The following is a 113,273-nucleotide window of genomic DNA, read 5'->3' as shown; positions in this document are numbered from 1 at the left end:
CGGCCGCGCCGCACCGGCTGCACCAGCCCCTCGTCCTCGTAGAAGCGCAGCGTCCGCGTCGAAACATCGAATTCGCGGGTCAGTTCGGTTATCGAATAATATTCCCGCATCATCACCCCAAATGCCCGGCCACGCTGCGAGTTCCACCATGCGGCCGCGTTATCGTCCGCACGCGTGTCAGAATCGGCCAGGCCGTTCCAAAATCTCGCATGGCATTTACGTAAAAGTCAATTGAGCGGGCGTTGGTCACGCGCCGAACCACCAGGTGGCGAGGCCGAGAAAGGCAAAGAAGCCGACGACGTCGGTGACCGTCGTGACGAAAACTGCCGAAGCCACGGCCGGGTCGATCTTGAACCGGTCGAGCAGCAGCGGGATCAGGATGCCGGCCAGTGCGGCCACGAACATGTTGATGATCATCGCCGCGGCGATGATGCCGCCCAGGTTGGGATCGCGGAACCAGGCGGCCGCGACGATGCCGATCAGGATGGCGAAGATGATGCCGTTGATGAAGCCCACCCCCATCTCGCGGCGGATGATGCGGCCGGCATTGTAGATGTCGAGGTCCCTCGTCGCCAGCGCCCGCACCGTGACCGTCATGGTCTGCGAGCCGGCATTGCCGCCCATGCCCGCGACGATCGGCATCAGCACAGCCAGCGCCACGATGTGCTCGATCGTGCGTTCGAACAGGCCGATCACCGAGGCCGCCAGGAACGCCGTCAAAAGATTGACCAGCAGCCACGGAACGCGCGAGCGCGAGGTCGAAAGGATGCTGTCCGACAATTCTTCGTCGCCGACACCGCCCATCCGCAGCAGATCCTCCTCGGCTTCCTGCTGGATGACGTCGACCACGTCGTCGATGGTCAGCACCCCGACCAGCCGCTCGTTCTCGTCGACGACGGCAGCGGAGAGAAGGTCGTATTGTTCGAATTCGCGCGCCGCCTCTTCCTGGTCCATCGTCGCCGGAATGGCGTGCCTGGTCTCATGCATGACCTCTTCGACCTTGATCGAGCGCTTGGTGCGCAGGATCTGGTCGAGGTCGATGGCGCCGAGCAGCTTGAAGCTCGGATCGATGACGAAAATCTGGCTGAAGCGGTCAGGAAGGTTGTTGTCCTCGCGCATGTAGTCGATGGTCTGGCCGATCGTCCAGAATGGCGGCACCGCGACGAACTCGGTCTGCATGCGGCGGCCGGCGGTCTCTTCGGGATAGTCGAGCGAGCGGCGCAGCCTGATCCGCTCGGTGAACGGCAGTTGCGACAGGATCTCGTCCTGGTCTTCCTTTTCGAGATCCTCGAGAATGTAGACCGCGTCGTCGGAATCTAGGTCCTGCACCCCCTGGGCAATCTGGGCGTTGGGCAGGCTGTCGACGATGTCGCGGCGGATCGCCTCGTCGACCTCGGTCAGCGCGGAAAAGTCGAAGTCGGCGCCCAACAATTCGACCAGCGCGCGGCGCTGTTCGGGATGAAGCGCCTCGATCAGGTCCCCGAGTTCCGATTGGTGCAGGTCGTCGACTTCACGCTTCAGCGTCAGCGTGTCGCGATCGGCGATCGCGGCGCCGATCGCGGCAAGGAACGACGACAGAATGGCGCCGTCCTCGCCATAAATGTCGGCGTGGCTGCCCTCAGCGGCCCTGGCGCCGGTCGTCTGTTCGTCCTGGCCTTCCACCAGCGCCTCCCGCCATCAGTATTCCGGAAAAGGTGCCTGTCACGTCTAGAGCATCGAGCCCAAAAGTGGAAACCGGTTTTGGGAAAATCCGATGCTAAAACACAAAGATAGGGCGGCGACACGATTCCGACTTGGGAGTCCGCCACTCTGATGGCGCAACGCGCGGAAATATCAGACGAAAATGCGCCCTGTCCTGTGGGGAGGCGAAGGCCGATGCAACTTGGATTAGCGGACGGGAGATCGTTTACTCCTGATCGTCCGAAGCGCGAACGGATCGATCATCTGACATCATCGCTCTCTCGTAGACGCCAAGATGAAACCACGATTGCGCAGCAAAACGTAACATCACTTAACGCATGCGGCCACTTTCATCTGAAATGGTGAAAGCATCGGGGGCTTATCGCCTCGCTATACTGGAGCACGCATGTCCGCCAAAATGGACTCTGGAATACTTGCCGGCCGGGCATCTCTGCAGCGATGGCCATCCTGTTTTCAACGCATCCGGGAATAGCACTTGCCGCCGACGCCATTGCCGTGAATTCGGACGATTTCACCCTGCCGCCGCCCGAACCTTCTCGTTTCGCCCGTTTCGAGCAAAAACTGTCCGACTGGCATGTCGTATTGGGCGGCGGCGCGATCATCGTTCCAAAGTACGAGGGCAGTGACGAGTTCAAGATCATGCCGGTGCCCTTTGTCACGGCGACATTCCGCGACGTGGTAACGATCGATCCGACAGGCGCCGACATTGCCATCTATAAACAAGACCCGTTCGAATTCAGCGCGCGGCTTGGTTATGAAATGGGCCGCGATGAAGACGATGGCGACCGTCTGCGCGGGCTGGGAGACATCGGCATGGGCGCCACCGTCGGCGCGAAGGCCGCCGTGAATTTCGGCCCGGCTGAAATCTTCGCGCAAGTGGACAGGACCATCGGCGGCAGCGATGGCCTGGTGGGTGAGGTCGGGATCGAGGTCAGCCAGCCGCTGTCCCAATCATTGATGATCAGCGCCAGCGCTTCCACCGTTTTCGCCGACGAAAATCATATGCAGGCCTATTTCGGCGTCACGCCGGAACAATCGGCTCGCTCTGGACTGGCGCGCTACGATGCCGGCGCCGGGTTGAAGCGCGCCGATTTTTCGGTCTCCGCCACATATCTGCTCAACCAGAACTGGATGCTGCGTGGCGAAGCTGGAATCGGCGTTCTCGTGGGTGACGCCGCCGACAGTCCGATCGTCGTCGAAAAGATCCAGCCTTCAGGCATACTTCTCGTCGGCTATCGGTTCTGACCGCACACAGGTACCAGTCCAGGCAATGGCAAACGTCGCACGACACCAAGGCGATTTGAACGCCGAGTCCAAATCGACAAGGCAAGTTTGGCGTATCCTCATTGTCGAAGACGATGTCGAGATCGCGTGCATGCTGGGCGAAACGCTCACTGAAAACAGCATGATCGTGGAAATAGCCGAGAGCGGCGTCCGCATGGACGCCGCGCTTCGCAAGCAGAAATTCGATCTCATCGTGCTCGATGTCATGCTCCCTGGTGAAAACGGCCTCAGCATCTGCCGCCGTCTTCGCGCGCGAATGAACGTACCGATCCTGATGCTGACCGCGCTTGGCGAGGAAATCGACCGTATCTTTGGATTGGAGATCGGCGCGGACGACTACGTGACGAAACCGTTCAGCGCGCGCGAACTGACGGCCAGGATACGCGCGCTGCTGCGCCGCACGGCCTACGCTCCCGACGAGCGGGATTGGTCGAGGGTGCTTTGCTTCAACGGCTGGCGCCTCGACCCCATACGCCGGCAATTGCATGATCCGAGCAATGCGCGTGTTTCGACCACGATGCATGAATTCGACCTGCTGCTCGCATTCTGCCGCAATGCAGGCCGGGTTCTCTCACGTGAGGAGCTGCTCGGCGTGACTCATGCCGGGCTTGCCGGCCCGATCGAGCGAAGCGTCGATGTCCATGTCAGCCGGATCCGCCAGAAGATCGAAAAGGATGCGCGATCCGGTGCTTCTCAAGACTGTTCGGCTGGGTGGCTACATCTTCACCGCGACGGTGGAGGAAGCATGAGGGATTTCATCCGCCGCAGCCTGCCGCAGTCAGTGCGTGGGCAACTCACGGCGATCATTCTCATCGCGGTGTTTGTGATCATGTCCACCGGATCGGTCATCGAAAGTTTTACGAGGAATATCGACCTGCCGGCCATCAACGACAGTGTCGTACGAGCCAGCGTGATTGCCGGCTTGTTGCGCGAAGCACCAGCGGAAGCTCGCAACGAGATCCTCGCAGCGACGGCTCGTGCGGGCCTGGATTTCAAGATACTTTCGAAGGAGCAGATCGACGGTACTCCATATTCTTATGTGCAGTGGCGAAATATCGGTTCCTCGGATTCGGAAAAAGGTCGATTGAGGGGCGATGGCTGATTGTCGATGGTCAATCCGCGTTTGCCATCGGCCTGGATCGGCACACCATCCTGGCTCATTTCGGAGTACCCGATACCTTACTCACGACAGACCTTGTCCGCTCCTTATTCTACAAGTTTATGGCTTTCATCGCCTCGCCCACCTTGATCTGGCTCTTTGCGGTATGGACCGTAACGGAGCCATTGAAACGCATCTCGGCGGCCGTCGGCTCGGCCGAGATCGAGAATGGCGACGAGCTTTTCGTCGAACGCGGCTCTATCGAGATGGTCGGCCTGGCGCACGCTCTGAATAGGATGAGAACACGCCTCCGGACCATGATCGAAAACCGCACCCGCATGTTGCGCAGCGTCAGCCACGATCTGCGCACGCCTTTGACGAGGCTGCGGCTTCGCGCCGAGCGCATGGATGATGGGCTCATCCGAACCGCGATGCTATCCGATATCCAGCATATTGAAGATCTGATCGACGAGACCTTGACCTATCTGCGCAACGACGTCTCGACGGAAAAGCTGCAACGCGCCGACATTGCCAGCGTGCTGCAAACCGTCTGCGCCGAATTTTCGGATGTCGGGTTTCCGGTCTCATATTCTGGGCCGGATCGGCTTTTGGGCTGGTGCAAACCCAATGCGTTGGCGCGTGCGATCACCAATCTCTGCGACAACGGGGTCAGGTTCGCCGGCAACGTCACCGTCGCATTGACGCAGACTGATACAGCGGCGCGCATCGCGGTCGTCGATGATGGGCCGGGCATTCCGACACCCGCGCGCGCTCGTGTCTTCGAACCGTTCTTCAAAGAGGACACGTCGCGCGGTGGTACGTCGAAGCATGGCTTCGGTCTGGCCTCTCGATCGTTGCGGACATCATCCAGGGCCACGGCGGCAAGATCGAATTGCAAGACAACCAGCCAACCGGGCTCGTCGTTACCGTCGATCTGCCGAATGGACCAAGTGTCCAGCCGTCATAAAACGGCCCGCACGAGAGGATATGGTGTGTTTGGAGCAGGCAGCAAAATCGGCCTCTCAATATTTGCCGATGGAGCCTGGAATCCTTATATAGTTGAACCTGCGCTTGCTTCGACTGCGGGCGTGCGGAGATCAATCGTAGAGAAGGATACAGATGCCGGACGTCAACTCGGATGCGGCGATACCTCGAATTGCACTCATTTCAACCCATGGCTACGTAGCAGCCAACCCGCCACTCGGCGCGGCCGATACCGGCGGACAGGTGGTCTACGTCCTGGAACTTGCCAAAAAGCTGGCCCAGTTGGGTTATGCCGTCGATATCTGGACGCGACGATTTGAAGACCAGCCTCCTGTCGATGACGTGGCCGACGGGGTTCGCGTCCTGCGTGTCGCCTGTGGCGGACCCGATTTTATTCCGAAGGAATATCTCCACCGCCACCTTCTCGAGTGGTGTGAAAGCGCGCTGCGTCTGATTCGCCGCGAAAATCTCTCCTACGACTTCATCAACAGTCACTACTGGGATGCGGGCGTGGCGGGGCAGCGACTGTCGGAAGCGCTCAATATCCCGCACATCCATACGCCGCATTCGCTTGGCATATGGAAGCAGCGCCAGATGAAGACGGACTACCCTGACAAGGCCGATACATTCGAGGCCGAGTTCAATTTCACCGAGCGCATAAAGCACGAGACGATCATCTATCGAAGCTGCGCCATGGTGATCGCAACAACGCCACCGCAGGTGGATATGCTGGTCGAGGACTACAGCCTCGAGCGCGACCGCGTGCACATGATCCCGCCCGGTTACGACGACAACCGGTTCTTCCCCGTCAGCGAGGCGTCTCGCCGGTTGATCCGCCATCGGCTCGGCTTCGAAGGGCGAACGGTCCTGGCTCTCGGCCGGCTCGCCACCAACAAAGGCTACGACCTGCTGATCGATGCGTTTTCCGTGGTGGCGCCGCGTGTGCCGGATGCGGTCCTGAGGCTTGCTGTCGGCGGCGAGAACATGGACGAGCAGGAACAGAAGATCCTGAACCAGCTCAAGCAACAGGTCGAACAGTTAGGCCTGCAGGATCGTGTCGTCTTCTCCGGCTATGTTGCGGACGAGGATCTGGCCGACACCTATCGGGCGGCGGACATGTTCGTCCTGTCGAGCCGCTACGAGCCGTTCGGCATGACCGCGATCGAGGCAATGGCCTGCGGAACGCCGACCGTGGTTACGATCCATGGCGGCCTCTATCGCGGGATCAGCTATGGCCGGCACGCACTTTTTGGCGATCCGTTCGACAAGGAAGATCTCGGCATCACCATCGTCAAGCCGATGAAGCACCAGCGCCTCTACGGCCGCCTGGGCCGCATGGGTGCGCACAAGGCGCGCAGCCTGTTCACCTGGACAGGCATCGCGCAGCAACTGGTCAGCCTTGTCGAAGGCCGTCCGGTGCTGAAGGCGGTCGACGATCATGACTGGGACGAGCCGTGGAACGACGGCGATTGAAACCGATCGCGCTTTTGTCGAGTGATCTCGACGGGACCCTGGCGGGCGATGCGCCGGCGACGTCACGCTTTCGGTTGAAATGGGAAGCGCTCGATCCCGAGCACCGGCCGGTTCTCGTCTACAACAGCGGTCGCCTGGCCGACGATATCTTGAACTTCGTCGACGAAGTCGGCCTGCCAGCGCCGGACTACGTGATCGGCGGTGTCGGCACGATGCTCGCCGGTCCGCGGCACACCTCTCGTCCCGCACATTTTACCGATTTGGGCCATTTTACCCAGAGATTTTCGGAAGGCTGGTCGCTTGAAAAGATCGACGCGGTGCTCGGGCCGCTCGAAGACACCGTCCGCCAGCCCGACGGCTATCAGCACGCCTTCAAATCGAGCTGGTACCTGCTCGACGCAAGTCCGGAAGCCCTTGCCAGCATCGAGCGTGCTCTGGCCGAGGCCGGCCTGTCGGTGACGATGGTCTATTCGAGCGGACGCGATCTCGACATCCTGCCGCGCTCAGCAGACAAGGGCCAGGCGCTGGCCTGGCTCTGCAATGAGCTCGGCATCGGACTGGATGAGGTGGTCGTCGCCGGCGATACCAACAACGATCGCAGCATGTTCGAGCTGCCGGATGCGCGTGGAATTGTCGTCGCCAATGCCCTTCCCGAACTGCTTGACATGGCTCGGGGCAACCCGCTGATTTACAGCGCGAAGGAACAGTTTGCCCTTGGCGTCGTCGCAGGCCTCGTTCATTGGTCGGTGTTTGCGGACGCCAAATCCTGAACTGGAATTGCAATCCTGAACTGGAATCCAATCCTGAACTCTCCTTGTCACGGTTTGAGCGCCCATACCGTCGCGTGTAGAACGGCGCCCGTTTCGGCGATGAGACGTGCCGACTGCACCGGCTCAAAACCGCTGATCCGTTTCGTGCCAGCCCAACGACCGCGATCCGCAAAAACCTCGATCGATCCGTAGTCGAGGAATATCCGCAGCCGTTTCGGACGGGCTCCCTTGGCAATATAGTGAGGGGATGCCGCTGCGTCGTCTCCATGACAAATCGCAAGTCCCTCGTCGTCGACGACAACCTCGAGCCGGACAGTTGGATGTTGCAGCCTCAAGTGGAAAAGGGTACCCGGCTTTTCGAGCTCGAACAGGATTTCGACAGCGCCGTTGATAAAGCTTACCTGCTCTCCGGCTGCGAGGCGTGTCCGGTCCAGAATATGGCTCCGCAGGCTCTCGGCAGCGCCGATGGGCGGGGTGTGCAACTCGCCTGCAGACAGATGGATATTGCGGGGCAACGTCATGGCCGTGGGGAAATCGATCGCCGGTCCGGTGTCGGCCCAGTTGGCAAGCCACCCTATGCCGACAATGGCATCACCGTCGACGAAGGCCTGGAAGGCGTAATTATCCGTCCCGAAGTCCAGTTCCTGTTCGAATTCCTTGGCAAAGGTCCGACCATCGAACCAGCCGACAATGGCCATTGTCAGGTTCTTGCGCCGGGTGGACTGGTCCTCACTGTTCATCAGTCCGAGAATCAGAACCCAGCGCGTCGCAGGATCGGTCGCAGGCCCGTCGAGCGGCAGCAGACAGGGACATTCGATCGCCGTCGTCCGATAGTGTTTCTCGACCAGAAGCTTGCCGATATACGTCCAACCGGTGGCGGCCGTATGGTCACGGGTTTCGTAGAGCAGGACAACGCCGCCTTCATCGCTCTGGCTGCCCAGCAGCATTTTCCAAAGGCCATCCGGTCCCCTAAAGACGTATGGGTCACGAAAATCCGCTGTCAATCCCTGGTCAAGCGGGCGGTATGGCAGGATGACGTGCGCATCTCCCGCCATGATGAGGTCGCTGGAAGTGGCCGTGAGTTGGATCTGCTGTTCCGGGATACGGTCCTGTACCTGCTCGGTGAAAAAGACGCGAATGCCCGGGCCATCGGCAAGCGGGATGGCCGAACCGGAATAGGCGCCGCCCCGTTTGTCGGGCCTTGCGGTGAGATCTTCCGACGGAAACAGAAAGATTGGCATGTGACGCCACCGCAAATAATCGGAAGATACGGCGTGCCCCCAATGCATCGTGTTCCACCGTAGCCCATGGGAATAATGCTGATAGAACAGATGTGGGCGGCCTCCAAACCGGCCAAATCCGTTCGGATCGTTCATCCAGCCGAACGGCGGACGAAAATGATAGCTGTCAGGGATGTTCGGCGGGGCATTTTCCGGATTGGTGTGGAGAACTGTAATGCCTGTCTCCAGCACGTCGGCCAATGCGAACCAGTAGGCAACCGATACCGAGGTTCGATCCGTGTCGTAATCGAGTTCGACACTGCCGCCGCCGAAGACGTGAAAAATTCTGAATTCATGCTCTTCGGCGTTCGTGACGCTCACCTCGCCGAACTTGCCACGGACATTGGAAAACGACAGCGAGCCCGGAACGTCCGGCTTGGTCGCCTTGAGCCAGATATGGAAGGTGGCGTTGACTGGCAGCTCAGCATGCAGGCTTCGAATGGTGTTCACGCCCGCAATCCTTACCTGGCTGTCACTCATAAATATGGCTCCGTTGCGTGCGGCTTTCCCAGACAGATCGAGTATCGACCGGGTTCTCGACCTGGTGTTGCAGAAGGTTAAGGCTGGATTTTGACTTTGGCAAAGTCATTCCCCGGATCGACAGCCCTTGACGTCAATCGCTGCGCTGATCGCGCCTGATCTCGCGGCCGAAGATGGATGACAGCCCGGAGAGCATGATGTCCGACAGCGCAAGACTTCTCTTTTCCGTGAATTTCGACCTCGCGGATCGTCCCTTATGCAGAGGGCGACGCCCAGTTAACCAGCGCTGTTGCCCTTGGCTGACATTGCCAGGCACCTAACCTTCTATGGGTTGACGTATCGCAAATTGTGTCTCGATCTGCGCTGGCTGGCGTCCGGTCACCCACCAGATCACCGACACCACGATGATGGAGACGTAGCCGTCAACTGCGTAGTGCCATCCGGTATATACCGAACCGTACATTATCAAGGCTGCGAACATCCAACCGAGAATACCGAGCCAGAGATTGAGGGAAGAAAGCAGATAGGCATTCAGTGTGGCAAAGGCGACGTGCATGCTTGGCATGGCCGAGATGCCACCGCCAAGGTCTGGTCGGCCGCTCTGGTAAGCCGTCAGAAGGTATGCAGCGGGCTCCCGCACCATGTGGCTATAGTGGAGACCGTCCATGGCGGCCCTGAGTCCGCTGAAGCGGTCCTCGCCAACAAACTGGTAGTAGTAGATCGGCCCGACCGATGCCAGCGCCAAGGCCAGGATAGTGCCGAGGATGGATAACGTCAGCGCGGCTGCCCAGAGGTAGCGGATGGTGGCAATCTTGTCTGACCAGAGAGACATGAAAAGCATGGTGCCGAACCACTGGAAAAACCAAATGACCTCATAGCTGTTGAAGACGACGATCGACCAAGTGTTGCTGTCGAGCTTGTGCGTGAGTTCCCACGGCGCTGCCCCGTGCAACCATTCATCCAGATCGGCTAACCAGTTGTCCGCATAGAATGGAATGACGGACGGGATGGCCATCTTGTAGGTAGAGAACGCGGTCAAGCTGGCGAAGAAGAACAACAGCGCCAGCAAACAGCCACGCCAGCGCGCTCGGACCAAATCTACGGCGTAGCGAGTTGGTTTTCCTCGACCATAAATAAGCGCAGCGGAACAGGCACCTGCAACAAACAAGATCGGAATACCGGCGGCGAATTTCTGGGCATAGACCAGGGTTAGGTGGAAGAAAGACTGTGGACTTATTGCAGACGCGCACACCACGTAGATTGCTAAAAAGAACGCAAGGCGCAATGACCATTTTGTCGTTGGACTGTAGTCCCCCGCCTCCGCAATTAAGATCATACTTATTTACCAAGGTTCAAATGCTACATCGGTGGCATTGTGAATGTGATAGCGAAGCAAGCTTACCATGCGGTTACTTCAACGCCTGGCGGTCACTCAAAAGATGGCTCCGTTCCGCACTGGCACGACAACGAGCAGATCCTTATCATGGTACCGGGCATGTGTAAGCTCGCCATTGGCGGCAATATCTTCGACGCACATCCGGGCGATCTTCTTTTTCCCGCCGGCCCGCGCCATGGCGCGATCGGCACGGGACCGGAAGGCTGCGTCTATTACAAAATCTTCGCGCCCGCCCGTCCGGACCAACTGCCGGGTTGGATCGTACCGTTGGTCCTGCGCTATGACTGAAAGCTGAATTTAGGAGGATCTCATGGCCATCGGTCCTGACACCAAAGCTGTCTACACCATTGCCCCGACGCCGTTCGAGGCGGATGGTAAGATCGACTGGGACTCACTTGATTCGATGGTCGATTTCTACGAGCGCTGCGGCGTCGATGGAATGACAATCCTCGGCATCATGGGTGAGGCCCCGAAGCTCGACGCCGGCGAATCACTCGAGATCGTCAAGCGTATTCTGGCGCGCACCAGGCTGCCGGTCATCGTCGGCGTCTCCGCCCCTGGCTTCGCCGCCATGCGCAGCCTTGCGCGCGCCTCGATGGAGATTGGCGCGCAGGGCGTGATGATCGCACCGCCGCCGGCGCTGCGCACCGACGACCAGATCGTCACCTATTTTCGCAACGCATCCGAAGCGATCAGCGAGGATGTTCCTTTCGTCCTGCAGGACTATCCACTGACCCTCTCGGTCGTCATGACGCCGGCCGTCATCCGCCGCATCGTCACCGACAACCCGGCCTGCTTCATGCTCAAGCACGAGGACTGGCCAGGCCTGGAGAAGATCAGCGCGCTGCGCGGCTTCCAGAAAGAAGGCTCGCTGCGGCCGCTGTCCATCCTCACCGGCAATGGCGGCCTCTTTCTCGACTTCGAGATGGAGCGCGGTGCCGACGGCGCGATGACCGGCTATGCCTTCCCCGATATGCTGGTCGAAATGGTGAAACTGTCTGCCGCCGGCGAGCGCGACAAGGCGCACGATCTTTTCGACGCCCACCTGCCCTATCTGCGCTATGAGCAGCAACCAGGAGTGGGACTTGCGGTCCGCAAATATGCGATGATGAAGCGCGGCGCCATCGCGTCCGACGCCCAGCGCAAGCCGGGCAGTGCGTTGTCGGCGGCGGACAGACAAGAGGTCGACTATTTGCTTGCGCGGCTGGAAAGTCGCGTCCGCAAACAAGCCTCGATATAACGAACCAGCGGGCTATTTGCCGGGCGTTAACATCAATACATAGCCGCAGAGCGCATGCGTGAACAAGCGCATATTTTGCCGAGGGTTCCCGATGGTCCGCTTCGCGGCACAATTCGGTCTTTGAAGCGGCTGGCATGTGATGACGGGTCAAACCACGCGGTCGGTGCGCGGCATTCCGCGCCCAACCATCTGTAGGTTCGCGCAGTGTTTCGGTTTGCACACGCTTCCATCCATTGAAAACGGCGCCTTTGAACGTCAGGTCCATGGCGCAATCGTTGAGATATGGACAGAGAAAAGGGCGGCCGAAGCGACCATTGCTTTCAGATGTAGCCGATACGGCCTAGCAGGCTGACTCAGCGGGACGCGCTAGAATGTCGCGTACTTTTCACCGAGTCCGACAGGCTCCTGGCGAACCGCCTAACGGACGGCCGGGCTATTGGATGCCCGTAGACGGTCCGGGGCAATTTCGGTTGCGGCATCCCGTAAGCGATCATCGCGACCATGAACAACCCGCCGCCGGTGACAAGGCCGGTGAGGAGAGGGATATTCGCCTCCTGCATGAGAAACGGGATCGACACCGTTGCTGCGAAAGTAAGCCGCCCAGGCGTGACAATTTTGTTTGCCAGACTGAGCAGGACGCCGAAAACCACCCCGATGATGACGACGCCAATCATGCCGTACGCCGCCACTCCGTCGCTCGCCCCAAAAGCTTGAGTTGGCATTGAAGCCGCTACCTCCAGCGAGCCGCATGCCAACGACAAACCCCAGCGGCACCTTGTGGGGGTAGTCGACGAATAGGTTGACGATATTCGAATGCGACCAGTAGGTGAGAGGGCTATCTGAAAATACGTCAGCGTAAACACCTACCATCGCCCCCTGTAAGGCGAGAGTGCGCATGAAGATAGTGGAAACCACGTCAAAAGCCACTCCTGTCGGTTGATAGCCGGTGGCAATGAGTATCGCGGAAACAGTTATGCCCAGCGCCGCCGCTCCGAAGACGAGACGCGGAACCACTATGCGACCATCCTTGACGGCGAAGATGAAAAATCCGACCACCACGAACAACATTACCAACATCACCTTGCCAGCGAAGGCCATGAAGACGAGGACTTGACCCGCTACGGCTATAGGCAGCAACCATCTCCGGGACCGGTCGAACATGCCGACCGCCAGCAGGTAGGGGTTCATCGCGTTCGATAGCCATCCCGTGAGATACAAGGCAACTGCGCTTGGCGCAGCCGCAGCGAATAGCGCGCGCTGGGTATAAATACTACCGAGACTGGAGAAATTTAACATCCCTCCGAGCTCATAGACGTAAAGCGCCACAGCAACGAAATAGACGCCAAGAAAAAAGAACAGAAACCACTCTGCTTGAAACCGATGTATAACGTCACGTTGCTGGAGCACCAGGACTCTCGGTATGTAAATCATAAAAAAGAACGATACTGCCAACGAAATAATCAGGGCAGGAGCGCTAAAGGTTGCGTATCCTTGAACGGACACGCACGCACAGGATAGCCGGAATGAAGATAATCAGAAAAATTATCCAGCAAGCAAAGTCAGAGTATCGAGTGATCGATACTGGTAAGATACAGCCAAACAAGGATATTATACTATAGGCCAACAGTGCATTGTCGAAATCGTAGTTGTACCACAAGCCGAGATAGTAAAACGTCACCGATCCCCAAATGATATAGGCGTGGATGAAACAAACGACATAGACGGTCAGCCAGAAGAGAACCATTAATCTCTGATAGCTGATACTTCCCGGCTTTACGCGCTCCATTGCCCCCGCCCTCGAACGAGTGTCGGAACGAGTAGACGGTGTGAAACTTTGTCGGCAGCAGGGCGTTGCTGCGCTGGTATTTGTTCAGGGTCACCGACAGATCGTCCTCGCGGTTGCGGTAGTGCGGGTAGCCGGCCTTGTGATGCGCCCACAGCGCATCGTCGGCCGACTCGCAGATCGCGTTTCTTGCGCGCCAGGCCGCGATCATCGATCTTCAGCGAGGTGCGGACATGCGGCGTGCCCTCGTCGAGATGCACGATGGTGACCGGCACCCGGCGCTTGTAGTGGAAGTTGCCTTGCCGCTGTGTGAGGTATCTATCGGGATCGGTTCGGGTTCGATTTCGACCCATGCACGCACCTGCCAAAAAGCCTGCCGGGGCTTGGTATGTGGCGCGACCAGTGGCACAAAACGGTGGAATTTTGCAAGGCCGGATTTACCGAACCTTATTTTGTCGAGTGATTGCAATTCGATAATCATGATTTCGGAAGAAGTAATGGTGCGGTCGAGAAGACTCGAACTTCCACGGGTTGCCCCACAGCGACCTCAACGCTGCGCGTCTACCAATTCCGCCACGACCGCACGTGGTAGGAGCCGGAACGAACCGGCTCGCGGCGTGTAGCAAATCGTTTCCGGCGAAACAAGGGCGCGTCGCGCATTAATTGCCCGGGCTTCGGCATAACCCTCCAAAGGGCTGAAACGCGCTCGCAGCTGGACGTTTCAGCCGATTGCCGCCATATGTGAGGCGAATGCATGTCGCCCAAAAACATGCCCTCGGGTTTGAACCGAGGGTGCGCAGATTTTGGGACAATGACATGCATAAAACAAAAATCTAAAGCGCGCCCACGGGTTCCCTTCAAACGCGGCGCGCTTTAGCGAGACCCACCATGACAGAACGCAGCCAGATCGCCACGTCGTTCCTGCCCCAGCCCGGTTCGGCGCCGGTCGAATGGCGGATCGAACCCGGCCTCACCGCCTATCCGGATGCGCTTGCCGTGATGGAGGCGCGTGCCGAAGCGATCCGAAGCGGCGCCGCCGGCGAGATGGTCTGGCTGGTCGAGCACCCGCCGCTCTACACCGCCGGCACCAGCGCCCGCATCGAGGACCTGATCGAGCCCGACCGTTTCCCGGTTTTCGCAGCCGGGCGCGGCGGCGAATATACCTATCATGGGCCAGGCCAGCGGGTCGCTTATGTGATGCTCGACCTGAAGCGGCGGCGTGAGGATGTCCGCGCCTTCGTCGCGGCACTTGAACAATGGATCATCTGCACGCTCGCCGCCTTCGACGTGCGCGGCGAACGGCGCGAGAACCGCGTCGGCGTCTGGGTGGTGCGGCCGGATCGCCCCACCCTGCCCGACGGATCACTCGCCGAGGACAAGATCGCCGCGATCGGCATCAGGTTGAGGCGCTGGGTGAGCTTTCACGGCATCGCCATCAATGTCGAGCCCGATCTCAGCCACTTCAGCGGCATCGTGCCGTGCGGCGTGCAGGACCACGGCGTCACCAGCCTCGTCGACCTCGGCCTTCCCTTGCGAATGGCCGACCTCGATCTCGCGCTGAAATCTGCCTTCGAGGATGTCTTCGGACCCGCCGCAGCTCTGCTTGTCGAAACGGCCCGCAAGGCCGGCTGACAAAGCGGCGCTGAACCACCGATTTCCGACGCCGCCTCTCAACCCTGGAAGAAACGGGGCGCGCTGCCTCACATCGCTCCGATCCAGATCGCCATGGAAATGAGAAACGTGCTCATGCACACCAGTGACACGACATCCTGAACAAGACCGGTCATAACGCTCTCCTGTTTTCAGTATGTTAGCATTTTGTTCTAGTTTTGTTCGAATGTCAACGACCGCAGTCCACGCGTTCCGTGAAATTCGCGGCGCTCAGTTCGGCAGGGTTAAGCAAAGGTTGACAGGCGGATTTCCACCGCTTCCACGCTGGCTGCGAGTGGGAAATGACAAGACGGCACGCTGAGGATCAGCCCGTTAGGTGTGTCGAGATTCAGGTCAGGCCGCGCCGAGAACGGTGGGTTCCGAGAACCGGAACGGAGCGTACTTTTGGGTACGTGAGTACCGGAAGCGCAGGAAACCGCCGTTCGCAGGCCGGCATCACCTGAATCTCGATGCAGCTAAAGCGGAACAACCTTGCCGTCGGCCAGCGTGACGCGACGGTCCATGCGCGAGGCAAGCTCGTGATTGTGGGTGGCGATCAGTGCCGCCAAGCCCGACTGCCGGACCAGCGCGCCCAGTGCCTCGAACACATAGGAGGCGGTGACCGGGTCGAGGTTGCCGGTCGGCTCGTCGGCCAGCAGCACCAGCGGCGCATTGGCGACGGCGCGCGCGATGGCGACGCGCTGCTGCTCGCCGCCGGACAGTTCGGACGGCCGGTGCTGCGCTCGCTTGCCGATCTGCATGTAGTCGAGCAGTTGCGCCGACCGCTCGGCAGCCTCCTTGCGCGTCAGCCCTTTTATCAGTTGCGGCATCATGATGTTTTCCAGCGCCGTGAACTCCGGCAGCAGGTGATGGAACTGATAGACGAAGCCGACATCGTTGCGGCGGATCGCCGTGCGCTCGTCGTCGGAAAGCCGCCCGCAGGCTCGGCCGGCCAGAATGACATCGCCGGCGTCCGGCCGCTCCAGCAGTCCGGCGGTGTGCAACAGCGTCGATTTGCCGGTGCCCGAAGGCGCCACCAGCGCCACGATCTCACCGCGCTTCAACGAAAAATCGGCGCCGTTGAGGATGGTCAGCTTGCGCGGCCCCTGGACATAATGCCGCTCGACGCTCTTCAGCTCGATAATGGCCTCGGCCATCATTCGTACCTCAGCGCTTCGACCGGATCGAGCCTGGCCGCGCGCCATGCCGGAAACAGCGTCGCCAGGAACGACAGCACCAGCGCCATCAGCACCACCGAGATCGTCTCGCTGGCGTCCATGCGGGCAGGCAACTGGCTCAGGAAGTAGAGCTCGGGATTGAACAGCCTTTCGCCGGCCAGCCAGGAGAAGAACTGGCGGATGCGCTCGACGTTCAGGCAGATAATGACACCGAGGAGGACGCCGGCGATGGTGCCCACCACGCCGATCGCCGCGCCCGTCATCAGGAAGATGCGGAGGATCGCGCCGCGCGTGGCGCCCATGGTGCGAAGGATGGCGATATCGTGGCCCTTGTCCTTCACCAGCATGATCAGCCCCGAAATGATGTTGAGCGCCGCCACCAGCACGATCAGCGTCAGGATCATGAACATGACGTTGCGCTCCACTTGCAGCGCATCGAAGAATGTCCGGTTGCGTTCTCGCCAGTCGACCATGCTGATCGGCCGCTGTGACGCCTCCTCGACCTTCGGTTTCAGCGCGTCGACATTGTCGGGATTGTCGACATAGATCTCGATCGCCTGAGCCCGGCCATCCATGTTGAAATAGAGCTGCGCTTCCGAAAACGGCATGTAGACGATGGAGCTGTCATATTCCGACATGCCGACCTCGAAGATCGCCGTGACCGGATAGCCCTTCATGCGCGGGGTCGTGCCGAGCGGCGTCACATCGCCGTCGGGCGCGATCAGCGTGATCGTGTCGCCGAGCACAAGGCCGAGATTGTCGGCCATGCGGCTGCCAATGGCGACGCCCTCGCCTGTGTCGAAGCCGGCGATCGAGCCCTGCTTGATATTGTTGGCGACAATTGAAATCTTGCCCAGATCCTCGCCGCGTATGCCGCGCACCAGCGCCCCCGACCCGCCGCCGATATTGCCTTGCGCCAGGACCTGCCCGTCGATCAGCGGAATGGCGTATTGGACGCCAGGCACGCCATTGATGCGGCCGGCGACCTGCGCATAGTCCTCCAGCGGCATGTCGAGCGGCTGCACGATCAGATGGCCGTTGACGCCGAGGATGCGCGTCAGGAGCTCGGCGCGAAAGCCGTTCATGACAGCCATCACCACGATCAGCGTGGCGACGCCCAGCATGATGCCGAGGAAGGAAATCGATGCGATGACGGAGATCACCGTCTCCTTGCGGCGCGAGCGCAGATAGCGCCACGCGACCATACGTTCGAACACGGAAAAAGCTCCGGCGGCCGGGGATTTTGCTACTGCCGCTTCGCTCATGCGGCAGAACCGAAGCGTTTCTTCACGTCCGCAATCGGCAGCGTCTCACGCTCGCCGGTCCTGCGATTCTTGATCTCGACCTCGCCGGCGGCCACGCCGCGCGGCCCGACGATCACCTGCCACGGCAATCCGATCAGGTCGGCGGTGGCGAACTTGCCGCCCGGCCGCTGATCGGTATCGTCGTAGAGCACGTCCTTGCCGACGGCGACAAACGCCGCATAGAGTTCATCGCACACGCGGTCGCAGTCGGCGTCGCCAGCCTTCATATTGATCAGGCCGATGTCGAAAGGCGCCACCGCCTCCGGCCAGATGATGCCGTTATCGTCATGGCTGGCCTCGATGATCGCCGCGACCAGCCGCGTCGGGCCGATGCCGTAGGAACCTCCGGAGGCAAAATGATCCTTGCCGTCGGGTCCGGTCACCTTGGCGCCCATCGCCTTCGAATATTTGTCGCCGAAATGGAAGATGTGGCCGACCTCAATGCCGCGCGCCGAGACTCGGTCGCTTGCCGCAACCTTCTCCCACGCCGCCTCGTCGTGCATCTCGTCGGTTGCGGCATAGGGCGTCGTCCATTTCTTGACGATGTCGCCAATCTCGGCATCGTCGGAGAAGTCGGTGTCCGCCCCCGGCACTTCGAGCGCGAGATAGTCGCGGTGGCAATAGACCTGGCTCTCGCCGGTATCGGCCAGGATGATGAATTCGTGACTGAGGTCGCCGCCGATCGGCCCGGTGTCGGCGCGCATCGGGATTGCCTGCAGCCCCATGCGTGTGAACGTCCTGAGGTAGGACACGAACATCCTGTTATAGGCCGCCTTGGCGCCTGCAAAATCGAGATCGAAGGAATAGGCGTCCTTCATCAGGAACTCTCTGCTGCGCATGACGCCGAAGCGCGGCCGCACCTCGTCGCGGAATTTCCACTGGATGTGATAGAGATTGAGCGGCAGATCCTTATAGGATTTCACATAGGCGCGGAAAATCTCGGTGACCACCTCCTCGTTGGTCGGCCCATAGAGCATGTCCCGATCCTGCCGGTCCTTGATGCGCAGCATCTCCTTGCCATAGTCGTCATAGCGGCCGCTTTCGCGCCACAGCTCGGCGGACTGGATGGTCGGCATCAGGATCTCGAGCGCGCCGGCCCGGTCCTGCTCCTCGCGAACGATCCGGCAGACCTTGTCCAGCACCCTCTTGCCGAGCGGCAGCCAGGAAAAACTGCCTTGCCCCTGCTGGCGGATCATGCCGGCGCGCAGCATCAGCCGGTGCGAGACGATTTCGGCCTCGCGCGGATTTTCTTTAAGGATAGGCAGGAAATAGCGCGACAAACGCATGGACTGGTCCGTGAGAGAGAGGATTGCCGCACCGGAATCGGCGCAGCGCTGGCTTGCTTGCCCCGGCTTCATAGCCATTTCATGACGGAATGGAAACCCGCTCCCTCCTGGGCGCCAGATGGGCGCCCACTGGGCGTCGCAAAGGCGCCGCAGTGCCGCGTTCGCCTTGCTGGTCGTTTCGCAAGCAACGCCTGCCATACTATTGTGCAGTGCAGCACGAGATTGCTTATTTCCGGGCAAAATTCTGCGTGACATTTTCACCCGGCTTGGTCTAATGTGCGCCGATAACCGAGAGGGCGGAAAGAAATCTGCTCTCCTACGCGGTCAAAGTCTTGGGAGGATGCGATCTAGGCGCGGTTACTCGCTGCCGCCGGATACCGGAAACAGATCGGACGCGTTTAAATTGCAAGGCCTCGTGCCTTGCATTTTTTTTGTGCAATCATTTGGTTAGCACGACAAATTGCCAAATCACTTACGCAACGTCAGCACAGCGGGTTCGAAAATAACCGCATCGGTTCTTCCGGCCTGGAATTGCTCTAGTTTTCGGGACTCTGGGTGAAATCCGGCACGATGTGCGGGATGTCGTCGATGCCGAGGCCGAGCCCCCTCGTAATGCCATAAAAGATGCCAAGCAGAACCAGCGTGACGATCGTCGTCCGCAGCACCGCGCGCAGCATATGCGGTCCGCGCGGCGCGCTGGATACCGTGCCCAGCGTCACGTCCTCATCCTCGTCCTGCGTCCTCAGGCTGAACGGCAGGATGGCGAACAGCACCACCCACCATGTGATGAAGAACAGGGCGAGAAATGAAACCCAGCTCATGCTTGCTCCAGTTCGACCAGCGTGCCGAAGAAATCCTTGGGATGCAGGAACAGCACCGGCTTGCCGTGCGCGCCGGTCTTCGGGTTGCCGTCGCCCAGGACGCGGGCGCCGCTGGCCTTGAGGTGATCACGCGCGGCAAGAATGTCGTCGACCTCATAGCACAGATGATGCATGCCACCCGAGGGGTTCTTCTCGAGGAATGCCGCGATCGGCGAGCCCTCACCAAGCGGCTCCAGCAATTCGATCTTGGTATTGCCGACATCGACGAACACCACCGTCACGCCATGCTCCGGCAGCGCCTGCGGCGCGCTCAACCGAGCGCCGAGCGTGTCGCGATAAGCCGCTGTCGCCGCGGCCAAATCCGGCACGGCAAGCGCGACATGGTTAAGGCGTCCAAGCATAGGTTTTCCTCAGGGCAGTAAGGCAATAGGGCAGTATGGGAGTAGGGAAAAACTACTTTCTCCCCCTACTGCCGTACTGCCCTACTCCCTATTCCCTTACCTTGTGACGAACACCGTCACCAGCGGCTTCTTGCCCCAGGCTTCATTGGCGGCGCCGCGGACGGCGCGGCGCACTGCCTCCTGCATGAGGTCGAGGTCTTTTCGGCGCTGACGGGGGATGGAGTCCACGGCGCCGATTGCCGCATCGATCATCAGGTCTTCCAGGCTCTCGCCGCGGGCATCGGCCTCGGCGACGCCGATAGCGACCAGATCGGGATCGCCGGCGAGCTCATATCTGTCGTCGAGCACGACATTGACCGCGACATGGCCGGCGAAAGACAGCTTGCGCCGGTCGCGAATGCCCATCGCCTGGTCGGTGCCGATCAGCCTGCCGTCCTTGTAGATGCGGCCGAACGGCACCTGGTCGATGATCGTCGCCGCACCGGGATAGAGCCTCAGCATGTCGCCGTCGCGGACCTGCGCCACTTGGCCGATTCCGGACACCGACATAAGCGATCCCTGCGCCACCAGATGCGCCGCCTCGCCATGCACGGGAACGCCGATCTGCGGGCGCACCCATTCATACATCTGGCGCAGCTCGCTGCGGCGCGGATGGCCGGAGACATGCACCAGCGCATCACCGTCCTCGATGATCTTGATGCCGAGATCGATCAGACGGTTCTTGATCTCGAGGATACCCTTCTCGTTGCCGGGAATGGTGCGCGAGGAAAACACCACCGTGTCGCCTGCCGTCAGCGACACCGATTTCATCTCCTCGCGCGACAGTTTCGCCAGTGCCGCAAGCGGCTCGCCCTGGCTGCCGGTGCAGATGATGACGAGGTTTTCGCGCGGGATGAAGCCAAAGTCCTCCTCGGCGATGAATTCGGGCAGCCCATCCATGTAACCGAGCTCGCCGGCAACATCGATGACGCGCTTCAGCGAGCGGCCGAGCACCAGGCACTGCCGGCCGGCATCGCGTGCCGCCTTGGCAATGGAGACGATGCGTCCGACATTGGAGGAAAAGGTGGTGACCGCAACGCGGCCCTTGGCGCTTTGGATGACGCCCTTGAGGCCCTCGCCAACCGCGACTTCCGACGGCGACACCCCTTCCCGCAGCGCATTGGTGGAATCGCAGATCAGCGCCAGCACGCCCTTGTCGCCATAGGCGCGGAACCGCGCTTCGTCGGTCAGCGGCCCGATCGTCGGCGCCGGATCGATCTTCCAGTCGCCGGTGTGGATGACGGTGCCGGCCGGCGAGGTGATCGCAAGCGACATCGGTTCAGGGATCGAGTGCGCGACCGGGATGGCCTCGATCTCGAACGGGCCGACGCTGAATTTTTCGCCGGCGCGGTAGATCGTCACCGGGATCTTTGGTGCGCCCTGCTCGCCCTGCCGCTTGGCTTCCAGCAATCCAGCGCCGAACGGCGTCATCCAGACCGGCGCCTTGAGCTTCGGCCATGTGTCGAGCAGCGCGCCGTAATGGTCCTCATGCGCGTGCGTGATGACGATGCCGCGCAAATTGGCGACGTTCTCCTCCATGAAGCGCGTGTCGGGCAGCACCAGGTCGACGCCGGGCAGGCTGGCATCGGGAAAGGTCACACCGACATCGACGACGATCCATTCGCGCGCATTGGCCGGCCCGTAGCCATAGAGGGCGAAGTTCATGCCGATCTCGCCAACGCCGCCAAGCGGCACGAAGACGAGTTCGGCGTTTTCCGCTGTCGCCATGATAATTCCTTTCCTGGCCGGTCAACCCCAGCCCATCAATATTTGGGGCCCGTCAAAACCTCGAGCCAATCAAGCCTGAGCCCGTCAAAAACCTTGGCCTGTCAAAAACCTTGGCCTGTTAAAACCTTGGCCTGTCAAACTTGGGCCGACGCGACCGCACCGAAATGCACGTCGCCGGCGGCGATCGTCAGAACCGAACCTTCATCGTCGCGGATCACGAAACGGCAGTCCTCGTCAATGGTCTCGAACGTGCCGCGCACCACATTACCGTCAATTCTGACAGCAACCTGCCCGCCAAGCCCTGCCGCGCGCGCTAGCCAGCGCCGCCTGACGGCGGACAGCCCGCGGCCATCGTTCCACAGCCGCGCATTCTCGCTCCAGGCATCCGACAGCGCCAGAAACAATGTCTCGGCATCGCAAGCAGTGCCCAGCGCGCTAAGCGATGTCGCGGGATAAGGCAAATCTTTGGGGTATGCCACAACATTGACACCGATGCCCACCGCCACCGCAAAGCGATCGCCTTCGAGTATCGCCGATTCCAGCAGGATGCCGGCAAGCTTGGCGCCGGAGGCGAGCACATCGTTCGGCCATTTCAGCTCGAAACGGTTTTTTCCATCGATGCCGCCGTCGAGGCCGATCGCGATCCTCACCTTCGGCACGACGGCGTCGAGCGCATCGGCCAGCGCCAGCCCGGCGACGAAGCCGAGCGTCGCGGCCAGGCGAAGCTCGGCATTGGTGACCACCAGCAGCGTCGCCGCCAGATTGCCCTCGGGCGTCGCCCAGACCCTGCCGCGCCGGCCGCGCCCGCTTTCCTGCTTTTTCGAAACGACCCAGAGCTTGCCCGGATCCCCCGCCCGCGCATGGTCGAGCGCCAGCGCATTGGTGGAACCGACCGTGTCATGTGCCTCGAGCCGGAACCCTTCCGAGGCCGCTGTTGGAGCCAGCCGAAATGCCATCCCGTCAGAAGAATGTCTTGGCGGCGGCTTCGGCATAGGTGCCGATCGGCCCGCCGATCAGCACATAGAACAGCACGAAGGCGCCGCAGACGCCAAGCACGACGCGAAGCTCGGTCGCCATCGGCACGAAGCCGCCGACCGGTTCGTCGAACCACATGATCTTGATGATCCGCAGATAATAATAGGCGCCCACCACAGAGGCCAGCACGCCGATGATCGCCAGCGCGTAGAGGTTGGCGTTGATGGCGGCAAGGAACACGTACCACTTCCCCCAGAAGCCGGCGAGCGGCGGAATGCCGGCCAGCGAGAACATCAGGATGGTCAGGATCGTCGCCATGATGGGATTGGTCGACGACAGGCCGGCGACATCGCCGATCTGCTCGACATTGCCCTCCTTGCGCCGCATGGCGAGGATGAAGGCGAAGGTGCCGAGCGTCATCACCAGATAGATCAGCATGTAGATGGCAACGCCGCGCACGCCGGCCTGGCTGTTGGCGGCGAGGCCGACCAGGGCGTAGCCCATATGGCCGATCGAGGAATAGGCCATCAGCCGCTTGATGTTGGTCTGGCCGATCGCCGCGAAGGCGCCAAGCAGCATCGAGGCAATCGAGATGAAGACGATGATCTGCTGCCAGTCGGCCGCGATCGGCTTGAAGGCGTCCATGGTGACGCGCACGATCAGCGCCATCGCCGCCATCTTCGGCGCCGCCGCGAGGAAGGCCGTCACCGGCGTCGGCGCGCCTTCATAGACGTCGGGCGTCCACATGTGGAACGGCACCGCCGATATCTTGAAGGCGAGGCCTGCCAGCACGAAGACCAGGCCGAAGACCAGGCCAAGCTGCCGCTCGCCGCCGCCAAGTGCTGCGGCGATCTCCTGGAAACCGGTGTTGCCGGTGTAGCCGTATACGAGGCTGATGCCGTAAAGCAGCATGCCCGACGACAGCGCGCCGAGGACGAAATACTTCAACCCAGCCTCGGTCGAGCGCAGATTGTCCCGGTTGATCGCCGCCAGCACGTAGATTGCCAACGACTGCAGTTCGAGGCCGAGATAAAGCCCGATCATGCCGTTGGCCGAGATCATCAGCATCATGCCGAGCGTGCACAGCAGGATCAGCACCGGATACTCGAACTTGTCGAAATGCTCCGCCTTGGCGAAGCGCATCGACATGACCAGCGTCACCGCCGACCCGATCAGCGCCAGCACCTTCATGAAGCGGGCGAAGGGATCCTGGACGAAGGCTTCGCCGTAAGCGTTGCCCTGCCCGGTGGAAAGGATCGTCCAGACGCCGGCAACCACCAGGACGGCGACGGCAAGGCCGCTGACCGTGGTGGTGGTGTTGGCGCGCGAATAGGCGCCGAGCATCAGCAGCGCCAGGGCGCCGACGGCGAGGATCAGCTCTGGCGTCGACAGCGACAGGCTGGAGAGAAGGTCCGGCGTCATGGTTCGCAAACCCCTCGGGTCAGTTCGCCGCCGCGGTCTGCGCGGTGTCGATGGATGCGGTGACATTGGTGACGAGCGCCTTGACCGAAGCGGCGGTCGCGTCGAAGACCGGCGCCGGGTAGACGCCGAAGAAGATGACCAGCACGGCCAGCGGATAGATGATCGCCTTCTCGCGCGTCGACAGGTCGAGCAGGCCTTTCAGGCTGTCCTTGGTCAGCGCGCCGAAGATCACCCGGCGATACAGCCAGAGCGCATAGGCCGCCGACAGGATAACGCCGGTGGCGGCGAAGAACGCCACCCAGGTGTTGACCCGGAACACGCCGAGCATAGTCAGGAACTCGCCGACGAAGCCGCTGGTGCCGGGCAGGCCGACATTGGCCATGGTGAAGATCATGAACACGGTGGCGTATTTCGGCATGTTGTTGACCAGCCCGCCATAGGCGTCGATGTCGCGCGTGTGCATGCGGTCGTAGATGACGCCGACGCAGAGGAACAGCGCGCCGGAGACCAGGCCGTGCGACAGCATCTGGAAGATCGCCCCCTGGACGCCTTCCTGGTTCATCGCGAAGATGCCCATGGTGACGAAGCCCATGTGGGCGACCGACGAGTAGGCGATCAGCTTCTTCATGTCCTCCTGCATCAGCGCCACCAGCGAGGTGTAGATGATGGCGACGACGGACAGCGCGAAGACCAGCGGCGCAAACATCTCCGAGGCAATCGGAAACATCGGCAAGGAGAAGCGCAGGAAGCCATATCCGCCCATCTTCAGCAGGATGGCGGCCAGGATGACCGAACCGGCCGTCGGCGCCTCGACATGGGCATCCGGCAGCCAGGTGTGCACCGGCCACATCGGCATCTTCACGGCGAAGGAGGCGAAGAAGGCGAGCCATAGCCAGGTCTGCATCGTGGCCGGGAAGTTGTGCGTCAGGAGCGTCGGGATGTCGGTGGTGCCGGACTGGAAGAACATCGCCATGATGGCGAGCAGCATCAGCACCGAGCCGGCCAGCGTATAGAGGAAGAACTTGAACGAGGCGTAGACGCGCCGCTTGCCGCCCCACACGCCGATGATGATGAACATCGGGATCAGGCCGGCTTCGAAGAAGACGTAGAACAAGACGATGTCGAGCGCGCAGAACACGCCGATCATCAGCGTCTCCAGCAGCAGGAAGGCGATCATGTAGGCCTTGACGCGCTTCTCGATCGATTCCCACGAAGCCAGGATGCAGAGCGGCATCAGGAAGGTGGTCAGGATGACGAACAGCATGGAGATGCCGTCGACGCCCATATGGTAGGAGATGCCGGAATCCAGCCAGGCAAACTTCTCGACGAACTGGAAGCCAGCCTCCGCATTGTCGAAGCCGGTCCAGATGAACAGCGAGATGATGAAGGTGATACCAGTCGTCCACAACGCAATGGCGCGGATGTTGCGGCGGGCATTCTCGCTGTCGTCATTGATCAGCAGAATGAACAGCACACCAACCAGCGGCAGGAAGGTGACCAGCGAGAGGATCGGCCAGGCGGTCATCAGAGCATCATCCAGGTGACGAATGCGGCAACGCCGATCAGCATGGCGAAGGCATAGTGATAGAGATAGCCGGTCTGCAGTTTGACGACCCGGTTGGTGACGTCGACGACGCGCGCCGAGACCCCGTCAGGACCAAGTCCGTCGATCACGGTGCCGTCGCCGGTCTTCCACAGAAAGTGGCCGAGGCGTTTTGCCGGCCGCACGAACAGCAAGTCGAAGAGCTCGTCGAAATACCACTTGTTGAGCAGGAAGGCGTACAGCCCGCGATGCTGCGCCGCGAGATTCACAGGCATTTCCGGCGCGCGGATGTAGAATTGCCAGGCAATCGCAAAGCCGATCAGCATGGCGACGAACGGCGACAGCTTCACCCAAAACGGCACTTCGTGGATGTCATGCAGGATGTGGTTCTCCGGCAGCGTGAACAGCGACGCCTTCCAGAACTCGGCATAGCCCTCGCCGATGAAGGCGCCATGGAAGATCACGCCGGCCAACAGCGCGCCCGCCGCCAGGATGTACAGCGGCACCAGCATGACCGGCGGCGATTCATGGACGTGGTGCATGACCTCGTGGCTCGCCCGCGGCTGGCCGTGGAAGGTCATGAAGATCAGCCGCCACGAATAGAAGCTGGTGAAGCAGGCGGCGACGACCAGCAGCACGAAGGCAAGGCCGGCGACCGGATTGTGCGCGGCAAAGGCGCTTTCGATGATCGCGTCCTTGGAGAAGAAGCCGGCGGTGCCGATGACCGTCACCGGAATACCGACGCCGGTCAGCGCCAGCGTGCCGATCACCATCATCCAGTAGGTCTTCGGAATGAGCGTTCTGAGGCCCCCCATCCTGCGCATGTCCTGTTCATCCGAGACGGCGTGGATCACCGAGCCGGAGCCGAGGAACAGCAGCGCCTTGAAGAAGGCATGCGTGAACAGATGGAAGATCGCCGCGCCATAGGCGCCGACGCCGAGCGCCACGAACATGTAGCCGAGCTGCGAGCAGGTCGAATAGGCGATGACGCGCTTGATGTCGTTCTGGACAAGGCCGACGGTCGCCGCGAAGAAGGCGGTGAAGGCGCCGATGAAGGTGACCACGATCAGCGCCGAATGCGAAAGTTCGAACAGCGGCGACAGCCGCGCCAGCATGAACACGCCGGCCGTCACCATGGTGGCGGCATGGATGAGCGCCGAGACCGGCGTCGGGCCTTCCATGGCGTCCGGCAGCCAGGTGTGCAGCGGCACCTGGGCCGACTTGCCCATGGCGCCCATGAACAGCAAGAGGCAGACGACGGTCATCGCAGCCTGCTTGTCGAGCGCATAGCCGAGGAAGGTCAGCACGGCAGCGCCCTCGGAGCCGCCTTCGGCCGGAATGAACGTCGCCGCATTGGCGAAGATGGTGCCGAGATTGACCGAGCCGAACAGCACGAACACGCCGAAGATGCCGAGCGCGAAACCGAAATCGCCGACGCGGTTGACGACGAAGGCCTTGATCGCGGCGGCATTGGCCGACGGTTTCTTGTACCAGAAGCCGATCAGCAAATAGGAGGCGAGGCCGACGCCTTCCCAGCCGAAGAACATCTGCACGAGGTTGTCAGCCGTCACCAGCATCAGCATGGCGAAGGTGAACAGTGACAGATAGGCGAAGAAGCGCGGCCGATTCGGGTCGTGATGCATGTAGCCGATCGAGTAGATGTGGACCAGCGCCGACACCGTGTTGACGACGACCAGCATCACCACCGTCAGCGTGTCGATGCGCAGCGCCCATGCCGCCTCCAACCCGCCCGACTGGATCCAGCGCAGCACCGGCACGGTGAACACCTCGCCTTCGCCGAAACCGACGGCGAAGAAGGCGACCCACGACAGCACGGCTGATATCACCAGCAAGCCGGAGGTGATGTATTCGGACGCCTTGGCGCCGAGCGACGTGCCGAACAGGCCGACGATCAGGAAGCCGAGCAGAGGAAGGAAGACGATGGCCTGATACATGGTGGTTTCCGTCAACCCTTCATCATGTTCACGTCTTCGACCGCGATCGAGCCGCGGTTGCGGAAGAAGACGACGAGAATGGCGAGGCCGATCGCCGCTTCAGCCGCTGCGACCGTCAGCACGAACAGCGCAAACACCTGTCCGACGAGATCACCGAGTGCTGCCGAGAAGGCGACGAAATTGATGTTGACCGCGAGCAGGATCAGCTCGATCGACATCAGGATGACGATGATGTTCCTGCGGTTGAGAAAAATGCCGAACACGCCGAGCGTGAACAGGATCGCCGATACGGTCAGATAGTGTGCGATGCCGACGACCATCTCAGATTCCTTCGCCCGTCTTGACCTTGCGGATTTCCATTCCCGTTGCCGGCGTGCGGCCGACCTGGGCGGCGATTGACTGCCGCTTGATGCCCGGCTTGTGGCGCAGCGTCAGCACGATGGCGCCGATCATGGCGACCAGCAGCACCAGGCCCGCAATCTGGAAGTAGTAGAGGTAGTCGGTGTAGAGGATGTCGCCGAGCGCTGCCGTGTTCGAGCGCGCGGCAAGGTCCGGAATGGGTTTTGCAACCGTCGCCGCCAGTTGCGGCGCGAACGTATAGCCGCCGAGCACGACGATCAGCTCAGCCGCCAGGATCAGCCCGACCAGCGCGCCGATCGGCGCGTATTGCAGGGCGCCTTCCTTCATTTCGGCGAAATCGACGTCGAGCATCATGACGACGAACAGGAACAGCACCATGACGGCGCCGACATAGACGACGAGCAGGATCATCGCCAGGAACTCGGCGCCGGTCAGCATAAACAGGCCTGCGGCGTTGAAGAAGGTCAGGATCAGGAACAGCACCGAATGCACGGGATTGCGCGCCGAAATGACCATGAACGCCGACGCCACCGCGACAAAGGCGAAGAGGTAGAAAAAGGCCGCCTCTAGTCCATTCAGCATGGGTTCCCCCTAGTTCCTGTCCAAACAGGACGTTCGTCCTGTTTGATGTGTGGCTTCGTTCCGCCTCCGGTGCCGAAGCCGCGTTGTCCATAAACGAGGCCTCTCGCCCCGTCCATGCGTCATTCCGTTTCCTTCTCCCCGTTTACGGGGAGAAGGTGGCCAGAAGGGCCGGATGAGGGGCAGGGCTGAATTTTGCGACGTTGGCCCCTCTCATCTGCCTGCCGGCATCTTCTCCCCGTGAACGGGGAGAAGAAAGCTGTCCTATCGGTACGGCGCGTCCAGCGAGATGTTGCGCGCCAGTTCGCGCTCCCAGCGGTCGCCATTGGCCAAGAGCTTGTCCTTGTCATAATAAAGTTCCTCGCGCGTCTCGGTCGCGAATTCGAAATTCGGCCCTTCGACGATGGCGTCAACCGGGCAGGCTTCCTGGCAGAAGCCGCAATAGATGCACTTCACCATATCGATGTCGTAGCGCACCGTGCGGCGGGTGCCGTCGTTGCGGCGCGGGCCGGCCTCGATAGTGATGGCCTGCGCCGGGCAGATCGCCTCGCACAGTTTGCAGGCGATGCAGCGCTCCTCGCCATTCGGATAGCGGCGCAGCGCATGCTCGCCGCGAAAGCGCGGGCTGGTCGGCCCCTTTTCGTGCGGATAGTTGATCGTCTCCTTCGGCGCGAAGAACTGGCGCATCGACAGGAAGAACGCACTGACGAAATCCTGCAGCAGCAGCGACTTTGCGGCTTGAGCTAGCGCTGACATCATCATTCTCCAGCAAACAGCGGGACCACGAACCAGCCCACGATCGGCAGCAGCACGAACTGGCTGAGGCCGGTTATGTTCAAAACGCGTTTCGTCTCATCGAGTTCAACGCGCGAGGCAAGCAACCTGAGCAGCGCGAAATCTGCCGCCGCAACCACCCCGCCCACCAAAGCGCCGATCAAGTTCGCGTTCATGACCGCTCCCTCATCGCTCGCTGCCTTTCCGTAGACGTGCCGATCGAAACTCCACGGCGGCGCGTGTGAGCTGACTCGCGCGGCAAGCTATCCGCTTGGACCATCACGCAAACCCCGTGATCTTGAGGAACGCGGCGACAATCACCACCATCGCCAGCGAGATCGGCAGGAAGACCTTCCAGCCGAGCCGCATCAGCTGGTCGTAGCGGTAGCGCGGCACGAAGGCCTTCACCATCGAGATCATGAAGAACACCAGGCAGACCTTGAGCACGAACCAGATCAGCCCCGGCACCCAGGTGAAAGGAGCGAAGTCGAAGGGCGGCAGCCAGCCGCCGAGGAACAGGATGGTGGCCAGCGCGCACATCAGCACGACGGCGACATATTCGCCGAGGAAGAACAGCAGGAACGGTGTCGACGAATATTCGACCATGTGGCCGGCGACGAGTTCCGATTCGGCTTCCACAAGGTCGAAGGGCGGGCGGTTCGTTTCGGCCAGCGCCGAGATGAAGAAGATGACGAACATCGGGAACAGCGACAGCCAATGCCAGTCGAGGAAGGTGTTGGGCAGGCCGACCCGGGTGCCCAGCCCGTCCTGCTGCGACAGCACGATGTCGGACAGGTTGAGCGAGCCGACGCAAAGCAGCACTGTGACGATGACGAAACCGATCGAGACCTCGTAGGACACCATCTGCGCCGCCGAGCGCAGCGCGCCGAGGAACGGATATTTCGAGTTGGACGCCCAGCCGCCCATGATCACGCCATAGACCTCGAGCGAGGAGATGGCGAAGACGTAAAGGATGCCGACATTGACGTTGGCGATCGCCCAGCCCTCACTGACCGGGATGACAGCCCAGGCGGAGATCGCCAGAACCGCCGAAACCAAAGGCGCCAGCAGAAAAACGCCCTTGTTGGCGCCGGATGGAATCACCGGTTCCTTGAACACGAACTTCAGAAGGTCGGCGAAAGCCTGCAGCGTGCCCCAGGGGCCGACGACGTTCGGGCCGCGGCGCAGCTGCACCGCCGCCCAGATCTTGCGGTCCGCGTACAGGATGTAGGCGACGAAGATCAACAGCACGACGATCAGCACGACCGACTTCAACAGGATGAGCAGCGCCGGCAGCACGTAGAAGGAGAAGAAGGTGTCCATGCTATTCCGCCGCCTGCTGAAAACCGTTTTTCGCCAGCGCCGAGCACTCCGCCATCACCGCGGAGGCCCGCGCGATCGGGTTGGTCAGGTAGAAATCCTTGACCGGCGAGGTGAAGCTGCCCTTGTCCAGCTGCCCGCCGAGTTTCGCCACCTCAGCGATATCGTCAGCATTGCCGGCCGCCACCTGGTCGATGCGGGCAAGATGCGGGTATTCGCCATAGAGTTTTGCGCGCAGCTGCGGCAGCGAATCGAACGGCAATCTCTTGCCCAGCACATCCGACAGCGCCCGCAGGATCGCCCAGTCCTCGCGTGCATCGCCCGGCGCGAAGCCGGCACGGTTGGCCTGCTGCACCCGGCCCTCGGTGTTGACGTAGGTGCCCGATTTTTCGGTATAGGCGGCACCCGGCAGGATGACGTCGGCGCGGTGCGCGCCGTGGTCGCCATGCGTGCCGATATAGATGACGAAGGCGTCGCCGGTCCTGGCCATGTCGATCTCGTCGGCGCCGAGCAGGAACAAAACGTCCATATCGCCCAGCATGCCGGCGACGCTCTTTCCGCCCTCGCCCGGCACGAAGCCGACATCGAGACCGCCGACACGCGCCGCAGCAGTGTGCAGCACGGCAAACCCGTTCCAGTCGGCTCTCGCGGCATTGACGGCCAGGCTGAGCTTCGCCGCCTGGCCGAGCACGGCCGCGCCGTCCGAGCGCGACAGCGCGCCCTGACCGACGATAACAAGCGGCCGCGCGGCCTCCTTCAGCACCTGGAAGAACTTGCCGTTGCCGTCGGCCAATTCCTTCAGCGATTCCGTTCCGGCGCCGAGCTGCTCATAGTCGTAGCGCGTATCGCCGACCTCGCCGATGACGCCGACCGGCAGGTTGCCGACCCGCCAGCGCTTGCGGATGCGGGCGTTGAGCAGGGACGCCTCGAAGCGCGGATTGGCGCCGATGATCAGCACCGCGTCGGCCTGCTCGATGCCCTCGATGGTCGGGTTGAAGATATAGCTTGCCCGGCCGAGCGACGGATCGAGCGCGGCGCCATCCTGGCGGCAGTCGGTATTCTTCGAGCCGAGCGAGGCCATCAGCAGCTTCAGCGCATAGATCTCCTCGACGGCGGCGAGATCACCTGATATGGCGCCGATCTTGTCGGGCGCGGTGCTCGACACCGCGTCCTTGATCGCGGAAAAAGCCTCGGCCCAGTCTGCCGGGACCAGCTTGCCGTTCTTGCGGACATATGGCCGGTCGAGGCGCTGGGTGCGCAAGCCGTCCCAGATGAAGCGGGTCTTGTCGGAAATCCACTCCTCGTTCACCGCCTCGTTGGTGCGCGGCAGGATGCGCATCACCTCGCGGCCTCTGGAATCGACGCGGATCGCCGAGCCGACGGCGTCCATAACATCGATGGATTCGGTCTTGGTCAGTTCCCACGGCCGCGCCTGGAAGGCGTAGGGCCTGGAGGTCAGCGCGCCGACCGGGCAAAGGTCGATGACGTTGCCCTGCAGTTCCGATGTCATCGCGCTTTCGAGATAGGTGGTGATTTCGGCGTCCTCGCCGCGACCGATCAGGCCGAGCTCGGAAATGCCGGCAATTTCGGTGGTGAAGCGGACGCAGCGCGTGCAATGGATGCAGCGGTTCATGATCGTCTTGACCAGCGGCCCGATATACTTGTCTTCGACCGCCCGCTTGTTCTCGTGATAGCGCGAGGAATCGACGCCGAACGCCATCGCCTGGTCCTGCAGGTCGCACTCGCCGCCCTGGTCGCAGATCGGGCAATCGAGCGGATGGTTGATCAGCAGGAATTCCATCACGCCTTCCCGGGCCTTCTTGACCATCGGCGTGTTGGTGAAGATTTCCGGCGTTTCGCCATTCGGTCCCGGACGCAGATCGCGCACGCCCATGGCGCAGGACGCCTGCGGCTTGGGCGGCCCGCCCTTCACCTCGATCAGGCACATGCGGCAATTGCCGGCGATCGACAGCCGCTCATGGAAGCAGAAGCGCGGCACTTCGGCGCCGGCGTCCTCGGCTGCCTGCAGCAGCGTGTAGTGGTCGGGTACAGTAATCTCTTTCCCGTCGACCTTGAGCTTTGCCATCAATTGCCCCCGGCGGTCTTCGCCGTCTCATATGCCTGGAACAGGTCGTCACGGCTGATGCCGTTGATCATCATGCCCGCGACCTGCGCGTTTTCTATCTTCACGTTGCTCATGTCTACGTTGGTGAAATACGCATTCGAAAGATTGGCGTCTTCCACCCTGGTGTTGCTCCGGTTGGTGCGGTGGATCCTGGCCGCCGACAGGTCGACGTCGTGAAACCGGGCGTTCGACATGTCGACGTCATCGAAACTGGAATTGCTGACGATGGCGTTGCGCACGTCCAGAACATCGCGCCTGTCGTGGACCTCCATCTCGTCCCCTACCTCTCGGCCTTGGCGGCCAGCGCCGCCGCCTGGCCAAGCCAGTTATCGCGACCGATGCGGCCCTTGAACGACAGATAATCGTCGACCCAGGCGATCTCTTCCGGCGTCCACGCCGCGATTTGGCCGTAGGTCCAGATGCCCAGGCCGTTCAGCACCTGTTCCAGCTTCGGCCCGATGCCCGATATGGCCTTGAGGTCGACCGGGTTTGCCGGACAATCCATGGCCTTGGGCTGCTTGAAGTCCTCCGGCATCAAACCGGCCGGTGCGGCAGCCGCATCGACTACGCTGCGTGCATCGTCCATGCTGTTCGCCGCTATGTCATTCACGTTCCGGGCGAAGGACTGCGCCTCGGCGATCAAGGTTTTCGTCGCCGCGCGCGCCTTGGTCGAGGAGCTTGTTCCTGTCTGAGAAAAGCGTTCGACCCTGGCATCTAAATCGTCGACGATCGGCTGGAAGAGCCGCTGCGAGGTTTCGGCGGCGCCCGAGAGCACGCCCATCCACACCCCAAAAGCGTGATGGGCAAGCCCAATGCCGAGCACCGATAGCGCTGCCGCACCCGCGACAGGGTGCGCCAGAAGATTGACGGCGCTGGCCATCTCCTTCGGCATCATCCTGGTCAGGTCCTGGCTCATCTTCTCGAACGGTTCCAAATCTGGCATCAAATGATCGGGTCTCGAATTCAGCGACATGGGTGGTCTCCTGGTCGTTTCTTCCGTATGCCCCGGCCTGTTTCCTCAAATCGGGCATTCGCCCGTATTTCAGATCGGGCACTTGCCCGTATCTCAGATCGGGCATTCGCCCGTATTTCAGATCGGGCCCTTGCCCGTATTTCAAATCGGGCATTGCCCGCATTCCAATCGGGCATTCGCCCGTCTTTCAATTCTTCTCTATTCTGCCGCCACCATCACCGGCTCTGCCCGGTGCGCATTGCGCGAAAACTCGTCGATGCGCCGCTCCACCTCGCCGCGGAAATGCCGCATCAAGCCCTGGATCGGCCACGCCGCCGCATCACCCAGCGCGCAGATCGTGTGGCCCTCGACCTGTTTGGTCACGTCGAGCAGCATATCGATCTCGCGCTTCTGCGCCTCACCGCGCACCAGCCGCTCCATCACCCGCCACATCCAGCCGGTGCCTTCACGGCACGGCGTGCACTGGCCGCAGCTCTCGTGCTTGTAGAAGTAGGAAAGCCGGGCAATCGCCTTCACGATATCGGTCGATTTGTCCATGACGATGACGGCCGCCGTGCCGAGACCCGATTTCAGGTCGCGCAGCGCATCGAAATCCATCGGCGCGTCGATGATCTGTTCCGCCGGCACAAGCGGCACCGAAGCGCCGCCCGGAATGACCGCCAGCAGATTGTCCCAGCCGCCGCGAATGCCGCCGCAATGCGTCTCGATCAGTTCGCGGAACGGGATCGACATCGCCTCTTCGACGGTGCACGGATTGTTGACGTGGCCCGAGATGCAGAACAGCTTGGTGCCGACATTGTTGGGCCGGCCGAAGGACGAGAACCAGGCAGCGCCGCGGCGCAAAATGGTTGGCGCCACGGCGATCGACTCGACATTGTTGACTGTCGTCGGGCAGCCATAGAGGCCGACATTGGCCGGAAACGGCGGCTTCAGCCGCGGCTGGCCCTTCTTGCCTTCGAGGCTTTCGAGCAGCGCCGTTTCCTCGCCGCAGATATAGGCGCCGGCGCCATGATGCATGTAGATGTCGAAATCGTATCCGGAAATGTTGTTCTTGCCGATCAGCTTGGCCGCATAGGCCTCGTCGATGGCGCGCTGCAGCGCTTCGCGCTCGCGGATGAACTCGCCGCGCACATAGATGTAGGCGGCAACCGCGCCCATGGCGAAGCCGGCGATCAGGCAGCCTTCGACCAGCGTGTGCGGGTCATGGCGCAAAATGTCGCGGTCCTTGCAGGTGCCGGGCTCGGATTCGTCGGCATTGACGACGAGATAGCTCGGCCGGCCGTCGCTCTGCTTGGGCATGAACGACCACTTTAGCCCGGTCGGGAAGCCGGCGCCGCCGCGGCCGCGCAGGCCTGATGCCTTCATCTCGTTGACGATCCAGTCGCGCCCCTTGGCGATGATGCCGGGCGTGTTGTCCCAGGCGCCGCGCGCCATCGCGCCGGCCAGCGACTTGTCGAAGCGGCCGTAGATGTTGTTGAAGATGCGGTCTCTGTCCTGAAGCATTGTTCGTCCCTCAGACCGGCTTCTTGCCGAAGACGCGGATATATTCGGCGATCCCGCCCTTGGCGAGCGCCTTGGCCTGCTTGACCCAGTCTTCGCGCTCGATGCGGCCGTGGAAGTTGAGATAGCCGTCGACCCACTCGCGCTCGGCCTTCTTCCAGGACGCGACTTGCGCATAAGTGAAAATGCCAAGCGAATGCAGGACGCCTTCGATTCTCGGGCCGACCCCCGAGATCAGCTTGAGATCGTCGACCAGTGCCGGCCTTGCGATGCCGGCCGGACGGTTCTTGTCCTCGAGCGAAGGCTTGGCATTGGTCGTCTTCGCGGCGGCCGTCTTACCGGCAGCGCCGAGCTGCGTGCCCTTGGCTTCCGGCGCCTTGAAAGCGGCCGCTGGTTCAGCCTTTGTGATGGGACCGCTGCGCTGTCTCAAAACCTTTTCGACTTCCGGCGCGGCCTTGTTGGCATTGGCGGCCGAATGCCGCGGTGCTCTGACGCTCGCCGCCTTTTCCGTCTCTGGTGCGACCTTTGCCGGAGAAGGCGTCTCCAGCGCCGGGCTGGTTTCGGGCGCATCGGTCTTCGGCTTGCTGGCCTTCGACGGCGCGACCGGGGCAGCCGGTGCCTGTACGGCCGGAGCCGCCGGCGTCACGGCAATTGCCGCTGGTGCTGCCTGCCTGGCGGCCCTGGCAGCCGCCTTGGCTTCCCTGTCGCGGGTCGTCTTCAGGATCGCCTTTTCGCTCGTCAGCGTCGTCAGGCCGGTGATCGGCTCGGAGGTGATGCGGCCGTTCTGCGGCCCGGGCGTCACCGAGGCGCCCTTGCCGGCATCATAGAGATCGATGATCTCGGCAAGCCGCTCCGGCGTCAGGTCCTCGAACGTGTCCTTGAAAATCATCACCATCGGCGCGTTGACGCAGGCGCCAAGGCATTCGACCTCTTCCCACGACAGCGTGCCCTTGTCGTTGGTGTGGAACTGGTCGTGATGGATCTTCGAGCGGCACACGTCCATCAGCGCTTCCGAGCCGCGCAGCATGCAGGGCGTGGTGCCGCAGACCTGGATATGCGCGCGGGTGCCGACCGGGTTGAGCTGGTACTGCGTGTAGAAGGTCGCGACTTCGAGCCCTCTGATGTAGGGCATGCCGAGCATGTCGGAGATCGTCTCGATCGCCGCCTTGGTCACCCAGCCTTCCTGCTCCTGCGCCAGCATCAGCAAGGGGATGATCGCCGACTGCTCGCGGCCCTTCGGATATTTCTTGATCCATTGCTTCGCCGCTGCCGCATTCGCCCGGTTAAAGGCGAAGGCGGCTGGCTGGAGGCTGGCTTCTGCGAGACGGCGGACTGACATTTAGTTTTGAACTCTGCTGTAGCAGTCGAAATAAAAGCGAGGGTCGGAGCTAGCCAAAACGTCGGAATTCACTTCTTTTCCGATCTTTTCCCAAGCGGTGTCGACGTAATCGCGATATTCGCGATACCGATCCGAACAATCCATGCCAAGTGCCACCTTCCAATCCGGATATTCCGTATCGGCATGGAGATACCAACCCGAATACAAGCTCCACAACCTGCCGTTTGCGGCGATACCACAAACGACTTCAGTTTTTGTGCCCTCAGGTCTGCAAGACACCAGGTAGCTCTGCGGTGAGCTGCCCCAAGCAGCAACGGCGCCCATCCCGGCCGCGCCAGCAGCAACACCAACGGCAACATGCAAAGCGCCTCGTGCCATTAGCGATCGACCTCACCAAACACAATATCGAGTGAACCCAACACGGCGGTGACGTCGGCCAGCATGTGGCCGCGACACAAAAAGTCCATGGCCTGCAAATGCGCGAAGCCGGGCGCGCGCAACTTGCAGCGATAGGGCTTGTTGGTGCCGTCCGAGACCAGATAGACGCCGAACTCGCCCTTCGGCGCTTCGACCGCCGCATAGACCTCGCCGGCCGGCACGCGGTAGCCTTCGGTGTACAGCTTGAAGTGATGGATCAGCGCTTCCATCGAGCGCTTCATCGCCGCACGCTTCGGCGGCACCACCTTGCCGTCGAGGTTCGACACCGGTCCCGCGCCTTCCTTGCCGAGCAGCAGGTCGACGCACTGGCGCATAATCTTGGCGGACTGGCGCATCTCTTCCATGCGCACGAGATAGCGGTCGTAGCAGTCGCCGTTCTTGCCGATTGGAATGTCGAAATCCATCTCGGCATAGCATTCGTAGGGTTGCGACTTGCGCAGATCCCAGGCGACGCCGGATCCACGCACCATGACGCCCGAAAAGCCCCAGGCCCAGGCGTCGGCCAGTGAGACGGTGCCGATGTCGACATTGCGCTGCTTGAAGATGCGGTTGCCGGTGAGCAGTGCGTCGAGATCGTCGAGCGACTTCAGGAACGGATCGATCCAGTTGCCGATATCCTCGACCAGCTGCTGCGGCAGGTCCTGGTGGACGCCGCCGGGCCGGAAATAGGCTGCATGCATGCGCGAGCCACTGGCCCGCTCGTAGAACACCATCAGCTTTTCGCGCTCGACGAAGCCCCAAAGCGGCGGCGTCAACGCGCCGACATCCATCGCCTGCGTCGTCACATTGAGGATGTGCGACATGATGCGGCCGATCTCGCAATAAAGCACGCGGATCAGCTGGCCGCGCTTCGGCACCTCGATGCCGAGCAGCCGCTCTGCGGCCAGCGCGAAGGCATGCTCCTGGTTCATCGGCGCGCAATAGTCGAGCCGGTCGAGATAGGGCACGGCCTGCAGATAGGTCTTGGCTTCGATCAGCTTCTCGGTGCCGCGATGCAACAGCCCGATATGCGGATCGACGCGATCGACGACTTCGCCGTCCAACTCAAGTACCAGCCTCAAAACACCATGCGCAGCAGGGTGTTGAGGTCCAAAGTTGATGTTAAAATTGCGGACGGAAGTTTCAGCCATGGATCGCCTTTGGCGATGAGTGAATGGTGAATAGTGAATGGTGAATGGTCATTTGCCTGCACCGACCTCCAGAGATCGAATGAACGATCGCATCATCTTTCCCAACTTCTCGAATCTGAGAGAAAGCACTCCCGCACTCTTTTCGTCCAACAACCCGAAGCGCATGGAAAGAAGGGTATGGGTCTCCAATTCTTTCAACGAGCCTTGCGCGACGCGAAGAAACTGAACGAACGGCTTGCGCTGGCCGCGCCCGAAACCTTCGGCAATGTTTGCCGGGATTGAGACTGCCGCCCGCCGCATCTGGGACGTCATGCCGAACAGTTCCTCTCGCGGGAATGCTTTCGTCGCGAGATAAATGTCTGCAGCCAATTCCATCGAATCCTTCCATACGTTCAGATCTCGATAGTCGTTGATTTTCCCGGACGTCTCATCCCGTCTTTCCATTCACTATTCACTATTCACTATTCACTATTCACTGTTTCGCCTTCTCATCCCCCGGAAGGACGTAATCCGTCCCCTCCCAAGGGCTGAGAAAATCGAAATTGCGGAATTCCTGTTTCAATTCCACTGGTTCATAGATGACCCGCTTGGCTTCGTCGTCGTAGCGCACCTCGACAAAGCCGGTCAGCGGGAAATCCTTGCGCAGTGGATGACCCTCGAAGCCGTAGTCCGTCAGGATCCTGCGCAAATCGGGATGGCCCGAAAACAGCACGCCATAGAGATCGTAGGTTTCGCGTTCGAACCAGTCGGCGCCCGGAAACACACCGGTGATCGATGGCACCACAGTCTCTTCGTCGGCCTGCACCTTGAGCCGGATGCGAACATTCTGCTTCGGCGACAGCAGGTGATAGACGACGTCGAAGCGCTTGGCCCGCGAGGGATAATCGGCGCCGCAGACGTCGATGATCGAGATGAACTGGCATTTTGGATCGTCGCGCAGGAAGCTGACCACCTCGATCAGATCGTGCGGCTCGACCGAGATGGTGAGTTCGCCATAGGCAAACACGGCATTGCCGATCCGACCGCTCAGCTTCTCGCCGAGATAGGTCGAGAGTTCATTCAGGCTCATCATCCCGCTCACCGCTCGATCGTGCCGGTGCGGCGGATCTTCTTTTGCAACAGAAGGATGCCGTAGAGCAGCGCTTCCGCGCTGGGCGGACAGCCGGGCACATAGATGTCGACAGGCACGACGCGATCGCAGCCGCGTACCACCGAATAGGAATAGTGGTAATAGCCGCCGCCATTGGCGCAGGAGCCCATCGAGATAACGTAGCGCGGCTCCGGCATCTGGTCATAAACCTTGCGCAGCGCCGGCGCCATCTTGTTGGTCAGCGTGCCGGCGACGATCATGATGTCGGACTGGCGCGGCGACGCGCGCGGCGCAACGCCGAACCTTTCCGAGTCATAGCGCGGCATCGAGGTATGGATCATCTCGACCGCGCAGCAGGCAAGACCGAAAGTCATGAACATCAGCGAGCCGCTGCGCGCCCAGGTGATCAGCGCCTCGGTCGAGGTGACGAGAAAGCCCTTGTCGGCAAGCTCGTTGTTGATCTCGAGGAAAAAGGGATCATTCGCCCCCACCGGCTTTCCGGTGCTGGGGTCGAGAATGCCTTTCGGCTTCGGCGCGACGAGCGTGCCGGAATTGTCGCTCAATCCCATTCCAGCGCTCCTTTCTTCCATTCGTAGGCAAAGCCGATGGTCAGCACCGCCAAAAACACCATCATCGACCAGAAACCGAGCATGCCGATCTGGCCGAAGGACACTGCCCACGGAAACAGGAAAGCCACTTCCAGATCGAAGATGATGAACAGGATCGACACCAGGTAGAAGCGGATGTCGAACTTCATGCGGGCATCATCGAACGAGTTGAAGCCGCATTCATAGGCGGAAAGCTTTTCCGGATCGGGATTGCGGTAGGCCACCAGAAAGGGTGCGGCAAGCAGCGCCAGGCCGACGACCAGCGCCACGCCGATGAACAGGACGATGGGCAGGTACGAACTCAACAATGCGTTCATGCTGCAGCTTTCCGTTGGCGGCCAATCCACTCTGATTACAGCACCGGACCCACTTGCGGAAGCGTGACAGTTTAACCACTGAACCGTTTTAGGGGCTCTATGCTGCAACGCGGCGAGGGTTAGCGCAGGGCTTTCGGCGAAGCAAGTCAAACCTTGTTCAAAACACGGTGCTGGGCGGCATATCCGGATAAACTGGTCCGATCCGCTCCTGTTTGATTTCCTTCACCTTTTACTCCACTTTTCTCTCCTGACATAGATGCCGCCAAAACCCTGCTAGCATGGTGCGGAATCATTGCTCCACCCCTGGTCGAACACCAACAGAATGCCGTCTGCATGAAGGAAAAAATCTCGCTCGCCATGGCCCGGCGCATCGCGCTTGCCGCACAGGGGTTTGCCGATCCTCGCCCCAGCAGCACGCCTGACCGCCGTCATCTGGCCCGTGTGCTTGGCCGCACCGGCCTGCTGCAGATCGATTCCGTGAGCGCGGTGGTGCGCGCTCACTATATGCCGCTCTATTCGCGGCTTGGCCCCTACCCGCTCGCCCTGCTCGACAACGCCGCCGTGACGCGTAAGCGCAAAGTCTTCGAATACTGGGCGCACGAAGCCTCCTTTCTGCCGGTCGAAACCTATCCGCTGATGCGCTGGCGCATGGAACGGGCCGAGCGCGGCGAGGAAATGTACAATGGGCTGGCCAAGTGGGGCCGCGAGCGCGCCGCCTACATTGAAGACATTTATCGCGAGGTAGTGTCGCGCGGCCCAATCGCCGCATCTGCCCTCGAAGGCCAGAAAGGCTCGGGCGGCTGGTGGGGCTGGAGCGACGCCAAGCACGCTTTCGAATGGCTGTTCTGGGCCGGCCGCATCACCACGGCGTCGCGTCGCGGCTTCGAGCGGCTTTATGATCTGCCGCAGCGCGTGCTGCCGCCGGCAATACTTGCCCTGCCGGTGCCCTCGCCTGAGGATGCGCACCGCGAATTGCTGCGCATCTCAGCCCGCGCCCACGGCGTCGCGACAGCGGCCGATCTGCGCGACTATTTCCGCCTCTCTCCGGCCGACATCAAGGGCCGCATCGAGGAACTGGTCGACGCCGGCGACCTCTTGCCGGTGACCGTCGAAGGCTGGAGCAAGCCCGCCTATCTCCACAAGGACGCCCGTTTTCCGCGCAAGATCAAGGCGCGCACCTTACTCGCTCCGTTCGATCCCGTCGTCTTCGAGCGAGCGCGCACGGAAAGACTGTTCGACTTCCGCTATCGCATCGAGATCTACACCCCGGCCGAAAAGCGCCAATACGGCTATTATGTGCTGCCGTTCCTGCTCGGCGACAGGATCGTGGCGCGCATCGACCTTAGGGCTGACCGCCCCGCCGGCATGCTGCGCGTCCATGCCGCCTATGCCGAGCCCGGCGCGCCGCCGCAAACCGCCGCCGAACTTTTTGAGGAATTGAAACTGATGCAGGGCTGGCTCGGATTGCAACGCATCGAGGTGACGCCGGCCGGCGATCTGGGTTCGGCTCTCGCCGACGTTGCCGCGTCGTAGACGTGCGTTGACACGACTGCCTCCACAAGCCTAAATCCGGTTCAGACGGTCTCCTCTCGGCAAAGGGAGGAGCCAAGAGGGAATGCGGTGCGAAATCTCGATTTCAAATCCGCGGCTGTCCCCGCAACTGTAAGCGACGAGCCAAGGCCGATAACCACTGGGAAAATCCCGGGAAGGCGGCACCAAGGCGATGACCCGCGAGCCAGGAGACCTGCCGTCTAGGATATAAGAATCCGATCGCCTGGCGGGTTTTCCGGGCAAGGAGCCTGATTTGGAACGCGACAGCAGTTTTTTGGCTGAGACAGCGGGCGTATTGTCCGGCGATGATGATGCTCTGTCCGACGTCACCGTGATCGTCTGCGCCTCCTGCCGCGACGAGACCGGCTCCGACGGCCATCCTCGCGCCGGCGAATTGTTGGCCGAAGACACGCGCCGCGCCGCCTCTGGCGAACACATCCGTATCCGCACCGTCGAATGCCTCGGCAACTGCAAGCGCCGCCTCAGCGCCGCTATCCTGCGCGACGGCTGCTGGAGCTATGTCTTTGGCGACCTGACCACGACCAGCGGCGCCGATCTCGTCACCGGCGCAAAACTCTTCGCCACTTCGACCGACGGCCTCATCCCATGGCGCGGCCGCCCCGATTGCCTGAAGCGCGGCCTCGTTGCCCGCATCCCTCCCCTCGACCTTTTGAAGGACCAGATATGACCGCCCCAGAGTCGTCCGCTAACCTCTCGCGCGTGCCCTGCACCGTCGTCACCGGCTTCCTCGGCGCCGGCAAGACGACGCTGATCCGCCATCTGCTCGAAAACGCCGGCGGCAAGCGGTTGGCCATCATCGTCAACGAGTTCGGCGACATCGGCATCGACGGCGAAATCCTGAAAGGCTGCGGCATCGACACCTGCCCCGAGGAAAACATCGTCGAACTGGCCAATGGCTGTATCTGCTGCACCGTCGCCGATGATTTCGTCCCGGCGCTGGACCAGATCCTGTCTTTGACGCCAAAGGTCGACCATATCCTGATCGAGACCTCCGGCCTCGCTTTGCCGAAGCCGCTGGTCCAGGCCTTCCAGTGGCCGTCGGTGAAGAGCCGGGTGACGGTCGACGGCGTCATTGCCGTGGTCGACGGACCGGCGCTGGCCGAAGGCCGCGTCGCCAACGACATCGACGCCCTGCAGGCGCAGCGCGCGCAGGACGAGACGCTCGACCACGACGATCCGGTCGAGGAGGTGTTCGAGGACCAGCTCGCCTGCGCCGACCTGATCATTCTGTCGAAGAGCGACCTGATGGACGCCGCCGGCTCGGCCCGCGCCCATGCCGTCATCGGCAAGCACGCCGCCCGCGCGGTGAAGATCGTGCCGGCCTCACAGGGCAAGGTCGATCCCTCCGTGCTGCTCGGCCTCGGCCTTGCCGTCGAGGACGACATCGAGAACCGCAAGACCCACCACGACGACGAGCTCGATCACGAGCATGACGATTTCGACTCGTTCGTCATCGACATTCCGTCGATCTCCAATCCCGATGAGCTGGCATTGCGTGTCGCCACGGCGGCGGAGGAACAAAATGTGCTGCGCGTCAAAGGGTTCGTCGAGGTCGGCGGCAAGCCGATGCGGCTGTTGCTGCAGGCTGTCGGTCCGCGCGTCAACCACTATTACGACCGCGCCTGGACCGCCGACGACGACCGCCGCTCGCGCCTCGTCGTCATCGGGCTGAAAGGGCTGAACCGCCCGGCCATCGAGCGTATCCTCGCCGGCTGACCTCAGGCACGAGCCGCGATGCACATCCTCACCACCACATCCGCCTCGCTCGACGATCTCGCCGAGCCGGTCGATCTCAGGCAGACGCCTGCGGATGTCGTGGCGCTGTCCTTCACCGACAGCGACCTCGCCGGGCTGGCGGCGGCATGGAAAGCCGACGCGGATCGCCTGCCGTCGATGCGGCTGGCGGCCTTGCGCGATCTGCGCCACCCGATGTCCGTCGATCTGTGGATCGACAGCGTCGCCCGGCACGCCAGGGTTGTTTTGGTTCGCATCCTCGGCGGTTACGACTGGTGGCGCTACGGCTGCGACCAGCTTGCCTCGACTGCCCGCGCCCGCGGCATAAAACTGGCGCTGCTGCCCGGCGAATGCCGCGACGAGGATTTGCGGCTGATCGAAGGCTCGACGCTGCCGCGCCAAGAGCTCGACAGGCTGCTGGGCTATTTCCGCGAAGGCGGCCCGGAGAATATGAAGGCGCTGGTGCGGAGGCTGGCGCGGCTGGCGGGCCGGGGCGCGGCGGACGTGGAGCTGGTTGTCGTGCCGAAGGCGGGATTTTATGAGCCCGGACGCGGCGACGTCCCCCTCCCCCTCGAGGGGAGGGTCCGGCCGCAGGCCGGGGGTGGGGTTGCCTATGAAGCGCGCCAACAGCAAAAAACGTCGAGCACTGCCGCAACGACCCCACCCGGCCCTGCGGGCCACCCTCCCCTCGAGGGGGAGGGGGACGTCGTGCCAATTCTCTTCTACCGCTCGATGCTGCTAGCCGCCGATGTCGCGCCGATCGACGCATTGTTCGAAGCGCTGCGGCAGCGTGGCATGATCCCTGTTCCCATTTTCGTCTCCAGCCTCAAGGACCCGGCATCGCTCGCCTTTGTCGAGACTGCGCTTGCCGCGCTAAACCCTGCCGCCATCATCACAGCGACTGCCTTCGCCTCGGGTGCCGAGCCCGGCGTCGAAACCCTGTTCGACCGCGCCGGCGTTCCTGTCTTCCAGATCATCGTCGCGACGACACGCCGCGATGTCTGGCAAGACAATCAGCGCGGCCTGGCGCCTGCCGACCTGGCCATGCATGTCGTCCTCCCCGAACTCGACGGCCGCATCCTTGCCGGAGCCGTTTCCTTCAAAGGCGAAAGCGAGGTCGATCCGGCATTGGCTTTCCGAGCGTTCGCCAACCGGCCGGAGCCGGACCGCGTCGCGCAGGTGGCGAACCGTGTCGAGGCGTTTGTGCGCCTGCAGCGCACGCCGCGCGAAAAACGCAAGCTCGCCATCCTGATCCCCGACTATCCGAGCGCCCCCGGCCGCACCGGCTACGCCGTCGGCCTCGACGTGCCGTCCAGCGTGCTGGCGATGCTGCATGACCTGAGCGAACAGGGCTACGTCGTTGAAGGGATTCCGCAAACGCCGCGTGAATTGCTGGAGATGCTGGAGTCGGCCGACCCAGGGTTGGCATTGAAGGAGTATCTGACGTTCTCGAAGGAATTGCCGCCGGCGGCCATCGCTGCGGTAGAGATGGCATGGGGTAGGGCGGAAGATGAAACAGGTTCGCGCGAGGCGCCCCCCTCTGTCCTGCCGGACATCTCCCCCACTTGGGGGGAGATCAGCAGTTTTGCCGTCCCGCCCCTTTCTGCAACGTTGCTCGTGGGCGAGACTGTCGGCGAAGGGGCAATCTCCCCCCAAGTGGGGGAGATGTCCGGCAGGACAGAGGGGGGCGCCACAGAACGCCAATCTTTGAGTTTGGCGAACAACAGGCATTTCCCCTTCCGCGCCGCGACCTTCGGCAACATCACCGTAGCACTCGCCCCCGACCGCGGCCGCTCCACGAATCGTCGCGCCGACTATCACGACCCGACGCTGCCGCCGCGCCATGCGCTGATCGCTTTTGGCCTGTGGCTGCGCAAGTCGCTCGATGTCCATGCCCTCGTCCATGTCGGCGCCCATGGCACGCTGGAATGGCTGCCCGGCAAGACCGTGGCGCTGAGCGAAAACTGTTTTCCCGAGATCGTCACCGGGCCCCTGCCCGTCGTCTATCCCTTCATCGTCTCCAACCCGGGAGAGGCAGCGCAGGCCAAGCGGCGCATTGCCGCCGTCACCCTCGGCCATTTGCCGCCGCCGCTGACCGGCGCCGGACTGGACGAGAACCAGCAGCAGCTCGAGCGGCTGGTCGACGAATATGCCCAGGCTGACGGGCTCGACCGCCGTCGCCGCGATCGCCTGGCGAAGCTGATCGTCGAAACCGCTGAAAAGACTGGGCTCGCCTCCGAGGCCGGCGTCGCCGGAACCGACGCGCCCGACGAAGCGCTGCGCCGCATCGACGCCTGGCTCTGCGACCTCAAGGATTTCGCGATCAAGGACGGCCTTCACATCTTTGGCCGCTCAGCCGAGGGCGAGACCGATCCGCTGCGCCAGCAAAGTGCGCCGGCCGAGAAGGCAGCACTGATCGCAGCCCTCGACGGCCGCCATGTCGCTGCCGGGCCGGCCGGCGCGCCGGCGCGTGGCCGGCGCGATGTCCTGCCGACCGGCCGCAACCTGTTCACATCAGATCCACGCACCATGCCGACGCCGACATCCTTCGATCTCGGCGGGGCGGCCTCCGATGAAGTCTTGCGCAGCTACATGCAATCGCATGGCGACTGGCCGCGTTCGCTGGTTATCGATCTCTGGGGCTCGGCCTCGCTGCGCACCGGCGGCGAGGAAATCGCGCAGGGCCTGGCGCTGATGGGCTGCCGGCCGCAATGGGATTCCGCCACCGGCCGCGTTACCGGCATCGAGGTGCTGCCGCCGGCCACGCTGGGCCGGCCACGCGTCGATGTCACCTGGCGTATATCAGGCCTGTTCCGCGACATGTTCCCGACCCAGATCGCCCTAATCGATGCGGCCGCCAACGCCGTCGCCGCCCGCGACGAGGACGCGTCGGAAAACCCGCTCGCGGCCAAGGCCCGCGCTGACGGTAAGATCAGCCCGCGCATTTTCGGCACCTCGCCCGGCACCTACGGCGCCGGCGTCGAGGATTTATTGTCGAGCGGCGACTGGGCCGCGCGCGAGAAGATCGGTCGCGCCTATCTCGACGCCACCTCGCATGCCTATGGCGGCGCCGACGGCCAAGGGATTTCAGCGCCCGGCGCGTTCGAGGATCGTGTCGCCGAGGCCGAGCTTCTCGTCCATACCGGAGACGACCCCGGCCGCGACATCCTCGAAGGTTCCGCCGATGTCGCCTTCATCGGCGGTTTTTCGGCGGCCCTTGCGGCCCTCGGCAAGAACGCCGACGTCATCGTCCTCGACACCACGGATCCGCAAAAGCCGAAGCCGCGCTCGGTTGGAGCAGCGGTGTCGCGCGTCGTGCGCGCACGCGCGGTCAACCCGCGCTTCATTGCCGGCCTGATGCGCCACGGGCCGCGCGGCGCTTCGGAATTCGCCGAGACCGTCGACCGTCTCGTCGGTTTCGCCGAGACCACCCATGCCGTACCGGGCACGCTGATCGAGGCCGTGCACGACGCCTATCTCGGCGATCCAGAGGTGCGCGCCTTCATCCTCCGCGAAAATCCGGCGGCCGCGAAAATCATCGCCGAGCGCTTTTTGTCGGCACGACGGCGCGGTCTCTGGCACCCGCTGCGCAATTCCGTCGACGACGACCTCGCCGCACTGATCGCCCAAGCCCAGGGGGTGGCGGCATGAATGCCTTCTCCCGACGCGGCGCCTGCCCCGCTTTGTCCGCGCCGATGCGGACCGGCGACGGCCTGCTGGTGCGGCTCAACCCGATGACTGGAGGACTCTCGCCGAAGTCGTTGGTCGGACTCGGTGAATCCGCCTTGCGGCATGGCAACGGCGTCATTGAGGTGACCGCGCGCGGCAGCCTGCAGGTTCGCGGCCTGACACCGACCAGTGCCCGGCTGCTGGCAATGGAGGTCGACGCGCTCGGCATAGCCGTGCGCACCGGCGTGCCGGTCGAGATTGGCCCGCTGGCGGGGCTGGATCCAGAAGAAGTTGCTGACCCGCGCCCATTAGCCGAGCGCATTCGTGCGGCGATCGAAGAAGCCGGGCTGGCAAAGCGCCTTGGCCCGAAGGTTTCGGTGGTCGTCGACGGCGGCGGACGCGTGACCATGGATGCGGTAACGGCCGATGTCAGGCTGGCTGCGATCAGAACCGACGCGGGCGTCCGTTGGCTCTTAGCCGTTGCTGGCGACAGTGAAAATGCGGCGCTACTCGTCACGGTCGAGAAAGATGCTGCCCGCGATATCGCTGTCGCAATTCTGAGGATGGTTGCCGAAAAGGGCCGCGAAGCCCACGCAAGGGATTTGACGGCGAGACAGATGAAATCTCTCGCAAGTTGGCATTCCTTCGCGCCCCCCTCTGTCCTGCCGGACATCTCCCCCACGAGGGGGGAGATCGGCAGCTTCGCCGGCGGCTCCCCCTCGGCAACTTTGGCAATTGGCGAAAGCGGAGACCGGGGCGCAATCTCCCCCCAAGTGGGGGAGATGCCAAGTGGTGGCAAAGAGGGCAGGACAGAGGGGGGCGCCGTGGAGCGCCTTCCTGTGCCGGCTAGCTTCCCCATCGGCATTTTCAATCTGACAGATGACATCGCCCTCGGCATCGGCCTGCCCTTCGGCAGCATGCCAGCGCAAAAACTCATCGGCCTCACGCAACACGCCCTTACCTTGGGCGTCACCGAAATCCGCCTCGCGCCAAACCGCGCCCTGCTTTTCCTCGGCCTCTCTCCGACCGCCTGCCGCTCGCTCCAGCAGGCCGCCGCCGCCCTAGGCTTCGTCACCGATCCTGCCGACCCGCGCACGAAAATCGCCGCTTGCCCCGGTGCGCCGGCCTGCGCCTCCGGCCGGATCGCGACGCGCGACATCGCCGAAACCATCGCCGCAGAAAACCGCGACCTCCTCGATTCCACGCTCACGTTACATATTTCGGGCTGTGCCAAGGGCTGCGCCCATCCCGGCCGGGCGGCGCTGACACTGGTCGGCGGCGATAACGGAGCCGGGCTTGTCGTGGACGGGACGGCAAAGGCCCTTCCTGCCGGATACAGGCCAGGCTATGACGCCGCGCGAGCCGTTGGCCGCATTGCAGCCGCGATCCGCGATGCACGGCTTCGAGGCGAGACCACCGCCGCCTGCCTGACGAGGCTTGGCGCGGCCGGTGTCACCGAACTCTACCGACAGGAATGAACATGCCCGCCCCCTACGACTACATCCATGACGGCACGGCGATCTATGAGCGCTCCTTTGCCATCATTCGCGCCGAGGCCGACCTGTCGCGCTTTTCCGATGCCGAAGCCGATGTCGCCATCCGTATGATCCATGCTTGCGGCCAAGTCGAAGCCGCGCGGCACTTTATTTTTTCCAGCGATTTTGTAGCGGTCGCACGCACGGCTTTGGCGGCCGGAGCGCCGATCTTCTGCGACGCGGAGATGGTCTCGCACGGCATCACGCGCGCCCGTCTGCCGGCCGGGAACGAGGTAATCTGCACGCTGCGCGATCCGCAAACCTCTGACATCGCGAAAAAGATCGGCAACACCCGCTCCGCTGCAGCCATCGACCTCTGGGGCGAGCGCATGGCCGGTTCGGTCGTCGCCGTCGGCAATGCGCCGACAGCACTTTTCTATCTGCTGGAAAGGCTGCGCGACGGCGCGCCAAAGCCTGCGGCGATCATCGGCATGCCGGTCGGTTTCGTCGGTGCTGCCGAATCGAAGGAGGCGCTGGCCGAGAATTCCTACGGCGTTCCCTACGCGATCGTGCGCGGCAGACTCGGCGGCAGCGCCATGACCGCCGCCGCCCTCAACGCATTGGCGAGGCCGGGCCTGTGAACACGATTGTAAAAGGCAGGCTTGTTGGGGTCGGCACCGGTCCCGGCGACCCCGAGCTGCTGACGCTCAAGGCCGTGCGCGCGCTGGCCGAGGCCGACGTGGTGGCGCATTTCGCCAAGCGCGGCAACAACAGCAATGCGCGCGCCATTGCCGGCGCGCATTTTCGTCCTGATTTGATCGAGTTGCCGCTGCTCTATCCCGTGACCACCGAAATCGACAAGGATCACAGCGATTATCGGTCGCAGATAGCGGATTTCTACCAAGAGTCCGCCGAAAAGGTCGCCGAGCATCTCAGCGCCGGCAGGACCGTCGCGGTGCTCTCGGAAGGCGACCCGCTGTTCTACGGCTCCTATATGCATCTGCATGTCCGCCTGGCACACCGCTTTCCAACCGAGGTCATTCCCGGCGTCACCGCCATGTCCGGCTGCTGGTCGGCGACCGGAACGCCGATCGTCCAGGGCGACGATGTATTGACCGTGCTGCCGGGCACAATGAGCGAATTCGAGCTGACGCGCCGCCTCGCCGACACCGATGCCGCCGTCATCATGAAGGTTGGCCGCAACCTGCCGAAGATCAGGCGCGCGCTGGAGGCGACCGACAAGCTGGCGCGTGCCGTCTATGTCGAGCGCGGCACCATGCCGGGCGGCATTTCGATGCGGCTGGCCGACAAGCAGGACGACAACGCGCCATACTTCGCCATCGTGCTGGTCGCCGGCTGGTCCGGCCGGCCCGCCGCACTGGGAGTCGAAGCATGAGTGGCCGCCTGACCGTCATCGGCCTTGGACCCGGCAATGCCGACCAGGTGACGCCGGAAGCGAGCCGCGCCGTCGCCGAGGCAAGATTCTTCTACGGCTACAAACCATATCTCGACCGGCTCGACCTGCGCCCGGACCAGGCCCGCGTCCCCTCCGACAATCGCGAGGAGTTGTCCCGCGCCAAGGACGCGCTGACAATGGCTGCGCAAGGCCACGATGTCGCCGTCGTCTCGGGCGGCGACCCCGGCGTCTTTGCCATGGCGGCAGCCGTCTGCGAGGCGATCGAGGCCGGCCCGGACGAATGGCGTGCCGTCGACGTGGCGATGCTGCCCGGCATCACCGCAATGCTTGCGGTCGCTGCCCGGATCGGCGCGCCGCTTGGCCATGATTTCTGCGCCATCTCGCTGTCTGACAATCTGAAGCCGTGGGAGCTCATCGAATTGCGGCTGCTTGCGGCGGCCGGCGCCGGCTTCGTCATCGCGCTCTACAATCCGATCAGCAAGGCGCGCCCCTGGCAGCTTGGCCGCGCCTTCGAATGCCTGACTGCAATCCTGCCGGGCACCACGCCGGTCGTCTTCGGCCGCGCAGCCGGCCGTCCCGACGAGCGCATCGAGGTTTTTTTGCTGGCGCACGCCGATGCAGAAAAGGCTGACATGGCGACCTGCATCATCATCGGCTCGCCGGAAACCAGGATCATCAAGCGCGGCGAAAAACCAGCGCTGGTCTACACGCCGCGTTCGGCGGCGGGTCCAAGAAAATGACCGACCAGAAGATGATCGACCATCGCGGCAAGGGCCTGGACGGTTTCAGCCGACGCAACGTCCGGCAGCGTCGGCCTGCGGATCATGACCACCTCGATGCCGAGCGCCCGCGCTGCGGCGATCTTGCCGTAGGTCGCCTCGCCGCCGCTGTTTTTGGACACGACGACATCGATGTCATGGCTTTCGAGCAGCTCGCGCTCATCGGCCTCAAGGAACGGCCCGCGCGCCAAGAGATAGGTCGCGTCGGGCGCAGTGAGCCTTGGCTCGACCGGATCGACGCTGCGGATCAGATAGTGGTGCTGGGGTGCGGCCTCGAAGGCGGCGACCTCCTGCCGGCCAAGCGCCAGGAAAACGCGGCGTGGCGCAGCGGCCAGCGCCGTCACCGCGCCGGCAACATTGTCGACCAGCGTCCAGCGGTCCCCTTCGGCAGGCTCCCAGCCTGGGCGCCTGAGCGCGATGATCGGCACGCCGGCCTCATGCGCCGCTTGCGCGGCATTGGCGGAGATTTGTACCGCATAGGGATGCGTGGCGTCGACCAGCAGCTCGATGCGAGTCTCGCGAAGAAACGCCGACAGCCCGTCGGCGCCGCCGAAGCCACCCACCCGCGTCGGCACGCCCTGTGCCGCCGGGCTTTCAGTGCGGCCGGCCAGCGACAATGTGATCGCGAGATCGGTGCGCGCGGCCAGCGTTCCCGCCAGTTGCCGAGCTTCGGTGGTTCCGCCGAGGATCAGAATGCGGTGGGTCATCATGCCTGCTGAAGGTCCGCGCGGCACCAGATACACCTCGAAATGGCTGACGGTGATCGGCATCGGCGATGACGGTGTAGCGGGTCTCGGCAACGAGGCCAAGCGGCTGATCGCCGAGGCCGAATTCGTCTTCGGCGGCACGCGCCACCTTGCGCTCGTCGCGTCGCTCGCCAAAGGCGAGGCACGTGCCTGGCCGACCCCTTTCGATGCCGAAATGCGCGACGTGCTGGCGCTTTCCGGCAGGCGAGTCTGCGTGCTGGCTTCAGGCGATCCGTTCTTCCATGGGGTCGGCGTCACCCTTGCTCGCAAGGTTCCTCCCCAGGAGATGCAGGTGATTCCCGCCCCTTCTGCCTTCTCGCTGGCCGCCGCCCGGCTCGGCTGGGCGCTGCAGGGTATCGAGACCATTTCACTGCACGGCCGCTCGCTCGACCTGATCCGGCCGCTGCTGCATCCAGGCAGCCGCATTCTTGCACTGACCTCGGACGGCGATGCGCCAGCGGCGATTGCGCGCCTGCTGACCGAACTCGATTTCGGCGCCTCGCGGCTGACCATCCTGGAGGCACTGGGCGGCCCGAACGAAAGGCTGCGTTCGGCCCGCGCCGACGCCTTCGACCTGGAAAAGGTCAATCCGCTCAACGTGCTGGCGATCGAAGTTGACTCAATTTTGGAAGCACGCATCCTGCCGCTGACATCCGGCATTGCCGATCATTTGTTCGAGCATGACGGCCAAATCACCAAGCGCGAAGTGCGCGCCATCACCCTGTCCGCCCTCGCCCCCAGGCGCGGCGAATTGCTGTGGGACATCGGCGCCGGCTCCGGTTCGGTCGGCATCGAATGGATGCTAGCCCATCCCACGATGCGCGCCGTTGCCATCGAGGCCGATCCAACCCGCGCCGCCCGCATCCGCCGCAACGGGTCCACCTGCGGCGTGCCCGGTCTTGCCGTCGTCGAAGGCTCGGCACCGCAGGCGCTCGCCGGATTGGGGGCGCCGGACGCGATCTTCATCGGCGGTGGCGGCAGCGACACCGGCGTGCTGGAAACGGCCATCGAGGCCCTGCGCGCTGGCGGCCGGCTGGTCGCCAATGCGGTGACGCTGGAGATGGAGGCGCTGCTGCTCGCCCGTCACGCGTCGCTCGGCGGCGATCTCACCCGCATCGCACTAACCCGCGCTTCGCCGGTCGGCTCGATGCAGGCCTGGCGGCCGGCCATGCCGGTCACCCAATGGAGTTGGGTCAAGCCATGATGGTCGCAGGCATCGGAAGCCGCAAGGGCGTCAGCGCAAGGGACGTGCTTGCCGCCATAGAAACCGCTCTGGAAACGCATGGGTTGGCGATGACGGCGCTTTCGGCGCTCGCCACCGCTTCCCTGAAGCAGGACGAGCAGGCAATCTTCTCTGCGGGCCGCGAACTCGCTCTTCCAGTGATCGTTGTCGAGGACGCTGCGCTCGAGGCCGCGTCGCCGCGCACGATCAGCCGTTCCGATCTGTCGCAGGAGCGTGCCGGCACGCCGTCAGTTTCCGAAGCGTCGGCGCTTGCTGCCGCGGGCAAAGGGGCAAAACTGCTTGGGCCGCGCACCGTGCTCGGCCCGGTCACCTGCGCCATTGCGATCAGCGGAGATGCGGCATGACCGTCCACTTCATCGGCGCCGGACCGGGCGCGGCCGACCTCATCACCTTGCGCGGCAGCCGGCTGCTGGCAAGCTGCCCGGTTTGCCTCTATGCCGGCTCGATCGTCGCCCCGGAACTGTTGCAGCACTGCGCCCCCGGCACGAAGCTGATCGACACCGCGCCGATGTCGCTCGATGAGATCGAAGCGGAATATGTGGCGGCCGACCAGGCCGGCCACGATGTCTCCCGCCTTCATTCCGGCGACCTGTCGGTGTGGAGCGCTGTCGCCGAGCAGATTCGCCGGCTGGAGAAGCACGGCATCGCCTATACGCTGACGCCGGGCGTGCCCTCCTTCGCTGCTGCTGCGGCAGCGCTGCGCCGCGAGCTGACCATTCCCGAAGTCGCGCAAAGCCTGGTGCTGACCCGCATCTCCGGCCGCGCCTCCAAAATGCCGCCCGGCGAGACCCTGGCCGGCTTCGGCCGCACCGGCGCGACGCTCGCCATCCACCTTGCCATCCACGCCATCGACCGGATCGTCGCCGAGCTGACGCCGTTCTATGGCGCCGATTGCCCGGTAGCGGTCGTCTTCCGTGCCTCCTGGCCGGACGAGCGCGTGCTGACCGGCACGCTGGCGACGATTGAGGCGCAACTGGCCGCCGATCCGATGGAGCGCACGGCCATCATCTTCGTCGGCCGCTCGCTGGCAGCGGAAGGCTTTGGCGAGAGCTCACTTTACGACGCCCACTATCAGCGGCGTTTTCGCGGACGGGACGGACTGTGAACGACAGCACCGGAAACAACAGCGGAAACACCACAATCGACCAGGCTTTGGCCCGGCTGAACTTCAAGCCGCGCCAGCTGGAGCCGGGCCATGTCTGGCTGACCGGCGCCGGCCCCGGCGATCCCGGCTGCCTGACGCTGGAAGTGCTGGCCGCGCTTGGGCAGTGCGACGCCCTCGTCTACGACGCGCTGGTCTCTCCTGATATCGTGGCAGTGGCGTCGGGCGCCGAGCTTTTTTACGCCGGCAAGCGCGGCGGCCAGCCGTCGATGAAGCAGGACGACATCACCGCTTTGCTGGTGCGGCTGGCGCGCGAGGGCCGCCGCGTCGTCAGGCTGAAAGGCGGCGACCCCTATATATTCGGGCGCGGCGGCGAAGAGGCGCTGGCGCTGGCCCGCGAAAACATCCCGTACCGCGTCCTGTCCGGCCTGACTTCGGGCCTCAGCGCGCTTGCCGGAGCCGGCATCCCGGCCACCATGCGCGGCATCAACAAGGCGGTGATCTTGGCCACCGGCCACGCCGCCGGCACCGACGATGACCTCGACTGGGCCGCAATCGCCCGCACCGGCCAGCCACTCGTCGTCTATATGGGCATGGCCAATCTGCCGCTGATATCAGCCTCGCTGCTTGGGGGCGGCCTGCCGCCTTCCACGCCTGCTGCGGTGATCGTTGCCGCGACGACGCCGCAGGAGCGCATTGTCGTCGCCACCCTCGCCACCATCGCCGATGAGGCGGCCGCCGCCGGGTTGACCGCGCCGGCGCTGATCGTCGTCGGCGGCATCGTCGCGATGCGCGCGGCATTGGCGGGCGAGCCATGACCCGCGCGATCATCGTCGGCGCGCCGCGCTCAGGCTCCGGCAAGACCAGCGTCACCATCGGTATTTTGCGCGCGCTCGCCCGGCGCGGCCTGAAGGTGCGCGGCGCCAAGTCCGGCCCCGACTATATCGACCCCGGCTTCCACACCGCCGCGACAGGCCTTTCCGGCGTCAATCTCGACAGCTGGGCGATGCCGCCTGCTTTGCTCAACGCGCTGGCCGGTGACGCAACTGAAGATGCCGATTTCGTCTTCCTCGAAAGCGCCATGGGCCTGTTCGACGGGATTCCCGCTGCTCCGGGCCGCACCGGCTCGGCGGCAGATCTTGCCCGGCTCTACGGCCTGCCGGTGCTGCTGGTGCTCGACGTTTCCGGGCAGTCGACCACGGCGGCGGCCGTCGCCAAGGGTTTTGCCACCTACGACCCTGGTGTGCGCATGGCCGGCGTCGTGCTCAACCGGCTGGGCAGCGAACGTCACCGCCGTCTCTGCGGCGACGCCATCGAGGCGATCGGCCTGCCGGTGGTCGGCGCGATCCTGCGCGATCCCTCGCTCAACCTGCCGGAGCGCCATCTCGGCCTCGTCCAGGCCGGCGAATATGAGAATTTGATGGTGCATCTCGACCGGCTGGCCGACACGGTCGAACGCTCGCTCGACCTCGACGCCGTCATGGCCCTGGCGGCGCCATTCGCACCCGCTTCCGGCAGTTTCGACGACGCGCTGCCACCGCCCGGACAACGCATCGCACTAGCCGAGGACGCTGCCTTCACCTTCCTCTATCCGCATGTCGCCGCGTATTGGCGCAAGGCCGGTGCGGAAATCGTCGCCTTCTCGCCGCTCGCCGACGAGGCGCCCAGCGACAGTTGCGATGTCTGCTGGCTGCCCGGCGGTTATCCCGAGCTTCACGCCGGCCGCCTCGCGGCGGCTGCGAATTTCAGGGCCGGCATCGAGGCATTTGCGGCAACACGGCCGGTGCATGGCGAGTGCGGCGGCTTCATGGTGCTCGGCGAAGCGCTGGAGGATGCTTCGGGCGAGACGCACAGGATGCTTGGCCTGCTCGGTCACGCGACCAGTTTTGCCAAGCGAAAAATGAATCTCGGTTATCGCGAGGCGCGGCTGCGCGCCGATTGTCCCCTCGGAGCCCAAGGCACGCTGATCCGCGGCCACGAATTCCACTACGCGCAGATGATTGCCACCGGCAGTGACGAACCGTTGGCCGACCTCGCTGACGGCCAGGGCAATCCGCTCGGCGCCTCCGGTTACCGGCGCGGCCATGTCAGCGGCACGTTCTTCCATGCCATTGCGAGAGGCGAGAGGCGAGAGGCGAGAGCATGATCCCGAACCGGAAGTCCGCGCCAGCGAAAAGTGGGAACCGGTTTTCGGAATAGAGCATGCTCAAACTCCAGACCCTCTCGCCTCGGCAAATCCTCGATGACATCGCGCTCTGCGTGGTCTTCTTTACGCGGCTGCCGCTGCCGGTCGTCGATTTTCGGGACCGCAGCCTTGCTGCCACGATCTGGGCGGCGCCAGTCGCCGGCCTTGCCGTCGCTCTGATTGGCGGCTTGGTCTACGCGGTCGGGACCTGGCTCGGCCTTGCCGCCGGCCCGGCAGCGGCACTTGCCCTTGCTGCAACCTTGCTCGCCACCGGCTGCATGCATGAAGACGGACTTTCGGATGTCGCCGACGGCTTTGGCGGCGGCAGGACACGCGAGAAAAAACTGGAGATCATGCGCGACAGCCGCATCGGCGCCTACGGCGCCTGCGCGCTCGGTCTGTCGCTGCTTGTCCGCTGGAGCGTGCTTTCGGAATTCGCCAGCCCGGCCCAAATATTCTGGGTTCTGATTGCCGCACATGCCGCCTCGCGCGGCTTGTTCGGCGCTTTCATGCATCTGCTGCCGGCGGCGCGCAGCGACGGCCTCTCGGCCGATGCAGGCACCGTGTCGGCCGAAACCGCCATTGCCGGCGCCGTGCTCGGCGCCGTGGCGCTGCTGGCGCTAGGGTTCGGTGGCGCGGTCGCCGCCCTCATCCTGCTCGGCCTGTTGTTTGCCGCCTTCCATATGCTGTGCCTCAGGCAGATCGGCGGCCAGACCGGCGACACGGTCGGCGCGCTACAGCAGCTTGGCGAGATCGCAATCCTGCTGGTCGCATCCGTTTGGCTTTCCTGACTCTGTTTCGGAGATTTTTTCCCCATGCTCTTCAAATCGCTTGATGAATTGCGCGCGGCCTGCCTCGATCTGCATGCCGGCAGCGACGCCGCGGCGGATGCTGTCGCCCGCCGCCAGGACACGCTGACAAAGCCACAAGGCAGCCTTGGCCGATTGGAAGCAATAGCCGCGTGGCTGGCCCGCTGGCAGGGCCGCGACATGCCGCAGCTCGATCGCGTAAAAGTCTTGGTCTTTGCCGGCAACCACGGCGTCACCGCACAGGGCGTGTCGGCCTTCCCGTCGGAGGTCACGGTGCAGATGGTGGCGAATTTCGCCACCGGCGGTGCCGCCATCAACCAGCTTGCCCGCATCGCCGGCGCCGAACTCGACGTCATTCCGCTCGACCTCGACCGTCCGACCGGCGATTTCACGCAAATGCCGGCGATGGATAACGAGGTCTTCCTCGCCGCCGTCTCGGCCGGCTACGGCGCGGTGACGAAAGACCTCGACGTCGTCTGTTTCGGTGAAATGGGCATCGGCAACACCACGCCGGCGGCGGCCATTTCGGCCGCCCTCTTCGGCGGCGGCGCGGAAAAATGGACAGGGCGCGGCACCGGCGTCGACGATGCCGGCCTGGTGCGCAAGATCACCGCCATCGAGGCCGGCCTCAAGCGCCACGCCGAGGCCGTTGCCGACCCGCTGATGGTCGCAGCCGCCCTTGGCGGGCGCGAACTCGCCGCCATCCTTGGCGCGACGCTGGCGGCGCGCCATTTAGGCGTGCCGGTGCTGCTCGACGGCTTCGTCTGCACCGCCGCCGCCGCACCGCTGGCAAGATTGCACCCCGCCGGCCTCGCCCACACGCTTGCCGCTCATGTATCGGCCGAATCCGGCCATCGCCGGCTGCTCGAGGCGCTCGGCCTGCCGCCGCTGCTCGATCTCGGCATGCGGCTCGGCGAAGGCTCAGGCGCCTGCCTCGCCGTCAACATCGTTCGCTCGGCTCTCGAATGCCATGCCCGCATGGCAAGCTTTGCCGAGGCTGGTGTTTCGGAGAAGTAAATTTCCTCAACTTGGAAATCAAATCTTGCCCTGGGGAACCTGGCCGGCCCGAGCACGTTGTGGCCGGTCAGCCCGGGTTACGCATGCAACAGCTTTTCCAGGAATTTGGCCATCCGACATACGTCCCGTTTCCCGTAATTGCGGCGAGGCTTCTACTGGCGGCGATCTTCGGTGCGGCGATCGGTTTCGAACGCGAATGGCGAAATCGGCCTGCCGGGCTTCGCACCCATATCCTGGTCTGCGTGGCAGCGGCTACCTTCGGTATTCTGACGATTGAAATCATTCACGCGCCGATGTTTCAGCAGGATTCCGTGAGGGTCGATCCGATTCGTGTTGTCGAAGCGGTTACCGCTGGCGTCGCGTTCCTTGCTGCCGGAACGATTTTGTTTTCGAAAGGCGAGGTTCAAGGGCTGACGACCGGTGCAGGCATGTGGCTGTCTGGGGCAATTGGCGTGGCCTGCGGGCTCGGTCTGTGGCAAGTGGCGGCACTCGGCACGCTTTTGGTGCTCGTCGTGGCAGGCCTTCTCTACAGTTTTGCCGCCAAGTCCGGTATTGGCGAGAACACCGGACAAGAAAAGCCCATGTCGGAAGAAGACGTGCCCAAGCCGCCGAAAGGCTGAGGAACGCCCCGCGTGCTAGGAAAGAACGGCGTGCGTGGCGGCCCCCCCAAAGTGGCGCGGCCAACTTTGCGTGACGCAGCACTGCGCTTGATCACAATTCAGCCCATTCGCGAGATCGATACGGCTGACTCGGTGTCCAGATCAGGCGGGAACCAAGTCCTAAAGCTTCGGCCTTAGATCATGGCTCAAACAGGCGCGCCTCTCTAAGGATCGAAGCACGATCGAACCCGATCAGCGATGCGATGTCGCGTATTTGCTGCTCAGTAGCACCTGACTCTCGCGCAAGCGCGCGTACATGGTCGTCCGTCAGGCCGGCCTGCTTTGCTTCTTCTGCCATCACACGAATGCCTCGCTTTTGGGGCAGGAGTGCCGTGGTCCCTCCTAAGCATCAGCGCCCATTGCATGCCTGACGATGTAGTCTTGTACGCTTTCGGACAAATTTTGAACAGTCGCCTTCCCTTACCGGTCGCGATCCCCGCCGGAACTCTGGTGTCGTCCGGATCTCGATAGACGCCTCGGCATTGCCGAGAAGCCGACCGGGATGGAAGAACGGTTCGTCGGCGCGATGGCCGCGTTTGCAGTCCCGCTGGGCCGAGGTAAAACCGCTCGCGCTGCAACTGGAACAGAACGCGAATTGGAAACCAACCGTCAGGATTGGAAACCGCTATGTTCGCAACACTCGTTCCAAGTAGCGAAAAAGCGAGTAATATCAACGGATTAAATGGTGGGTGCGACAGGGATCGAACCTGTGACCCGCTGATTAAGAGTCAGCTGCTCTACCAACTGAGCTACGCACCCACTCGCCGGTAAAACCAGCGTCGGCGGGCATATAGCCGCCGCCATCCGCCATGTCCAGCCCTGCCGGATTCATTTCCCGACAAATCGCGCCGGGTTTCGTCATCCTAGGGCGAGCGAACGCGAAGCGGAGCAGAGACCCTAGGATGACGAAGCATGGTATGTCAGACGAACATCCGGGCTTCCGCCACCTTGACGGCATGGCCGCCGATGCGGGCGGCGGCCAGTTTGCCACCTTCGACATTCAGTTCGAGGCGTATGCGCGAAGGCCGGCCCATCTCCAGGCCTTGCTCGATCCAGAGTTGTGAAACACCCTCCCTCGGGCCATCGTAGTGCATAATCGCGCCGGCGAAGGCGGCGGCCGCCGAACCGGTCGCCGGATCTTCATAGGAAGGATTGCTCGGCACGATCATGCGGACATGAAAGGCGCTGTCGTGGTTCACCGTCTCGCGGCAATAGACATACGGGCTGGCGAGGGCCCAATCGCTCTTGCGGGGCGCCAGTTCCGACCACGCCTGGTTATCCAGCCTTATCCGGGCCGCCGCCTCCAGATCGGCGACCGGGATGGTCACGTAGGGCACGCCGGCCGACCAGAACGAGACGCGGTGGTTTTCGAAGCCGATTTCGTGCGGCCCCAGGCCAAGTGCCGCCCCGATCGCCTCCGGGTCGGCGGACAGTTCCAGTGGCTCCGGCAGTTTGGCCAGGTCGAACTCGGCAAAGCTGGCGCCATCGTGCTTGCTGACGGCGCAGCGCACCGGGCCGATATTCTCCTCCAGGACGAAGATGCCGGCGGTGTCGCCATCGCCAGCCATTTCGGTAAGCGCAATCGCCGCGCCCACCGTCGGATGGCCGGCGAACGGCATCTCATAATCGGGCGTGAAGATGCGGATGCGGGCACGGTGCTTGGGATTGTCAGGCGGCAGCACGAAAACGCTTTCCGACAGGTTGAACTCGCGCGCGATGGCCTGCATCGTCGCCGTGTCCAGCCCTTTGCTGTCTAGCACGACGGCAAGCGGATTGCCGGCCAGCCGCTCGGTGGTGAACACGTCGTAAAGTAAGTAATTCCGGGTCGACATTGTAGAAAGCCTTCTGCCTCAATCCCACGAGGGGCCCAAACATGGGCGAAATTTAATTTGATATTTGAACCATTCGGCCTGATCAGTGGCACCGATTGGGACATCACTGGTATTATAGGGGTCCGGCGTGGACCAGATTGTCAATCTGCCAAAGACGGAATCCACTTCCGACATAGAGACGGCACTCGGGCTTGACCACCTGGGTCTGAAGAAGAAACGGCGTCGCGGCTGGCTTTATGGCCTGCTTGTGCTGGTCGTCGTCGCGGCAAGCCTCACCGGCTACCAATGGTATGCCGCGTCTCCCGCCAAGGTCGACTATACCACTGTGCCGGCCGCTGTCGCCGATCTCACGGTCGAAGTATCGGCGACCGGCACGCTGCAGCCGCTCACCCAGGTCGACATTTCGAGCGAACTGTCCGGCGTCGTCCGCTCGGTCGCGGTCAACGAGAACCAGCAGGTGAAGAAGGGCGATGTGCTGGCGGCGCTCGATACGGCCAAGCTGGAGGTGCAGGTCGAGCGCGCCGAGGCTTCCGCCAAGGCGGCGGCCGCCAATGTCGAGACCGCCACCGTAACCCTCACCGAAAACGAACGGGCGCTTGCGCGCGCGGCGGCACTCACCAAGCGCGGCATGGCGACGGACCAGTCGCTTGAAGCGGCGACAGCGACGCGCGACCGCTCCAAGGCAGCGCTCGACAGCGCCAAAGCCAGTCTGGCCATCGCCAATGCCGATCTCAAGGCGCAGCAGACGGACTTCGCCAAGAGCACCATTTATGCGCCCATCGACGGCATCGTTCTGACGCGCTCGGTCGATCCCGGCCAGACGGTTGCGTCCTCGCTGCAGGCGCCGGTGCTGTTCGTCATCGCCGCCGACCTCAGGAACATGGAGTTGAAGGCGGCGGTCGACGAGGCCGACATCGGCGCGGTCAAGCCCGGCCAGCATGCCCGCTTCACCGTCGACGCCTTTCCCGAACGACCGTTCGATGCCGAGATCCGCGACATTTCCTATGCCTCGGTCACCACCGACGGCGTCGTCACCTACGACGCGCGGTTCGAGGTCGACAACAACGAGCTTCTGTTGCGGCCTGGCATGACTGCCACCGTTTCGGTCGTCACCAGAGAGGCCAAGGGCGTGCTCACCGTGCCGTCGACAGCTTTCCGTTACCGGCCGGCGGCATCTACTGCCCGCGCCGGGAGCCTGAGCGACCTGTTCACCGGCCGCATGGGCCGCCCAGGCGGCAACCGCCAGCGCCAGGCGACGGCGCAGCCCACCGACGGCTCGCGCACGCTCTACGTGCTGGAGAATGGCCGGCCTCGGCCGGTCAACGTCAAAGTCGGCTCCACCGATGGCGAACTGACCGAGATCACCTCCGGTCTCGCAGAAGGCGCGCAAATTATCACCGCAGCGCAGCAGCGGAGCTGAAATCATGTCAGGCTCGCGGCTCATCACCTTCGACAAGGTCTGGAAAAGCTATGGCCAGGGCGAGGCCACGGTCCATGCGCTGGCCGGCGTCGATCTTGCCATCCGCAGCGGTGAATTCGTCGCCATCATGGGTCCGTCCGGCTCGGGCAAGTCGACGGCGATGAACATCATCGGCTGCCTCGACACACCGACGGCCGGCACCTACAGCTTCATGGGCATCGATGCTGGCCGCCTCGACCGCAACCGCCGCGCCATGCTGCGCAACCTCTATGTCGGCTTCGTCTTTCAGGGCTACAATCTCCTGCCGCGCACCACCGCGGTGGAAAATGTCGAACTGCCGCTGATCTATCGCGGCGTCGCCGCCCGCGAGCGTCATGACCTGGCCATGAAAGCGCTGGCCGAGGTCGGCCTTGTCGGCCGCGAGCACCACACGCCGGCCGAGCTCTCGGGCGGCCAGCAGCAGCGCGTGGCGATCGCACGCGCCATCGTCACCAGGCCGACGCTGCTCGTCGCCGACGAACCGACCGGCAATCTCGACACCGCACGCACGCACGAGATCATGGAGCTCCTGACGCGGCTGAACACTGAGCTTGGCCTGACCATCGCCATGGTCACACACGAGGCCGATGTCGCGTTCTATGCCGGCCGCACGATCCGCTTCCTCGACGGCCACGTCGCCTCCGACGCTGTGAATCTCGAGGTGGTGTAACCATGATCTGGGAAACCGTCCGCCTCTCGCTGCTATCGGTCCGCCGCAATGTGCTGCGCTCGTTTCTGACGCTGCTCGGCATCGTCATCGGCGTTGCCGCCGTCATCGCCATGCTCACCATTGGCTCGGGCACCACCGAAAAGGTAAAGGCCGACATTTCCAAGCTCGGCAGCAATTTGCTCGTTGTCCGTCCCGGCCGCCCGGCCGGGCCCGGCGGACCGGGAGGTCTCGACCAGGCCACCCGTCCGCTCGGCAGCAAGGAACTTGCCGCGCTCGTCGCACACCTGAGCGGCGCCCGCGCCATCTCGCCAGCCTCGCAAAAGCAGGTCCGCGTCATCTTCAGCACCGAAAGCCTGACGTCGGGTGTCACCGGCACCGACAGCGCCTATCTCGACGCGCGCGACTGGAAGCTGGTTTCGGGCCGCCCGTTCAGCGATTCGGAAAACCGCTCGGGTACCGGCGTCTGCCTGATCGGCGAAACCGTGCGCCAGCAGTTCTTCGGCGCCGGCGACCCCGAAGGCGAGATCATTCGCGTCAACCGCACCTCGTGCAAGATCATCGGCCTGCTCGAGCCGAAGGGCTATACCGGCTTCGGCCAGGACCAGGACAATGTCGTGCTGATGCCGCTCGCCGCCTACCAGCGCCGCATCGCCGGCAACCGCGACATCGACTCGATCTACGTCGCCGCCGACGACAGGACGCCGACCACCGAGCTGCTGCCGCGCGTCGAGGACATTTTGCGCGATGCACGCCGCATTCCGCCGGACCGCGAAGACGACTTCTCGATACGCGACATGACACAGATCGCCGACGCCATGGCGAGCGCCACCACGACGATGACCGGCATGCTGGGTGCGGTCGCCGGCGTCAGCCTGTTGGTCGGCGGCATCGGCATCATGAACATCATGCTGGTGTCGGTCACCGAGCGCACCCGCGAGATCGGCATAAGGCTGGCTATCGGCGCGCATGAAAAGCACATCCTCATCCAGTTCCTGGTCGAGGCGACCGTGCTGTCGCTGCTCGGCGGTCTCATCGGCATCCTGATCGGCCTGACGCTTGCCGGCCTCGCCTCGCTGACGCTGGCCATCCCGTTCGCGCCAAGCCCGGCGGTAATCCTGCTCGCCGTCGGCTTCTCGGCGCTGATCGGCATGGTGTTCGGCTTCTTCCCGGCACTGCGCGGCGCGCGGCTCGATCCGATCGACGCGCTGAGGCATGAATAGCGCGGCGGAACGTGCGTCGCCTTCTGACCCATAATTCTCGCGTTGTCCGCATCCTGGCCTCTGTCGCCGTACAATCCGCGGTGATAGCAATTGCCTTGGGGCGTGCGGAACAGTGGAATGAGCAAGAAAGAACGAGCGATTTTGGTGGCGGTGATCATCGAGGCCGCGTTGGCGGGGCTTTGGTGGTATCTGGCCAGCTATGGCATGGCCAATCCCGATCATGTCACCGCCGATTTCCAGCAGGTTGTCGGTCAGACGATGGGAACGGCGATGGGTGCGCTGCTGGGCATCGGCGTCATGCTGTTTTTCGTCGCCGCCCGCAACGACCGCAAAACCATCGAAAAGAAAATGCGTCGTTAACCCCTGTCGACAAAATATCCCCAGTCGGCAAACTATCCCTTGCCGGCAAAATGCCATTCGATCAGTGGCTTCATATGCGGCATCAGCCCGTCCGGCAGGTCATCGGCATTGCGGATGACGACAGGCCCATCGATTTCCGGCTCTGCCTCGGCGGCGACAAAGGCACTGATGCGCTGCGCGATCTCGTCGGCGGATGCCGTCTCGCGATAGCGGCGAAAGATTACCGTGCCGGTTGCCGTCGACAGGGCATAGTAGCGCCTGCCGCGTGTCGCGCCGGCAAGGTCGAGGCCGGTTTCTTCCCGCACCTCGCGGATCATGTTGAAGTCGACATCGACAAGGCCATCGCGGAAATCGGTTGGCTCGAACGAGCCGGCGGCGAAATAGACACGCCCTGCATTGACGGTGTGCGACGCCATGCGGATCGCCACCAGCGCATTGTCGCCGGCGACCAGCATGGCATGGGCATAGGCGTGCTCGGCCCCAACCACCTGGCGATTGCCGCGCCAAAGCATGAAGGTCGAGTAGCGCACCGCATGGCAGCGGCCGACGAGGCTGCTGTCGCGATAGCGGAGCGCCGAAAGCAGCACCACGGTGCCGTCGAACAACGCCGGGTTGGCCGCGGTTTCGCGTCGCCAATTCTCGGCGATCGCTTGCGCATTATCGCGCTCGAACGGATGCGGGCCGGGGTCGAGCCTGACGTCGACGGCGTCGACCGGCAGGATGATGTTGCGCGGCAGGTCGAAGTTCATCTTACTCTGAGGTGTGTTGAGATTCAGGTCAGGCCGAGCCGAAAATGGTGGTTCCAAGAACCGGAGCGGAGCGTACTTTTGGGTACGTGAGCACCGGAAGCGCAGGAAGCCGCCGTTTGCAGGCCGGCATCACTTGAATATCAACACACCTCAGGCCATGTCCAGGGTGATCGCCACAGGACAATGGTCCGACGCCTTCGGCCGGTCCCAGCCGCAACGCGGAAACCGGTCCACATCCTGGCCTGCCGGAAAGATCGTGCGCCAGGGCTGACCGTTGCGGATGATGTCGGGAACGGCGGTCGCGTTTCTGGCTGCCAGTGCCTTCGACAACAGGATGTAGTCGAGCTGGCATAGATGCCGCTCTTGCGGCCCGCGCGTATGGTATAAGGTCCAACGGTCCATCTCCGGGCGCCGCTCGACCGCATTCTCGCAAAAGCCGCCGGCGGTGAGCACGTTGAGGCAGGACTGGCTCTCGTCGATCACCTCGAAGCGGTAGCCGTCAAAGGCATCGCCGGAGATCTTCAGGCGCTGCCGATAGTCGTTCATGTCGCCGCAGATCGCCCAGTTTTTGTCGGCGGCGTGATCCCCGCCGAAACGCTCCTCGATGATCCGGCGCACCGCTTGCGCCTCGGCGATGCGCAGCGGCATCGTCGCCTGGCGTCCGTCAAGACCGTTGCGGGGCGAGCCCATCGACTTGAAATGCACCAGATAGAGCGTCAGCGGCACGCCGCCGACAGTCAGGTCGATTTCCAGGCAGTCGCGCCGGAAGATGCGCTGGTTGGCCTGATGCCCCAACGCTGCCAGCTCCGGCGTGTGCAGGCCGAATTGCTCGAACGTGACATAGGCGTGGCTTGTCATGCGCACGAATTCGATCGGCTGGCCCTGCGCGGTCTCGTTGCGCATCATCACGGCGACGTCGATGCCGCGCGAATCGTTGCCGGCGGTGGTGTATTTCTGGCGGTAGCCATGCCCGACCATCTTGAACAGATAACCGTATTCGAAAGCCTTCAGCGCCTCGATATTGTCGACCTCCTGCATGCAGATGATGTCGGCGCGGGTGGCCGCGATGGCCAATGCCGTCAGCTGGCGCGTATCGTCGGATTGAGCGATCGCCCGCGCCTGCTCCAGCACCTTGTATTCGGCCTCGCTCTGGATGTCGAAGAGCGCCAGCGTGCGATCTTCGTTGAGCTGGTTGCGGTATCCGGAAAAATCGAACCTGTTCACCAGGTTTTCGACATTGAAGGTGGCGAGGCGCAGCGACATGGTGGTGACCTTTGCCCACAAGCGCGGCCGAAAACAAGGGCCCGCCCTGCCCGTCATGGTTGACGAAATCTTTCCGTTCATCCTCCGTTCAGATGGAAAGTTCCATGAATAAGGTTCTTCCTCGGGGTATTCTGGGCGTGGGGCCTGAAATCACTTGGAGAGTGCAATGAAACCGCTCTTTTCTTCCACGGTCAAATCCGGGCTGATAGCCTTGGGTCTCATTTCCGGCATCACCGCACCGTCCACCGCCGGCCCGATCATGCAGCCGGATCTGTCGGTTCCCACCAGCACCGCTGCCCCGAGGATCACACCTGTCCGCGACAGCTGGGCGGGCGGCAACGACCGGCAGTTCAACAGCAACTGGCAATGGCGTCGTCATGACGGGCGTCGTTTCGCAAGGTCGGGCAATTGGGACCGCGGTAACTGGAACCGTAGAAACTGGAATCGCAGACACTGGAATGGCGGGGATGACTGGCGTTGGCGCCATCATCGCCGCTATTACCGCGGTGGCTACTATAATGGCGGTGGCTACTACAATGATGGTGCGGGCGCCGCGATTCTGGGCCTGGGCCTGGGGCTCGGTCTTGGCAGCATGTACAACAACTACAACTACTACAATGCGCCGGCGCCGCGCCGCTATTATCGTGCAGGGCGGCTTTCCAGCGCCCATGTCCGCTGGTGCTACGACCGCTACCGGTCTTATCGCGCCTGGGACAACACGTTCCAGCCCTATGGCGGTCCGCGCCGGCAGTGCTGGTCGCCTTACAGCTGAGTGGTGCGACTGATGAACGCCAAACGGCGCCGCGCCTCGCGGCGCCGTTTTCACCTACACTATCCTTCTCCTGAACTCTTCTCCGCCCGGGCAGGGCACCACGAAATCGTTTTCGCCGCCGACGATAACGCTATGTTTATCAGGCAGGCCTAAATATCTTGCCGATCGCACCAGGGACCATGCGCGATGGCTGAAGACGAAACCAGGGACAAACGCAGGCAGCGCGTCTTCAAGGGCGCGACGATCCTGACCGGCATGACCAGGTCCGAGGTCACGTGCACGGTGCGCAACATGCATGACGGCGGCGCCGAACTGAAGGTCTCGATCGACGCACGCGTGCCCGACGAGTTCCTGCTCTATGTGCCGACCGACGGCATCGCCTACAAAGCAGTGGTCCGCTGGCGCCGCGAGGACCGCATCGGCGTGATGTTCACCGGCACCGAGCCAAAGCCTCACTGGCACTACGGCTAAATCCCTGCACGGCGTTCTCCAGCCAGCTAACCACCCGGCCTTCATGTAAAAAAAGCCGGCGGAGCGCGCCGCCGGCTTTTCTGTGCAATGATAAAAGTGCGGATTTCGATCAGTTCTTGGCCTTGTCGACCAGCTTGTTCTTCGAAATCCACGGCATCATCGCGCGCAGCTTGGCGCCGACTTCCTCGATCTGATGGCTGTCATTGTTGCGGCGGATGCCCTTGAAGCGCGACATGCCGGCGCGATACTCCTGCATCCATTCCGAGGTGAATTTGCCGGTCTGGATGTCCTTCAGCACGCGCTTCATCTCGGCCTTGGTCTCGGCGGTGATGATGCGTGGGCCCGAAACATATTCGCCCCATTCGGCAGTGTTCGAGATCGAGTAGTTCATGTTGGCGATGCCGCCTTCATAGATCAGGTCGACGATCAGCTTGACCTCGTGCAGACATTCGAAATAGGCCATTTCCGGCGCGTAGCCGGCTTCCACCAGCGTCTCGAAGCCAGCGCGGATCAGCTCGACCAGACCGCCGCACAGCACCACCTGCTCGCCGAACAGGTCGGTCTCGCATTCCTCGCGGAAATTGGTTTCGATGATACCCGAACGGCCGCCGCCAACGCCGCAGGCGTAGGACAGAGCGAGATCAAGTGCATTGCCCGAAGCGTCCTGATTTACCGCGACCAGGCACGGCACGCCGCCGCCCTTCTGGTATTCGCCGCGCACCGTGTGGCCGGGTCCCTTCGGCGCGATCATGACGACGTCGACCGAGGCTTTAGGTTCGATCAGGCCGAAATGCACGTTGAGGCCGTGGGCAAAGGCGATCGCCGCGCCATCGCGGATGTTCGGCGCGATTTCGGACTTGTAGATGTCGGCCTGCAGCTCGTCCGGCGTCGCCATCATCATCAGGTCGGCCCATTTGGCGGCGTCCGCCACGCTCATCACCTTGAGCCCATCGGCCTCGACCTTCTGGGCGGTGGCCGAGCCGGCCTTGAGGCCGATGGCGATTTCCTTGACGCCGGAATCCTTGAGATTGAGCGCATGCGCCCGGCCCTGGCTGCCATAGCCGATGATGGCGACCTTCTTGCCCTTGATCAGGTTGAGATCGGCGTCGCGATCGTAGTAGACACGCATTTTTCTTCCTTCCCGTTTTCGAATTCAGAGCATGATGCCGAAAAGTGTGAAGCGGTTTTCGGACGACATCATGCTCTATCTCTTTGATTTAGAGCCGGATGATTTCAGGTCGACTTGACCTGAAATCATCCGGCTCTAGGGGGCCTTGTGGCCCGGTTTTTGCTCCGTAAAGAGCGAGAAACTGCTGCGTCGCCCGGACGGCATCGCCGCCAATCGCCGCATCAGTCAATTTTAGCTGGTCGCCGAGCAACAGGCGGATCTGCACGTCGCGGGCGACCAGCCCAAAAAAGGTGCGGAACGCCACTTCGGCATCCGAGAACTCGAGAAGCCCGGCCTGCCGACCGGCCTCCAGCACCGGCTTCAGGCGCCGGGCCAGCGCGAAACGCCCGTTCTCCAGCACGATGGCGCCGAGATCATCATTCCCCGAGCCAGCCCGGCCAATGGCGACGCGGTTCAGCGCGATCGATGTGTCGCTCGAAATCACCTTGAGCCAGTCCGAAGCGAAACGTGCGAGGCTCACCGTCAGCGAAGCAAGGGTAAGCCCCTTGCCGTCGACCGGCACCACCCGCACCTTGGAGGCCTGCCATTGAACAATTGCCGTCAACAGCCCGTCGCGATCGCCGAACCATTTGTAGAGCGTTTCCTTGGAACAGCTTGCCCGCCGCGCCACGGCGGTCATGGTCAACTGATCGCCCTCCTCGACCAGCAAGCGAAGTGCCGCGTCGAGCACGGCTTTCTGCCGCTCCGTCAGCGCTTCGCTGGTGTCAATGTCGACGCTTGCCTGCAACACACTCTTTTCCTGCTCGATAACGGCGGCGGCCAGGGCAGTACCGTACGTTACGGTTCGGCATGTCTATGACGTGTTGTCGGATCCGGTGCAAGCCCTATCTCCGCTTTTTGACGCTCCTAAGCCGGAATGGCCGCCACCGGAACGGCCACCGCTCGAACGGCATGTCGCGGAGAGAAAAATGCTCGTCGGCCTGCTTGCATTGACTGTTGCCGCCGCTTTCGCGGGCGCCGCCACCTATATCAGCGTTGCCGAGCAGCCGGCGCGGCTTCGCCTCGACGACCGTGCACTGCTGCAGGAATGGCAGCCTTCCTACAAGCGCGGCGCCGCCATGCAGGCGTCGATTGCCGTCGTCGCCTGTGTTCTTGGTGTCGTTGCCTGGTGGCAGACCGGCAGTCTCGCCTATCTCATCGGGGCGGTGCTGATCATCCTGCCATGGCCATGGACGCTGATCGCAATGATGCCGACAAACCGGTTGCTGGAGGCGATGGACGCGGCCGCCACCAATCCGCAGGCCCGGCCGTTGATCGTCAAATGGGGCAATCTGCATCTGGTTCGCGTCATGCTTGGCGTGCTGGCGGCACTGGCATTTCTTTGGGGCAGTGCCTGACGGCTGCAATCGACCTTCAGCGCCAGCGGGACAACATCACTCCGGCGGATGACGCAGCCGCCCCAGCAGAGCCGACGAGGAGCGAAGAGTTCGCACCTTTCGAAACTCATCCGCCGCAGCGAGGCGGCCACCGCGCTTCTTTGATACCTATCCGCCTGAACGGATCGATCCCAGCCACCATCCATCCTTCTGGGAGTTGGTTACGCGTCGGCAGCGTCAAAAGCGGTGCGCGCGGCGCGCACCGCGCCATGATTGAGCTCGGCCCATTGGAGCAGCTGATGCAGGGGCCTGAACATCGAGCGTCCGAGATCGGTCAGACTGTATTCGACGCTCGGCGGCTTGGTCGGGAACACCTTGCGATGGACATAACCGTCGCGCTGCAAATCGTGCAGCGTCTGGGTGAGCATGCGCTGTGAAATGTCGGGCACCAGCCGCCGCAATTCGCCGAACCGGTACGGCTTTTCGGCCAACGCCATCATCAGCAGCGAACTCCATTTGTTGCTGATGCCCTGGATCACATCGCGCACCGGACAGTCCGCTATGTTGCCCCCGCCGCTGCCCGCTTTGTAAATCTCGAGCTTCGATCTCAGACTGACGACCTTGCTGTCCATCGCTGGTTCCCTGCGCCTGTCTACCTCCCGCAAAACTGCCTTCTTTACGAGGGTCAGTCAATTCCTATTTTAGTGCTGGTCTCTTTTTGAGACTTATATGAGCACCCGCCGCTCCGGCGCAACGACAGGACTTCCCATGACCGATACCCTTCTCGTCACCGGCGCCTCCGGCCAGCTCGGCCGCGGCGTCATCCATCATCTGCTGGACACGCTCAAGGTTCCGCCCGCACGCATCATCGCCACCACTCGCAATCCGGAAAACCTCGCCGAGCTGGCGGCGCGCGGCGTCATCATCAGGCAAGCCGATTTCGATGACATCGCGTCGCTCGTCGAAGCATTCAAGGGCGCCGACAGGGTCCTGATCATCTCAACCGACGAGCTCGCACTTCAGGGCAAACGCTTGAAGCAGCACCAGACCGCTGTCGCAGCCGCCAAGACGGCCGGCGTTTCACATCTGCTCTACACCTCTATGCCCAATCCTGAGCCGGGATCGCCGGTGCTGTTTGCGGGCGATCACTACGGGACCGAGCAGGCGATCAAGGCGAGCGGCATCCCCTACACGATTTTCCGCAACGGCTGGTATCAGGAGGACCTGTTCTTGTCGCTGCCGCACGCAATTGCCTCGGGACGCTGGTATACAGCCGCAGCCGACGGCCGCATCGCCCATGGTGCTCGCGACGACATGGCCGCGGCGATCGCTGCCGGCCTTACCTCAGGCGCCACCGAAAGCACGACATACACGCTGACGGGACCGCAGGCCCATACGGTCGCCGAGATCGCGTCACTGGTGACCGACGTCACCGGCAAGCCCATCGAGGTCGTCCAGCTTTCGGACGAGGCGTTGACCGAGGGCCTGAAGGCTGCCGGCGTTCCCGAAGGTTTTGCCCCAATCGTCACTTCCTTCGACACCAACACGCGCTCCGGCCGCATCGGCATGGTGACCGACGCGATCGAGACGCTTTCAGGCAGGAAGCCGCAATCGCTGAAGCAGTTTCTCGAAGCGAACAAGGCAGCGCTAGCCGGCTGAGCCAGAAATAAAGATGAGAGTGCCGGACTTCCGAAGCCGGCGGGACAGCGCCCAGGACAGCGCCCCCTCTGTCCTGCCGGACATCTCCCCCACTTGGCGGGAGATCGGCAGCTTCGGCCTACAGCCTTCCTGCGACGCTGAAGATTGGCGAAAGCCTCGGTAACGGCCAATCTCCCCCCTTGTGGGGGAGATGTCCGGTAGGACAGAGGGGGGCGCGAAGGATCGCAACGGAGCGGGTCACTATTTGCGCCGGCTTTAGATAGCGACCTGCGTTCCGATCTCAACAACACGTCCGGTCGGAATCTGGAAATACTCCGTCGCATCGGCTGCCGTGCGCGCCAAGCCGATGAACAGCTTGTCCTGCCACACCGGCATGCCGGAGTTGGGTGACGCCTTGAGCGAGCGCCGCGACAGGAAGAAGGAGGTCGTCATGATGTCGAACTTCCAGCCCTGCTTGCGGCAGATCGCCAGCGCGCGCGGGATGTTGGGCTGCTCCATATAGCCGAAGGTCAGCGTCACCCGCATGAACAGCTCGTTGATCGTCTCCATCTTGACCCGCTCGCTATCGGGCACCATGGGCTGCTGCGCCGTCACCACCGAGAGGATGACGTTCTGTTCGTGCAGCACCTTGTAGTGCTTCAGACTGTGCATAAGCGCAGTCGGCGCGCTGACCGGATCGCTGGTCAGGAACACCGCCGTGCCGGACACCAGCTGCGGCTTCTTCTTCAACAGATTGGCGGCAAGGAAATCGAGCGGAATCTCGTTCCTGCGCGTCTTGTCGAACAGATAGCGGCTGCCGCGTATCCAGGTCCCCATGACCAGCCCCATGATGCAGGCGACAGCGATCGAAACCCATCCGCCTTCAACGAATTTCACGATATTTGCCAGGAAGAAGCCGGTGTCTATCGTGCCAAAGAGCAGCGCCAGCGCCGCAGCGAGCGCGGCCTGCCATTTCCATTGCCACCGCATCACCACGAACAGCAAAATCGTCGTCATCAGCATCTCGCCTGTCACCGAAATTCCATAGGCGGAAGCCAGCGAGCTCGAACTGCCAAAGCCGACGACCAGCAGCATCACGCCGAGCGCGAGAATGAGATTCACGCGCGGCATGTAAATCTGGCCAAGCTGCATCTCGGAAGTATGCTGAACTTCGATCCTCGGCAGAAGGTTGAGCTGCACCGCTTGCCGGGTCAGCGAAAACGCCCCGGAGATAACGGCTTGACTGGCGATGACAGTCGCCGCCGTTGCGAGCCCGACCATCGGTATCAGCGCCCAATCCGGCAGCATCTGGAAAAACGGATTGTCGGGCACTCCCCCGTGAGCAAGAACGAATGCACCTTGCCCAAAATAGCTAAGCAGCAGGCAGGGGAAGACGATCCAGAACCAGGCCAGCACAATTGGACGGCGACCGAAGTGTCCGAGATCGACGTAAAGCGCTTCAGCACCGGTAACCGCCAGAAAAACCGCGCCGACGGTGAGAAACGCGCCCGCTTTGGCCTCGGCAAGGTAGACGACTGCATAGTAGGGGTTGATTGCCAGGAGCACCGAGACATCGTCAAGAATGTGCACCAATCCGGCAATGCCGATCGCCAGAAACCAGAGCGCCGTCACCGGTCCGAAAACCGAGGCCACTCTGCCGGTCCCGAAGCGCTGCACGGCAAACAAGACGGCAAGGATCACCAAGGTGATGGGAACCACATATGGATCGAATGCCGGGGTCACGACGCTCAGCCCTTCCACCGCTGAAAGCACCGAAATGGCCGGCGTTATGATCGCGTCGCCAAAAAACAGCGCGGCTCCGCAGAGACCGATGGCAAGAATGATGCCGGAACCAGCCGGATAGGCTTTCCGGGCCAGCGCCATAAGCGACAGGGTACCGCCTTCACCCTTGTTATCCGCCCGAAGCACGAAAGCGACATACTTTATGGTCACGATAATCGTCAGTGCCCAGACGATCAGCGACAGAATGCCGAGCACGGCACTGCGCGGATCGGTGCCGGACGAAGCATGCAGTGCCTCGCGAAGCGCATAGATAGGGCTGGTGCCGATATCGCCATAGACCACGCCGAGAGCGCCCAGCATCAAAACCTTGGTGCTGTGCTTTTCGACCTCAGGATGGCTTGATTGTTCGACTGGTTCTGCCTCACTACCACTGTTGGTAAGGGCCATGGACGACACTCCGATAAGCGCGCGGTGCTCTACGCTTGCTGCGATGCAATATCAAGTGCCCCAACGTGATGGCTGCCATGTCCGCAAAGCGAGGCTTCCATCTCTACCACCCACAGGCCTTCAGGAATCTTTTGACCGTGCCGGCCATGCCATACTCCAACGCATCGGCTGTCAACCCATGTCCGATCGACACTTCGGCCAATCCCGGGATGCGCTTTGCCAATGCCGGCAGGTTGTTCACCACCAGATCGTGGCCGGCATTGACCTGAAGCCCGGCGGCAAGCGCGGCGTCCGCGGTTTTTCCCAATCTTTCCAGCTGATTCGCCGCTTTTGCCGAATCGGAATGACAGCTGCCATATGGACCGGTGTAGAGCTCAATCCGGTCGGCGCCGGTGTCGCGCGCGGCGTTCATGCCTGCCGGATCCGGGTCGGAAAACAACGACACGCGAAAGCCCCTCTTTTTCAGGCGTTTGACGATCGGTGTCAGGAACGCCGCCTCGGCGGCAAAGTTCCAGCCATGGTCGGAGGTGGCCTGGGCAGGGTCGTCGGGCACCAGCGTCACCTGCTCAGGCTGGTGCTTTTCCACGAGCGCCAGGAAATCCTCGCTCGGATAGCCCTCGATGTTGAATTCTGCCTTGGGGAATTCGTCGTCGATCAGCGCCCTGATCTCCGGCAGGTCGGAATGCCTGGTATGCCGCTCGTCGGGCCGCGGATGCACGGTCAGCCCATGCGCGCCCGCGGCAAGTGCGATGCGTCCGAGCCCGGTGACGCTTGGCCACGGCAGGTCGCGCCGGTTGCGCAGCATGGCGATGGCATTGAGATTGACGGAGAGCTTTGCAGGCATTGGTTCTCGGGTCCGGATGTATTTGCGGCCATCTATACCGCCTTTGGCGGGAACAGACAGGGGGTTTCCGGTGTTCCACAGGGACGTATAATATCCAGCGAGAGGAAGACCCGTGAATTATCTTGAAGCCGTGCCGGCGGTTCGCCGCATCGACACCGACCGCGACGACCTGTTCGCCATCGACGTCGTCGGCCATGTCACGGCTGCCGACGCCGAAAACCTGTTCGGATTGCTGGAGGCGGCCTACGCGCTGCACCCAAAAATCGACGTGCTGGTGCGCCTGATTGACCATGAAGGCGTCGATTGGGCCGATGTGTCGGACGAAACGCTTGAACAGGGCACGGCCCATGCCGTGGAGCATGTCGGCCGCTGCGCTGCGCTCGGCGAGCCGAACTGGGTGCCCAGCGCACAGAGCTTGCTGCCTGCTTCCTCGCCCGTCGAGATCAGGCATTTCGAGGCAGAGGACGAAGCATCCGCCTGGGAATGGCTCGGCGCCAGACCGCTAGCCCCACGCTGACGCAGTACGACCCCGTACCAGTCCCAGATTCCGAGTCCATGGGGGTTGCTCGATCCGCCTATCTGACGATCGTCAGCCGTTCGGCCGCGCGCGTGATCGCCGTGTAGAGCCAGCGCTGGCGAGTTTCCTTGAACGCCCAGCTTTCGTCGAAAAGCACGATCTCATTCCACTGCGAGCCTTGCGCCTTGTGCACCGTCAGCGCATAGCCATAGTCGAAATCGTCGAAGCGCTTTTTCTGCTGCCAGGGAATGTCGGCGTCCGGATCCTCGAACGCCGCCTTGAGCAGCTTGATCTTGGCGACGCCGCGGTCCGGATCGTCCTCCTCTGGTGAGACCAGCAGATTGATGCCGGGTTTCACCGTCTCGCGCGACGAGGTCATCACCTTCCACAGCGAACCGTTGAGCAGCCCTTTGGCCGGATCGTTGCGCAGGCAGACGAGCTTGTCGCCGGCCTGTGGAAAGTCGGCATTGAACCCCTTCAGCTCGCGCAGCCGCTGATTATAGCGACGCCGCGTCCTGTTGGTGCCGACCAGCACCTGGTCCGCCTTCAGCACCAGCTCCTGGGTGACGTCTTCCTTGCCGATCACCTGCGCCGCGCCATAGTCGCCGCGCATGAACTCGCGGCCCTCGCGCACGTCGAGCGCCAGCCGGATGATCGGGTTGTCGCGCGCCTGCCGGTGGATCTCGGTGAGCAGAATATCCGGTTCATGCTCGGTGAAGAAGCCGCCGCCCGAGATCGGCGGCAACTGGCCGGGATCGCCGAGAACCAGGATTGGCGTACCGAAACTCATCAGGTCGCGGCCGAGCTGTTCGTCGACCATCGAACATTCGTCGATGACGACGAGCTTGGCCCGCGAGATCGGGCTTTGCCGGTTGAGCGAAAAGGTCGGCGACATCGAAGTCTTGCCGGTCACCTCGTCCGAAACCGTCTCCTCGCCCTTCGGCCGATAGATCAGCGAATGGATGGTGCGGGCATTGACCGCGCCCTTGGAACGCAGCACCTGCGCCGCCTTGCCGGTGAAGGCGGCGAACTGCACCTGGCCGTCGACATGCTCGGCGAAGTAGCGCGCCAGGGTCGTCTTGCCGGTGCCGGCATAGCCGAACAGCCGGAACAGCTGCGGCTTTCCGGTCTTGAGCCAGGTGGCGACCGCCTTCAGCGCATCGTCCTGTTGAGGAGAGAATTCCATCAGCGCGAGAGACCGGATTCGCGAGGGAAAGACAAGGCCGACGGCACTAACCAAGTTCGTCGGCAACGGGCCGCACCGCCAATGATAAGTTATCAGGCAGAGATCGGAACGTAAAGAGAACGAAGTCGAGCCGCCACGACCTAGCCGGTCGGGCCGCCACGACCTTCGGTCGGGCTGGGATCGTTGTCGAGCAGGATCGGCTTGCCGTGCGGCGTTGCATGCGCGGCGCGTTCCCAGGCGGCAGCGAGCGCATCGATGTCGCCCTTGCCGGCAACGCCTTTGGCCGACAGCAGATTTTCCAGCGCAGCCAGCCAGTGCTCGTAATAATCGTGGCCATCGCTTGCGGCACCAGGCTGCTTGACCTCGGCGGACAAGGCGTCCGCCCATTCGCTCCACGAGAACAGGCCCTTGTCGTGCAGCGCAACCGTCATGGCAAAGGCTTCCGCCTGCCATGGCTCGGCGAATACCGGCGCATCGACGCCCGCCGGCAGCGTGGCGGTGACTGACTTCGCCTCACGCCGGCTCAAGATAGCTCTCCCAGGCGTCGATCGACACGGTCAGCGTCGGGTCGGCGCCCTCGCCCCAGATCTCTGCGCCGTCGAAAACCACGGTATAGACCCATTGCGGGTTTTCGCCTTGCCCATGCGCATTGGTGTCGGGGAAGACAAAACCGTCGCGCACCGCCTCGACGACGCCTTGCTTGCCGCGTGCGTAGCGTGGCAGCCTTGTGTGGCCGGTCGGATGAAAATTCTTCGTGCGCACCAGATCGCCTGCCTTGAACCGCGCCGGCGTGGCGATCGCCCGGTCGCATGGGCCGCCCTTGGCCAATACCTCAGGCACGTTTTCGGCCTTCAGCACTCGCTTTGGCATCGCGGCAGGGTCGACCGCCTTGCCCGCGGCCAGATCGCGGTCGCTGACGAAGCCGTGCCGCTTCAGCAAGGCTTCGAGCGCCTTGATCCAGATCTCGTAGTAGCTGGAGCCATAATAATCGGCGGGATGCAGCGATTCCCGCGCATGCCGGCTCTCATCGATGGTCCAGGCGCCCATGGCGCCGGCGCATAAGGTCACGCCAAGCGCCCGCCGTTCCCATTCGGCATGGAAACAGGGTTCGTCCTTTTCGGGTGCAACCGGCCCGAACCCCATCTGCCCGCCGAGATCCTGCGGCCCGTTCATGCCGGCCCCCGCGCCAGTCCGGTGCCGATCATCGCGTCGCGCGTCACCAGATCCGCCAGCTTCTCCTCGCTCCAGCCGTCGGTGCCCTTCGGCCGCATCGGCACGACCAGGTAACGCAGCTCGGCGGTAGAATCCCACACCCGGATCTTTGTCGTTGCCGGCAAGGTCAGCCCGAATTCCTCGAGCACGCCGCGCGGATCGATGACCGCGCGCGAACGATAGGGCGGCGCCTTGTACCAGACCGGCGGCAGGCCGAGCACCGACCACGGGTAGCAGGAGCACAGCGTGCAGACGACGAGGTTGTGCGTGTCCGCCGTGTTGAACACGGCTTGCATGTGCTCGCCCTGCCGGCCGGTGTAGCCGAGCGAGCCGATCGCCGCCGTCGCGTCGCGTTTCAGCCAGGCGGCAAAGTCAAGGTCGAGCCACGCCTTCGCCACCACCTTGGCGCCGTTGCGCGGACCGATTTTTGTCTCATAGGTGTCGACGATCACGTCGATCGCGGCCGGATCGATCAGCCCTTTCTGGGTGAGGATCGTCTCCAGCGCGCGCACCCGGGCGGCAAAAGGATCAAGCTCGTTATCGTGGTCGTGATCATGGTCGTGGGACATGGCCGTAAATTTACGGCTGCGAGCGTTCCACTGCAAGCGCCGCGGCTTGGGCCAGCCCGTCGGCTTCTATTCGGCTGCCGCCTTCTACGGCGCGCCATGCAACGCTTCTCCGTTCTCGAACAGCGACGGCTGGTCGACGGCTTCGGCCGGTATCTGCTTGTCCCGGCGCTTCGGCCACAGCCCGACAAGCCAGCCCGAAAAATGCTCCATGTAGACAAAGATGACCGGCGTGACGAACAGCGTCAGCGCTTGCGAAGCGAGGAGGCCGCCGACCACCGCCACGCCGAGCGGCTGTCGCAGTTCGGCGCTGGCGCCTGTGCCGAGCGCGATCGGGATCGTGCCCATCAGTGCCGCCAGCGTCGTCATCATGATCGGCCGGAAGCGCATCAGGCAGGCCTTGTGAATGGACTCGAGCGGCGACATCCCCTCGCGCCTGAGTTCGAGCGCGACGTCGATCATCATGATGCCGTTCTTCTTGACGATGCCGATCAGCATCAGGATGCCGATGACCGCGATCACCGAAAGGTCCATCCCCGCGAGCCGCAATGCAACAAGCGCGCCGAGCACCGCCGACGGCAGTCCGGTCAGGATGGTGAGCGGATGGATGAAGCTCTCGTAAAGGATGCCGAGGACGATGTAGATGGTCAGGATCGCGCCGCCGATCAGCAGGCCCTGGTTGGCAAGCGAATCCTGGAACGTTTTCGCCGTGCCCGAAAAATTGGTCGAGATCGTCACCGGCATGCCGATCTTTTCCTTCAGCGCATCGATGTGGCTCACGCTGTCGCCGAGCGCGACGCCCTGCGGCAGATTGTAGGAGATGGTCACCGCCGGAAGCTGGCCGAGCTGATTGACGGTCAAGGCGCCAGCGGTCCGATCGACGCGGGCAAAGGCGCCGAGCGGCACCAGGCTGCCGCTGGCCGTCCTCGCCTTGATCGCCAGCATCCTTTCCGGCGACCACTCGATCCTTGGGTCGAGTTCCATGACAACCTCATAGCTGTCGGCCGAACCGAAGATGGTTGACACCTGCTCGGTACCGAAACCGCCATAGAGGCTGGAGCGCAACGTATCGGTGTCGACGCCGAGCGTCGCCGCCTTGTCGCGGTCGACCACCAGCGACGCCTGCAAGGCGTTGTTCTGCAGGTCATTGTTGACATCTGTGAAGGCTGCGTGGTCGGCCGCCATCGCGTCGGTGAGCTTCTGCGCCCAGTTGTCCGCCGCGGCGGCATCGAGGCCCTGCACGACGAGCTGGTAGGCGCTGGCCGAAGCACGCGCGCCGAGCCGCAGATTCTGCACCGGCTGCATGAAGGTTTCGATGCCGGCGACATTGGCCAGCTGGCGCCGCAGATCCGAAAGCACCTTGTCGATGTCAGGGCGCTGGCTCTTGTCCTTCAACTGCACAAAGAGCTGGCCCTGGTTCAGCGCATTGTTGCCGCTGCCCGCCGACCAGGCTACATGCGCGACATAGGGCGAATGGGTGAAGACATCGGCCACTTGCCCCTGCAGCTCTACCATGGCATCGAACGAAATGTCCTGGCGCGCGGTGGTCGTCACCGAAATCTGGCCTATATCCTCCTGCGGGAAGAAGCCCTTCGGCGAGGTCTGGATCAGCCAGGCCGACAGTGCGGCCGTTCCAACGAAGACGAGAAAAACCAGAAAACTGTGCCGCAGGCAGAAGGTCAGCAGCCAGTCATAGCCCCGCATGAAGAAAATATGCCTCTGACCTTCACTATGCGCCGCTTCGCGCTCGGCCTTCACCGACAAAAGCCGCGAGCACAGCATCGGCGTCAGCGTCAGCGACACGAACATCGAGGCCAGGATGGCGACCGTCACCACCACCGCGAATTCGTTGAAGATGCGGCCGATCACTCCGCCCATCAACAGCACGGGGATGAACACCGCGACCAGCGAGATCGAGATCGAAATAATGGTGAAGCCGATTTCGCGCGCGCCCTTGAGGGCCGCGTCGAACGCCGAGAGCCCATCCTCCTCCATGTGGCGAAAAATGTTCTCCAGCATGACGATCGCGTCGTCGACGACAAGGCCGACAGCCAGCGTCAGGCCCATCAGTGAGATGTTGTCGATCGAAAAGCCGAACAGAAACATGGCGCCGAGCGTAGCGACGAGCGAGATCGGCACCGCCACCGCCGGGATGATCGTCGCCGTTGCCCGGCGCAGGAACAGGAAGATCACCATCACCACCAGAGCGATGGTCAGCAGCAGCGTGAACTGCACGTCGTCGACCGCCTCGCGGATCGACGTCGAGCGGTCGTTGAGCAACTGGATGCTGGCCGCCGCCGGCATTTGATCCTGGAAGGACGGCAGCATTGCCTTGACGCGGTCGACGACGTCGACTGTGTTGGCATCGGGCTGGCGCTGCACGGCCATGATGATCGCGCGGGTGCCGTCGTACCAACTGGCCGTCGTCGTGGTCTCGACCGAATCGACAACGCGGGTCACCTCGCCGAGCCGCACCGGACGGCCGTTCTTGGTGGCGATGATGATGTTGGAAAATCCCGCCGCATTGGTCAGCTGCGTATTGGCGGTGATCGTCAGCTGCTGCTTGTCGTTCTGCAGCACGCCGAGCGGCGTGTTGCTGTTGGCCGAGGCGATCGCCGTCTGCAGCTGGTCGATCGAGATGCCGCGTGCGGCGAGCGCCGTCGGATCGATCTGGACGCGCACCGCGTATTTCTGCTGGCCGAAGATCGAGACCTGCGCCACGCCGTCGATCGTCGACAGCGACGGCGAAATCACATTCTCGGCAAAGGCATCGAGATCGGTCAGCGGAACAGTGTCGCTGACCAGCGACATCAGCAGGATCGGCGCATCGGCCGGGTTGACCTTGCGGTAACTCGGCGGGCTGGTCATCTCGGGCGGCAATTGCCCCTGCGTTCGCGCGATCGCCGCTTGCACGTCGGCGGCGGCCGCATCGATATCGCGGTTGAGCACGAACTGGATGGCGATCGAGGTCGAGCCGAGCGAATTCGTGGTCGAGATCGAATCGATGCCGGCGATGGTGGCGAACTGCTTGATCAGCGGCGTTGCCACCGAGGTCGCCATGGTTTCCGGCGAAGCGCCGGGCAGCGACGCCGAGACATTGACCACCGGAAACTCGGCGCTCGGCAGAGCGGCCACCGGCAGGAACTTGTAAGCGAACAGCCCGCCCAGAACGAGCGCCAAGGACATGAGCAGGGTGGCGACAGGTCTGCGGATGCAGAATTCGGAGATCATGGCCGCGTCCCGCCTGCCTTGCCAGCCTCGGCAACCCTGGAAGACGCCTGGTCGCCGGTGCCGATTGAAGCTTCGTCTTCGTGGATCGGGGAGCCGCTCTTCAGCTTTGCCTGGCCCTCGACGACGACACGTTCGCCGCTTTTCAACCCCGCGCCGATAGCGCTGTTGTCGCCTTCGGTCAGTGCGACCTGCACGGGCCGCATCTCCACCGTGTTGTCAGGCTTGATCACATAGACGAACGGTCCCTTCTGGCTGGGCTGGACCGCAACCGTGGGAAGGGAAGTCATCCGCGGCATGATGCCGGCATCGAGCACGACATTGACATATTGGCCCGGCCACAGCGAAAGATCGGCATTGGGCACGCTGGCTCGCGTTGCGATCGTGCCGGAGGCGGTGTCGACGCTGGAATCGACGAAATCGAGGGTCCCCTTGCCGATCGGTGTCGGATCGCCGTCCCTGGTCAGCGTGACTGCACCTTGCCTTGGCTCCGCCAGCGCATGGTGCAGCAGGGCGAGATCGCTTTCGGGAAGATTGAAATTCACCTGCAGGGGGTCCATCTGGGTGATGGTCACCAGCGGGGTCGACGTGCTGCTGCCGTTGCTGGTCGTGACGAGATCGCCGACCGCGACGCTGACCGCGCCCAGCCTGCCGGAAATCGGCGCGGTAATCGTGGCAAAGCCAAGCTGAATCTCGTCCGCATCGATCGTCGCCTTGTCGGCATCGACCGTGGCCGCGGCGGACTTCTGCGCGGCGATCGCCTGGTCATAGGTCTGCTGCGTGCCGGCTTGGCTGGCGACAAGGTTCTTGGCGCGCTCAAGATCGGCCGTGGCGCTGGCAAGCAGCGCCTGATCCTTGGCGAGCGTCGCCTGGTCACGGGCCAGTTGTGCCTTCAGCGCGCGATCGTCCAGCGAGAATAGAAGGTCGCCAGCCCTCACCAGCTGCCCGTCCCTGACGGCGATCGATGTGATCTGGCTCGAGATCCGCGCGTTGACGCTGACCACGGCGGGCGAGGATGCAAAGCCGATGGCATAGCGCCGGATCGGGAAGTCGGCCGTCGAAGCGGTGGCGGCAATCACGGCGGTCGCACGTGCGGCGGCCGCCGGTTTTTCAGGCGCCGCCTGCGCTGCTGACAGCATCTGCTGGAGCTTGTCCGTTGCAGCGGGCGAAAGATAGAGCCCGGCCGCGACAAGGCAGGCAACCGCAAGCACCGCAAGCACGATCTTTTCACGCATCGTCAAAGCCTTCTATCCGACGCGCCGTGGTGCGGTGGTCATTCCTGGCATAACTCGCAGCCTCGTGCCGCGGGTTTCACCAGATTAGATAGAAGGCGCCGAAGGCGAAAAAGGGCCAAAACCCGGGATTACGAAGATTTAATGTGCAGTGCACAATAAGGCGCCAGCTATCCCAGCATCGGCCACAGCGTCGCCGCCAACAGCACGCCCATGGCGATGTTGAACCATTTCAGCCGCAGCGGATCCGAGAGAAAACCGCGCAGCGCCGTGCCGAAACCTGCCCACACCGAAACACTCGGCAGGTTGACGACGGTGAAGGCTATCGAGATCAACGCCACCGACAAAAACGGATGCTCCGGAATGGCATAGACGACCATGGCGGTGATCGCCATCACCCAAGCCTTGGGATTGACCCACTGGAACGCTGCCGCATCGATGAAGCGCATCGGTCGCGCCTTGCTCTCGCCCTTGCTGCTGAGCGAACGCGACATGGCGATCTTCCAGGCGAGACAGAGCAGATAGACGCCCCCAGCGATCTTCAGTGCGGTGTGGAGAACCGGAAACGCAGTCAGCACCGCGCCAAGACCGAAGCCGACGGCAAGCAACAGCACGAGGAAGCCGATGCTGATGCCCAGCATGTGCGGAATGGTTTTGGCAAAACCGAAATTCACGCCGGAAGCCAGAAGCATGACGTTGTTCGGACCCGGCGTGATCGAGGTCACGAAGGCATAAACCAGAAGCGCAAGGAATGCATCGAGGGTCATGGCTTCCTCCCAAGCAGGTCAGCAATATTGTCCTTTTAGTTCCGACGCACAAAGGCCGCCCCACGTCAGGAGCCGGGCCAGAAGATCAGCACCAAAAGCAACAAACAGGCGGCGACAGAGCGTTGCAGCCATAGCGTCGGACGGTTTACATCCCTTGCGGGCCGCGATTCATCGCCGCCACGCCGGTGCGGCAAATCTCGACCAGGCCGAGCGGCTTCATGATGGCGATGAACTGGTCGATCTTGGAGCCCTTGCCGGTGATCTCGAAAATGAAATGCTCGGTGTTGGCGTCGATGACGCTGGCGCGGAAGGCATCGGCCAGCCTCAGCGCCTCGACGCGGCCCTCGCCGGTGCCGGCCACTTTCACCAGCGCGAGTTCCCGCTCCAGAGGCCGTTCCTGGCCGAGCTCGTGCGAGCGCACGGTGAGATCGACGACACGGTGTACCGGGACGATGCGCTCGAGCTGGTGCTTGATCTGCTCTAGCACATGCGGCGTGCCGCGCGTCACGATGGTGATGCGCGACAGATGCTTCTCGTGCTCGGTTTCGGAAACCGTCAGGCTCTCGATATTGTAGCCGCGTCCGGAAAACAGGCCGATGACCCGGGCAAGCACGCCCGGCTCATTGTCGACCAGCACGGAAAGCGTGTGAGTCTCCGGCTTTTCAGTTTCCTTGGCGATGAAGTAGGCCGAGCCGGTCGGTTGAAGCTGTGCGTTCATGACATGAATCTCGATTCCAAACTTTGAGCTGTTTTTCTGTTTCCGCACGGCTTCTTCCGACAGCCCTGCCTCGGCTCGGGCGTTAGGCCTTACACTAGTTCCCTGCCCTTGGCGTCGATGGCGTTGGCCACCGCCTCGTCGGTCGCCTCGTCCGGCAGCAGCATCTCGTTATGCGCCTTGCCCGACGGGATCATCGGGAAGCAGTTGGCAAGTGTGGCGACCCGGCAGTCGAAGATCACCGGCTTTTTCACCGAGATCATCTCCTTGATCGCGTCGTCCAGTTCGTCCGGCTTCTCGCAGCGGATGCCATGGCCGCCATAGGCTTCGGCAAGCTTGACGAAATCCGGCATCGCTTCGGTGTAGGAATGCGACAGCCGGTTGCCGTGCAGAAGCTGCTGCCACTGCCGCACCATGCCCATATATTGGTTGTTGAGGATGAAGATCTTGATCGGCGCCTCGTGCTGCACCGCGGCACTCATCTCCTGCATCGTCATCTGCACCGAGGCGTCGCCGGCAATGTCAATGACCAGCGCATCCGGGTGCGCGATCTGCACGCCGAGCGCCGCCGGCAGGCCGTAGCCCATCGTGCCGAGCCCGCCGGACGTCATCCAGCGGTTCGGCTTCTCGAAATGATAGTGCTGCGCCGCCCACATCTGGTGCTGGCCGACCTCGGTGGTGATGTAGGTGTCCATGTCCTTGGTCAGCGCATAGAGCCGCTGGACGGCATATTGCGGCATGATCACGTCGTGGTTCATCTTATAGGCGAGCGAATCCCGCGCCCGCCATTTCGCGATCTGCTCCCACCATGGGTGCAGCGCCTTCTTGTCGGCCCTGGCGGTCGCCCGCCACAGCCGCACCAGATCCTCCAGCACCCGGCCGACATCGCCGATAATGGGCACATCGGTGTGGACGTTCTTGTTGATCGATGACGGATCGATGTCGATATGGATTTTTTTCGAGTTCGGCGAGAACGCGGTGAGCCGGCCGGTGATGCGGTCGTCGAAGCGCGCGCCGATGCAGACCATGACGTCGCAATCGTGCATCGCCATGTTGGCTTCATAGGTGCCGTGCATGCCGAGCATGCCCATCCAGTTCTTGCCCGATGCCGGATAGGCGCCAAGCCCCATCAGCGTCGATGTTATGGGAAAACCGGTCAGATCGACCAGTTCGCGCAGCAAATGGCTGGCTTCCGGGCCGGAATTGATGACACCGCCGCCCGTATAGAGGATCGGCCTTTTCGCGTTGGCCATCAGCTCGACCGCGGCCTTGATCTTTTCCAGGTCACCCTGGACCTTGGGCTGATAGCTCGTGCGCGGCGCCGTCTGCGGCGGCACATAGATGCCCTTGGCGAACTGCACATCCTTCGGGATATCGACGACGACGGGACCGGGGCGTCCTGTCGTCGCAACGTGAAAGGCCTCGTGGATGATCGCCGCGAGCTCGTTGACATCCTTCACCAGCCAATTGTGCTTGGTGCAGGGCCGCGTGATGCCGATCGTGTCGCACTCCTGAAACGCATCTGAGCCGATCAGCGAGGTCGGTACCTGACCGGTTAGGCAGACCAGCGGGATCGAATCCATCAGCGCATCCTGCAGCGGCGTGACCGCGTTGGTGGCGCCCGGCCCCGATGTCACCAGCATGACGCCGGCCTTGCCGGTCGAGCGCGCATAGCCCTCCGCCGCATGACCGGCGCCCTGCTCGTGACGGACGAGGATGTGCTCGACCTCGTCCTGCTGGAAGATTTCATCATAGATCGGGAGAACCGCGCCGCCCGGATAGCCGAAAACATGCTTGACGCCGTTGTCCTTCAACGCTTGCACCACCATTTCGGCACCGGTCATTTCGCGCCGTTCGTTCTGTCCACTGCTCATCGGTCTGGTCCCGTACTGTGCGCCATCGGGCGATTGCTGGTCGTTTAGTCGTGTTTCGGGCAATAAAAAAGGCCCCCGAGGGAGCCTGTGTCTGCGCATGGGAGGTTCTCGCCCGGCGGTTACACCGCCTTGCCCACGCGCTTTCCTACTACGAGAATGAGTGCCGTTTTCATGGTGGCGGACAATAGAATTGGTTTTGCGCCGCTGTCAACGGCGAATATGAAGGGCGCAAAAGGCTTTGAACCCGGCCATATCAGACGCGCCGGTTGTCCATCGTCGCATCGAGCCAGCTATTTTCGCACAAGACACCGCTGCGGTACGATCGCCGGCGGTACAAAGATCCGCAGTCATCCCGATAAGCCATTGAAACCGCGCCAAACTATTTGACGACGTGACGCGGCGCACAGTTTGCCGCGATACTCCGGCCAACCGGGCTCGGAGGTCCGGCAAGCCGCGATGACGGCCAGCACTTCACGGGAGGAATTGATGCTCGACAAGGCCCCAGCCAAGAAACTGTCCGACCTGCTCGACCAATTCGGCGCAACGCTTGCCGCCGGCGACATCGACAAGGCGGTCGGGTGCTTTCAGGAAGACTGCTACTGGCGCGACCTGGTGACCTTCACCTGGAACATCAAGACCATGGAAGGTCGCGACCAGGTGCGCGATATGCTGATGAGCCAGTTGGCGAAGGTAAAGCCATCGAACTGGGCGCTTGCGAAAGGCGAAGACGCCACGGAGAGCGAGGGGCTGCTCGAAGGTTGGATCAGTTTTGAAACGGAGGTTGCGCGCGGCTTTGGCCATATCAGGCTGAAGAACGGCAAGATATGGACGCTGCTCACCACCATGGTCGAGCTGATGGGCCATGAGGAACCCGCCGGCTTCGCCCGGCCGTTGGGCGCCAAGCACGGTCACGGCAAAAACCGGCCGACCTGGAAGGAGGAGCGCGAGAAGGAGGCGACCGAACTCGGCTTTATCAGTCAGCCCAACACGCTGATCATCGGCGGCGGCCAGGGCGGCATCGCGCTCGGTGCCCGGCTGAGGCAGCTCGGCGTGCCGACCATCATCGTCGAGAAGAACGCGCGTGCCGGCGATTCATGGCGCAAGCGTTACAAGTCGCTCTGCCTGCACGATCCGGTCTGGTACGACCATCTACCCTATATCGATTTTCCGAAGAACTGGCCGGTCTTCTCGCCCAAGGACAAGATCGGCGACTGGCTGGAAATGTACACCAAGGTCATGGAGCTGAACTATTGGTCCTCCACGGAGGCCAGGAGCGCCACCTATGACGATCAGAAGAAGGAATGGACGGTCGTCGTCGATCGCGACGGCAAGGACATCACGCTGAAGCCGAAGCAGCTGGTGCTGGCTACCGGTATGTCGGGCCGGCCCAACATCCCAAAGTTCAAAGGCATGGAGAATTTCAAGGGCGATCAGCACCATTCCTCGAAACATCCCGGTCCGGACAGCTACGTTGGCAAGAAAGTCGTCGTCATTGGGTCGAACAATTCCGCGCATGATATCTGCGCCGCACTCTGGGAAGGCGGCGTCGACGTCACCATGGTGCAGCGATCGACCACGCACATTGTCAAATCCGACACGCTGATGGATATCGCGCTCGGAGCCCTCTATTCGGAGCAGGCCGTGCAAAACGGCATGACCACGGCCAAGGCCGATCTCATCTTCGCCTCGCTGCCCTACAAGATCCTGCACGAATTCCAGATTCCGCTCTACGAGAAGATGAAGGAGCGTGATGCCGCCTTCTACGAGGACCTGGAAAGAGCCGGCTTCATGCTCGACTGGGGTGACGACGGCTCCGGCCTGTTCATGAAGTACCTCAGGCGCGGTTCCGGTTACTATATCGATATCGGTGCCTCCCAGCTGATCATCGACGGCGCTATCAAGCTGAACAGCGGCGTCGACGTGACCGAGATCAAGGAACATTCGGTCCTGCTTAGCGACGGCACCGAGCTGCCGGCCGATGTCGTCGTCTATGCCACCGGCTACGGTTCGATGAACGGCTGGGCGGCGGAGCTGATCTCGAAAGAGGTCGCCGACAAAGTCGGGAAGTGCTGGGGGCTCGGCTCGAACACCACCAAGGATCCCGGTCCTTGGGAAGGCGAACAGCGCAACATGTGGAAGCCGACGCAACAGGAAGCGCTCTGGTTCCATGGCGGCAATCTGCACCAGTCACGCCACTATTCGCAGTTCCTGTCGCTGCAGTTGAAAGCACGGCACGAGGGCATCGCGGCGCCGGTCTACGGGCTGCAGGAGGTGCATCACGCGGGATAGAGTTTCGAGGCTGTCACCGGGACTGGCCGATGCCGGTCGGTTCAATTTTCGCGACCGGCTTAATGGTCCCTACACCATCCGACCTCACCCCACCTTAACCCCGTCGGCGTAAGGTCGATTGCCCTGGGGAAATGGGAAGGGAAATGGGAAACAGCCTGTCCATGTTTGTCGATCGCGACGCCTCCGTTGGAGAGCCGACATTGCAGGAGCGCCGCAAGGCGGAGCAGAGCGACAAGCGCGTTCTGGGCAATGTCGTCCAGTGCGACGGCGCGCGCGCCACCATCAGCGCCCATGCCGCCGATATCGTAGGCACTGCGACCGGCCATTGGAGCGTCGGCAAGATGATCTCCATCAACCTTGGCAACACGCGAACCGTCGGGCTGGTCTACGCGGTCGGCAAGTCGGATCGCGCCTGGCACGATGAGGGCCAGAACCCGATCGAGGTCAGTATCGAGCTCATCGGCGAGGTGCGCGACGGCGCCGAGCCCGGCGCCAAACCGATTTTCGACCGCGGTATCACCACCTATCCGCATATCGGCGCCATCGCCCACCGGATCCGCAGCCGCGACCTGCAGGCGGTCTATGACCTCGCCGGGCGTCACTCGATCACCATCGGCACGCTGTCACAGGATGAGGCGATCGACGCCAACATCGCTATCGACGACACGCTGGCGCGCCATTTCGCCATTGTCGGCACCACCGGCGTCGGCAAATCCACCGCCGTCTCGCTGCTTTTGCGCAAGTCGATCGCCGCTCGACCCGACCTGCGCGTTCTCATCCTCGATCCGCACAACGAGTTCGCCGCGTCATTGCCAGAGCACTGCGTCAGGGTCAATTCGACGACGCTGGACCTGCCCTTCTGGATGTTCAAGCTCGAGGAGTTTGCTGAAGTGCTGTTTCGCGGTCGCGAGACCGTGCCGGAAGAGGTCGACGCCTTGCGCGATCTCATCCCGGCGGCCAAGAACCTTTATCGCAACCCGAATTCGGGCACTTATCTCAGGCGCGGCAGTGATGCGCTGACCGCGGACACGCCGGTGCCCTATCGCATTGTCGATCTCATCAAGCAGATCGACGAGCGCATGGGACTGCTGGAAAGCAAGAACGACCGTCCCACCCTCAAATCGCTGAAGACGCGTATCGAATCGGCAGCCTCCGATCCGCGCTACCGCTTCATGTTCAACTCGCGGCTGATCGAGGACACCATCCACGAGACGATCGGCAATATTTTCCGCGTGCCGCATCACGGGCGCCCGGTGACCTGCTTCGAGATGGCAGGCATGCCTTCGGAAGTGGTCAATTCCGTCTGCTCGGTGCTGGCGCGTCTGGCCTTCGACCTGGCGCTGTGGAGCGAAGGCCGGCTGCGGCTGCTCTTGCTATGCGAGGAAGCGCATCGCTACATGCCGGCCGATCCGCGCCTTGGTTTCGCGCCGACCCGGCACGCGCTGTCGCGCATCGCCAAGGAAGGCCGCAAATATGGTTGCTATCTCGGCATCGTCACCCAGCGCCCGGGCGAACTCGATCCCACCATCCTGTCGCAGTGCTCGACCCTTTTTGCCATGCGGCTCGCCAACGAGCAGGACCAGGCGATCATCCGCTCGGCGATCGCCGATTCCTCGGCCTCGACACTGGCATTCCTGTCTTCTATGGGACAGCGCGAAGCCATCGCCTTTGGTGAAGGCGTGGCGACGACTATGCGATTGAAATTCGAAAAACTGTCCGAGGGTCTGATCCCGGGCACGGCCAAGCGAGAGCAAGCCTTGCCGTCCGAGCTTGGCCATGATGTCGATCTGGTGGCGATCGTCGAAAGGCTGCGCAACGTGCCAAGACCGCAGCAGGCGATGGCCTTCACCGAAGTCGTCGATTCGAGCCGGCAGGCCGGCGATCCCGACTATCGCAAGCCGCCCGTCCCGCGCGTCCAACCCGACGACGACTTCGACATGCGCTATGGCCTCAGGCCGACAACCTTCGGCCTGCGCCCGCAGAACGATTGAGCCGGGCGGCCTCACGTCGCCGAGCCCATCGAGCTTCCGTTGCAGACCTGCCAGCGTGTGAAGCCCAGGGTAAATCCCGTCAGGAAATTCGTCAGGCTGAGTCGGATGGCGTCGTTTTCGAGAACCGGGCCGGAGCGGACATTTAGTCCGTGAGCACGCGCATGACCCCGAAAATCGAGATCGATTTTCGGAAAGGATCATGCGCAAAATCAAAATCAAAATGCTACAGCGTCCTTTGCGCGTCCAAAGGGACGCGCGGCGCTGTAGTAGCGCAGAAACCGGCACCAGACGGCCAGCATCACGAATTTAATGACCGGATTTTAGGCGCAGACGCGGTTTCGGCCTTGCCTCTTGGCTTCATACAGCTGGCGGTCGGCGCGGCGATAGAATTCTTCGGCGGTTTCCTTGTGATCCCAGACGGCAAGGCCGACGCTGGTGGTGATCTTCAGCCGGACATTGCCCGATAGTATCGACATGTTGGCGATCGCCTTGCGGATGCGCTCGGCGAACTTGGACAGCAGTTCGGCATCCATGTTGGGCGTGACCACTGCGAACTCCTCGCCACCCAGGCGCGCCACCACGTCGTGATAACGCGTCATGTCCTTGAGACAATTGGCGACCGCCCGCAACACCTCGTCGCCGACGTCATGACCGTGGGTGTCGTTGACCTGCTTGAAGTGGTCGAGATCAAGGATCATCAGCCCGACCGGCTTGTCGATGCGACGGAATTCCTCGAGATATTCCTTCAGTGCATCGTCGAAATAACGCCGGTTCTGCATGCCGGTCAGGCCGTCGGTCAGCGCCGCATGCTCCAGCGTTTCCGAACGCGCGCTGAGCGAAACCGTCATAGCGCGCAGCTTGCCTTCTTCCGTCGCCTGCTTGCGGATCAGCGGGTAGATGAAGAAAATCCCGAAGAACAGGGCAGTCGCCAAAAGAACGCCGGTCCCAAACAACAGCTTGTTGAGATAGATGATCTCGTCGACCCTGGCGGGTGTATGAACCTCTTCGGCGAAGGCTTGCAGAAGCCCATAGGCGTGAAGCGTCACCAGGCCGGCGGCCAGGATCACGAAGATGAAGACGAAAAAGGCTGATTCCGCCTTGTGAAAACGCATCTGCTCCCCGTTGCAAAACCCCAAAGACGTTATGGCAGCGACGGCCTTACGGAGGGTTAATTAGGACAACTTCAACGGGAAGTCTTCCCTCAAAGGAAACTTTTCAGGTTGCACTGGAAAGGGTATCCAAGCTCATGGATTCGACACGATCACCAGGGCGCAATCTCAGCCATTCCGGACCCAATTGATGCCTGAACCAGGTCGCCTGGCGCTTGGCATATTGTCGCGTCGCGATCTTCGCGCGCTCGATCGCTTCGGGAAAACTCAACGCGCCGGCCATTGCGGCCTGGAGTTCGCGAACGCCGATCGCTTTCATCGCCGGCAAGTCGGGATCGAGGCCAAGATCGGTGATCTGTTTGACCTCGTCGAGGGCGCCCTTCTCCAGCATGCGGTCGAACCGCGCCTCGATCCGCTCCACCAGTTCCGCTCGGTCCGGTTCGATCACAAAGAAGCGCGTGCTGGCCCTGTGGATCAACGGACGGCCGCGCGCCGCCTGCCATTCCAGGATGGAACGGCCCGATGCTTCGAGCACCTCCAGCGCCCGCACGATGCGCTGGCCGTCGGTCGGCTTCAGCATCATGCCAGCTGCAGAATCCTCGCGCAGCAGGATGCGGTGCAGCTTGGCTGCGCCCTGTTGCTGGAGTTCGTAGCGCCAGCGATCACGGATCGACTGCGGAATGTCGGGCATTTCCGAAATGCCTTCCGCAAGCGCCCGGAAATAAAGCCCGGTACCGCCGACGAAAATCACCGGCCGTTCGAAGAACGTGCCGACCGGCCGTTCTAAGAACGTGCCATCGTCGATGAGCTTCATCACGTCGCGCAGCCAGGCGCCGGTGGAATAGGCGGTGGAGGGATGGACATGTCCGTAGAGGAAATGCGGGACGCGAGCGAATTCGGCCGCAGTCGGCCGCGCCGTCAGCACGTCGAGCATCGAATAGACTTGCATGGAATCGGTGTTGACGATGACGCCGCCGTTGCGCTCGGCGATGTCTAGCGCAAGGGCGGACTTGCCGCTGGCGGTCGGCCCGGCTATCAGGATCGCGTTCTTAACGCGGCCCCCGCCCGCCTGCCCGCCGGAATTTTCGATGCCGCTGATCGCCACGCTTGTGTCCCATCCCGCCGGCCGCGCATTGTCGCCGGCGCTTGCGAATATGGCGTCACGGTCGGTCGGCGCAAGCACTGTTCGCTGGCTGGCCGAAGGCATCGCTTGTGAATTCGCTCTGCCCGAGACGGCCGAAGCCGCTGAAGCGACCGCCAGCCTGCGCGCCGTGCTTGCACCCGAACCGGTTGACGTGATCGTTCAGCGGCCCGAGGGAAGGCGGAAGAAAATCCTTATCGCCGATATGGATTCGACCGTTATCGACCAGGAGTGCATCGACGAGCTTGCCGACGAGATCGGCGTCAAGGATTACGTCGCCGCCATCACGGCGCGATCGATGAATGGCGAGATCGCTTTCGAGCCGGCCTTGCGCGAGCGGGTGGCGCTGTTGAAAGGCCTCGACACTGCCGTGGTCGACCGCATCATCGCCAATCGCCTGACGCTGGCTTCCGGTGGCCGCGCGCTTGTCCAGACCATGCGGGCTAACGGCGCGTGGACTGCACTCGTCTCGGGTGGCTTCAACGTCTTCACCTCACGCATCGCCGCCATGCTCGGCTTTCAGGAGAACCGCGCCAACCGCCTGATCGAGCAGGATGGCCGCTTTACCGGGCTGGTCGCCGAGCCGATCCTGGGGCGTGCCGCCAAGGCCGATGCGCTGCTTGAGATTTCGGCGCGCCTCGGGCTGACGACAGCCGAGGCCATTGCTGTCGGCGATGGCGCCAACGACCTCGACATGATCCGCCTTGCCGGCACCGGTGTGGCGCTTCATGCCAAGCAGGTCGTGGCGGCGGAGGCAAAATTCCGCATCGACCATGGCGACCTGACCGCGCTTCTCTATCTGCAGGGCTACCGGCGGGAGGAATTTGTGGGGTGATGCCGATCCGCACCGAACGCCTGATCCTGCGCAACTGGGAGGATCGCGACCGCGACCTCTTCTACCGCATCAACTCCGACGAGCGCGTCATGGAATTCTTTCCGTTTCGCCGCGACCGCGCTGCCGCGGACGCCAAAATGGACGAGTTCCGCGCCTGGATTGCCGAGGATGGCTACGGTTTCGCGGCCGCCGAGATAATTGAAACGCGCCAATGCATCGGCTTCGTCGGCCTCCTCGACACCAATCATTTGCCCATCCTGCCGGCCGGCACCGTCGAGATCGGCTGGCGCCTGGCGCCCGAATTCTGGGGCCATGGCTATGTCACCGAGGCAGCCGAAGCCTGGCTCGCCTATGGCTTCGAAAGGCTTGACCTCGAGGAAATCGTATCCTTCGCCGTCAGGGATAACGGCCGGTCCACCGCCGTCATGGAACGCCTGGGCATGGTCGCCGACTCGGCCAGCGATTTCGACCACCCCGGCATTCCGGACAGCCACGCCAGGCTCAAGCGGCATGTGTTCTACAGGCTGACTGCCAAGGATTGGCAAAAAAACCGGCCCTGATCAGGGCCGGCCTTGATCAGTGCTTGTCAAACGGCAACTCGTCGCCGGGTTGCGGCGGTCTGACGCCGACGCGATCGAGCACTTTCGCGAAATCACCGCCCGATGCCTCACCAGCCCGCCGACGTAGGAAATCGGCCGGTGTCTCCATGGCTCCAACCTTTTACGCCACGACTCAATCCATCCGGATCGTCACAAACCGCAATTCACCGGTCTTCGACGCCAGCATCAGCAGCGCGTTCTTGCGTCCCTGCTCCTTCAACGCAGCAATCCGGTCCATGACATCCTTGGGCGTGGCGACCGATTCCTGCGCGATCTCGGTGATCACCTCGCCGGCCTGGATGCCGCGTTCGGCGGCGGCCGAATCCCTGGCGACTTCGGTGATGACGACGCCGGAGACTTCGGCGGCGATGCCGAATTTCGTCCGCGTCTCGTCGTTGAGCTCGCCAACGGTCATGCCGAGCACGGAAGCCGTTGAGACGGCAGGCGCTTCGTCGCCGGTGTCCTTGTCGGTATTGCCGTTCTCGCCGCTGGCAAGCTTCTCGCCATCCTCGAGCCGGCCAAGCGTCACCTTCACGGTCTGCTCGACGCCCTTGCGCACGATGACCACGTCGACAGCCTTGCCGACCGTGCTCTCCGCGACGACGCGCGGCAGGTCGCGCATTTCATTGACGTCCCTGCCGTCGAACTTGATGATGACGTCGCCGGCCAGGATGGTGCCGTTGTCGACAGGCCCGCCCTTGATGACGCCGGCGACCAGCGCGCCCTTGGCAGTCGCCATGCCGAGGCTTTCGGCAATGTCGTCCGTCACCGGCTGGATGCGCACGCCGAGCCAGCCGCGCCGCGTCTCGCCGAACTGGCGGAGTTGGTCGACGACGCCCAACGCTAGCTGCGAGGGAATGGAAAAGCCGATGCCGATCGAGCCGCCGGACGGCGAGATGATCGCCGTGTTGATACCGATCACCTCGCCGGCGCTGTTGAACAGCGGCCCGCCGGAATTGCCGCGGTTGATCGCGGCATCGGTCTGGATGAAATCGTCATAGGGGCCGGAATTGATGTCGCGGTTGCGGGCCGAGACTATGCCGACCGTCACGGTGCCGCCGAGGCCGAACGGATTGCCGATCGCCATCACCCAGTCACCGACGCGCATCTTGCTGGAATCGCCGAATTTCACCGCCGTCAGTTTGTGCCCTTTCGGATCGACCTTCAGCACCGCCACGTCGGTCTTGGTGTCGGTGCCGACCAGCGTCGCCTTCAGCGTCACGCCGTCGGAGAAATTTACCTCGATATCGTCGGCATCGGCGATCACGTGGTTATTCGTCACCACGATGCCTTGCTCGGCGTCGACCACGAAGCCTGAGCCCAGCGACTGCACCTTTTGCGAGGGGTTGCCCTGTTCGCCGGGACGGTTCTTGAAGAAATCGTCGAAGAAGTCCTGGAAAGGCGAGCCCTCTGGAAGCTGCGGCATCGGCACCGCGCCCGGGCCTTCCGTTCCCTTCACCCTCTGTGAGGTCGATATATTGACCACGGCGCCGAGCAGGCCCTGCGCAAGATCGGCGACCGAAGCCGGGCCGTCGGCGGCGGCCGTCGGCGTCACCAGCGACGGGACGGTAGCGGCGCCGACAAGAAGTGCTGCAGCACCCGCTGTGAACGTCCGCCTCGCCGCGCGCAAAAAGCTGTTGGATGTCATCGAGAAGTCTCCCGGTGTCTCTGAGAAGAAAAGCGCTCGCCGAGACGCTGCGTCGAGCCATGTTGGCAAGAAATACGGCACGTTTGCGGCTATGGCTATCTGCGGAGGATAAATCCTCCGTTATCCCGCAATCATCGTCATCTACCACGCACCAGCCAGACGAGGCCGACACCAACGGCGATTGCAATCAGCCCGGCGATCCGCAGCGTATTCTCCGGCATCGACAGAACTTCGCCGGCAAGTTTTTTGGCGAGGCCGGGAAAGCCGCCATAGACCAGGCCCTCGACGACGAGAACCAGGCCTATTGCCGCCAGAAAGTCCTGCACCGGCCGTTACTGGCCGGTGCCTGGCTGCGCTGCCGGTGCAGCAGGTGCACGGGGCGCCGCTGCATCAGGCGCTGCTGGTGCAGCTGGCGCTGCCGGTGCAGCCGGCGTGTCCGCGCCGGCGGGATTGCGGAAGAAACGGAAGAAATCCGAATTCGGCGACAGCACCATCGTCGTCCCGGTATTGTCCAGCGCCGTGCCGTAGGCATTCATCGACCGGTAAAAGTCGAAGAAGGCTGGATCGCGCTGGTAGGCGTTCGCGAAGGTGGCGCTGCGTTGAGCTTCGCCCTCACCGCGCAGGATTTCAGACTCTCTCCGTGCCTCGGCGACGATCTCCACCACTTCGCGGTCGGCGCGCGCCCTGATGCGTTGAGCCGCCTCGTTGCCGCGCGCCCGCAGCCGCTCGGCTTCGGCCAGACGCTCAGCCTTCATGCGGTCAAATGTCTGTTGCGAGACTTCCGCCGTCAAATCTGTCCGGCGAATGCGGACATCCTCGATCTGCAGGCCAAGCGACGTGGCGTCAGGCCTCAGCTGATCGCGCACTTCGCGCATCATCACGGCGCGCTCTTCCGAGAGCGCCGCCTCGAAGTCGCGCAGGCCGTAGACACGGCGCAAGGCGGCGTCGAGACGCGTCCTCAAGCGTGCCTCGGCCAGCTCGATCTGGCCGGAGACCGCAGAACGGAATACGCGCGGATCCGAGATCCGATAAGCGATGAAGGCGTCGACCTCGTAGAACTTGCCGCCCGAAACCTGGACGCGGATGTTGTCGAGGTCGAAGCGCAGCACCCTGTTTTCGATCAACTGCACGCTGTCGGCATCGAAAAAGGCGAACGGCGCCTTGAAATAGATGCCCGGCTGGCTCTTGACGTCGACGATCTCGCCGAACCTGAGCACCAGTGCCTGCTGGCGCGCATTGACAACGAAGACCGACGAATAGAGCAGGAACAGGACGACGGCAGCGACGACGGCGATGATGGGAAGACGGTTGGCCATCACTGGTTTCCTCCCAGCACCGGCGCCGGCGCCGGCGCCTTCTGCTGCAATGCCGGCAGCGGCAAATAGGGGACGACCCCTGGTCCGCTGCCTTGCTCGATAATGACCTTGCTGGAATCCTTCAGAACCCTCTCCATCGTTTCCAGGTAAAGCCGCTGGCGCGTCACATCCGGCGCCTTGGCGTATTCGTCATAGATCGAGATAAAGCGCTGCGCCTCGCCTTCGGCCTCCTGCACGACCCGGTTCTTGTAGCCGGCCGCCTCCTCGCGGATCTGTGCGGCCTCGCCGCGCGCCTGGCCGAGCTTCTGGTTGGAATACTGGTTGGCCTGCTCCACGAACTTGTCCTCGTCCTGTTCCGCGCGCTGCACCTCATCGAAGGCGTCGGCGACTTCGCGCGGCGGTGCGGCATCCTCGATCGAGATCGCGTTGACGTTCAGGCCGGCCTTATAGCCGTCCAGCGTCGTCTGGATGATTTCGCGCACGGACGCCGCAATGCCCTCGCGATCGTCACGGAAGATGTCCTGCGCCGGCCGCCGGCCGACCGCTTCGCGCATGGCGCTTTCGGCGACCTGGCGCAGCATGCCGTCGGGATCGGACACGTCGAACAGATAGGCTCTTGGATCGGAGACCTGATAGGCCACCGAGAACTGCACGTTGACGATGTTCTGGTCGCCCGAAAGCATCAGACCTGAACCGTTGCCGGAGGCCGTGCCGCCGCCGATGTTGACGAGTTGTTCGGCGATGTTGGCCGTCTCGACCGTCTCGATGGGCCACCAATGGAAATGTAGGCCGGGCTGGGAGAGCTCCGCTTTTGGCACGCCGAATCTGAGTTCGACCGCAACCTCGTCGGGCTGCACGGTATAGACCGCCTTGAACGCCCACAGCGCTATAAGCGCTGCCGCGATCAATCCGAACACGGCTGGGCTGGCGCCACCGCCACCCGGCAAAGCACGCCGCAACCTGTCTTGCCCGCGCCGGATGATGTCTTCGAGATCGGGAGGCGAGCCCTGCGGACCGCTGGGCCCCTTTGGTCCCTGCCCCCAGGGTCCTGGATTGTTGCCGCCGCCCCATGGGCCGCCGCCTCCGCCGCTTTTGTCATTCCAGGGCATGAATGTCCTTTCGCTCCCTCACGCGCCGGCCTGACGACGCAAAATCCAGTGTTGTTCTTCTATAGGGATGCGACGGCGCGCTTTCAACGCGATCGGTCGTCGTCACCGTCCGTTTTGGACCGTCGCGACCCTTTACCGTCTCTCAATGCACGTCGCGGCGTCGCTCGTAAACCGAATAGCGTGTCGCATGACTGTCCTTTTCACCGGCCGGAACGTCTTGCGAGTGAACAATGCGCCACAAGTCCGGGTCGATCGGCGGGAAATGCGCGTCGCCGTCGACCGCGGCAAGGACGTGGGTGACATGCAAGCGGTCGGCCAGCGGCAGCGCCTGGGCATAGATCTCGCCGCCGCCGACGATGCAGATTTCGTCGGCGCCGGCCATGCAGCGCCCGCGCGCCTTGGCCAGGCGGATCGCCTCGTCGAGCGAATGCACGACTTCGACGCCCTCGGCGCGCCAGGCCTTGTCGCGGGTCACCACGATATTGAGCCTGCCAGGCAGAGGCCGGCCGATGCCTTCATACGTCTTGCGACCCATGATGATAGGTTTGCCAATCGTGTCGGCCTTGAACCGCTTGAGATCGCTGGAAAGCCGCCACGGCAAACCGCCATCGCGCCCGATCACCCCGTTTTCAGCGATGGCGACATAGATCGCGACGTCCATCAGCCGCCGCTCCCGCCATCGCCCGAAGGTGCCAGCAGCAATATGTCGACGTCGTGCTCAGGGTAGAAATTCTCTGCCGTCTCGAAACGCGTCGGCCCGACTTTCCTGACGTTTTCGCCACAGAACGAGACCAGGTTCTTCGGATCGCCCTTGTCGACGGTCAGCTTGAACTTGCCGATGGAGCCCGTCGCCCAGTTGCCGCCGGTGGTCAGGACATAGGCGATGCGGTTTTCGAAATATCTCGGCGTGCCCTCGGGATTGCCCTTCGCTGCCTTGCGGATGGCGTTCTCGAACGTGCCGTCCATGCAGTAACGGGTCTTGTAGGCGGCGTATTGGCCCTGGAACTGGCCGTCATAGAAGAAGCTGACCGAGGAAGTGCCGCCCACGCTGGGCTTGTAGCGATGGGCGACGCGGACTGCCTTGTTGGCTGGAAAGGTCGAGCGCCACCAATAGGTCGAGCGCAATTGCCAGAACGGCACGTAGACGGTTTTCATACCCGAACCGTCGTCGGCGGTGTCCTCGATGATGAGGCCGCGGTCGACCCAGTCGTCGGCAACAGCTTGCGGCAGCTTCGCCAATGCCGCCCTGGCCGCATCGCCGAACGGGTAGAACGGCACGTTCTGCGCCTTGAGATCGGCGCTGATGTCGATGCCGAGCGCAAACGCCTTCTGCTCGAGCTGCGGCTTTGCCGCCACGCCGTCTATCGTCACCTCGAAGCCGAGGAAATTGTCGCTCTGGCCGTCGGGAATTGCCGGCATCTCGTTGGGATCGCCTTCGATGTCAGGCATCGGAAAAGCAACGATCGCGTCGACATCCTTGTCGGTGTTGTTGCGGAAGACGTAGTCGACCGTCACCTTTTCCGGCGAGATGTAAAGGTCCTCACTCTCCATGGCGACCGCGTCGCTGCGCGACAGGATCAGGCCGCCCGTCCCCAAATCGGCGATCGAATCATTGGCGAACACGGGCGTGGCCGAAAGCGCCAGCACGGCGGTCAGGACATAACGGAACATGGAAGCTCCCTTGGCGAGATGCCGGTATGACTCTATCGCATCGGCCCGAAAATCGGAATCGATTTTCGGAAAGCACGATGCGAGGATTTAAGGTGCTAGAGCGTACTTTGTGCGTCCAAGTGGACGCACGTCGCTCTAGCCGTTTCAATGTGGAGTTTCAAAGCCCTTCGGCGCTTGCGCACATGCCATGCCCACCTGCCGGGCCCCACCTGCCGGGCCAGTCTGGACAGCGACGTTCCGATCGGGCAGGAGATCGCTCATGCGCAAGCTTCTCGTCATCGGCATCGGCGCCGGCAATCCCGATCACATGACCGTGCAGGCCGTCGACGGCTTGAACCGCGCCGACGTGCTGTTCATTCCCGACAAGGGCGCCAAGAAGAGCGATCTTGCAGAACTGCGCCGCCAGATCTGCGACCGATTCGTCACCAATCCAAACTCGCGCCGCGTCGAATTCGACGTGCCGGTGCGGGCCGAGCCGGCGCCCTCCTATCGCTCGACCGTCGATGACTGGCACGAGGCGATCGCCGCGATCTATGAAAGCCTGATCCGCGACGAGCTTTCGCAAGATGGCTGCGGCGCCTTCCTGATCTGGGGCGATCCCTCGCTCTACGACAGCGCGCTACGCATCCTGGAGCGGGTGCGCATGAGAGGCAATGTCGCGTTCGAGCTCGAGGTGATCCCCGGCATCACTGCTGTCCAGGCGCTCGCCGCCAGCCATAAGATGGCGCTGAACCGCATCGGCGATGCGGTTCAGATCACCACCGGCCGCCGGCTCACCGAGGAAGGCTTGCCCAACCATGCCGGCAGCACCGTCGTCATGCTGGACGGCAAATGCGCCTTCAACACGCTGGACGACAACGACCTCGTCATCCACTGGGGCGCTTATCTCGGCACGCCCGACGAGATCCTCATTTCCGGCCGCCTTGGCGACGTCGGCGACGAGATCGTGAGGACACGCGACGAGGCCCGCCGGAAAAAAGGCTGGATCATGGACACTTATCTGCTGCGCAAGCCCGGCGAGCCGGAGGAGTGATGCATGTCGCGCAAAAGTGCGCAGCGGTTTTGCGATAACGACATGCATAAAAACAAGAACCTAAAGCGCGTCGCATGAATCCGTTCAAATGCGACGCGCTTTAGGCTTGGCCGATCCGGATTCCACCGATCTCAGCCGCCATCGATTTCCGCCTGTAGTGCCTTCAAATGCGCCGCCGCCGCGGAAGCGGCGGCCCGTTCGATGGCGCGAAAGCGGCTGACCACCGCAAGCCCCGCCGGAGTCAATTGCGCGCCGCCGCCCCTTTTCCCACCGGTCTGCGCCGCGACCAGCGGCTTGCCGAACACCCGGTTCATGTCCTCGACCAGATCCCAGGCGTGTTTGTACGACATTTCCATGCCGCGCGCCGCCGCCGAGATCGAGCCGAAGGCGGCGATCTGCTCAAGAAGCTCGATCTTGCCCGGGCCGATGCGCCCTTCTGGATCGAGGTTTATCCGCAAGCTCAGCGACGGCATTTGCTCCTCCGCAGTCCCGCTATCCATCCTAGAAGCTCTCCGGCGATACCGCTATTCCAAAATGATATAGCGACAAGCATCCGCCGGTCATTCATCCGCCTCGACTGGCAGGCCGGCGCTCATATTCGCCGGTCGAAGCTAACCGTCTTGACCACCGCGTAGACCTCTCGACCAAGCCGGAGTTTCAGCGTCTGTCGCGATTGCTCGGTGATCCGGGCAAGCACGGTTGCTCCACGGCAGTCGATGCCGATCTCGACCGCAGGACCCTCGCCCGGCGCTATCGTCACGATCGTGCCCGGCAGGATGTTGAGCGCGCTGAGACCGGTCGGCTGTTCGGTGGCGATCATCACATCGCGGGCACGGATGCGAATGCGCACCGGCGCACCGACCGGCACTGCCAGGAGCGGCACGCGAATCTCGCCCGCCACCGAGCCTAGCACGGTCATGCCAAAGACATCATCGTGGCGCAGCACCGCGGTATCCAGCACCGCGCCGCCTTCGCCGCGCTCCTCCGCCGGCAACAGGTCGAGCCGCTGCATGATCGCCCCGGTCGGGCCGCAAGCAGCGACTTTGCCTTGCGCCAGCACAACGACGTCGCTTGCCAGCCGCGCGACCTCTGAGATCGAATGGCTGACATAGACGATCGGGATTTTCGTCTCGTCGCGCAGCCGCTCGATATAAGGCAGGATTTCTGCCTTGCGGGCGTCGTCGAGCGAAGCCAGCGGCTCGTCCATCAGCAACAATTTCGGACTGGCGAGCAGCGCCCGGCCGATCGCCACGCGCTGTTTCTCGCCGCCGGAAAGCTTTGCCGGCCGCCGGTCGAGCAAAGGACCGATGCCGAGCAGGTCGACCACCGCATTGATGTCCGCGTAGCGTTCCGCCGTCGGCGTGAACCAGCGGCCGTAGCGCAGATTGCTGGCCACGCTCATATGTGGAAACAGCCGCGCGTCCTGGAATACCATGCCGATGCGGCGCTTGTGCTTCGGCACGAACCGACCCGCATCCGTATCGACCAGCACGCGGCCGCCGGCCTCAATCCGCCCCTTGTCCGGCCGGATCAGTCCGGCAATCATGTTGATCAACGTCGTCTTGCCGGAGCCCGAGGGCCCGAACAGCGCGGTCAGCCGCCCGGCGCTCTCGAAGCAGGCGTCGACCTCGAAGTCGCCAAGGCGATGGCTGATGTCGACGACGACCGTCATTCGATATCCATACGCCTGCCGACGCGCCGCGCCAGCACCTCCGATGCGACAAGTGCTGCCATCGAGATGACGATCGAGATCAGAGTCAGCCTGAGCGCGCCGGCATCGCCGCCCGGCACCTGGGTGAACGTGTAGATCGCCGACGGCAGCGTCTGCGTCTGGTTGGGGATGTTGGAAACGAAAGTGATCGTTGCGCCGAATTCGCCCATCGCCTTGGCGAAAGACAGAATAGCGCCGGTAATCAGGCCGGGCAGGATCAGCGGCAGCGTGATCGTCCCGAACACCCACAGCGGATTGGCGCCAAGCGTCCCGGCCGCCGCCTCGATTCTGCGGTCGACCGCCTCGATCGACAGCCGGATCGCCCGCACCATCAGGGGAAAGCCCATGACAGCGCAGGCCAATGCGGCACCTGTCCAGCGAAAAGAAAAAACGATGCCGAAATGCTCGGCCAGAAACGCCCCGACCGGCCCGCGCCTGCCGAAGGAGAGCAGCAGCAGATAGCCGATAACCACCGGCGGCAGGATCAACGGCAGATGCACCAGCCCGTTGAGCAGCGTCTTGCCCCAGAATTGGCCACGGGCAAGCACAAGCGCGATCAATATGCCGGGCGGCAGGCTGGCGACCATCGCCACCGTCGCCACCTTGATCGACAGCCGGACCGCGTTCCATTCGTCGGGAGTGAGGTCCAGCAGCCAGTTCATCTTTTGGCGCGCCTCAGTTGCTCGGCGTGAGGACCGTAAAGCCTTGCGCCCTGAAGAGCTCGCCTGCCTTGGCGGATTGCAGGCATTTCAGGAATGCCGACGCATCCTTGTCCTTCGAATCCGCGATCTGGGCAACCGGGTAGACGATCGGCGGGTGCGAATCCTGCGGGAAGGTGCCGATCACTTTGACGCCGGGCTCGGCATGCGCGTCGGTGGCGTAGACGATGCCGAGCGCTGCCTCGCCGGTCGAGACCAGCTTGAGCGCGGCGCGCACGTTCTCGGCCTGTGCCAACTTGCCTTCGACCGAGGACCAGACGCCGAGCGATTCAAGCGCCGCCTTGCCATATTTGCCGGCCGGCACCGCCTTGAAATCGCCCATGGCAAGCCTGCCGTCGCCGATCAGCCCGGCAAGATCAAAACCCTTTTCGATCCTGGTTTCGACCGTCGAACCTTCCGGTGCCACCAGCACGATCTGGTTGCCGAGCAACTTCACTTCGGTATCCGGCTTGGTCAGTTTCTTGTCGGACAGATAGTTCATCCAGTCGCGGTCGGCCGAGATGAAGACGTCGGCCGGCGCGCCGCCCTCGATCTGCTTGGCCAATGCGGAGCTTGCCGCATAGGAAATGGTCGCCGCCTCGCCGACTTCGGTCGCGCAGGCGGTGTTCACGGCATCCAGTGCGTTCTTCATGCTTGCCGCGGCGAAGACGATCAGCCTGTCATCCGCATGGACAATCGGCATGGCGGCGATCAATATCGTAAGACCGCCAATGGCGGCCGCCTTCAATCCGTAACCCTTGCGCACCAGCATGAAACTCTCCTGGGCTTGAAATCCGATCGGCGCGACCCTGCCAATCGATATATCCGCCTGAATATAACAAGGGAAGGTTTTTTGCCAGACTTAGCCCGGATAGTGGCCCACCGGCATTGCATGACACCGCCACCGCTCGCGGGCGGACGAGACAGCACCGGCGAGCAATTTGAGACAAAGCAAAAAGCCCGATGTTGCGGCTCAAACCGCGATGGGCGCCTTGATCGTCGCATCGGCGAGGTAGTTTTCCAGCCGGAAATCTTCGAAGCGGAAGGCAAAGAGGTCCTTCACCTCCGGATTGATCCATAGCGTCGGCAGCGCCTTGGGCGTGCGCTGCAACTGTTCGCGCGCTTGCTCGAAATGGTTCGCGTAAAGATGCGCATCGCCCAGCGTATGGACGAAATCGCCGGGCTTCAGCCCCGTCACTTGCGCCACCATCAAGGTGAGCAGCGCATAGGAAGCGATGTTGAACGGCACGCCGAGAAAGATATCGGCGGAACGTTGGTAGAGCTGGCAGGAGAGCCTGCCTTCCGAGACATAGAACTGGAACAGGCAATGACAGGGTGGCAGCGCCATGGCTTCCACTTCGGCCGGGTTCCACGCCGAAATGATCAGCCGCCGGGAATTAGGATTCTTGCGTATCTCCTTCAAGAGATTGGCAATCTGGTCGATGGCGCCACCATGACCGTCCGGCCAGGAGCGCCATTGCTTGCCATAGACCGGGCCGAGGTCGCCATTCTCGTCGGCCCATTCGTCCCAGATCGAGACGCTGTGGTCGTTGAGGTATTTGATGTTGGTGTCGCCGGCCAGGAACCACAGAAGTTCATGCACGATCGACTTCAGGTGAAGCTTCTTGGTGGTGGTGACCGGAAAGCCACGCGCGAGGTCGAAGCGCATCTGGTAGCCGAACACCGAGCGCGTTCCGGTGCCGGTGCGGTCACCGCGATCGGCGCCGTTTTCCAGCACGTGCTTCAACAGGTCGAGATATTGGCGCATCAGCTTCTGCTCGATTCGGTTATGAATGCATTATAGCTGCCAGACAGCCGGCCGAACACACAAGAACGGCACAAGTGTCGCTTTCCTCCACTCTTACCGGACGTTTGCGCCGCCCCTCACCTGCCTGCCGGCAGGAGGGGCACCGCCGTTGCGGCAGCTCTTTCTCCCCGTCACTATACGGGGAGAAATGCCCGGCAGGGCAATGAGGGGCGGCGCTGACGTTCGGTCAGCATCCGCAAATTGACATGCGATACTCAGAGGCTGGCGAGCTTGCCCAGCTCCTTGGCGACCAGGTAATAAAAGGTCACGCGGCTCTTGGTGTTGTCGGCCTCCATCGCCTTGCAGGTCTTTTCGACGGCCGCGTCCGCCTTGCTGCCGTCGTCGACGCCGAGCTTTTTGGCAACCCAGCTGGCCTTGACGCGACCGAGTTCGTCGGGATCCGTGCAGGAGACCAGCGAGGAATCCCGATTCCTGAGCGCAATGCCCAAATGCTTCACGATCTTGGCGACCGCGTCGGCATCCGCCGCGGCGTCGTACTTCTTCACGTCTGCGAGATAATCGGCCATCAGATTTTCACCTCGTCGGCGCCATGGATCCAGTCGATGAGGGTTGTGGCGCGCTGCCGCGCAAATGTGCGCTAATCGGTAACTCCTCACCGCCGCAAGCTTCGGTTGAGACAATTGACAAGTCAACCCTTTCGCTATGCTGTTTGACACAGCGGACAAAGCATCATTGAGGCCTTTCATTTTCCACGATCCGTCCCTATATCTGTTTCGTCGGCTCGACCGACTATGGCGATAAACAGGCGATGAAATAAGCCGTTCGGACCCGGGGGCGGTACCCGGCGCCTCCACCAAAAACCGCTCTGCGAAGAGCGGCTTTTGCTGGGGGCGAAATAGGATCGACGAAGGTGTAAAGATCGTACTTTTGCCCGGCATTGTACCACCGTTATCGGGCTAAACTTATAGTTGCCAACGACAACTATGCGGAAGCACGTCTCGCCGCGTAAGCGGTGCGATAGCTTCAATTCAAGCCCTAGTGGTTCGCACTTCTAGGCGGGGTTCGGAGGTACCTGGCAACAGAAACCTCCACTTCTCCCCTTCGATCCCACCTCCCCCTTCGATAACAGTAACGGAAGTAGGCTTGCTGGCCACGGCTCTTGCGCTACGCCCCCTTGCGACGCTGTCTCGCTGTCCGGCCCTTGGCGCCGAGGCGGGCTTGCAGCAGACGTGAAAAAGGCCGGGAACAACCCGGCCTTTCATGCTTTCGCTGGAAAAAATCTACTCTGCCGGCGCTTCGACAACTTCCCGCCCGCGGTCGAGCGTCACCTTGGCCAGCGTGAAGGAGATCACCGCGCAAAGCATGATGCCGGCCACCATAGGCAGCGGCGTGCCGTCGAAGAACACCCCGGCGATGCCCATGGCGGCCGCGCCGATGGCGAAGTGCAGGGTGCCCATCAGCGCCGAGGCCGTGCCGGCGATCGCGCCATGCTCCTCCATGGCCAGCACCGAAGTCGTCGGAATCACCAGGCCGAGGAACCCGTAGCCGACGAACAGCAGCGCCGCCATGACGTCGAGCCGATCGACGCCGGACGCCATCACCGCGAACAGCACCACCATCGTCGTCGCATAGCCGACCACCGCGACCCGCACCACCGGCCTGAGCCCGAACCTTTCGGACAACAGTCCCGTCAGTTGCGACATGCCGATGAAGGCGACCGCGTTGATCGAGAAGAACACGCTGTAGACCGACGGCGACAGCCCGTAGTGATCTATGAGGATGAAGGAGGAGCTCGACAGATAGACGAAGAAGCTCGCCAGCCCGAAGCCGCCGATGGCCGCCAGGCCAAAGAAGTTGCGGTCGCCCATCAGGAAGCGATAGGCCGACAGCGCGGTGCCGAACGAACTGCCTGCACGCGCCTCGACCGGCCGCGTCTCCTTGAGCGAGGTCGCCAGCAGGATGGTGGCGAGCACCGCCCCACCCGTCACCGTCCAGAACACGGCACGCCAGCCGAAATTCTCGATGATGACGCTACCGGTCAGCGGCGCCAGGATCGGCGACACCGAAAACACGAGCATCAAGAGCGACATCAGCTTGGCAGCTTCGGTGCCGGTGTGCAGGTCACGCACGATGGCGCGCGGCACCGCCATGCCTGCGCTGGCGCCGAGCCCTTGCAGGAAACGGAAGGCGATCAGCCACTCGATCGAGGGCGCCAGCGCCGAGCCGATGCCGCCGACCATGAACAGGCCGAGGCCGCCATAGAGCGGCAGCTTGCGTCCGACCATGTCGGAGATCGGTCCGACGACGATCTGGCCAAACCCCATGGACAGAAAGAAGATCAGCAAGCTCATTTGCACGGCAGCGGTGCTTGCCTGCAGATCGGCGCCGATCGAAGGCAGCGCCGGAAGATACATGTCGATGGCGAACGGGCCGATGGCAGTCAACAGACCGAGCACGACCGCGATGCGGAGGAATTGGGGATTCATGACAGCAGGCTTCTTTCAAATCGGGTTGCCGCCGCGGGCCGGCGTGTAATGCAAGGACGTTCCATCCCATGAAATTCCGACTTCGTCTGCGGAGCGAAATCTCTTTAGGAGCAAGTCCATAAATTTAGACAGACTTGTCCAATTCGTCAATCACCTCTATATAGTTTTCATGAAGCACGACGTTTCTCCTGACAGCATCCCGCCACGCGGCCATGAGGCAAAGCGCGCCTCCATCATGGACGCTGCCGGCGAGGTGTTCTGCCGTGAAAGCTTCGCCGGCGCCAATATCGACATGATTGCCGCCGAGGCCGGCGTTTCGCGCCAGACGATCTACAATCACCATGGCGACAAGGAGAAACTCTTCGTCGCCATCGTCCGCGACCTCACCGAGCGCTGCAATGCCGGCATCTTCGCCACCATTTCAACCTTTCCGGACCAGCCGAAGGATCTCGAGACCGATCTGATCGCTTTCGCCGTGCGCATGACCCGCAACTGTATCTGCAACCGCGATGGAAAATTCCTGCGCAAGCTGATCCAGACCGAGGGCGAGCGCTATCCCGAGTTGTTTGCTGAATGGCGCGAACAGGGACCGGGCAGGACATGGCCGGCGATCGCCGCCCGTTTCGCCCGCCTGGCCCATGCCGGTTTCCTCGATATCGAGGACCCCGATGTCGCGGCGCGCCAGTTCCTCGCCCTTGCCAATGCCGAATTGCAGACGACCTTCATGCTCGGCGGCACGCCGACCGATGATGAAGTGCTGCAATCCGCGACCCATGGCGTGCGCACCTTCCTGCGCGCCTTCGCCAGGCGGCAGCCGGCGGCCGATGCGCAAAAGCACAGCGCGCTCGCTGGCGCCTGAGCGATCAAATCTGAGGCATGCCCTCTCGCAACTGCGCTGCCGGCATCTATATCCGGTTTACGCCGCGCTCAAGCTTGATTACAGCTATGCGGACGATTCACCGGAACCCGACAGCGACATGGCCGACGACCACATTCGCTACGACATTCTGGCCCAGGAGGCATTGCGCGGCGTCATGCGCAAGGTCCTGGCCGAAGTCGCGCGCACCGGCCTCCCCGGCAACCATCATTTCTTCATCACTTTTCTGACCGGCGCCCCCGGCGTGCGCGTATCTTCCCGCTTGCGCGAACGCTATCCCGAACAGATGACCATCGTCATCCAGTTCCAGTATTGGGACCTGAAGGTGACCGACACCGGCTTCGAGGTCGGGCTGTCTTTCTCCGACGTGCCGGAAAAGCTGGAAATCCCGTTCTCGGCCGTGCGCGGCTTTTACGATCCATCCGTCAATTTCGAGCTCGAGTTCGACGTTAAGACGGAGACCTCGGCAGAAGGGGAATTGGCCGGCAAGCCCGCTTCCGAACCGCTGGCCGTCGTCGCCGAGAAAAAGCCCGAGAAGAAGAAGACCGCTGAGGCCGAAAAGAAGCCGGCCACGGCCGACGCCGCCGCCAAGGGCGCCGAAGTGGTGTCGCTCGACGCCTTCCGCAAGAAGTGATCCGACGGGCCGCGCGACATGGCCGACATCGTCAACCTCCGCCAGGCCCGCAAGCAGAAGGCACGAGCCGAGCAGGAGCGCCTGGCTGAACAGAACCGGACGCTGCACGGCCGCTCCAAGGCCGACCGGGAGCGTGACCGTTCGATCGCCGACAAGGCGGAAAAATTTGTCGCCGGCCATCGCCGCGAAGTTTTGGGCGATCCGGATTCCCTTAGCATCGGACCGAAAAGTGCGCCGCAGTTTCCGGATAAAACCGATGTTTGACGTGAAATGAGTCACGTCCGGTGAGCCCGGTCGAGAAACGCTCGGTGACCATTCGCGGCCATCGCACCAGCTATTCGCTCGAAAAGCCGTTTTTCGACGATCTCGTCGCCATCGCCGCCGCACGCAAACTGACTCTCGCCGCCCTCGTCGCCGAAATCGACGAGGCCCGGCCGCGCGATGCCAACCTGTCCTCGGCGCTCAGGCTCTACGTCCTGGATTGGGCGAAGCGAGGAATGAAAAGTTCTTCCTAGATCGTGAACCCGGCCAAGCGGAGACCGATTTTCGGTAAGATCACAGGAATCGGGATGTGACAGGCCCCAGGTGGAGCTATCCGCCGCCCAGTGACTTCAGCAGGTTGTCGATCGACGAAGGTTCAAGCGTGGGTTTTGGCGCGGATTCTGGCGGCCCAGGGTTGTCATTGGCCGGCGGCTGACGCGCCCGCTCGATTTTCTGCGCCTGCTCAGCCGCGGCCCTGCGCTCGGCGTCGAGCTTTGCCTTTTGTTCCGCAGCGATCCGCCCCGCCTCTTCCGTCCGCCTCGTCTCTTCCGCTTTCCGGCGTCGCTGTTCCTCGGCTTTCGCCGCCTCGTCCGCCGCTTGCTGCGCCGCCCTGGCTCTCGCTTCCGCATCCGCCTTAGCCTTGGCCTCAGCATCCGCCTTGGCTTTGACCTCCGCTTCAGCCCTCGCCTGCGCGCCCGCCCTGGCTCTGGCCTCGGCTTCAGCCCTCGCCTGCGCATCTGCCTTGGCCTTCGCCTCCGCTTCAGCCTGAGCCTTTGCCTCGGCTTCGGCTTTCGCCCTGGCATCTGCCTCAGCTTTCAGCCGCGCCGCCTCCTGCTGCTTGCGCAATTCTTCGGCTGCCCTGTCGCGCTCGGCTTGCAGGGCCGCGTAGTAGCGCACCTCGCGCCGCAACCGCTGTTTTTCAAGCAGCGCCGCCTGCATAGCCTCGACCCGCTGCTGCTCCTTTTCCAGCGCACGCTGGGTCAGGAACTGCGCCAACGGCTCACTGTCGAATTGCCGCTTCGCCGCGCCGAACGGCCCGTCGACGCTGAAATTCACGGTCGGATCGGAGCCGACCAGCGCTTCGTCGCCGGGCCGATAAGTGATCGAACCACTGGCGGCGACCGTGCTGGCCTTCAGGTCCGCCGTGATGTCGGCGGACAGCGTCGCCGCCGGATTTTCAAGATTGACCGGCGGTGCCCTCAGCGTTCCACCGGCGATTGTGAAGGCGATGTCGGCATCCCCAGCCGGAAAACTGCCGTTCGCGGCGATCGGCGGCGCGAAGCCGGCGGTCTTGGCCGCATCGATATCGCGCCCGATGGCGTCGGCCTTGGCGATGAAGGCGCCAAAGGCCTCGGGATTGACGCCGGCAATGGTCAAACCTTTCAGTGCCGCCGTGCCGGAACCGGACAGCGCCGCAACCATCGCATCGACCGATTTGCCGCTGGTCGAAAGCGCCGCCGAGAAATCGCCGCTTCCGCTGATGCCGGTCTCTGGCAGCACGGTGGCCAGATCGGCGTCGACAAGTTTCAGCTGGCCGGAGAAAAGCCCGGTGCCGTCATTGTTCTTCAGCTCGAACAGTCCGGAAAGCGCGCCGCCGGCGAACTTTGCCTTGAGGTCCGAAACGCGGATGCCTTCCTGGTCGAGCTTCAGCGACAGCGCCGCGTCATAGGCCGTGGCAAGCGGGCCGGCGACCAGCGACGCCGTGGTCAGTTCAAGTTCAGCGTTGAACGGCAGGCTGGGCTTCTGGCTGAACGGGGCGGCCGGCCAAGCCTTGCCGGAGCCCAGGAACGCCTGGTCGCCAAACAGCGCCACCGCCATCGGGTCGAGATCCAGTTCATCGAGCGCCAACGCGCCGGCAAGATGCGGCAGCCCGTCTTTGACGTCGATATTGACGTCACCGGAAACCGCCGCCTCGTTGATGGCGCCGCTGAGGCCGGACAGCACCAGAAGGCCGTTGCCGAAGTCGGCGTCGGCCGCAAGCCACGTCGACATGCCTGTCCCCAGGCCCGGCAGGCCGATGCCTGTCGTCATCAGCCACGGCTCGATGTCGGCGGCTTCCAGGCTGACCTTGCCCTTGGCTGTGGCGCCTTGTGGCGTGCTGGCGATCGTCCCGTCGAAACCGGCTTTGAAGTCGTCGCCGGTTAGGTTGAAGCTCGTCGCCATGCCGCCGCCAAGCGTGCCTTTCGCCGAAACATCGGTGGTCGCCTCGCCAACCATGCCGAGCGGCAGCGCAGGCAGGCCGTAAAGCGCCAGAAGCGCGGTGGCGTCGGTGTTCCTGGCGTTGAAGGTTACGGACATCGGCGCCTCGAGAAGCCGATCGGCCAGTCCTTTGCCGGACAGCGATGCTGAAAACGCCGAGCCGCCTGCCCTGCCTTGCGCGCTGACCGCCAGTCCCGTCGTGCCGTCGCCATTGGCGGCGGCACTCGTCACCAGATCGATGCGCGCATTCTGGAACAGCTCGGGATAGGCGGCCACACGCCCCGCCAGCCCCTTCAGCACGGCATTGTCGGGATAGTGCTTCGCTGCGACATCGACCAACGGCTTGAGATCGACGGCAAACACCGAGGCATCGAGCTTGCCGGTCGGGCTCGCCGGGAAATCCTTGATCCGGCCGGTGGCGCTGATCGAGGCGCCGGCAAGCCCGCCAACCGAGAGCCGGTCGATTTCGAGCAGACCGTCGCGCAGCCTGAGCGCCGTATCGACCGTATCGGCGGTCAGTCCGCCGGCGCTGACCGGCCCGGCCTTGATCTGGAAATCGAGGTCGCGGTCGGAAAAACGGTTGGCGCCCTTGTCGCTGATGAAGATCGAGGCGAAGGCGGCGAGCCCGTCGACGTCGAGTTCACCGCCTTCGAGCCGCATCAGCACCGACGGCCTGGCATCGTCGCGCTGGCTGGAATCGATGCGGCCGGAAAATTTCGCCTTGCCGAGAACGAGCTCGAGGTCGCTGAAGGCCTGGCGGTTCCTGGTCAGGTCAACTTTGGCTTTGAAGCCAGCGGCCGGCAGCCGGCGAATCGCCTCGTCGACGTCCTTCGACAGCCAGGCGGCGAAGCCGGAAGGCTGCCCCACGGCCAGGAGCAGCGAGCCGCTGAAGCCGAACTGATCCTCGACACTGAGCATACCGTTTGCTTCCAGCCTGGCGCGGCCCGGGAGCGTCGCGCCCAGCGACTTCACCGACCAGCCGGCATCGGCCGGCTCGGCGGAAAGGCGCACGTCACGAACCGTCGTGTCGCCGGCCACCACCGCCGGCAGCTTCACCTCGACGGTGCCCGGTATGGTCGGCCTGGGCAGGTCGAGCAGCGCCTGCTCCAACGCCGCGACGCGCTCGGATAGCGTCAGTCCGGTCGCGGCGCCGACGGCTTCATCGAACTGCACCTGAGCGCCATCGGCCTCGATCGAAAAGCGAGGGTTCGGCCCAAGGTCGACGGCAGCCTTGCCGTCGGCGGTGTAGGGATTGTCGAGTGGCCCGGTCTCGAAGCGGAATTCGTCGACACCAAGCTTCCGGTGGTCGAGCGAGAACTTGCCGTTCAGCCTGAACCCCGGCTCCGGCTTGGCCGCGCTGGCCTTCATCATCTCACCGCCGGTGCCGTCAAGCTGCGCCGAACGCTTGTCGGCGCCATTCTTGTCAGAACTTGTGATCTTGAACTGGCCCGAATAGATCGCGGCCCCGTCGACAATGCCAGCATTGCCATCCGCTTCGATGACCAGCGGATAGGCGTCCGGATCGGCCTTGAGCCTGAGCCGCATCTGTCCGTCGCCACCAGCCTTGCCGGTGGAGACGATGACCGTGCTGCGCAGGCCGTCGAGCCGCAGCGAACCATCCATCCGCCAGGGTCCGGCCAGCGATCTGGCAGAGATTGTCGAATTGATCTCGGAAAGAACATGGCTGCGGCCGCCGGCGGCATGGCGCAGCGCGATCTCTCCGTCGGTCACCGTCAGCTTCTCGATCGAGATCTGGCTGGGATCGAAGGGCGAGGACGGGCGTATCGCCCAGTCGACCGTGCCGTCGGCGGCAATGTCGATCGTCGCCTTCGGCCGCACCAGCCGCATGTCGAAGATCAGCACCTCGCCGCTCAGG

The 113,273-nt window shown here is 62.8% G+C and carries 107 protein-coding genes, 2 tRNA genes, 1 other RNA gene, 3 pseudogenes and 1 riboswitch (2 of these 114 running past the window's edge); of the genes and pseudogenes, 44 read left to right on the top strand and 69 right to left on the bottom strand.

The genetic code is table 11. From position 1 onward, the window contains the following. Together NMG80_RS32430 and mgtE are read right to left on the bottom strand one after the other, a co-directional pair. Nucleotides 1-110, bottom strand: partial view of a MerR family transcriptional regulator gene (locus tag NMG80_RS32430; RefSeq protein ID WP_254021982.1) — the 5' end (the start) only. 277 nt of this gene lie to the left of the window's left edge; the window shows 110 of its 387 coding nt (coding positions 1-110); it begins with the start codon at nt 108-110; its stop codon lies off the left edge, out of view. 136 nt (nt 111-246) lie between these two features. Continuing rightward, on the bottom strand, nt 247-1,662 hold the full coding sequence (gene mgtE, locus NMG80_RS32425; protein ID WP_254021887.1) for a magnesium transporter: 1,416 nt from the start codon (nt 1,660-1,662) through the stop codon (nt 247-249). Between the two features lie 477 nt (nt 1,663-2,139). Between mgtE and NMG80_RS32420 the strand changes: the two genes are divergently transcribed. The 6 genes and pseudogenes from NMG80_RS32420 (at nt 2,140) to NMG80_RS32395 (ending at nt 7,311) form a co-directional block, all read left to right on the top strand. Beyond that, entirely contained in the window at nt 2,140-2,946 is an 807-nt protein-coding gene (locus NMG80_RS32420; protein WP_254021886.1) for a MipA/OmpV family protein, read from the top strand. A gap of 25 nt (nt 2,947-2,971) precedes the next feature. Continuing rightward, nucleotides 2,972-3,734, top strand: a pseudogene (locus tag NMG80_RS32415) (response regulator transcription factor). Beyond that, on the top strand, nt 3,731-4,087 hold the full coding sequence (locus NMG80_RS32410) for a hypothetical protein (protein ID WP_254021885.1): 357 nt from the start codon (nt 3,731-3,733) through the stop codon (nt 4,085-4,087). Before NMG80_RS32415 ends, NMG80_RS32410 begins: the two are co-directional and overlap by 4 nt. 119 nt (nt 4,088-4,206) lie before the next feature. Next, a pseudogene (locus NMG80_RS37560) lies at nt 4,207-4,872 on the top strand (ATP-binding protein); the annotation flags it as partial. Between the two features lie 331 nt (nt 4,873-5,203). Continuing rightward, complete coding sequence (locus NMG80_RS32400) at nt 5,204-6,541, top strand: glycosyltransferase (RefSeq protein ID WP_254021884.1); 1,338 nt, start codon at nt 5,204-5,206, stop codon at nt 6,539-6,541. Then, nucleotides 6,538-7,311: an HAD-IIB family hydrolase gene (locus NMG80_RS32395; protein ID WP_254021883.1), complete on the top strand. Its 774-nt coding sequence runs from the start codon at nt 6,538-6,540 to the stop codon at nt 7,309-7,311. The genes NMG80_RS32400 and NMG80_RS32395 overlap by 4 nt, the downstream gene beginning before the upstream one ends. 47 nt (nt 7,312-7,358) lie before the next feature. Here the strand turns inward: NMG80_RS32395 and NMG80_RS32390 are convergent, their stop codons facing one another. Beyond that, complete coding sequence (locus NMG80_RS32390; RefSeq protein ID WP_254021882.1) at nt 7,359-9,071, bottom strand: GH32 C-terminal domain-containing protein; 1,713 nt, start codon at nt 9,069-9,071, stop codon at nt 7,359-7,361. Between the two features lie 316 nt (nt 9,072-9,387). After that, complete coding sequence (locus tag NMG80_RS32385) at nt 9,388-10,407, bottom strand: phosphatase PAP2 family protein (RefSeq protein ID WP_254021881.1); 1,020 nt, start codon at nt 10,405-10,407, stop codon at nt 9,388-9,390. A gap of 39 nt (nt 10,408-10,446) precedes the next feature. Here NMG80_RS32385 and NMG80_RS32380 point away from each other — a divergent pair, with 39 nt between their 5' ends. Next, nucleotides 10,447-10,755 carry a cupin domain-containing protein gene (locus tag NMG80_RS32380; protein ID WP_254021880.1) on the top strand — a complete coding sequence of 103 codons (309 nt, stop codon included), beginning with the start codon at nt 10,447-10,449 and terminating at the stop codon, nt 10,753-10,755. Nucleotides 10,756-10,777: 22 nt separating this feature from the next. Then, nucleotides 10,778-11,707, top strand: a complete 930-nt coding sequence (locus NMG80_RS32375) for a dihydrodipicolinate synthase family protein (protein WP_254021879.1) — start codon at nt 10,778-10,780, stop codon at nt 11,705-11,707. A gap of 417 nt (nt 11,708-12,124) precedes the next feature. Here NMG80_RS32375 and NMG80_RS32370 read toward each other — a convergent pair whose 3' ends face one another. From NMG80_RS32370 to NMG80_RS32360, 3 genes are all read right to left on the bottom strand, one after another. Next, nucleotides 12,125-13,114: a hypothetical protein gene (locus NMG80_RS32370; RefSeq protein ID WP_254021878.1), complete on the bottom strand. Its 990-nt coding sequence runs from the start codon at nt 13,112-13,114 to the stop codon at nt 12,125-12,127. Nucleotides 13,115-13,320: 206 nt separating this feature from the next. Then, nucleotides 13,321-13,701 (bottom strand): hypothetical protein, encoded by a 381-nt coding sequence (locus tag NMG80_RS32365; protein ID WP_254021877.1) that lies wholly within the window; start codon nt 13,699-13,701, stop codon nt 13,321-13,323. Nucleotides 13,702-13,988: 287 nt separating this feature from the next. Beyond that, a tRNA-Leu gene (locus tag NMG80_RS32360) sits at nt 13,989-14,073 on the bottom strand. Nucleotides 14,074-14,378: 305 nt separating this feature from the next. Here NMG80_RS32360 and lipB point away from each other — a divergent pair. Further along, on the top strand, nt 14,379-15,122 hold the full coding sequence (lipB, locus tag NMG80_RS32355; RefSeq protein ID WP_254021876.1) for a lipoyl(octanoyl) transferase LipB: 744 nt from the start codon (nt 14,379-14,381) through the stop codon (nt 15,120-15,122). Between the two features lie 494 nt (nt 15,123-15,616). Here lipB and NMG80_RS32350 read toward each other — a convergent pair whose 3' ends face one another. From NMG80_RS32350 to NMG80_RS32225, 26 genes are all read right to left on the bottom strand, one after another. Then, the gene (locus NMG80_RS32350; protein ID WP_174654574.1) at nt 15,617-16,300 is read right to left on the bottom strand and encodes an ABC transporter ATP-binding protein; all 684 of its coding nucleotides are present in this window, start codon (nt 16,298-16,300) and stop codon (nt 15,617-15,619) included. Continuing rightward, nucleotides 16,297-17,583: a lipoprotein-releasing ABC transporter permease subunit gene (locus NMG80_RS32345; RefSeq protein WP_254021875.1), complete on the bottom strand. Its 1,287-nt coding sequence runs from the start codon at nt 17,581-17,583 to the stop codon at nt 16,297-16,299. Before NMG80_RS32345 ends, NMG80_RS32350 begins: the two co-directional genes overlap by 4 nt. Then, nucleotides 17,580-18,908, bottom strand: coding sequence for a proline--tRNA ligase (gene proS / locus NMG80_RS32340; RefSeq protein ID WP_254021874.1), 1,329 nt, complete (start codon nt 18,906-18,908; stop codon nt 17,580-17,582). Before proS ends, NMG80_RS32345 begins: the two co-directional genes overlap by 4 nt. A 536-nt stretch (nt 18,909-19,444) precedes the next feature. Continuing rightward, the gene (locus tag NMG80_RS32335) at nt 19,445-19,729 is read right to left on the bottom strand and encodes a DUF1467 family protein (RefSeq protein WP_254021873.1); all 285 of its coding nucleotides are present in this window, start codon (nt 19,727-19,729) and stop codon (nt 19,445-19,447) included. After that, nucleotides 19,726-20,130: a methylmalonyl-CoA epimerase gene (mce, locus tag NMG80_RS32330; RefSeq protein ID WP_254021872.1), complete on the bottom strand. Its 405-nt coding sequence runs from the start codon at nt 20,128-20,130 to the stop codon at nt 19,726-19,728. Before mce ends, NMG80_RS32335 begins: the two co-directional genes overlap by 4 nt. 96 nt (nt 20,131-20,226) lie before the next feature. Continuing rightward, complete coding sequence (locus NMG80_RS32325) at nt 20,227-21,897, bottom strand: ribonuclease J (RefSeq protein WP_254021871.1); 1,671 nt, start codon at nt 21,895-21,897, stop codon at nt 20,227-20,229. Between the two features lie 134 nt (nt 21,898-22,031). Next, nucleotides 22,032-22,853, bottom strand: coding sequence for a biotin--[acetyl-CoA-carboxylase] ligase (locus tag NMG80_RS32320; RefSeq protein ID WP_254021870.1), 822 nt, complete (start codon nt 22,851-22,853; stop codon nt 22,032-22,034). 4 nt (nt 22,854-22,857) lie between these two features. Beyond that, nucleotides 22,858-24,294: an NADH-quinone oxidoreductase subunit NuoN gene (gene nuoN / locus NMG80_RS32315; RefSeq protein WP_254021869.1), complete on the bottom strand. Its 1,437-nt coding sequence runs from the start codon at nt 24,292-24,294 to the stop codon at nt 22,858-22,860. 19 nt (nt 24,295-24,313) lie between these two features. Then, entirely contained in the window at nt 24,314-25,819 is a 1,506-nt protein-coding gene (locus NMG80_RS32310) for an NADH-quinone oxidoreductase subunit M (RefSeq protein ID WP_254021868.1), read from the bottom strand. Next, a complete protein-coding gene (gene nuoL / locus NMG80_RS32305) occupies nt 25,819-27,792 on the bottom strand; it encodes an NADH-quinone oxidoreductase subunit L (RefSeq protein ID WP_254021867.1) in 1,974 nt (657 codons plus the stop codon). The genes NMG80_RS32310 and nuoL overlap by 1 nt, the downstream gene beginning before the upstream one ends. An 11-nt stretch (nt 27,793-27,803) precedes the next feature. Then, entirely contained in the window at nt 27,804-28,112 is a 309-nt protein-coding gene (gene nuoK, locus NMG80_RS32300) for an NADH-quinone oxidoreductase subunit NuoK (protein WP_023798863.1), read from the bottom strand. Nucleotide 28,113: 1 nt separating this feature from the next. After that, entirely contained in the window at nt 28,114-28,734 is a 621-nt protein-coding gene (locus NMG80_RS32295) for an NADH-quinone oxidoreductase subunit J (protein ID WP_091594336.1), read from the bottom strand. Between the two features lie 261 nt (nt 28,735-28,995). Next, a complete protein-coding gene (gene nuoI / locus NMG80_RS32290; protein WP_023798861.1) occupies nt 28,996-29,487 on the bottom strand; it encodes an NADH-quinone oxidoreductase subunit NuoI in 492 nt (163 codons plus the stop codon). Nucleotides 29,488-29,489: 2 nt separating this feature from the next. Next, entirely contained in the window at nt 29,490-29,681 is a 192-nt protein-coding gene (locus tag NMG80_RS32285; protein ID WP_254021866.1) for a hypothetical protein, read from the bottom strand. Between the two features lie 103 nt (nt 29,682-29,784). Continuing rightward, nucleotides 29,785-30,828, bottom strand: a complete 1,044-nt coding sequence (gene nuoH, locus NMG80_RS32280; RefSeq protein ID WP_254021865.1) for an NADH-quinone oxidoreductase subunit NuoH — start codon at nt 30,826-30,828, stop codon at nt 29,785-29,787. A gap of 1 nt (nt 30,829) precedes the next feature. Next, nucleotides 30,830-32,911 carry an NADH-quinone oxidoreductase subunit NuoG gene (gene nuoG / locus NMG80_RS32275; RefSeq protein WP_254021864.1) on the bottom strand — a complete coding sequence of 694 codons (2,082 nt, stop codon included), beginning with the start codon at nt 32,909-32,911 and terminating at the stop codon, nt 30,830-30,832. Continuing rightward, on the bottom strand, nt 32,911-33,222 hold the full coding sequence (locus NMG80_RS32270) for a pentapeptide repeat-containing protein (RefSeq protein ID WP_254021863.1): 312 nt from the start codon (nt 33,220-33,222) through the stop codon (nt 32,911-32,913). Before NMG80_RS32270 ends, nuoG begins: the two co-directional genes overlap by 1 nt. Before the next feature lie 8 nt (nt 33,223-33,230). Beyond that, nucleotides 33,231-33,923 (bottom strand): helix-hairpin-helix domain-containing protein, encoded by a 693-nt coding sequence (locus NMG80_RS32265; protein WP_254021862.1) that lies wholly within the window; start codon nt 33,921-33,923, stop codon nt 33,231-33,233. Between the two features lie 198 nt (nt 33,924-34,121). Next, nucleotides 34,122-35,426 (bottom strand): NADH-quinone oxidoreductase subunit NuoF, encoded by a 1,305-nt coding sequence (gene nuoF, locus NMG80_RS32260; protein ID WP_254021861.1) that lies wholly within the window; start codon nt 35,424-35,426, stop codon nt 34,122-34,124. 10 nt (nt 35,427-35,436) lie between these two features. Continuing rightward, nucleotides 35,437-36,762, bottom strand: a complete 1,326-nt coding sequence (locus NMG80_RS32255) for an NADH-quinone oxidoreductase subunit E (RefSeq protein ID WP_254021860.1) — start codon at nt 36,760-36,762, stop codon at nt 35,437-35,439. Then, nucleotides 36,763-37,140, bottom strand: a complete 378-nt coding sequence (locus NMG80_RS32250; protein ID WP_254021859.1) for a hypothetical protein — start codon at nt 37,138-37,140, stop codon at nt 36,763-36,765. Beyond that, on the bottom strand, nt 37,140-38,330 hold the full coding sequence (locus NMG80_RS32245; RefSeq protein WP_254021858.1) for an NADH-quinone oxidoreductase subunit D: 1,191 nt from the start codon (nt 38,328-38,330) through the stop codon (nt 37,140-37,142). The genes NMG80_RS32250 and NMG80_RS32245 overlap by 1 nt, the downstream gene beginning before the upstream one ends. A gap of 48 nt (nt 38,331-38,378) precedes the next feature. Further along, entirely contained in the window at nt 38,379-38,774 is a 396-nt protein-coding gene (locus tag NMG80_RS32240; RefSeq protein WP_254021857.1) for a four helix bundle protein, read from the bottom strand. A 28-nt stretch (nt 38,775-38,802) separates the two neighbouring features. Then, the gene (locus NMG80_RS32235; RefSeq protein ID WP_436798734.1) at nt 38,803-39,402 is read right to left on the bottom strand and encodes an NADH-quinone oxidoreductase subunit C; all 600 of its coding nucleotides are present in this window, start codon (nt 39,400-39,402) and stop codon (nt 38,803-38,805) included. 5 nt (nt 39,403-39,407) lie between these two features. After that, on the bottom strand, nt 39,408-39,989 hold the full coding sequence (locus NMG80_RS32230; RefSeq protein WP_027156092.1) for a NuoB/complex I 20 kDa subunit family protein: 582 nt from the start codon (nt 39,987-39,989) through the stop codon (nt 39,408-39,410). Next, nucleotides 39,980-40,345, bottom strand: a complete 366-nt coding sequence (locus NMG80_RS32225; protein ID WP_128166995.1) for an NADH-quinone oxidoreductase subunit A — start codon at nt 40,343-40,345, stop codon at nt 39,980-39,982. Before NMG80_RS32225 ends, NMG80_RS32230 begins: the two co-directional genes overlap by 10 nt. Before the next feature lie 333 nt (nt 40,346-40,678). On the opposite strand from NMG80_RS32225, the gene NMG80_RS32220 reads away from it, so the two are divergent. The 8 genes from NMG80_RS32220 (at nt 40,679) to NMG80_RS32185 (ending at nt 50,952) form a co-directional block, all read left to right on the top strand. Next, the gene (locus tag NMG80_RS32220; protein WP_254021856.1) at nt 40,679-41,878 is read left to right on the top strand and encodes a winged helix-turn-helix domain-containing protein; all 1,200 of its coding nucleotides are present in this window, start codon (nt 40,679-40,681) and stop codon (nt 41,876-41,878) included. A 29-nt stretch (nt 41,879-41,907) separates the two neighbouring features. Further along, nucleotides 41,908-42,111, top strand: a riboswitch (cobalamin riboswitch). A gap of 38 nt (nt 42,112-42,149) precedes the next feature. Then, nucleotides 42,150-42,584 carry a DUF1636 family protein gene (locus NMG80_RS32215; RefSeq protein ID WP_254021855.1) on the top strand — a complete coding sequence of 145 codons (435 nt, stop codon included), beginning with the start codon at nt 42,150-42,152 and terminating at the stop codon, nt 42,582-42,584. Next, nucleotides 42,581-43,633, top strand: coding sequence for a cobalamin biosynthesis protein CobW (cobW, locus tag NMG80_RS32210; RefSeq protein WP_254021854.1), 1,053 nt, complete (start codon nt 42,581-42,583; stop codon nt 43,631-43,633). Before NMG80_RS32215 ends, cobW begins: the two co-directional genes overlap by 4 nt. Nucleotides 43,634-43,651: 18 nt before the next feature. Beyond that, on the top strand, nt 43,652-47,302 hold the full coding sequence (locus NMG80_RS32205; RefSeq protein WP_254021853.1) for a cobaltochelatase subunit CobN: 3,651 nt from the start codon (nt 43,652-43,654) through the stop codon (nt 47,300-47,302). Further along, nucleotides 47,299-48,798, top strand: coding sequence for a precorrin-3B synthase (cobG, locus tag NMG80_RS32200; protein WP_254021852.1), 1,500 nt, complete (start codon nt 47,299-47,301; stop codon nt 48,796-48,798). The genes NMG80_RS32205 and cobG overlap by 4 nt, the downstream gene beginning before the upstream one ends. Beyond that, nucleotides 48,795-49,436, top strand: a complete 642-nt coding sequence (locus NMG80_RS32195) for a precorrin-8X methylmutase (RefSeq protein WP_436798733.1) — start codon at nt 48,795-48,797, stop codon at nt 49,434-49,436. The genes cobG and NMG80_RS32195 overlap by 4 nt, the downstream gene beginning before the upstream one ends. Then, nucleotides 49,433-50,191 carry a precorrin-2 C(20)-methyltransferase gene (locus NMG80_RS32190; RefSeq protein ID WP_254021850.1) on the top strand — a complete coding sequence of 253 codons (759 nt, stop codon included), beginning with the start codon at nt 49,433-49,435 and terminating at the stop codon, nt 50,189-50,191. The genes NMG80_RS32195 and NMG80_RS32190 overlap by 4 nt, the downstream gene beginning before the upstream one ends. Further along, nucleotides 50,188-50,952: a precorrin-3B C(17)-methyltransferase gene (locus NMG80_RS32185; protein ID WP_254021849.1), complete on the top strand. Its 765-nt coding sequence runs from the start codon at nt 50,188-50,190 to the stop codon at nt 50,950-50,952. The genes NMG80_RS32190 and NMG80_RS32185 overlap by 4 nt, the downstream gene beginning before the upstream one ends. Here the strand turns inward: NMG80_RS32185 and NMG80_RS32180 are convergent. Continuing rightward, on the bottom strand, nt 50,916-51,698 hold the full coding sequence (locus NMG80_RS32180) for a cobalt-precorrin-6A reductase (RefSeq protein ID WP_254021848.1): 783 nt from the start codon (nt 51,696-51,698) through the stop codon (nt 50,916-50,918). The two genes, NMG80_RS32185 and NMG80_RS32180, sit on opposite strands and share 37 nt — an antisense overlap. 1 nt (nt 51,699) lies before the next feature. On the opposite strand from NMG80_RS32180, the gene cbiE reads away from it, so the two are divergent. From cbiE to NMG80_RS32140, 8 genes are all read left to right on the top strand, one after another. Continuing rightward, complete coding sequence (gene cbiE, locus NMG80_RS32175; RefSeq protein WP_254021847.1) at nt 51,700-52,941, top strand: precorrin-6y C5,15-methyltransferase (decarboxylating) subunit CbiE; 1,242 nt, start codon at nt 51,700-51,702, stop codon at nt 52,939-52,941. Then, complete coding sequence (locus NMG80_RS32170; protein ID WP_254021846.1) at nt 52,938-53,324, top strand: cobalamin biosynthesis protein; 387 nt, start codon at nt 52,938-52,940, stop codon at nt 53,322-53,324. The genes cbiE and NMG80_RS32170 overlap by 4 nt, the downstream gene beginning before the upstream one ends. After that, entirely contained in the window at nt 53,321-54,085 is a 765-nt protein-coding gene (gene cobM, locus NMG80_RS32165; protein WP_254021845.1) for a precorrin-4 C(11)-methyltransferase, read from the top strand. The genes NMG80_RS32170 and cobM overlap by 4 nt, the downstream gene beginning before the upstream one ends. After that, the gene (gene cobA, locus NMG80_RS32160; RefSeq protein ID WP_254021844.1) at nt 54,082-54,900 is read left to right on the top strand and encodes a uroporphyrinogen-III C-methyltransferase; all 819 of its coding nucleotides are present in this window, start codon (nt 54,082-54,084) and stop codon (nt 54,898-54,900) included. The genes cobM and cobA overlap by 4 nt, the downstream gene beginning before the upstream one ends. Further along, nucleotides 54,897-56,228 (top strand): cobyrinic acid a,c-diamide synthase CobB, encoded by a 1,332-nt coding sequence (locus tag NMG80_RS32155; RefSeq protein ID WP_254021843.1) that lies wholly within the window; start codon nt 54,897-54,899, stop codon nt 56,226-56,228. The genes cobA and NMG80_RS32155 overlap by 4 nt, the downstream gene beginning before the upstream one ends. A gap of 56 nt (nt 56,229-56,284) precedes the next feature. Then, nucleotides 56,285-57,058: an adenosylcobinamide-GDP ribazoletransferase gene (gene cobS, locus NMG80_RS32150; RefSeq protein WP_254021842.1), complete on the top strand. Its 774-nt coding sequence runs from the start codon at nt 56,285-56,287 to the stop codon at nt 57,056-57,058. A gap of 24 nt (nt 57,059-57,082) precedes the next feature. Continuing rightward, nucleotides 57,083-58,093 (top strand): nicotinate-nucleotide--dimethylbenzimidazole phosphoribosyltransferase, encoded by a 1,011-nt coding sequence (gene cobT, locus NMG80_RS32145; RefSeq protein ID WP_254021841.1) that lies wholly within the window; start codon nt 57,083-57,085, stop codon nt 58,091-58,093. A gap of 83 nt (nt 58,094-58,176) precedes the next feature. Further along, nucleotides 58,177-58,713 carry an MgtC/SapB family protein gene (locus tag NMG80_RS32140; protein WP_254021980.1) on the top strand — a complete coding sequence of 179 codons (537 nt, stop codon included), beginning with the start codon at nt 58,177-58,179 and terminating at the stop codon, nt 58,711-58,713. Nucleotides 58,714-58,891: 178 nt separating this feature from the next. Here NMG80_RS32140 and NMG80_RS32135 read toward each other — a convergent pair whose 3' ends face one another. The 3 genes from NMG80_RS32135 to NMG80_RS32125 form a co-directional block, all read right to left on the bottom strand. Further along, nucleotides 58,892-59,050: a hypothetical protein gene (locus NMG80_RS32135; RefSeq protein ID WP_254021840.1), complete on the bottom strand. Its 159-nt coding sequence runs from the start codon at nt 59,048-59,050 to the stop codon at nt 58,892-58,894. Nucleotides 59,051-59,435: 385 nt separating this feature from the next. Further along, nucleotides 59,436-59,511: transfer RNA gene (locus NMG80_RS32130), tRNA-Lys, on the bottom strand. Between the two features lie 161 nt (nt 59,512-59,672). Further along, on the bottom strand, nt 59,673-60,584 hold the full coding sequence (locus NMG80_RS32125; protein WP_254021839.1) for a PhzF family phenazine biosynthesis protein: 912 nt from the start codon (nt 60,582-60,584) through the stop codon (nt 59,673-59,675). A 127-nt stretch (nt 60,585-60,711) separates the two neighbouring features. Here NMG80_RS32125 and NMG80_RS32120 point away from each other — a divergent pair, with 127 nt between their 5' ends. The 4 genes from NMG80_RS32120 (at nt 60,712) to NMG80_RS32105 (ending at nt 64,293) form a co-directional block, all read left to right on the top strand. Beyond that, complete coding sequence (locus NMG80_RS32120; protein WP_254021838.1) at nt 60,712-62,004, top strand: efflux RND transporter periplasmic adaptor subunit; 1,293 nt, start codon at nt 60,712-60,714, stop codon at nt 62,002-62,004. A gap of 4 nt (nt 62,005-62,008) precedes the next feature. Beyond that, nucleotides 62,009-62,713, top strand: coding sequence for an ABC transporter ATP-binding protein (locus tag NMG80_RS32115; RefSeq protein WP_436798732.1), 705 nt, complete (start codon nt 62,009-62,011; stop codon nt 62,711-62,713). Between the two features lie 2 nt (nt 62,714-62,715). Then, complete coding sequence (locus tag NMG80_RS32110; RefSeq protein ID WP_254021837.1) at nt 62,716-63,933, top strand: ABC transporter permease; 1,218 nt, start codon at nt 62,716-62,718, stop codon at nt 63,931-63,933. 117 nt (nt 63,934-64,050) lie between these two features. Next, nucleotides 64,051-64,293, top strand: a complete 243-nt coding sequence (locus tag NMG80_RS32105) for a hypothetical protein (protein WP_254021836.1) — start codon at nt 64,051-64,053, stop codon at nt 64,291-64,293. A gap of 32 nt (nt 64,294-64,325) precedes the next feature. On the opposite strand, the gene NMG80_RS32100 is transcribed toward NMG80_RS32105, so the two are convergent. Then, entirely contained in the window at nt 64,326-65,042 is a 717-nt protein-coding gene (locus tag NMG80_RS32100) for a hypothetical protein (protein ID WP_254021835.1), read from the bottom strand. 150 nt (nt 65,043-65,192) lie between these two features. Next, a complete protein-coding gene (locus tag NMG80_RS32095) occupies nt 65,193-66,305 on the bottom strand; it encodes an endonuclease/exonuclease/phosphatase family protein (protein ID WP_254021834.1) in 1,113 nt (370 codons plus the stop codon). A gap of 166 nt (nt 66,306-66,471) precedes the next feature. Between NMG80_RS32095 and NMG80_RS32090 the strand changes: the two genes are divergently transcribed. Both NMG80_RS32090 and NMG80_RS32085 read left to right on the top strand, forming a co-directional pair. Next, on the top strand, nt 66,472-67,077 hold the full coding sequence (locus tag NMG80_RS32090; RefSeq protein WP_254021833.1) for a BA14K family protein: 606 nt from the start codon (nt 66,472-66,474) through the stop codon (nt 67,075-67,077). Between the two features lie 186 nt (nt 67,078-67,263). Beyond that, nucleotides 67,264-67,548 (top strand): PilZ domain-containing protein, encoded by a 285-nt coding sequence (locus NMG80_RS32085; RefSeq protein ID WP_254021832.1) that lies wholly within the window; start codon nt 67,264-67,266, stop codon nt 67,546-67,548. Nucleotides 67,549-67,657: 109 nt separating this feature from the next. Here NMG80_RS32085 and ilvC read toward each other — a convergent pair whose 3' ends face one another. Then, on the bottom strand, nt 67,658-68,677 hold the full coding sequence (gene ilvC, locus NMG80_RS32080) for a ketol-acid reductoisomerase (protein WP_254021831.1): 1,020 nt from the start codon (nt 68,675-68,677) through the stop codon (nt 67,658-67,660). 88 nt (nt 68,678-68,765) lie between these two features. Next, a complete protein-coding gene (locus NMG80_RS32075; RefSeq protein WP_436798736.1) occupies nt 68,766-69,464 on the bottom strand; it encodes a TetR/AcrR family transcriptional regulator in 699 nt (232 codons plus the stop codon). Between the two features lie 181 nt (nt 69,465-69,645). Here NMG80_RS32075 and NMG80_RS32070 point away from each other — a divergent pair, with 181 nt between their 5' ends. Then, complete coding sequence (locus NMG80_RS32070; RefSeq protein ID WP_254021829.1) at nt 69,646-70,074, top strand: anthrone oxygenase family protein; 429 nt, start codon at nt 69,646-69,648, stop codon at nt 70,072-70,074. 200 nt (nt 70,075-70,274) lie between these two features. On the opposite strand, the gene NMG80_RS32065 is transcribed toward NMG80_RS32070, so the two are convergent. Then, on the bottom strand, nt 70,275-70,685 hold the full coding sequence (locus tag NMG80_RS32065) for a winged helix-turn-helix transcriptional regulator (RefSeq protein WP_254021828.1): 411 nt from the start codon (nt 70,683-70,685) through the stop codon (nt 70,275-70,277). A gap of 136 nt (nt 70,686-70,821) precedes the next feature. Here NMG80_RS32065 and NMG80_RS32060 point away from each other — a divergent pair, with 136 nt between their 5' ends. Beyond that, complete coding sequence (locus tag NMG80_RS32060) at nt 70,822-71,712, top strand: SDR family oxidoreductase (protein ID WP_254021827.1); 891 nt, start codon at nt 70,822-70,824, stop codon at nt 71,710-71,712. Nucleotides 71,713-71,967: 255 nt separating this feature from the next. Here NMG80_RS32060 and NMG80_RS32055 read toward each other — a convergent pair whose 3' ends face one another. After that, nucleotides 71,968-73,881 (bottom strand): potassium transporter Kup, encoded by a 1,914-nt coding sequence (locus tag NMG80_RS32055; protein ID WP_254021826.1) that lies wholly within the window; start codon nt 73,879-73,881, stop codon nt 71,968-71,970. A gap of 103 nt (nt 73,882-73,984) precedes the next feature. After that, nucleotides 73,985-74,725: a pyridoxine 5'-phosphate synthase gene (locus NMG80_RS32050; RefSeq protein WP_254021825.1), complete on the bottom strand. Its 741-nt coding sequence runs from the start codon at nt 74,723-74,725 to the stop codon at nt 73,985-73,987. A gap of 112 nt (nt 74,726-74,837) precedes the next feature. Between NMG80_RS32050 and NMG80_RS32045 the strand changes: the two genes are divergently transcribed. Beyond that, nucleotides 74,838-75,242: a SpoIIAA family protein gene (locus NMG80_RS32045; protein WP_254021824.1), complete on the top strand. Its 405-nt coding sequence runs from the start codon at nt 74,838-74,840 to the stop codon at nt 75,240-75,242. A gap of 58 nt (nt 75,243-75,300) precedes the next feature. Here the strand turns inward: NMG80_RS32045 and NMG80_RS32040 are convergent, their stop codons facing one another. The 9 genes from NMG80_RS32040 to NMG80_RS32000 all read right to left on the bottom strand — a co-directional run bounded on the left by NMG80_RS32040 (nt 75,301) and on the right by NMG80_RS32000 (nt 86,022). Further along, nucleotides 75,301-76,428: an ATP-dependent DNA helicase gene (locus NMG80_RS32040; RefSeq protein ID WP_254021823.1), complete on the bottom strand. Its 1,128-nt coding sequence runs from the start codon at nt 76,426-76,428 to the stop codon at nt 75,301-75,303. A gap of 140 nt (nt 76,429-76,568) precedes the next feature. Then, nucleotides 76,569-76,955 (bottom strand): nitrile hydratase accessory protein, encoded by a 387-nt coding sequence (locus NMG80_RS32035; RefSeq protein WP_301943411.1) that lies wholly within the window; start codon nt 76,953-76,955, stop codon nt 76,569-76,571. Then, on the bottom strand, nt 76,942-77,601 hold the full coding sequence (gene nthB / locus NMG80_RS32030; protein WP_254021822.1) for a nitrile hydratase subunit beta: 660 nt from the start codon (nt 77,599-77,601) through the stop codon (nt 76,942-76,944). Before nthB ends, NMG80_RS32035 begins: the two co-directional genes overlap by 14 nt. Then, the gene (gene nthA / locus NMG80_RS32025) at nt 77,598-78,209 is read right to left on the bottom strand and encodes a nitrile hydratase subunit alpha (protein ID WP_254021821.1); all 612 of its coding nucleotides are present in this window, start codon (nt 78,207-78,209) and stop codon (nt 77,598-77,600) included. Before nthA ends, nthB begins: the two co-directional genes overlap by 4 nt. 84 nt (nt 78,210-78,293) lie before the next feature. Continuing rightward, nucleotides 78,294-81,437: an efflux RND transporter permease subunit gene (locus tag NMG80_RS32020; protein WP_254021820.1), complete on the bottom strand. Its 3,144-nt coding sequence runs from the start codon at nt 81,435-81,437 to the stop codon at nt 78,294-78,296. After that, complete coding sequence (locus NMG80_RS32015) at nt 81,434-82,669, bottom strand: efflux RND transporter periplasmic adaptor subunit (protein WP_254021819.1); 1,236 nt, start codon at nt 82,667-82,669, stop codon at nt 81,434-81,436. The genes NMG80_RS32020 and NMG80_RS32015 overlap by 4 nt, the downstream gene beginning before the upstream one ends. Nucleotides 82,670-82,836: 167 nt before the next feature. After that, nucleotides 82,837-83,433, bottom strand: a complete 597-nt coding sequence (locus tag NMG80_RS32010) for a LysE family translocator (protein WP_254021818.1) — start codon at nt 83,431-83,433, stop codon at nt 82,837-82,839. 145 nt (nt 83,434-83,578) lie between these two features. Next, nucleotides 83,579-84,151, bottom strand: a complete 573-nt coding sequence (ilvN, locus tag NMG80_RS32005; protein ID WP_127316885.1) for an acetolactate synthase small subunit — start codon at nt 84,149-84,151, stop codon at nt 83,579-83,581. Nucleotides 84,152-84,240: 89 nt separating this feature from the next. Then, nucleotides 84,241-86,022: an acetolactate synthase 3 large subunit gene (locus tag NMG80_RS32000; RefSeq protein ID WP_301943410.1), complete on the bottom strand. Its 1,782-nt coding sequence runs from the start codon at nt 86,020-86,022 to the stop codon at nt 84,241-84,243. A 486-nt stretch (nt 86,023-86,508) separates the two neighbouring features. On the opposite strand from NMG80_RS32000, the gene NMG80_RS31995 reads away from it, so the two are divergent. Beyond that, entirely contained in the window at nt 86,509-88,311 is a 1,803-nt protein-coding gene (locus NMG80_RS31995) for an NAD(P)/FAD-dependent oxidoreductase (protein WP_254021817.1), read from the top strand. 161 nt (nt 88,312-88,472) lie between these two features. Then, nucleotides 88,473-90,302, top strand: a complete 1,830-nt coding sequence (locus tag NMG80_RS31990; RefSeq protein ID WP_254021976.1) for an ATP-binding protein — start codon at nt 88,473-88,475, stop codon at nt 90,300-90,302. Between the two features lie 320 nt (nt 90,303-90,622). On the opposite strand, the gene NMG80_RS31985 is transcribed toward NMG80_RS31990, so the two are convergent. Together NMG80_RS31985 and miaA are read right to left on the bottom strand one after the other, a co-directional pair. After that, a complete protein-coding gene (locus tag NMG80_RS31985; RefSeq protein WP_254021816.1) occupies nt 90,623-91,414 on the bottom strand; it encodes a GGDEF domain-containing protein in 792 nt (263 codons plus the stop codon). Between the two features lie 103 nt (nt 91,415-91,517). Continuing rightward, the gene (miaA, locus tag NMG80_RS31980) at nt 91,518-92,510 is read right to left on the bottom strand and encodes a tRNA (adenosine(37)-N6)-dimethylallyltransferase MiaA (protein ID WP_254021975.1); all 993 of its coding nucleotides are present in this window, start codon (nt 92,508-92,510) and stop codon (nt 91,518-91,520) included. Between miaA and serB the strand changes: the two genes are divergently transcribed. Together serB and NMG80_RS31970 are read left to right on the top strand one after the other, a co-directional pair. Next, the gene (gene serB / locus NMG80_RS31975) at nt 92,500-93,387 is read left to right on the top strand and encodes a phosphoserine phosphatase SerB (protein ID WP_254021815.1); all 888 of its coding nucleotides are present in this window, start codon (nt 92,500-92,502) and stop codon (nt 93,385-93,387) included. The two genes, miaA and serB, sit on opposite strands and share 11 nt — an antisense overlap. Further along, complete coding sequence (locus NMG80_RS31970) at nt 93,384-93,947, top strand: GNAT family N-acetyltransferase (protein WP_254021814.1); 564 nt, start codon at nt 93,384-93,386, stop codon at nt 93,945-93,947. The genes serB and NMG80_RS31970 overlap by 4 nt, the downstream gene beginning before the upstream one ends. A 172-nt stretch (nt 93,948-94,119) precedes the next feature. Here the strand turns inward: NMG80_RS31970 and NMG80_RS31965 are convergent, their stop codons facing one another. From NMG80_RS31965 to NMG80_RS31940, 6 genes are all read right to left on the bottom strand, one after another. Continuing rightward, nucleotides 94,120-95,634: a DegQ family serine endoprotease gene (locus NMG80_RS31965; RefSeq protein WP_254021813.1), complete on the bottom strand. Its 1,515-nt coding sequence runs from the start codon at nt 95,632-95,634 to the stop codon at nt 94,120-94,122. A gap of 137 nt (nt 95,635-95,771) precedes the next feature. Continuing rightward, the gene (locus tag NMG80_RS31960) at nt 95,772-95,960 is read right to left on the bottom strand and encodes a DUF2065 domain-containing protein (RefSeq protein ID WP_254021812.1); all 189 of its coding nucleotides are present in this window, start codon (nt 95,958-95,960) and stop codon (nt 95,772-95,774) included. 6 nt (nt 95,961-95,966) lie between these two features. Next, nucleotides 95,967-96,950, bottom strand: a complete 984-nt coding sequence (gene hflC / locus NMG80_RS31955) for a protease modulator HflC (protein ID WP_254021811.1) — start codon at nt 96,948-96,950, stop codon at nt 95,967-95,969. Beyond that, on the bottom strand, nt 96,950-98,059 hold the full coding sequence (gene hflK, locus NMG80_RS31950; RefSeq protein ID WP_254021810.1) for an FtsH protease activity modulator HflK: 1,110 nt from the start codon (nt 98,057-98,059) through the stop codon (nt 96,950-96,952). Before hflK ends, hflC begins: the two co-directional genes overlap by 1 nt. Nucleotides 98,060-98,201: 142 nt before the next feature. Beyond that, nucleotides 98,202-98,720, bottom strand: coding sequence for a dihydrofolate reductase (locus NMG80_RS31945; protein ID WP_254021809.1), 519 nt, complete (start codon nt 98,718-98,720; stop codon nt 98,202-98,204). Then, nucleotides 98,720-99,730, bottom strand: coding sequence for a DUF4424 domain-containing protein (locus tag NMG80_RS31940; protein ID WP_254021808.1), 1,011 nt, complete (start codon nt 99,728-99,730; stop codon nt 98,720-98,722). The genes NMG80_RS31945 and NMG80_RS31940 overlap by 1 nt, the downstream gene beginning before the upstream one ends. A 259-nt stretch (nt 99,731-99,989) precedes the next feature. Between NMG80_RS31940 and cobF the strand changes: the two genes are divergently transcribed. Further along, nucleotides 99,990-100,763: a precorrin-6A synthase (deacetylating) gene (gene cobF / locus NMG80_RS31935; protein ID WP_254021807.1), complete on the top strand. Its 774-nt coding sequence runs from the start codon at nt 99,990-99,992 to the stop codon at nt 100,761-100,763. A gap of 131 nt (nt 100,764-100,894) precedes the next feature. Here the strand turns inward: cobF and NMG80_RS31930 are convergent, their stop codons facing one another. The 6 genes and pseudogenes from NMG80_RS31930 to NMG80_RS31905 form a co-directional block, all read right to left on the bottom strand. Then, nucleotides 100,895-101,236: a winged helix-turn-helix domain-containing protein gene (locus tag NMG80_RS31930; RefSeq protein ID WP_254021806.1), complete on the bottom strand. Its 342-nt coding sequence runs from the start codon at nt 101,234-101,236 to the stop codon at nt 100,895-100,897. Nucleotides 101,237-101,323: 87 nt separating this feature from the next. After that, a pseudogene (modC, locus tag NMG80_RS31925) lies at nt 101,324-102,435 on the bottom strand (molybdenum ABC transporter ATP-binding protein). Then, complete coding sequence (gene modB, locus NMG80_RS31920; RefSeq protein WP_254021805.1) at nt 102,432-103,136, bottom strand: molybdate ABC transporter permease subunit; 705 nt, start codon at nt 103,134-103,136, stop codon at nt 102,432-102,434. Before modB ends, modC begins: the two are co-directional and overlap by 4 nt. Before the next feature lie 13 nt (nt 103,137-103,149). Next, nucleotides 103,150-103,944 carry a molybdate ABC transporter substrate-binding protein gene (modA, locus tag NMG80_RS31915; protein ID WP_254021804.1) on the bottom strand — a complete coding sequence of 265 codons (795 nt, stop codon included), beginning with the start codon at nt 103,942-103,944 and terminating at the stop codon, nt 103,150-103,152. A gap of 201 nt (nt 103,945-104,145) precedes the next feature. After that, entirely contained in the window at nt 104,146-104,940 is a 795-nt protein-coding gene (locus NMG80_RS31910; protein WP_254021803.1) for a thymidylate synthase, read from the bottom strand. A gap of 254 nt (nt 104,941-105,194) precedes the next feature. Continuing rightward, nucleotides 105,195-105,506, bottom strand: coding sequence for a DUF2853 family protein (locus NMG80_RS31905; protein ID WP_254021802.1), 312 nt, complete (start codon nt 105,504-105,506; stop codon nt 105,195-105,197). Between the two features lie 170 nt (nt 105,507-105,676). On the opposite strand from NMG80_RS31905, the gene ssrA reads away from it, so the two are divergent. Beyond that, nucleotides 105,677-106,033, top strand: a transfer-messenger RNA (tmRNA) gene (gene ssrA / locus NMG80_RS31900). A gap of 187 nt (nt 106,034-106,220) precedes the next feature. Here the strand turns inward: ssrA and NMG80_RS31895 are convergent. After that, nucleotides 106,221-107,426 (bottom strand): multidrug effflux MFS transporter, encoded by a 1,206-nt coding sequence (locus NMG80_RS31895; RefSeq protein WP_254021801.1) that lies wholly within the window; start codon nt 107,424-107,426, stop codon nt 106,221-106,223. A 169-nt stretch (nt 107,427-107,595) separates the two neighbouring features. On the opposite strand from NMG80_RS31895, the gene NMG80_RS31890 reads away from it, so the two are divergent. From NMG80_RS31890 to NMG80_RS31875, 4 genes are all read left to right on the top strand, one after another. Continuing rightward, entirely contained in the window at nt 107,596-108,285 is a 690-nt protein-coding gene (locus NMG80_RS31890; RefSeq protein WP_254021800.1) for a TetR/AcrR family transcriptional regulator, read from the top strand. Nucleotides 108,286-108,403: 118 nt separating this feature from the next. After that, nucleotides 108,404-108,937, top strand: coding sequence for an SspB family protein (locus NMG80_RS31885; RefSeq protein ID WP_254021974.1), 534 nt, complete (start codon nt 108,404-108,406; stop codon nt 108,935-108,937). Between the two features lie 18 nt (nt 108,938-108,955). Beyond that, the gene (locus NMG80_RS31880) at nt 108,956-109,201 is read left to right on the top strand and encodes a DUF4169 family protein (RefSeq protein WP_254021799.1); all 246 of its coding nucleotides are present in this window, start codon (nt 108,956-108,958) and stop codon (nt 109,199-109,201) included. Nucleotides 109,202-109,221: 20 nt separating this feature from the next. Beyond that, on the top strand, nt 109,222-109,452 hold the full coding sequence (locus NMG80_RS31875) for a ribbon-helix-helix domain-containing protein (protein ID WP_254021798.1): 231 nt from the start codon (nt 109,222-109,224) through the stop codon (nt 109,450-109,452). 76 nt (nt 109,453-109,528) lie between these two features. On the opposite strand, the gene NMG80_RS31870 is transcribed toward NMG80_RS31875, so the two are convergent. Continuing rightward, nucleotides 109,529-113,273: the 3' portion of an AsmA family protein gene (locus NMG80_RS31870; RefSeq protein ID WP_254021797.1), read on the bottom strand. The gene runs 284 nt beyond the window's last position; only the last 3,745 of its 4,029 coding nucleotides appear in the window; its start codon lies off the right edge, out of view; it ends in the stop codon at nt 109,529-109,531.

This window comes from Mesorhizobium escarrei (assembly GCF_935825525.1).
GTDB lineage: Bacteria > Pseudomonadota > Alphaproteobacteria > Rhizobiales > Rhizobiaceae > Mesorhizobium > Mesorhizobium escarrei.
This window is presented reverse-complemented; position numbering and strand designations above follow the sequence as displayed.

What these genes read in the sequence shown, in the direction of transcription:
- NMG80_RS32420 (WP_254021886.1), top strand. Translation starts at nt 2,140, where the DNA reads ATGGCCATCCTGTTTTCAACGCATCCGGGAATAGCACTTGCCGCCGAC.
- NMG80_RS32410 (WP_254021885.1), top strand. Translation starts at nt 3,731, where the DNA reads ATGAGGGATTTCATCCGCCGCAGCCTGCCGCAGTCAGTGCGTGGGCAA.
- NMG80_RS32400 (WP_254021884.1), top strand. Translation starts at nt 5,204, where the DNA reads ATGCCGGACGTCAACTCGGATGCGGCGATACCTCGAATTGCACTCATT.
- NMG80_RS32390 (WP_254021882.1), bottom strand. Translation starts at nt 9,071, where the DNA reads ATGAGTGACAGCCAGGTAAGGATTGCGGGCGTGAACACCATTCGAAGC.
- NMG80_RS32385 (WP_254021881.1), bottom strand. Translation starts at nt 10,407, where the DNA reads ATGATCTTAATTGCGGAGGCGGGGGACTACAGTCCAACGACAAAATGG.
- NMG80_RS32375 (WP_254021879.1), top strand. Translation starts at nt 10,778, where the DNA reads ATGGCCATCGGTCCTGACACCAAAGCTGTCTACACCATTGCCCCGACG.
- NMG80_RS32365 (WP_254021877.1), bottom strand. Translation starts at nt 13,701, where the DNA reads ATGATCGCGGCCTGGCGCGCAAGAAACGCGATCTGCGAGTCGGCCGAC.
- lipB (WP_254021876.1), top strand. Translation starts at nt 14,379, where the DNA reads ATGACAGAACGCAGCCAGATCGCCACGTCGTTCCTGCCCCAGCCCGGT.
- NMG80_RS32350 (WP_174654574.1), bottom strand. Translation starts at nt 16,300, where the DNA reads ATGATGGCCGAGGCCATTATCGAGCTGAAGAGCGTCGAGCGGCATTAT.
- NMG80_RS32345 (WP_254021875.1), bottom strand. Translation starts at nt 17,583, where the DNA reads ATGAGCGAAGCGGCAGTAGCAAAATCCCCGGCCGCCGGAGCTTTTTCC.
- proS (WP_254021874.1), bottom strand. Translation starts at nt 18,908, where the DNA reads ATGCGTTTGTCGCGCTATTTCCTGCCTATCCTTAAAGAAAATCCGCGC.
- NMG80_RS32335 (WP_254021873.1), bottom strand. Translation starts at nt 19,729, where the DNA reads ATGAGCTGGGTTTCATTTCTCGCCCTGTTCTTCATCACATGGTGGGTG.
- mce (WP_254021872.1), bottom strand. Translation starts at nt 20,130, where the DNA reads ATGCTTGGACGCCTTAACCATGTCGCGCTTGCCGTGCCGGATTTGGCC.
- NMG80_RS32325 (WP_254021871.1), bottom strand. Translation starts at nt 21,897, where the DNA reads ATGGCGACAGCGGAAAACGCCGAACTCGTCTTCGTGCCGCTTGGCGGC.
- NMG80_RS32320 (WP_254021870.1), bottom strand. Translation starts at nt 22,853, where the DNA reads ATGGCATTTCGGCTGGCTCCAACAGCGGCCTCGGAAGGGTTCCGGCTC.
- nuoN (WP_254021869.1), bottom strand. Translation starts at nt 24,294, where the DNA reads ATGACGCCGGACCTTCTCTCCAGCCTGTCGCTGTCGACGCCAGAGCTG.
- NMG80_RS32310 (WP_254021868.1), bottom strand. Translation starts at nt 25,819, where the DNA reads ATGACCGCCTGGCCGATCCTCTCGCTGGTCACCTTCCTGCCGCTGGTT.
- nuoL (WP_254021867.1), bottom strand. Translation starts at nt 27,792, where the DNA reads ATGTATCAGGCCATCGTCTTCCTTCCTCTGCTCGGCTTCCTGATCGTC.
- nuoK (WP_023798863.1), bottom strand. Translation starts at nt 28,112, where the DNA reads ATGGTCGTCGGCATCGCACACTATCTGACCGTATCGGCGATCCTGTTC.
- NMG80_RS32295 (WP_091594336.1), bottom strand. Translation starts at nt 28,734, where the DNA reads ATGCTGAATGGACTAGAGGCGGCCTTTTTCTACCTCTTCGCCTTTGTC.
- nuoI (WP_023798861.1), bottom strand. Translation starts at nt 29,487, where the DNA reads ATGTCAGCGCTAGCTCAAGCCGCAAAGTCGCTGCTGCTGCAGGATTTC.
- NMG80_RS32285 (WP_254021866.1), bottom strand. Translation starts at nt 29,681, where the DNA reads ATGAACGCGAACTTGATCGGCGCTTTGGTGGGCGGGGTGGTTGCGGCG.
- nuoH (WP_254021865.1), bottom strand. Translation starts at nt 30,828, where the DNA reads ATGGACACCTTCTTCTCCTTCTACGTGCTGCCGGCGCTGCTCATCCTG.
- nuoG (WP_254021864.1), bottom strand. Translation starts at nt 32,911, where the DNA reads ATGGCAAAGCTCAAGGTCGACGGGAAAGAGATTACTGTACCCGACCAC.
- NMG80_RS32270 (WP_254021863.1), bottom strand. Translation starts at nt 33,222, where the DNA reads ATGGAGGTCCACGACAGGCGCGATGTTCTGGACGTGCGCAACGCCATC.
- NMG80_RS32265 (WP_254021862.1), bottom strand. Translation starts at nt 33,923, where the DNA reads ATGTCGCTGAATTCGAGACCCGATCATTTGATGCCAGATTTGGAACCG.
- nuoF (WP_254021861.1), bottom strand. Translation starts at nt 35,426, where the DNA reads ATGCTTCAGGACAGAGACCGCATCTTCAACAACATCTACGGCCGCTTC.
- NMG80_RS32255 (WP_254021860.1), bottom strand. Translation starts at nt 36,762, where the DNA reads ATGTCAGTCCGCCGTCTCGCAGAAGCCAGCCTCCAGCCAGCCGCCTTC.
- NMG80_RS32250 (WP_254021859.1), bottom strand. Translation starts at nt 37,140, where the DNA reads ATGGCACGAGGCGCTTTGCATGTTGCCGTTGGTGTTGCTGCTGGCGCG.
- NMG80_RS32245 (WP_254021858.1), bottom strand. Translation starts at nt 38,330, where the DNA reads ATGGCTGAAACTTCCGTCCGCAATTTTAACATCAACTTTGGACCTCAA.
- NMG80_RS32240 (WP_254021857.1), bottom strand. Translation starts at nt 38,774, where the DNA reads ATGGAAAGACGGGATGAGACGTCCGGGAAAATCAACGACTATCGAGAT.
- NMG80_RS32235 (WP_436798734.1), bottom strand. Translation starts at nt 39,402, where the DNA reads ATGATGAGCCTGAATGAACTCTCGACCTATCTCGGCGAGAAGCTGAGC.
- NMG80_RS32230 (WP_027156092.1), bottom strand. Translation starts at nt 39,989, where the DNA reads ATGGGATTGAGCGACAATTCCGGCACGCTCGTCGCGCCGAAGCCGAAA.
- NMG80_RS32225 (WP_128166995.1), bottom strand. Translation starts at nt 40,345, where the DNA reads ATGAACGCATTGTTGAGTTCGTACCTGCCCATCGTCCTGTTCATCGGC.
- NMG80_RS32220 (WP_254021856.1), top strand. Translation starts at nt 40,679, where the DNA reads ATGAAGGAAAAAATCTCGCTCGCCATGGCCCGGCGCATCGCGCTTGCC.
- cobW (WP_254021854.1), top strand. Translation starts at nt 42,581, where the DNA reads ATGACCGCCCCAGAGTCGTCCGCTAACCTCTCGCGCGTGCCCTGCACC.
- NMG80_RS32205 (WP_254021853.1), top strand. Translation starts at nt 43,652, where the DNA reads ATGCACATCCTCACCACCACATCCGCCTCGCTCGACGATCTCGCCGAG.
- cobG (WP_254021852.1), top strand. Translation starts at nt 47,299, where the DNA reads ATGAATGCCTTCTCCCGACGCGGCGCCTGCCCCGCTTTGTCCGCGCCG.
- NMG80_RS32195 (WP_436798733.1), top strand. Translation starts at nt 48,795, where the DNA reads ATGAACATGCCCGCCCCCTACGACTACATCCATGACGGCACGGCGATC.
- NMG80_RS32185 (WP_254021849.1), top strand. Translation starts at nt 50,188, where the DNA reads ATGAGTGGCCGCCTGACCGTCATCGGCCTTGGACCCGGCAATGCCGAC.
- NMG80_RS32180 (WP_254021848.1), bottom strand. Translation starts at nt 51,698, where the DNA reads ATGACCCACCGCATTCTGATCCTCGGCGGAACCACCGAAGCTCGGCAA.
- cbiE (WP_254021847.1), top strand. Translation starts at nt 51,700, where the DNA reads ATGCCTGCTGAAGGTCCGCGCGGCACCAGATACACCTCGAAATGGCTG.
- NMG80_RS32170 (WP_254021846.1), top strand. Translation starts at nt 52,938, where the DNA reads ATGATGGTCGCAGGCATCGGAAGCCGCAAGGGCGTCAGCGCAAGGGAC.
- cobM (WP_254021845.1), top strand. Translation starts at nt 53,321, where the DNA reads ATGACCGTCCACTTCATCGGCGCCGGACCGGGCGCGGCCGACCTCATC.
- NMG80_RS32155 (WP_254021843.1), top strand. Translation starts at nt 54,897, where the DNA reads ATGACCCGCGCGATCATCGTCGGCGCGCCGCGCTCAGGCTCCGGCAAG.
- cobS (WP_254021842.1), top strand. Translation starts at nt 56,285, where the DNA reads ATGCTCAAACTCCAGACCCTCTCGCCTCGGCAAATCCTCGATGACATC.
- cobT (WP_254021841.1), top strand. Translation starts at nt 57,083, where the DNA reads ATGCTCTTCAAATCGCTTGATGAATTGCGCGCGGCCTGCCTCGATCTG.
- NMG80_RS32140 (WP_254021980.1), top strand. Translation starts at nt 58,177, where the DNA reads ATGCAACAGCTTTTCCAGGAATTTGGCCATCCGACATACGTCCCGTTT.
- NMG80_RS32135 (WP_254021840.1), bottom strand. Translation starts at nt 59,050, where the DNA reads ATGGCAGAAGAAGCAAAGCAGGCCGGCCTGACGGACGACCATGTACGC.
- NMG80_RS32125 (WP_254021839.1), bottom strand. Translation starts at nt 60,584, where the DNA reads ATGTCGACCCGGAATTACTTACTTTACGACGTGTTCACCACCGAGCGG.
- NMG80_RS32115 (WP_436798732.1), top strand. Translation starts at nt 62,009, where the DNA reads ATGTCAGGCTCGCGGCTCATCACCTTCGACAAGGTCTGGAAAAGCTAT.
- NMG80_RS32110 (WP_254021837.1), top strand. Translation starts at nt 62,716, where the DNA reads ATGATCTGGGAAACCGTCCGCCTCTCGCTGCTATCGGTCCGCCGCAAT.
- NMG80_RS32105 (WP_254021836.1), top strand. Translation starts at nt 64,051, where the DNA reads ATGAGCAAGAAAGAACGAGCGATTTTGGTGGCGGTGATCATCGAGGCC.
- NMG80_RS32100 (WP_254021835.1), bottom strand. Translation starts at nt 65,042, where the DNA reads ATGAACTTCGACCTGCCGCGCAACATCATCCTGCCGGTCGACGCCGTC.
- NMG80_RS32095 (WP_254021834.1), bottom strand. Translation starts at nt 66,305, where the DNA reads ATGTCGCTGCGCCTCGCCACCTTCAATGTCGAAAACCTGGTGAACAGG.
- NMG80_RS32090 (WP_254021833.1), top strand. Translation starts at nt 66,472, where the DNA reads ATGAAACCGCTCTTTTCTTCCACGGTCAAATCCGGGCTGATAGCCTTG.
- NMG80_RS32085 (WP_254021832.1), top strand. Translation starts at nt 67,264, where the DNA reads ATGGCTGAAGACGAAACCAGGGACAAACGCAGGCAGCGCGTCTTCAAG.
- ilvC (WP_254021831.1), bottom strand. Translation starts at nt 68,677, where the DNA reads ATGCGTGTCTACTACGATCGCGACGCCGATCTCAACCTGATCAAGGGC.
- NMG80_RS32070 (WP_254021829.1), top strand. Translation starts at nt 69,646, where the DNA reads ATGCTCGTCGGCCTGCTTGCATTGACTGTTGCCGCCGCTTTCGCGGGC.
- NMG80_RS32065 (WP_254021828.1), bottom strand. Translation starts at nt 70,685, where the DNA reads ATGGACAGCAAGGTCGTCAGTCTGAGATCGAAGCTCGAGATTTACAAA.
- NMG80_RS32060 (WP_254021827.1), top strand. Translation starts at nt 70,822, where the DNA reads ATGACCGATACCCTTCTCGTCACCGGCGCCTCCGGCCAGCTCGGCCGC.
- NMG80_RS32055 (WP_254021826.1), bottom strand. Translation starts at nt 73,881, where the DNA reads ATGGCCCTTACCAACAGTGGTAGTGAGGCAGAACCAGTCGAACAATCA.
- NMG80_RS32050 (WP_254021825.1), bottom strand. Translation starts at nt 74,725, where the DNA reads ATGCCTGCAAAGCTCTCCGTCAATCTCAATGCCATCGCCATGCTGCGC.
- NMG80_RS32040 (WP_254021823.1), bottom strand. Translation starts at nt 76,428, where the DNA reads ATGGAATTCTCTCCTCAACAGGACGATGCGCTGAAGGCGGTCGCCACC.
- nthB (WP_254021822.1), bottom strand. Translation starts at nt 77,601, where the DNA reads ATGAACGGGCCGCAGGATCTCGGCGGGCAGATGGGGTTCGGGCCGGTT.
- nthA (WP_254021821.1), bottom strand. Translation starts at nt 78,209, where the DNA reads ATGTCCCACGACCATGATCACGACCACGATAACGAGCTTGATCCTTTT.
- NMG80_RS32020 (WP_254021820.1), bottom strand. Translation starts at nt 81,437, where the DNA reads ATGATCTCCGAATTCTGCATCCGCAGACCTGTCGCCACCCTGCTCATG.
- NMG80_RS32015 (WP_254021819.1), bottom strand. Translation starts at nt 82,669, where the DNA reads ATGCGTGAAAAGATCGTGCTTGCGGTGCTTGCGGTTGCCTGCCTTGTC.
- NMG80_RS32010 (WP_254021818.1), bottom strand. Translation starts at nt 83,433, where the DNA reads ATGACCCTCGATGCATTCCTTGCGCTTCTGGTTTATGCCTTCGTGACC.
- ilvN (WP_127316885.1), bottom strand. Translation starts at nt 84,151, where the DNA reads ATGAACGCACAGCTTCAACCGACCGGCTCGGCCTACTTCATCGCCAAG.
- NMG80_RS32000 (WP_301943410.1), bottom strand. Translation starts at nt 86,022, where the DNA reads ATGAGCAGTGGACAGAACGAACGGCGCGAAATGACCGGTGCCGAAATG.
- NMG80_RS31995 (WP_254021817.1), top strand. Translation starts at nt 86,509, where the DNA reads ATGCTCGACAAGGCCCCAGCCAAGAAACTGTCCGACCTGCTCGACCAA.
- NMG80_RS31990 (WP_254021976.1), top strand. Translation starts at nt 88,473, where the DNA reads ATGTTTGTCGATCGCGACGCCTCCGTTGGAGAGCCGACATTGCAGGAG.
- NMG80_RS31985 (WP_254021816.1), bottom strand. Translation starts at nt 91,414, where the DNA reads ATGCGTTTTCACAAGGCGGAATCAGCCTTTTTCGTCTTCATCTTCGTG.
- serB (WP_254021815.1), top strand. Translation starts at nt 92,500, where the DNA reads ATGCCGCTGATCGCCACGCTTGTGTCCCATCCCGCCGGCCGCGCATTG.
- NMG80_RS31965 (WP_254021813.1), bottom strand. Translation starts at nt 95,634, where the DNA reads ATGACATCCAACAGCTTTTTGCGCGCGGCGAGGCGGACGTTCACAGCG.
- hflC (WP_254021811.1), bottom strand. Translation starts at nt 96,950, where the DNA reads ATGGCCAACCGTCTTCCCATCATCGCCGTCGTCGCTGCCGTCGTCCTG.
- hflK (WP_254021810.1), bottom strand. Translation starts at nt 98,059, where the DNA reads ATGCCCTGGAATGACAAAAGCGGCGGAGGCGGCGGCCCATGGGGCGGC.
- NMG80_RS31945 (WP_254021809.1), bottom strand. Translation starts at nt 98,720, where the DNA reads ATGGACGTCGCGATCTATGTCGCCATCGCTGAAAACGGGGTGATCGGG.
- NMG80_RS31940 (WP_254021808.1), bottom strand. Translation starts at nt 99,730, where the DNA reads ATGTTCCGTTATGTCCTGACCGCCGTGCTGGCGCTTTCGGCCACGCCC.
- cobF (WP_254021807.1), top strand. Translation starts at nt 99,990, where the DNA reads ATGCGCAAGCTTCTCGTCATCGGCATCGGCGCCGGCAATCCCGATCAC.
- NMG80_RS31930 (WP_254021806.1), bottom strand. Translation starts at nt 101,236, where the DNA reads ATGCCGTCGCTGAGCTTGCGGATAAACCTCGATCCAGAAGGGCGCATC.
- modB (WP_254021805.1), bottom strand. Translation starts at nt 103,136, where the DNA reads ATGAACTGGCTGCTGGACCTCACTCCCGACGAATGGAACGCGGTCCGG.
- modA (WP_254021804.1), bottom strand. Translation starts at nt 103,944, where the DNA reads ATGCTGGTGCGCAAGGGTTACGGATTGAAGGCGGCCGCCATTGGCGGT.
- NMG80_RS31910 (WP_254021803.1), bottom strand. Translation starts at nt 104,940, where the DNA reads ATGCGCCAATATCTCGACCTGTTGAAGCACGTGCTGGAAAACGGCGCC.
- NMG80_RS31905 (WP_254021802.1), bottom strand. Translation starts at nt 105,506, where the DNA reads ATGGCCGATTATCTCGCAGACGTGAAGAAGTACGACGCCGCGGCGGAT.
- NMG80_RS31895 (WP_254021801.1), bottom strand. Translation starts at nt 107,426, where the DNA reads ATGAATCCCCAATTCCTCCGCATCGCGGTCGTGCTCGGTCTGTTGACT.
- NMG80_RS31890 (WP_254021800.1), top strand. Translation starts at nt 107,596, where the DNA reads ATGAAGCACGACGTTTCTCCTGACAGCATCCCGCCACGCGGCCATGAG.
- NMG80_RS31885 (WP_254021974.1), top strand. Translation starts at nt 108,404, where the DNA reads ATGGCCGACGACCACATTCGCTACGACATTCTGGCCCAGGAGGCATTG.
- NMG80_RS31880 (WP_254021799.1), top strand. Translation starts at nt 108,956, where the DNA reads ATGGCCGACATCGTCAACCTCCGCCAGGCCCGCAAGCAGAAGGCACGA.